This is a genomic window from Stenotrophomonas sp. STEN031 (assembly GCF_056759975.1).
Map to the genome: position 1 here is coordinate 1 of NZ_JBRREA010000004.1, position 115,343 is coordinate 115,343.

The window sequence follows — 115,343 nt, forward strand, 5'->3', positions numbered from 1 at the left end:
GGTTTAACACGGGGGGCCATCGGCGGGTCACCTATTGGCCACTCCGGGCGCGAAAATCGTGGGGGCCACCCCGGAGCCTCACCCCGTTTTTAAACCCGGTTCCAATTCCGTCCCGGACAAGGTGCGCATCGCCGCCTACCAGACGCTGCACCGCGCGGTGCTGGCTGGCCTGCCGACCCAGATTGGCCACCGCACCGACAAGGGGGACTTCCAGGCGCCGCGGCAGCGTCGCTTCCACCTGTTCCCGGGCTCGGCGCTGGCCAAGCGCCCGCCGCCGTGGGTGCTCAGTGCCACGCTGTTGGATACGGCGCGCGTATGGGGCATGACCAACGCCGCCATCGAGCCGGACTGGGTGATCGCCGAGTTGCCGCATCTGCTGGCGCGCAAGCACTTCGATCCGCATTGGTCGCGGGCCCAGGGCCAGGTGCTGGCGTCGGAACAGATCAGCCTGTTCGGGCTGGTGCTGGCACCGAAAAAGCCCGTGCATTACGGCAGGATCAATCCCGGCGAAGCGCATGACATCTTCGTGCGGCAGGCACTGGTGACCGGCGAGATCAACACCCGTGCCGGTTTTGTCGCCGACAACATGAAGCTGCTGGAGCAGGCGCGCGAAGAGGAGGCCAAGCTGCGCCGTGCCGGCATCGTTGCCGATGAGGACTGGCAGGCGCGCTGGTACCTGGACCGGGTGCCTTCGCATATCCACTCGGCCAATCTGCTCGATGGCTGGTGGAAGACACTGTCAACGGAGCAACGCCGCAGCCTGCACTGGTCATTGACCGACCTGCTGCCGGGTGAGGGGAGTGAGCAGGATCGCTACCCGAAGTATTTCCCGCTGGGCGATGCGCGCCTGGCGATGCACTACCGCTTCGAGCCGGGCAGCGAGGACGATGGCGTCACCCTTGATGTGCCCCTGCATCTGCTCAATGCATTGGACCCGGCGCGACTGTCGTGGCTGGCGCCAGGCTTTGTCGCCGACAAGGCCTCGGCCTTGATCCGCAGCCTGCCCAAGGCGATGCGCCGCAACTACGTGCCGGCACCGGATTTCGGGCGCGCATTTGCCGAAGCCTGGCCGCAACCCTCGGCTGATGACATCCGTGGCGAGCTGGCGCGGTTCCTGTCCAAGACTACCGGCGCCACGGTGGCAGCGACGGATTTCGACCTTGATTCGCTGGACCCGCACCTGCGCATGAACCTGCGCTTGTTTGAAGTGACAACTGCCACTGCGGCACGCGGCAAAGCGGCCCAGGGTGCTGGCAAGGACGGCATGAAGCTGCTGGCGATGTCGCGTGATCTGGACGCGCTGCGTGCACGTTTTGGCGAACGTGCCGGCAGCGCATTTGCCGCACGCGCGGGTGCCGCGCTGGCGGCCGAAGGTCTGCGCGAGTTTCCGGCCACAGCCATTCCCGAACAGGTTCCGGGTGAAGCCGGGGTGCCAGCCTATCCGGCGCTGGTGGACACGGGCGATGCGGCTGCGTTGCGTATCTTCGCCGACAGGAACGAAGCCGCACTGGTGCATCCGCAGGGCGTACGCCGTCTGTTGGAGATCGCCCTGGCCGACAAGCTCAAGCAGGCGCGCAAACAGTTGCCGGTGTCGCCCAAGACCGGCTTGTTGTACGCGGCCATCGAGTCGCAGGAGCGCCTGCGCGGTGATCTGGTGGATGCGGCGCTGAACGCCGTACTGGCGGAGGGGCTTGAACTGATCCGCACACCCGAGGCGTTCCAGCAACGCTGCGCCGATGCAGGCAAGCGCCTGTTCGGCGAGGCGATGGAACGGCTCAAGCTGGCCGAAAGCATCCTCGGTCTGGTCGGTGAATTGAAGCCGCAGCTGGAGTCCCCGTTGATGGGCTGGGCGCGCGGCAACCTGGACGACATGCAGGCGCAGCTGGCGGGTCTGGTACATGCCGGTTTCCTGCGCGAGACCCCCGCCGATGCGCTGGCTCAGTTCCCGCGCTATCTGAAGGCGATGATCCTGCGCGCCGAACGGGCAAAGCGTGATCCACCGCGCGACCAGGCGCGCATGCTGGAGCTCAAGCCTTTCGTCGATGCGTTGCAGGAAGCGCGCGTGCAGGGACTGGCGCAGCGTCCGCAGTGGGCGGCCCTGCGCTGGGATATCGAGGAGTTGCGGGTGTCGCTGTTCGCGCAGGAACTGGGTTTCCGTTCCGGCATCTCGGCCAAGAAGCTGGCGCAGCGGGTGGCAGCGCTGCGCAGTTGAGGGGGCTGCGTTCAGCGGGTGATGGCGGCTCCCGGGCGGTGCTGCTGGGCGCAGGCACGGCGGGCGGTGTTCATCTGCGTATGTGCACTGGCATGTTCGCGGCTGATGGCCTGGCGGAAGGTTGCCATCCGTTGCCGTAGCGCCTGGCTGCGTTGCGCATCCGTTGCCTGTGCCAGTTGCTCGTTGAGCATGCTCATCTGCTGTTGCAGCGTGCCGACACGGTCATTGGACGAGCCATAGATGGACGCGGTGGCGGTGCTGATGCAGCTGCGTTCGGCTTCCAGCGCCTCGGAGGGTGTCGCGCTGGCGGGCAGCGCCCCGGCCGGCGGGCTTGCCGTGGTGCCGCCGGATGCCGCGCCGCCTGCTGCCGCCTGCTCGCGCAGTTTCATCGGCTCGGCGCGCGCATCGCAGGGATGCTCGGAATACATGGTCTCCCCGGATTTTCCCTTGCACTTGTACACCTGCGCGGCGGCGCTGGCCGGAAGCAACAGCAAGGACAGGGTCAGGACGAGTAAGCGCATGGGGCAGCGGGCTCGGAGTATCGAAGGGGAAGACAGCGTCCCCGGCCATCCCGGCCGGGGCGGAGCGGTCGCGTTTACTTGGTGCGGCGGACCTTGGCACGGGTATTGAGCCCGTCGATCTGCAGGTACCACACGTTCATCAGGCCCGGGGTGATGCGTACCTTGGGGGCTTGCTTGCGCACACCGCTGGCGCCGGTGTCGTCGGTCTGTTCCCAGATCTGGCCATTGTCCAGGGTGTACTGGCGACCCTTGCTGAAGCCGCGGAATTCACCTTCCAGCACCGCCTCGATCGGGTCCTTGGAACCGAAGTCATAGAAGCCGCGATTCTTGACGATCACTTCCTGGCGGCCTTCTTCGCGCGCCTGCTCCACGGCAACGCTGGCGGCCTGCGCCACCTTGCCCTGCAACCAGTTGTTGAGCGTGACCAGTTCCTCGGCGCTGAGCTTGTTCAAGCCGGCGGCATTGAATTCGGCAGCGGACATCTGTTGCTGCAGGTCCCCCTCTACCACGCGCTGCGCGTGTGCTTCGGTGAACGGGAAGGACGATAAAGCGGTGACGGCAAGCAGGACAGCAAGGCGGGGCAGCTTCATGAACATTGTTCCCAGAGAGGGTGGGCGCTAGTGTAGGGGCAACCGCCCGCAATTGAATGCTGTGAACAGTTCCCCCACCCCCGGTCTGGCCGCGCTGCTGCAGCGCGCCTCCACCCGCGCCCTGTCCGAGCCGCTGCGCGAGGCCTTGCTGGCCAGCTGGCAGCAGCCGGACACGGATGTGTCACCGCGCCTGTCCTGGCCGGTACTCGCCGATACCCTGGATTCACTGGCGCTGCTATCGGCCGATGAAAGCGTGATTGTCGCGGCGCTGTTGTTCGACCTGCCGGGCTTGCGCGCGCGCGCGGCCGAATTGCCGCTGGGCGCGGGCGCGGGTGCGGCAGCTGTCAGCGGGCTGCTGGATGGCCAGGAGGCCGCCGACCAGGTGTGGGCGCTGCACGCCGGCCGCGATGCCGGCCGCAACAGCGAAGGCCTGCGCCGGTTGTTGCTGTCGATCATCCACGACCTGCGGGTGGTGCCGATCCTGCTGTCCCGGCAGCTGGCCTGCATGCGCGCCGCCGACAAGTTGCCGGCCGAAGAGCGCCGTGCGCTGGCCCAGTTGACCCGCGACATCCACGCGCCGTTGGCCAACCGGCTTGGCATCTGGCAGCTGAAATGGGAACTGGAAGACCTTGCGTTCCGCTTCCTGGACCCGGAAACCTACCGTCACATCGCCCGCGAAGTCGACGAAACCCGTATCGCGCGTGAGCGCTACGTGGAGACGGTGAAGAACAAGCTGTCGGCGGCCCTGGCCGAGCAGGGCATCCGCGGCGAAGTCAGCGGCCGACCCAAGCACATCTACAGCATCTGGCGGAAGATGCAGAAGAAGCAGCTGGCCTTCGAGCAGCTGTACGACCTGCGTGCGGTGCGGGTGATGGTGGATGATGTGGGTGCCTGCTACGCCACATTGGGTGTCGTGCATGCGTTGTGGACACCCATCCCCAGTGAATTCGACGACTACATCGCCCGGCCCAAGGCCAACGACTACCGATCACTGCATACGGCGGTGATCGGCCCGGAAGGACGCACGATCGAGGTGCAGATACGCACCCACGAGATGCATGCGCAGGCCGAGCTGGGCGTGGCCGCGCACTGGAAGTACAAGGAAGGCGGCAAGGGCGCGGAGAAGGCCTTCGACCGCAAGATCACCTGGATGCGGCAACTGCTGGAGCAGGCGCAGGATCCGGGCAGTCCGGATGACCTGGCCGGCGCGCTGGATGCCGAGCTGGTCGAAGACCGCGTCTATGCGCTCAGCCCCAAGGGCGAGGTGATGGACTTGCCGGCCGGAGCCACGCCGCTGGATTTCGCGTACCACGTGCACACCATGGTCGGTCACCGCTGCCGTGGGGCCAAGATCAATGGCCGCATCGTGCCGCTGACCTACCGCCTGCGCAGCGGTGACCGCGTCGAGATCCTCACCGGCAAGGAGGCCGATCCACGCCGCGACTGGCTGCTGCAATCCAATGGCTTCCTCGCCAGCGGCCGTTCGCGCGAGAAGGTCCGCAACTGGTTCCACAAACTCGACCGTGCCCGCAACGTGCAGGCCGGCCGCGAACTGCTGGACCGCGAGTTGAAGCGGCTGGGCCTGCAGCATTCGGACCTGATGGTGGCGGCGCGCAAATTCCACGCCGACAGCGTGGACGATCTCTACATCCAGGTAGCGCTTGGCGACACCGGCCCCAACCAGGTCAGTCGCGCGCTGCTGGAAGCGGAGAAGGCCGCATCGCAACCCGCGGCGCCCGTGCTGCCACGGCCAACCGCACGCCGTGGCAGCATCGGCAAATCCGATTTCACCGTACAGGGCGTGGGTAACCTGCTGGTGCAGCTGGCGCGCTGCTGCCAGCCGGTGGCGGGGGAGCCGATCACCGGTTACCTGACCCGTACCCGTGGCGTCACCGTGCATCGCATGGATTGCGCCTCGCTGGCACGCCTGTCCGCCGCGCATCCGGAGCGGGTGCTGCCGGTGGAATGGGGGCGGACCGGTTCCGGTTACGAGGTGGACGTGATGGTGCGCGCGGTGGACCGGCGCTGGCTGTTGAAGGACATCACCAACCTGATCGCGCAGGAAGATGCCTATGTACTGGAGATCAACAGCGACAACCTGCGCGAGAGCGGGCGGGTGCAGCTGCGCCTGCGTTTGAAGGTCAACGACTACGGCCAACTCTCCACCCTGCTGGGCAAGCTGGATGCCTTGCCCGGCGTGGATGATGCGCGAAGGCTGGGATAGGTAAGCTTGGCGCATGGAGAACTGGCGTCAGCGCGGCCAACAGGGATTGGAGACATTCGGCGACAAGCTGCGGCTGTACGGGCGCTGGTGGGTGGCACGTGGCTGGAACAGTCCGCGTGCCTGGCGGTCGATTGCCATTGGCGTGGCGGGCTTGGCACTGGTACTGGCGCTGTTCCGACAGCCGCTGGCCGATTGGCTGTGGCCGGAAACCAAGATCCAGAAGCTGCTTGATGATGGTCGTTCGGCGCTGCGCGAAGGGCGTTTGAGTGCTGCCGACGGACACGGTGCGCGCGAATTGTTCGAGGCGGCCGCCGCGCTGGACCCGGACCGCAGCGACATCCGCAATGCGCTGGCGCAGACCGCACAGGCCGCGCTGGCACAGGCGCGCCGGCAGTTGCAGGCCGGCGACCGCGAGGCCGCGGCGCAGAGCCTGGCGCTGGCGCGGGAACTGCAGGCCCCGTCAGCGGATATCGATCTGCTTGCGGCCCAGCTGCAACAGGCGGTGCGTGGGCATGACGGGATCGAACAGCTGTTGCAGCAGGCCGAGGCAGCACAGGCGCAGGGCCGGCTGGACGATGCAGCGGACGCGGCATTGCCGTTGTACCAGCGCGTGCTGGCACTGCAGCCCGACAAGATGCAGGCACTGGAAGGACGCGACGAAGTACTGTCCGATCTGTTGACCCAGGCGACGCGGGCGGCGGATCGCGGCGACCTCGCCGCTGCCGCGGACTTGCTGCAACGCGTGGAGCGTTATGACGCCGGTCACGCCAATCTGCCAGCGGTGAAGGCGGTGATGAATGCCGCATTGGAGCAGCGACGGCAGCAGGGTGAACGCGATCTGGCGCGCGGTCGCCTGCAGCGTGCCGCCAGCGCGTTCCAACAGGTGCTGGCCGCGGGCGAGGACCCGGCCGCACGCCAAGGCCTGCAGCGCATCGCCCATGCACAGGTGCAGGAAGCCGTGCGTCTGGCAGCGGATTTCCAGTTTGAAGCGGCCGATCGTGCCCTTCAGCATGCGCGCGAACTGGCACCTGACAGCGCCGAGCTGGCAGCGGCCGAGCAGGCCGTGCAACGCGCACGGCAGGCCCGGCAATCGATGGAAGTACCGGTCAGCGCCGCCGAACGCGAACGCCGCTTGAAGGCGTTGCTCAAGCAGCTGGACGAGGCCGAGGCCCGCCAGCAGTGGCTGCTGCCACCGGGCAGCAGCGCCTACGACCGCTTCAAGGCGGCGCAGGCGCTGGCGCCGCAGGACCCACGGGTCAGGCATGCGGCGGCAAGAATCCTGCCTGCCGCGCGCACCTGCCTGGACGAGAACCTGCGCGGCAACCGCCTGCGCGCGGCGCGTACCTGCCTGGATGCATGGCAGGCGCTGGCGCCGACCGATCCGGCATTGGCAGCGGCGCGCCGGCGCCTGGCACAGCGTTGGATCGCGGTGGGCAGTGAGCGTCTGGGCGGCGGTGATACCGCGTTCGCCGAACAGGCGCTGGCGCAGGCGCAGCAGATCGATCCGGCCACGCCGGAGATTGCCGGTTTCAGCGAGCGCGTGCGCAACGCCTTGCGCTGAACACGGTGCGGCCGCGCGCTGGCGGCAAGGTCTCTGCAGGTCTGCGCAGGCCTGATAGCGTCGAGTCCATTCCGCGCTGGGGCGCTCCCGGCAAGATGTGCGGCGCAGCTGCGCTCTGGCGAACGGCGTGTACTGCGCCGTGTTCGCTGTCTCGCTACACGATCTTCAGCGGGTGATCTGCCGCAACACCTGTGCGAGTTTTTTCACCGCGACCTCAAGTTCGGCTGGCGAGTGTGCGGCGAACCCCATCAGAAAGCCGGCTGTCGCGGTCGCACTGGACGCGTGCAGGGCGCTCAGCCCGAGCAGATCGATCCCGGCACGGCGCGCAGCATCGATGGCGCGCTGCTCCGGGATGTCGCGGATGAAAACGCAGGGCATCTGCATGCCGCCATCGGGTACACGCGGCTGGACGAAGTCCTTCAGGTGCCGGCGCACCAGCGTCGCCAGCACGTCGCGCCGTTCGCAATACAGCGCGCGCATGGCGCGCACATGCGCGCCGAAATGCCCGCCCTGCATGAAACGCGCCAAGGTCAGCTGCGGGATCGGTGCGCTATGCCCATCCAGCAGGGTGCGGGCGATGGTCATCGGTGCGACCAGCTCGGTCGGCAGGATCATGAAGCCGATGCGCAGGCCGGGGAACAGCGACTTGGTGAAGGTGCCGATGTAGATCGTGCGCTGGTGTGGATCCAACCCCTGCACGCAGGCCATCGGCCTGCCGGCGTAATGGAACTCGCTGTCGTAGTCGTCTTCGATGATCCATGCCTGCTGCTGGCGGGCCCATTCGATGATCTCCAGGCGCCGCGCCAATGCCAGCGTCGCTCCGCTGGGGAACTGGTGCGAAGGGGTCAGGAACGCGGCCCTGGCCGGCTGCGTGGCCTGGTGCAGCCGTTCCACCTGCATGCCGTCGGCATCCACGGGCACGGGAATGCTGTCCAGGCCGGCCGCATCAAAGGCCTTGCGCGCGCCATGGTAGGCCGGGTCTTCAATGAAGATGCCCTCGCCGGGGTCCAGCAGCACGCTCGCGCACAGGCTCAATGCCTGCTGCGAGCTGGTCACCACCAGCACCCGTTCCGGGCTGGCGTGGGCACCGCGCTCCAGGTTGACGTAGTCGGCGATCGCTTCCCGCAACGCTGCCATGCCCTGTGGCGGACTGTGCAGCAGGGCGGCGCTGCCCCATTCCTTGAGTACCTGGCGTTGCAGCCGCTCCCAGGTCGACAAGGGGAAATTGCGGGTCTCCGGTACGCCCGGGACGAATGGCCGCGGCGCGATGAAATCGCGCACCCCGCCGTTGCGGTACATGGCCGCGCCGCGTCGACTCAGTCGCAGCGATTGTGTTCCAGGCGCAGTGCGGCGGGTGGTGCCGCGTCCGCCCAGGCGACGTGCGCCGTCGGCGACGAAACTGCCACTGCCAACCCGGCGTTCGATGAAGCCTTCGGCATGCAACTGGCCGTACGCCGCCTCCACGGTGTCGCGGGAGACGCCCAACGAGCCCGCCAGGGTGCGCGAGGCCGGCAGCGGCCTGCTGGCATCCAGCGCGCCATCGAGGATCAGCTGGCGCACCGCGCGCTGGATGCGCACGTGCAGGGGCAGGCTGCGCTGCGCCGGGTCGACGACCCAGGCTTTCACTGACTCAAGCTGCGCGTGCTTGAACAATTGGTCTGGCCTCTGTCGGCAAAGTGGCTGGGTATATCAGTCCATTCTACGTCTATAAAAACGGACCCGGTAGGCCCGTCGCCGGCCACCACCAGGAGTCCGAACTTCGCCATGCCGTCCGCTGCCTGCTCCCGGGCCATCCGCCCGGCTGACCTGATCCATCCCATCGTCGCGGGTCTGGTCTCGGTGATCGTCAATTACGGCGGTACCTTCATCCTGGTCTTCCAGGCGGCCAAGGTGGCCGGGCTCAGCCCCGAGCTCACCGCGTCCTGGGTGTGGTCGCTGTCCATCGGGGTCGGCGCAAGTGGCCTGCTGTTGAGCTGGTTGAACCGCGAGCCGATCATCACCGCATGGTCCACGCCCGCAGCCGCCTTTCTGGTGACGGCGCTGGCGACCACGCCCTACAACCAGGCCATCGGCGCCTACCTGATCAGCGCCGCTGCGTTCGTGGTGCTGGGCCTGTCGGGGTGGTTCGATCGGCTGATCCGGTTGATTCCGGTCGGGGTGGCCGCGGGCCTGCTGGCCGGCATCCTGCTGCAGTTCGGTACACGGGCGTTTGCCGGGCTCGCTGTCGATCCGCTGCTGGCCACTCTGCTCATCCTCGGCTATCTGCTGCTGAAGCGTCTCAGCGCCCGCTACGCCATCGTCGGCATCCTGCTGCTGGGGCTGGCCCTGCTCTGGGGGCAGGGACGGCTGGATCTTTCGGGCGTGTCACTGCAGTTGGCCAGGCCGGTCTTCACCGTGCCCGCGTTTTCGCTCAATGCCCTGCTCAGCGTGGCGCTGCCCTTGTTCCTGATCACCCTGACCGGCCAGTACATGCCGGGCATGCTGGTGCTGCGTAACGACGGCTTCCGCACCAGCGCCAATCCCATCGTGGCGGTCACCGGCCTTGGCTCCCTGCTGATGGCCCCGTTCGGTTCGCATGCCTTCAACATCGCCGCGATCACCGCAGCCATCGCCACCGGCCGCGAAGCGCATGAAAATCCCGCGCGGCGGTGGGTGGCGGGGGTTGCGGCGGGGCTGTGCTACATCCTGGTCGGCGTGTTCGGAGTGACCTTGGCCGCAGTGTTCATGGCGCTTCCGGCGACCTTCATTGCCACCCTGGCCGGACTGGCATTGCTGGGCACGATTGCCGCCAGCCTGGCCACCGCGCTGGCCGAACCGGCCAGCCGCGAAGCGGCGCTGATCACCTTCCTGGCAGCCGCGGCCAACATCACGCTGTTGGGCATCGGTGGCGCGTTCTGGGGATTGTTCATCGGCCTGATCGCGCACGCGCTGCTGCATGGGCGCTGGTCACGCGCCCATCTGTCATCCCGGACCGGCACTGGCGAACAGGAGCAGACCAATGTCTGAACCCTCATCCAGTTCCCGCCACTCTTCACCGACTCTGACCCCGACCCAGCACGCACGTCATGGACGCTATCCGCAGGCGACGACGGTCGAGGATTTCCGTCGCAACCTGGCCGCGGTGCGCGCACGCATGGACGCAGCGTGCATGCGCGCGGGCCGGGACCCCGCGCAGGTAAGGCTGTTGCCGGTCAGCAAGACCAAGCCCGAGGCCAGCCTGCGCCTGGCCCATGCCGCGGGATGTCGCCTGTTCGGCGAAAACAAGGTGCAGGAGGCAGCGGGCAAATGGCAGGCAATGCAGGATCTGGAGGATATGCGCTGGTCGGTGATCGGCCATCTGCAGACCAACAAGGCCAAGCTCGTGGCCCGCTTCGCCAGTGAGTTCCAGGCGCTGGACAGTCTGCGGTTGGCCGAAGCACTGGAGCGCCGGCTGCAGCTGGAGGGGCGATCGCTGGATGTGTACGTACAGGTGAATACTTCGGGCGAAGCCAGCAAGTACGGCTTGGAACCGGACGCGGTGGCAGCCTGCCTCAAGGCGCTGGTTGCCTATCCCTGCTTGCGCGTGCGTGGCCTGATGACCCTGGCCCTGTTCTCGGCCGAGGCCGAGCATGTGCGTCGCTGCTTCGTACGCCTGCGTGAACTGCGCGATCGCCTGCGCCAGGATGCACCGGCGGGCATCACGCTGGACGAACTGTCGATGGGCATGTCCGGCGACTTCGAGATCGCGATCGAAGAGGGGGCCACGGTAGTCCGTGTCGGTCAGGCGATATTCGGCGCGCGGCCCTTGCCGGACAGCCATTACTGGCCCACCGGCGATGACAGCGGGGCATTGGCCCGATGAAGACCGCCCTTGCCATTCGCCATCTGCATTTTGAAGACCTGGGCAGCTTGCAGCCGCTGCTGCTGGAGCGTGGTTACACATTGCGCTATCTGGAGGCCGGCACGGACGACCTGCGCGATGCCGCGCTGGCTGACCTGCTGGTGGTGCTGGGCGGGCCGATCGGCGCTTTCGACGAGCAGCTGTATCCCTTCCTGCTTGACGAGCTCACGCTGATCGAACGGCAACTGCAGCAGCAACGGCCACTGCTGGGCATCTGCCTGGGCGCACAGCTGATCGCCCGTGCGTTGGGGGCGCGCGTAGCGGACATGGGTTTCAAGGAAATAGGTTTCGCGCCACTGACCTTGAGCGCGCAAGGCCGGGCATCCGTGCTGGCCGGCCTGCAAGGAGTGCCGTTGCTGCATTGGCATGGTGATCGCTTCGAGCTGCCGGACGGAGCGATCCCCCTGGCGGGAACCGCGCTGTGTGCGAACCAGGCATTCAGCGTCGGGCGGCACGTGCTTGCATTGCAATGCCACCTGGAAGCGCAACCGCAGCAGATCGAGCGCTGGTTGATCGGACATGCCTGTGAGCTCAGCCAGGCCGGCATCGATCCGCGGCGCTTGCGCTGCCAGGCCGCTGCCGTGGCGTCGTCGTTGCCAGCGGCGGCGCAGGCGGTGTTCGCAGCCTGGCTGGACGCGTTGCCGCCAAGCCCGGGCAAGGCCAGTGATTGCAGTCAACCACCCACGTCCAGGAGCACACATCATGTATGACACGCCCATTGATCTTGCCGACTTCGATCCCGAACTGGCCAGCGCGCTGCAGGCGGAGGCGCGCCGTCAGCACGATCATGTCGAACTGATTGCGTCGGAAAACTATGCCAGCCCCTTGGTGATGGCGGTCCAGAACTCGGTATTCACCAACAAGTACGCCGAGGGTTACCCCGGCAAGCGCTATTACAGTGGCTGCGAGTACGTGGATGTGGCCGAACGTCTGGCCATCGAGCGGGTCAAGCAGCTGTTCGACTGCGACTATGCCAATGTGCAGCCGCATGCCGGTGCGCAGGCCAATGCGGCGGTGTTCCTGGCCCTGGCCAAGCCGGGGTACACGGTGATGGGCATGAACCTGGCACAGGGCGGGCATCTGACCCATGGCAATCCCTCCAACTTTTCCGGCCGCCACTATCGGATCGTGCCTTATGGTCTCGACCCGCAGACCGGCTTGCTCGACTACGAGCAGATGGAGCGCATCGCGATGGAAAGCCGCCCGAAGCTGTTGATCGGGGGCTTCTCGGCGTATTCGCGGCACAAGGACTGGGCGCGCATGCGTGCCATCGCCGACAAGGTCGGCGCTGTGTTCTGGGTGGACATGGCGCATGTCGCCGGCCTGGTGGCCGCTGGCGAATACCCGGATCCGCTGCCGCACGCGCATGTTGTGACCAGTACCACGCACAAGACCCTGCGCGGGCCGCGTGGCGGCATCATCCTCAGCAGGGGACAGCCTGGGGATTTCAACAAGCGATTGGACTCGGCGGTGTTTCCGGGCATCCAGGGCGGGCCCTTGATGCATGTGATCGCGGCCAAGGCGATTGCGTTCAAGGAGGCATTGCAGCCCGGGTTCAAGACCTACCAGCGGCAGGTGATCCGCAATGCGCGGGCGATGGCGGCGGTGCTGCAGCAGCGTGGTTACCGCATCGTTTCCGGTGGCACGGACAACCACCTGATGCTGCTTGACCTGTCCAGCAAACCGTTCACCGGCAAAGAGGCGGACGCCGCGCTGGCCCGTGCGTGGATCACCACCAACAAGAACTCGGTGCCGAACGACCCACGCTCGCCGTTCGTGACCTCGGGTGTGCGGATCGGCACACCGGCAGTCACTACGCGCGGTTTCGGCATCGCCGAGTGCGAGCAACTGGCCGACCTGGTTGCCGATGTGTTGGATGGATTGGAGGCGGGCAGGCTTGATCGCGTGGTTGGCGAGGTGCGAGCGCAGGTGTCAGCGCTGTGTCGGCGCCATCCGGTGTATCGCTGAGAGTTGTTGCGCGGGTTGGCACCGCGCAGTCGCCTGCGACCGCGCGGCCAAGGTTCATCTGCTGCGCTTGACCAGGGAGATGATGGTTTCCCGTAGTCCGCTGTGTGCCTGCTTCTCGCTGAGGTCGCTGGCCACTGTTGCATGCGACTGCGCTTCTGAGGCAACCCCGCATTGCGCACCTCCGGGATTTCACGCCCCTGGGTCACCATGCAGTTGATGCAACTGCGTGGTGACCCAGGCGATTTCCTTCAAGCCGGGTTTTCTGGCGGCGTTGGCTGCCCTGGTGTTCCGGGTGAAGGGGCCTGGATTGGCAGGCCCCTTCAGTAAAACCCTGGTCAGCCTCACCTCACCGCAGCCACCATCGATTCGGCCAAGTTGGCTTTTGTATCGGGTCTGCACCTGGCTGCAGTGGTGGGCGGGACCCTGATGCATGAAACGGGCGATGAAGGCGGTGGGGTGCAGGTTCAGGGCGAGTCGAAGAACACCCGTTGCACCGCCTGACGTGCGGCATCCATCGAAAAATGCCTGGCGATGTTCGCCAGGCCGTTGTCGGACAGGCGTTGCCAGAGCGCTTCGTCGTCATAGAGCCGCAGCACGGCTGCGGCGAATGCCTGGCTGCCGTCGGCGACCAGCACATCCTGGCCATCGTGCAGGTGCATGCCCTCCACGCCACAGGTGGTGGCGACCACCGGTTGCCCATGGGCCATGCTCAGGTTGACCTTGCCCTTGACCCCGGCACCGAAGCGCAGCGGTGCGACTGCAACGCGCATGCCGGTCATGAACGGCACGACATCCGGTACATAGCCATGCACCTGTACGCCAGGGCTGCCGGCGGCCAGTGCATGGATGCTGTCGGGCACATCGGCGCCAATGCAGTGGAAGCGGATATCCGGGCGTTGTGCGTGGATCAATGGAAACACTTCGCCGATGAACCAGGTCATCGCGTCCAGGTTCGGCGGATGGCGGAAGCCGCCGACGAAGACAAGGTCATGCCGCTGTGCCCAGCGTTGGCCCGCGCCGGCAACTTCATGCAGGTTGGAGATGAGTTCCACCCGCACCTGGGGCGCGTCGGTGGCCAGTTGTTCTTTTTCCGCAGCACTGACCAACAAGGTCACATCGGTGGCCGCCATGACCGCCAACTCGCTGGCGCGGGTGCGTTCGGCACTGCGCAGCAGGCGCTGGTCGCGGGCCAGTTCGGCGCCGCGGCGCTCGCGCAGGTAGTGCAGGTCGACGGTATCGAACACGGTACGTGCCTGCGGAGCGAACTGTTTCAGCAATGGCAGGCAGGCGTTGGCAACGTGGTAGCGCACCAGCATGACCACCGCAAAACGTTTGCCGTTGTCGCGCAGCCAACTGCCCACGCGATCGAGGAAGGGGGCGTGCCAGACTTCCACGCCCATGGCCTGCAGGGTGCGACTGGCTGGACCGGCAGGTTCACCGCGGGTAGGCAGGAACACCACGTGCGCACCTTCTGCCAGCAGCATGCGGATCAGGTTGAACTGACGCAGCGAGGCCGAGTCGCGGTCGGGCTGCGGCAGGCACTCATCGATGATCAGGATCTGCCGCTGGTGGCGATGCAGCAATGCAGGTGACGGCACACTGCCGGGTGCCGGCTGGGTGGCCAGGGCGTCCCGCCAGACCTCGGCGAATACGGCTTGATTGCGGACCTGATAGGCCTTGACGCCAGTGCGGGTGTCGGTGCCATTGCTGGTGCCTTCGTCGTGCACGACGCGGCTGGCGGGCTGTACCAGCACGCGACGTCCGGCCGCTCGCACCTTGAAGGCAAGGTCGGTGTCCTCGTAGTAGGCCGGTGCATAGCGGCTGTCCAGGCCACCCAGCTCTTCGAACAACAGCCTGGGTATGGCCAACACTGCGCCGGAGCAATAGTCGGCATCGCGCAGCGCGCTGTAGCGGGGATCTTCAGCCGATTCGAAGCGACCGTAGCTCCAGCAGCTGCCATCGGCAAACACCACGCCACCGGATTCCTGCAGGCGACCATCCGGATACAACAGCTGGGCGCCGACCAGGCCGGCCTCGGGGACATGGCTGAAGGTGTCCAGCAGCGCATCCAGCCAGCCGGGCTGCGGGATGGTGTCGTTGTTGAGCAGCACCACGTAGTCGCCGCGGCTGAGCCGCAGACCATCGTTGCAGGCCGCGATGAAGCCGCCATTCTGCGCCCGCAGGTGGTAGCGCAACCCCTCGATCTGCTGCATCCAGGCCGTCGTGCTGTCGCTGCTGCCGTCGTCGATCACCAGGATCTCGCAGCTGGCGACAGGCGGATGCGCGGCCAGGGCGCGCAGGCAGGCCAGCGTATGCGCGCACTGGTTGTAGACCGGGATGACGATGCTGGCGGCCGGGCGCTCGCTGCGCGGCACGCGGAACGGTGCAAAAGGAGCGTTGTCAGGGACGTACAGCGGCTCGCGCTGGGTGGGCGGCTGGCGCCGGGTATGCACGCCCACCCGGTGCAAGGTCGCCCGCCAACCCCGGGTGCGCAGGCTGGCCAGGCCCCGGCGTATCAGGCCGACGATGCGGTTGACGGCGTAGCGCGCATCGGCCAGCGAAATCGACATTCCTTTGGAACTCCAGCTTAAGCGGGGAACTGACAGCCAACGCCCCCGGCGATGCGGCTGCGTTAGACTCATTACAAACCACATTCTCGCATCCCTGTGCCACGACGCCACGATTCCGACGAGTTCGACGACGATACCGACGGCAACAGCCCTGTGTGGCGGAGCCGCCTGATTACCTGGGGACTGGCCGCTGCCGCGTTGGGGCTGGGCTTCATGATTCCCTATACGTTGTACCTGAACAGTCAGGTCAGCCAGCGTTTTGGTGAGCTGCGTTGGCAGATCCCGACCCGCGTCTATGCGCGCCCGCTGGTGCTCAGCCCGGGGACGGCGATGAACGCCAATACCCTGAAGACCGAGTTGGCGGCATCCGGTTACCGGGATGATGGCGCCGGCAACAGCCCCGGCACCTACAAGGTGCAGGGCGGCAGTTTCAGTATTTCCAGTCGCGGCTATGTCGACGTCGATGGCAACGTCGCCGCGCGCAAGGTGGACGTGGTCGTGTCGGGTGGACAGGTGGCCTCCCTGCGTGATGCCGGCAGCCGCAAGGCGCTGAAGGCTGCGCGGTTGGATCCGGCGCGTATCGCCACCTTGTACGGGCAGAAGCAGGAAGAGCGCCGGCTGGTGCGCGTGCGCGAAGTGCCGGAACTGCTGGTCACCGGCCTGCAGGCGGTGGAAGACAAGGATTTCGCTCGCCATCACGGTATCGACCTGAGCGGTATCGCACGTGCGGTCTGGGTGACCATCCGCAGTGGTGGTGAGACCCGGCAGGGCGCCAGCACCCTGACCCAGCAGCTGGCCCGCAGCGGCCTGCTTGGCATCGGCAAGGAGCAGACGCTCACCCGCAAGTTCAACGAGGTGTTGTACGCGCTGATCATGGAGGCGCGCTACGACAAGGAAACCATCCTTGAGGCCTATCTCAACCAGGTCTACCTGGGCCAGCGTGGCAAGCAGGCCATCCACGGCGTCTCCTCCGGTGCCGAGTTCTGGTTCGGCCGCGACCTCAACGCGTTGAGCAGCGAGCAGATCGCGCTGCTGATCGGTCTGGTAAAGGGACCGTCGTTCTACGACCCCCGCCGCAATCCCGAGAACGCGCTGGATCGCCGCAACTTCGTGCTGGGCAAGCTGCACGAGAACAAGCTGATCGATGACGCCGAGTACCAGCGTGCCCTCAAGGCACCGCTGGGTGTGTCCAAGACCGCGGGTATTGCGGCGGCAAACCGCTTCCCGGCCTATGTCGACCTGGTCCGTCGGCAGTTGGGCAACGACTATCCGGAAAGCGTGCTGCAGGGCGCCGGCCTGAACGTTTTCACCGGCATGTCGCCCTCGGCCCAGGCCTATGCCGAGGGTGCGGTGGCACACACCATCAAGGCGCTGGAGAACAAGCGTCGCCCGGAGCTGCAAACCGGCCTGGTGGTCACCGACGTCCACAACGGTGACGTGCTGGCCGTGGTCGGCAGCCGCGATGTCTCCGAACCCGGCTTCAACCGCGCCATCGAGGCGCAACGGCCGGTGGGTTCGCTGCTCAAGCCCTTCGTCTATCTGCTGGCGCTGGCCCAGCCGGACCGCTTCTCGCTGGCCAGTTGGGTGGATGACTCGCCGGTCACGGTCAAACTCAGCCGCGGCCGCAACTGGACGCCTGGCAACGCTGACAACCGCAGCCACGGCACCGTGCGGTTGATCGATGCGCTGGCCCGCTCCTACAACCAGGCCACCGTGCGCGTCGGCATGCAGGTCGGGCCGGAACGGCTGACCCAGCTGATCAATGTGCTGGCAGGCCTCAAGGCGGAGTCCAATCCGTCGGTGATCCTTGGCTCCACCGACCAGAGCCCGTATGGCATGGCCCAGCTGTACCAGTTCCTTGCCTCCGGCGGCGAAATCCAACCGTTGCATGCCGTGCGTGGTGTGGTCGATGCGCAGGGCAAGCTGCTCAAGCGTTACGACAAGAGCCCGGCACCGGCACAGGAGGGCGACTCGATCGCAGCCAACCTGATCAGTGTCGGTCTGCAGCAGGTGGTCTCCAGTGGTACTGCTTCGGGCTTGAACGCCGCAGGCCTGTCGCGGCTGCAGGCAGCCGGCAAGACCGGTACTTCCAACGACGGCCGTGACAGCTGGTACGCCGGCTATACCGGCGATCATCTGGCGGTGATCTGGATGGGCAACGACCAGAACGAGCAGACCGGCCTGTTTGGTGCTTCCGGCGCGATGCGGGTGTGGTCGGGAATCTTCCGCAACCTGCCCAGCAAGGCCCTGCATGTGAACAACAAGGGCCTGGACTGGCAGTACGTGGAAGCGGCGGGCAGCAATGCTACCGACGAATCCTGCCCGGGCGCGCGTCGCTTCCCGTTTGTGGTTGGCTATGCCCCGCAGTACGTGCCGTGTGCACTGCCGGCCGAAGTGCCGTTGGAAGACGGCGGCGAAGGCACGCAGGAGCAGTCCGGCGGCGGTTGGCGTGGCTGGCTGGGCCTGGATCGCAAGGAACCTGAACCGGCTGCGGCCCCCGCTGCGCAGACGCCTGCGCGATAATCCAGTCCATGAACACGAAGTCCTTGATCCGCTATGCGTTGGTTGCTGCTGCAGCCTCCTTGTCACTCGCCGGCTGTATCAGTGCGCCTCCGGCCAAGCCGGCGGTTATTGACACCACCACGCCGGCACAGCGCCTGGCAGCGGTGGATGCCATTGCCGGCGTCGACGACACCGAGTTGTCGGTGCAGCCGCTGCGCGATGCACAGGTGGACGATCTGCGCCAGGCCGCCATCGCCAAGCGCAAGGCCGGGGATCTGGCTGGCGCAGCCGAAGCCTTGAACGAGGCGCTGCTGCAGGTGGCGGACGACCCGGGCATCCTGCAGGAGCGGGCTGATGTTGCCCTGTTGCAGGCCGACTGGCAGCGCGCCGAGACCCTGGCCAAGAAAGCGCTGGATCTGGGTTCGCGCACCGGTCCGCTGTGCCGCCGCCATTGGGCGACCATCGAACAATCGCGCCTGGCCCGTGCCGAAAAGGAAAACGCCGTCTCCGCGCACGCGCAGATCGAAGGCTGCACGGTGCCGGGAATCAAGCGTTTTTGATTTGTGCCGGGAATCGGGAGTCGGGAATAGGGAATCGATAAGCCTGAGCGCTGGGCGAAGGTGGACGCCGCCATTGCCGTGGCGCGATCAAGGTTCCGAGTGCGGTTCATCCCCGTTCCCCGTTCGCGATCCACCATTCCCAACGCTCAAGCCATGTCCTCCCTAGTCACCGCCAGCTGCGAAGCACTCAGTGAAGGCGGCGCGCTTGCGCGCCAGCTTGATGCCTTCGTGCCGCGGCCCGCGCAGTTGCGCCTGACCGGGGCAATCGCCGAGACCTTGCAGCAACGCGATGTGTTGCTGGCCGAGGCCGGCACCGGCACCGGCAAAACCTATGCCTATCTGGTGCCGGCCTTGCTGTCCGGTTTGAAGACCATCGTCTCCACCGGTACCCGCGCGCTGCAGGACCAGCTTTACCACCGCGATCTGCCGCGCGTGCGCGCCGCATTGGGCGTCGGTCATCGATCCGCGCTGCTGAAGGGGCGGGCGAACTATCTGTGCCGCTACCGCCTGGACCAGGCACGCGGCGAGCCGCGCTTCAGCTCGACCGAGCAGGTAGCGCAGTTCCAGCGCATCCTCACCTGGTCCGGCCGTACCCAATACGGCGACATGGCCGAGTTGGATGGATTGCCTGACGATTCGCCGCTGCTGCCGATGGTCACCTCGACCGTGGACAACTGCCTGGGCAGCGATTGCCCGTTCTGGAGCGATTGTTTCGTCGTGCAGGCGCGGCAGCGGGCGCAGGAAGCAGACCTGGTGGTGGTCAACCACCATCTGCTGCTCGCCGATCTCGCACTGAAACAGGAGGGCTTCGGCGAAATCCTGCCCGGTGCGCAGGCTTTCGTCATCGATGAGGCGCACCAGCTGCCCGAGCTCGCCGCCAACTTCTTTGGTGAAGGGTTCGGCATGCGTCCGTGGCAGGAGCTGGCACGCGATTGCCTGGCCGAATGCCGCAGCGTCGCGGGTGCGCAGGCTACCCTGCAACAACCGGTGGCGACGCTGGAGTTGGCCCTGCGCGAACTGCGCGAGGCAATGGAGAAACTGCCGCAACGCGGAACCCGCTGGCGCGCCCTGGCAGTGCCGGCGGTAGCCGAAGGCTTTGATGCGGTTGCTGCGGCGATGGCGCAGCTGCGCGATGCATTGAGCTTTGTGCGCGAGGCCTCACCCGGACTGGATGCCTGCCATGCCCGCGCGCTGGAAGGCGTGTCACGGCTGTCGCGATGGTTGGATGACGGCGACGGTGGCGCGGTCGATGCGTGGGATATCGATGAGGTCGCGGTCGCGCCGGGAGAGGAGGCGACGCCGGCGTTGCCAGCGGGAAGTGACTCGCTGTTTCCCGTCGATGATGGCAACGATGTGCTGTGGTACGAGCTGACCCCGCGTGGCTTCCGCTGCCAACGCACGCCGATGGATGTGTCTGGTCCGCTGCGCGAGCACCGTCTGCGCTCGATGGCGGCCTGGGTGTTCACCTCGGCCACGCTGACCGTGGATGGCGGCTTCGACCATCTGGCCAAACGCCTGGGGCTGGATGACCCGGATACGCTGGTGCAGCCCAGTCCCTTCGATTGGCAGCAGCAGGCCCTGTGCTATCTGCCCCAGCAGCTGCCCGATCCGGCGGCGCGTGGTTATGGCGCTGCTTTGATCGCCACCTTGCGGCCGGTGCTGGAAGCCTCGCAGGGCAGGGCATTCCTGCTGTTTGCCTCGCACCGGGCGCTGCGTGAGGCCGCCGATGCGCTGCGCGATGGGCCATGGCCGCTGTTCGTGCAGGGCGAAGCGCCGCGCGCCAGCCTGCTGCAGCGTTTCCGCGAGTCCGGCAATGGCGTGCTGCTGGGCGCGGCCAGCTTCCGCGAAGGCGTTGACGTGGTGGGGGACGCGCTGAGCGTGGTGGTCATCGACAAGCTGCCGTTTGCCGCACCGGATGATCCGGTGTTCGAAGCGCGGCTGGATGCGATCCGACGCCAGGGTGGCAATCCGTTCCGCGACGAGCAGCTGCCGCAGGCGGTGATCGCGCTCAAGCAGGGCGTGGGCAGGCTGATCCGCAGCGAGACCGACCGCGGCGTGCTGGTGCTGTGCGACCCGCGGCTGCTTTCGCGCGGCTACGGCCGCATCTTCCTGGATTCACTGCCGCCCTTCCGCCGTACCCGCGCATTGGCCGATGTGCAGGCCTTCTTTGCGCGACAATGGGCGCCGGAGGCGGATTCCGCCAGCGCGACGGCCTCGACCGACGCTGGTTCCGAAGCGCCACCGTTCTCCCTTTCCTGATGTGATGCCATGAAGCTGCTTGCCTTTGAAACCGCCACCGAAGCCTGTTCCGTCGCCCTGTATGTGGATGGGCAGGTATTGGAGCGGTTTGAAGTAGCGCCGCGCCGCCATGCCGAGCTGAGCCTGCCGTGGGCAGAGCAGTTGTTGGCTGAGGCGGGTATCAACCGCAGCCAGCTCGATGGCATCGCCTTGGGCCGCGGTCCCGGCGCGTTCACCGGCGTGCGTCTGGCCATTGCCATCGCCCAGGGCATTGCCTTGGCACTGGACCGGCCCTTGCTGCCGGTATCGACCCTACAGACCTTGGCACTGCGTGCACCGGCCGACGCGCCACGCGTATTGGCCTGCATCGATGCGCGCATGGGCGAGCTTTACGCAGCGCGTTATCTGCGTGATGCTGATGGCGAGCTGCAGTTGCAGGAGCGTGAGCTGCTGGTCGCGCCGGAGTATGTACAGCTGCCGGCCGATGACAGCATCTGGGCCGGTGTTGGTACTGGTTTCGCGGCGGGTGAGGGTGTGTTGAGCGCGCGCCTGCAGCCACGCCTCAGCAGCGTGGATGCGCAGGCCCTGCCCAGCGCTGCCGATGTGCTGAAGATCGCGGTACCGGCAATGCTGCGTGGCGAAGCGATCGCCCCGGAGCTGGTGCAGCCGGCTTACCTGCGCGACAACGTCGCGCTGACGCTGATCGAACAGCAGGCGCTGCGCGATTCCAAGCGTTGAAGCGGTCGTGGGGTGTGATGGTTGTGGGAGCGGTGTAAACCGCCAAGCTCATGGACCATCAGATGGCGATCAGCATGGTAGTTCGGGCGTTGCCAGCTTCGCTGCTTACGCCGCTCCCACAAAACCAACATACAGGACTGGTTGCTCAACGATCGTCGTGCAACTGCCCGCCGGGCAGGAACATCCAGGTGCGGGTGACCTGCAGGATGTCGATATCGTCGCTGGTTTCCGGCAATGCCGGGAACGGCTGCGCCTGCTCGATCACACGCAGGGCGGTGGCGTCGAGCAAGGGCACGCCGCTGCTGCGCAGCACGCGGCTGCTCTCCACGCTGCCATCGCGGCGCACGCCGACGGTGATGACCACCTGGCCGGCAAGCCGGCGCTGGCGTGCTTCGTCGGGGTAGTTCAGGTTGCCGACGCGTTCGGCGCGGTCGACCCAGGCGCGCAGATAGTTGGCATAGGCGTATTCGCGGGTGCTGGCCGAGACGAACTTGCGGTTGGGACGCTTGGCGTACTGCTCCGAGCGCAGATGCACCTCGGCGGCCAGGCGTGCCATTGCCGCGTCGCGCTGTTCGCGCGCGTTCATCGGCGCGTTGGCATCGGGACGATCCGGCAGCGGCTGGGTCTGGGCGGTCGCAACCGGGTCCTTGCCCTGGGTGCTGGTGATGATGCGTGCCTGCGGTGGCGGTGGTGCGGCTGCACTCTGCGCCTGCAGCGGTACCGGTGCCAGGCCGTCCTGCAACTGCGGCACGATGCCGGCCTGGGCGTCGCGCGGACGCTGCGCCTTGTCGTGGTCACCGCCGCCCTGCTGGTTGGCCTGGGCCAGGAAGTCGGCCTGTTTGGGCGTGAGCGGGGTGCTGGTCTGGCTGAAGATCACGTCCAGCGTCGGCACCAGCGGGGCGTTGTCGCTCACCGCGAAGCCCACCCCGAGGATCAACAGGCCATGCACCAGCGTGGACAGCACCAGGGTGGCGGTCAGGCGTTGCTGTTCGGTTGCCCGCGGTGCGGCGGGCAGGACATCAGGCTGGGAATACATCAGGCCGCGTCAGCTTCAAGGGCATCAAACAGCTGGCCGGCGATGTTCAGGCCGTACTGTGCATCGAGTTCGCGCACGCAGGTGGGACTGGTGACGTTGACCTCGGTCAGGTAGTCGCCGATCACGTCCAGACCGACGAAACGCATGCCGCGGCGTTTCATCTCCGGGCCGACCTGGGCGGCAATCCAGCGGTCACGTTCGCTCAGCGGACGGCCTTCGCCGCGGCCGCCGGCGGCCAGGTTGCCGCGGAATTCGTCGCCCTGCGGAATGCGCGCCAGGCAATAGTCCACCGGTACACCGTCGATCAGCAGGATGCGCTTGTCGCCGGCGCTGATGTCGGGGATGAAACGCTGTGCCAGCGCCAGGTGGCGGCCGCCGTCGGTCAGCGTCTCGAGGATGACGTTGAGGTTGGGGTCGCCGGTGCCGCTGCGGAAGATCGAACGACCGCCCATGCCATCCAGCGGCTTCAGCACGGCCTGGCCATGTTCGAGCACGAAGGCCTTCAGTTCGCGGGCATTGCGACTGACCAGGGTCGGCGGGCAGCACTGCGGGAACAGCAGCGCGGCCAGCTTCTCGTTGAAGTCGCGCAGGCCCTGCGGGTCGTTGACCACGCTGGCGCCGGCCTGTTGGGCGATGCCGAGGATATGGGTGTCATACAGGTACTCGCCGTCGAACGGCGGGTCCTTGCGCATCAGCACGATCTGGCCGGGGCCGAATACCAGGGGGGCGAATTCGCCCAGGCTGAACCAGCCTGCCTTGTCGTCGCGCACCTGCAGCGGGGCCGCCTCGGCCTGGGCCTGGCCACCGTGCAGCGACAGCCCGCCGGGGCGCACATAGTGCAGGCGGTGGCCACGACGCTGGGCTTCCAGCAGCATGGCGAAGGTGGTGTCCTTGGCGATCTTGATGTCGGCGATGGGGTCCATCACCACGATGACGTCTAAAGGCATGACTTGAATCCAGCAGATCTGGACGAGGATGTTAGCGGTTCGGGGCAGGGCCGCACAGCGCGGAAAGCGGAACGCTGAGGCTGAATGGCGTTGCGCTTTTATTGCGAACCCGGTCACATTATTTTGGCGATCGGCCAAGTCCTGCGGGCATCGCTTGACAGTTCGCGGCTGGGCTGGGATATAGATGCGCTTTCGCGGCAATATCGCGTTTGATATCGGTCGCGCGTTCGGGGAACAAAAATGGTTGAAAACATGGCTGCGGGTGGGGAACTCGCAGGGCTGAAGGTGATGGTGATCGATGATTCGAAGACCATCCGACGTACGGCTGAAACACTGCTCAAGCGTGAAGGTTGTGAGGTCGTGACCGCCACTGACGGTTTCGAGGCATTGGCCAAGATTGCCGACCAGCAACCGCAGATCATCTTCGTCGACATCATGATGCCGCGTCTGGATGGGTATCAGACCTGCGCCTTGATCAAGGGCAACCAGCTCTTCAAGTCGACACCGGTGATCATGTTGTCATCCAAGGATGGCCTGTTCGACAAAGCCCGTGGCCGCATCGTCGGCTCCGAGCAATACCTCACCAAGCCATTTACCCGCGACGAACTACTAGGTGCCATCCGCACATACGTCAACGCCTGACCAGGGGGGAAAGGCAAAAATGGCTCGAATTCTTTTGATCGAGGACTCACCGACCGACAGGGCGGTGTTTACGCAATGGTTGCTCAAGGCAGGGCACGAGGTGTTGTCGGCTGACAATGCCGAGGACGGCCTGCAGATTGCCCGTGAGCAAGGGCCGCAGCTGGTGCTGATGGACGTGGTGTTGCCGGGCATGAGCGGTTTCCAGGCGACCCGCGCGCTGTCGCGTGACGAGGCCACCCGTGCCATTCCGGTGCTGATCGTCAGCACCAAGGGCATGGAAACCGACAAGGCCTGGGGCATGCGCCAAGGCGCCAGCGATTACATCGTCAAGCCGCCGCGCGAGGATGATCTGATCGCGCGGATCAACAAACTGGTGGGTTGATGCGTTCTCCATTCGACATCCTTGAAGCCTACGAACGCCGCAGTCTGGCGCACGCGGTACAGTTGCCCGAGCGCAGCTTTTCGCAGGATGTCTGGCGTGGCGTGGGCTACCGCGTTGGCAGCCGGCATCTGGTCTCGGATTTCCGCGAAGTGGTGGAAATCGTGCCAATGCCGCCAGTGACTCCGGTTCCCGGCGCGCAGTCCTGGTTGCTGGGCGTGGGCAACCTGCGTGGCAACCTGTTCCCGGTGGTGGACCTGAAGAACTTCCTGGAAGGTGAGCGCACCGCGCCACAGGAAGGCCAGCGCGTGTTGATCATGCGCCAGAGCGGCGGCGACGTGGCACTGGTGATCGACGAGTTGTATGGCCAGCGCAGCTTCGAGGCGTCGATGCAGGTGCCTGCCGGCGATATCGCGCAGGGCCGTTACACGCATTTCGTCGAGCGAGCCTTCCATGATGAGGGCCGTGACTGGGGCGTTTTCTCGCTGTCACTGCTTTCCCGCACCCCTGAATTCCGGCAAGCGGCCGCCTGATCGGCACGCTTGCCTCTTCGTATTGAGACCGAGGTCGAACGATGAGTACTGCTCCTGAAGCCGCCAAGGCCGGCAAGCTTGGCAACGTAAGCACCAACTTCTGGTTGGGCTTGTTGGTACTCTCGATGGTCGTGTTCGGTGCCAACACCGGCGTGGCCACCTGGCAGGGCAGTCGCCTGGCCGGTGCCAGTACCGGCGCCGCCGATCTGCAGGTGCTGTCGCAGCAGCTTGCCAACCAGGGCCGTGAAGCCGTGGCCGGTAGCCGTGAGAGCTACGCCGCGTTCAAGGACACGCGCAGCAAGGTGGAAAGTACGGTCAGTGAGTTGCAGGGCCGTTACGGCAACGAGAGCGGCGTGTCCGGTCCGTTGGGTGCGCTGGTCGATACCTGGAAGCCGCTGTCCAAGAACGCCGAGCAGATCGTCGCCTCCGAGCCGGCCGTGCTGGCGCTGGCCGGTAACGCCGACAGCTTCGTCGGTGCGGTGCCGCAGCTGCAGGCGCAGTTGAACGAAGTGGTGCGTGCGATGACCGCCGGTGGTGCCCAGTCCTCGCAGGTCTACAACGGCCTGCAGCAGGTGGTGGTGGTTGGCACCATGGCCCGTCGCGTGACCGAAATCCGCGCAGGTGGTCCTGGCGCAAGCGGCGCCGGCGACGCGCTGGCACGCGACATGGTGGTGTTCACCCAGGTGCTGGAAGGCCTGCGCAACGGCAATGAGGAAATGGGCATCGCCGCCGTGCGCAACGCCAACGCCCAGGTTGCGCTGGAACAGTCCGCCAACCAGTGGGCAAAGATGAAGAAGGACGCCGACGCCATCCTGGCCAGCTCGCGCAACCTGTTCGCCGCACAGTCCTCGGCCGCCGCACTGGCGACCGGTTCGGACAAGATGCTGGAGCGCAGCCGCAAGCTGTTCGATGCGTTCTCGGCCTTCGGTTCGGCCCGCGATACCCGTATCTTCCCGAACTTCTGGTGGAGCGTGATCTTCGGCGGCCTGTCGGTGCTGTCGATCATCGGCTTCGTCTGGAGCACGGTGCGTACCCGTTCGCGTGAGCAGGACGTGCGTTACCAGACCCAGGTGGAATTCAACAGCCGCAACCAGCAGGCGATTATGCGTCTGCTGGACGAAATCAGCTCGCTCGGTGAAGGTGACCTGACGGTGAAGGCCTCGGTGACCGAGGATATGACCGGCGCCATCGCCGACGCTATCAACTACGCCGTGGACGAACTGCGCCACCTGGTGACCACCATCAACGACATCTCCTCGAAGGTGGCGGTGTCGGCACAGGAAACCCAGGCAACGGCAATGCAGCTGGCCGAAGCCGCAGGCCACCAGGCCGACGAGATCACCAGTGCCTCGGACCGTATCGGCGAAATCGCCACCTCCATTGAGCAGGTGTCGCGCAACTCCACCGAGTCGGCCGAAGTGGCACAGCGCTCGGTGGTCATCGCGACCGAAGGTGCCGGCGTGGTGCGCCAGACCATCCAGGGCATGGACCAGATCCGCGACCAGATCCAGGAAACCTCCAAGCGCATCAAGCGCCTGGGTGAGTCCTCGCAGGAAATCGGCTCGATCGTGGAACTGATCAACGACATTTCCGAGCAGACCAACATCCTGGCATTGAACGCGGCTGTGCAGGCAGCCTCGGCCGGTGAGGCCGGTCGCGGTTTCGCTGTGGTGGCCGACGAAGTGCAGCGCCTGGCAGAACGTACCTCCGGCGCAACCCGCCGAATCGAAGGTCTGGTGCAGGCGATTCAGGCCGATACCAACGAAGCCGTCACCTCGATGGAACAGACCACCGCCGAAGTGGTGTCCGGTGCGCGCCTGGCCGAGGACGCCGGTACCGCGCTGACCGAAATCGAGCGCGTGTCCAACGCACTCAATAACTTGATCAAGAGCATCTCCATCGCCGCCAACCAGCAGGCCTCGGCAGCTACCGACATCACCCAGACGATGGGCGTGATCCGGCAGATTACCGGCCAGACCTCGCAGGGTGCCGGGCAGACCGCCGACTCGCTGGGTCAGTTGAACCAGTTGGCGGCAGAGCTGCGCCGCTCGGTGGCCGACTTCAAGTTGCCGGCCTGAGCGGACTGATCGGGCGGGGATGCAAAGGAATCAGCAGATGAAGTTTCGTCACGACGCAACGCAGGGCCGCCCGGACGGCATGCAATTGATGCTGCACGGGGGAGTGCGATGAGTACCTTGCGCGATGCGATGAGCCACGCCGCACTGGGCTGGGTGAAACCCGAGCTGGACGAGACCCTGCGCCAGGTGCGCAATGAGGTCGAAGCGTTCGTGGAAGATCCCAGTGATACCAGCCGCATGCGCTTCTGCGCCGGCTACCTGCACCAGGTGCAGGGCACGCTGCGGATGGTTGAGCTGTATGCGCCGGCCATGGTCGCCGAGGAACTGGAACTGCTGGCCAATGCAGTACGTGAGGGGGCTGTTCCCGAGCGTGACGAGGCCTGCGCCACGCTGATGCGTGGCACCGTGCTGCTGCCCGATTACCTGGAACGCCTGCAGAACGGCCATCGCGACATTCCGATCGTGCTGCTGCCGCTGCTCAATGACATCCGTGCCGCGCGCGGTGCCGAGGGCATCAACGAGAGCGTGTTGTTCGCCTTCAATCCCGACGCCAGCGACGCCAGCGCCGATGAGCTGGAACACGCACGCGGCAGCCTGAGTGGTCGCAACCGCGAGCTGCTCGACACCGTGGGCAGTGCGGTCAAGGAAGAACTGATGCGCATCAAGGATGCGCTCGATCTGCATATGCGCATGGACGGCAACCCGGCCGACCTGCAGGTGCAGGTCAACGAACTGGGCGCGGTCTCCGACACCCTGGGGGTGATGGGGCTGGGCGTGGCCCGCGGCATTGTCGCCCAGCAGCGCGATGCGCTGCGTGAGGTGGTCGATGGTGCGCGCCAGATCGACGACAACCTGTTGCTGGATATCGCCGGCGCATTGCTCTACGTGGATGCATCGCTGGACGACCAGGTGGCCCATCTCGGCGCCAATGTCGCCGGTGACGACGATGCCGGTTCGGTGGAAACCCGCCGTACGGTGGAAGTGCTGGCACATGAAGCCATTGCCAACTTCACCGCGGCACGCGAATCGTTCGTCGCGTTCATCGAGACCAACTGGGATCACGCGCGCCTGGCTGAAGTGCCGCGCCTGCTCGGCGAAGTGTCGGGCGCGTTGCGCATGCTGGAGATGCCGGTACCGGCGGACTATCTGCTGGCCGTGCGCCAGTACATCGACGTCGAGCTGATCGCACGCCAGCGCATTCCCAGCGGTCGTCAGCTCGATACCCTGGCCGATGCCATGGCCAGCCTGGAATACTTCCTGGAAGCCCTGCGCGACCGTCGTCCGGGCCGCGAGGAAATCCTCGATATCACCCGTACCAGTCTGGAAACACTGCGTTACTGGCCGATTCCCCCGGTGCAGGTTGTGGCCGCCACGGCGGCGGTCGAACCGGTTGCCGCCGAAGTCATTGCTGCACCTGTTGCCGAGCTGGCAGCAACGCCGAGCACCGTTGTGGACGAGGCAGTCGCCGCCGGCCAGGACGATGTCCCGCATGCGTCTGCTGACGCAGTCGCCGACGCGGCGCCTGCTTCCGAACCGGCTCCTGTCGTTGCAGCGCCGGTGATCCCACCGCCGTTGCCGTCGTTGGATGCGGAGGTGAAGCCGCAGGCTGCCGCGGTCGATTATCCCTTGGTGTTTGGTGCGGCCATCAATGCCGTGGCAATTTCCAGCATTCCGGCACAGGCAGCGGAGGTGGCGGATTCTTCCGTGTCGGCACCGGCCGACACCAGCGCTGCGGTCTCCGCATTTGATCCGGTAGCCGCCGAGAGCTCCGGAGCTGAAGAGAGCAGCTTCACGCTGGCCCCGATGGTGCTCGAGGGGCACGACGAAGCCGCGGCGCCAGCAGATTTTGAAGCTCCCGTGTCGCTTGCTGCCTCGTTTGATCCGGTAGCCGCCGAGGACGCGACGATCGAGGGCGCGAACGACAGCTATCGTTTCGACGCCTCGTTGCTGACGCTGGATGACACCGATGCACAGGCGCCGCACGCGGTTGAACTGGGCAAGGATGATCTGGCCGATGCGGAGCGGGTCACCGTCGCCTTTGCCGATGCCGAAGTCGATGCCGATCCGTTCTTCAACCCGGAGCTGGAGACCAGCAATACCTCGATCGAGGATGCAACGCTTGCGCCGGCACAGGTAAGCAGCGATTGGGACCTGGCCGCCGCGCCGGTCGAACCGGCCACCACAGCGGTCGAGCCGGTTTCCACGCTGGATACCGAAACCGCTGCATTCATGGCGCAGCTGGATGCCGCCGCCGAGGCCTTCGACCCGTTTGCGTTGCCCGAGTCCCTGCAGCCCGAACTGGTCACGGCCGATGTGGGCGAAGTCGCGGCCAGCGCCGCGACGCCTGCAAGGACCGTGGCACCGACGCAGCAGCTCGAGGGCGGCTTCATCGATGGCGGTGACGTGATCGATCAGGACATCCGCGATGTCTTCATCGAGGAGTTCGACGAAGAGCTTGAGAATCTGGGCAACCTGCTGCCTGCCTGGCGCGCGGCGCCTGCCAACATGGAAAGGCTGCGCCCGGTGCGCCGCGTATTCCACACCTTGAAGGGCAGTGGCCGTCTTGTCGGCGCGCGCACCCTGGGTGAGTTCAGCTGGAAGATCGAGAGCATGCTCAATCGCGTGCTCGACGGCAGCCGTCCGGCCAGCCCCGCGGTTCTTGCCGCGGTAGCGCAGGCGTATGACGTATTGCCGGAATTGAATGCCGCATTGCGTGGCACCGGCAGCATCCAGTCCGATCTGCTGGGCATGCAGGAGGTGGCCGACCGCGTCGCTGCGGGTGAAGAAGCGTTCTACGTCACCGGCGCCAGCGCCGTTGCAGCTGATGTGGCGGTTGGCGAGGTGGCGGCGGAGTCCGATGCGGAAGCAGCCGTTGCGCCCGTCGGCGACGTTGAAGTTGCCGTACAGGCCGACGGTACTCCGGCTTCCGTGGACGAGGTGCTGCGCGAAATCCTCGAGGCCGAGATTGGCGCCCACCTGGATACGGTGCATGCCTGGTTGGCGGCTTCGGCCGTGCAGCCGCAGGCCGTCTCCGAGGACCTGTTGCGTGCGGTGCACACCATGAGTGGTGCATTCGCGATGACCGATGTGCCGGTGATAACCCAGATCACCAGCCCGGCGGAAACCTTCGTCAAGCGTTCGCTGGCGGCGTCGGTCACCCCGACGGCTGCTGGCGTGGATGCGTTGGCGCAGATGGCCGCTGCGGTACACACCACCATCACGGCCTTGCGTGCGCCTTCGCCGCGTATTCCTGCATTCCCGGGCGTGGCCGAGCGTCTGCAGGCCCTGGTCGATGCCTTGCCGGACGCCAAGTGGCCGCCGATGCAGGCAGACGAAGAACTGCTCGCCAATGACAGCGTAGCTGCGCAGCCGGCAGCGTCGGCGGGCAATGACATGAACGCCGAGCTGGTGGGGGGCGAAGACCTTTCCGCGTACTTTGACGCAGGCTTGCTGGAGGAGACCCCGGGTAGCCAGGTCTCGCCGGAAAGCATCGAACAGCCGGCCACGGCAGCCGAGCCCGAAATGCTGTTGCCGATGGCGACCGCCGCCGAATCCAGCGGGTCGGAGCAGATCGAGCTTGCGGATACCGTTGCCGCCGACGTGTCGTCGACGGTGCTGGAAGTCGCCAGCGATATCGAGCCGGCCGCGCCAGTTGCTGCTGATGCGCCGGTCGAACTGGCCGACAGCATCGAGCCGACCGAGGTCGTCGCGCCGGAAGTTGCGCTGGATCCGGTTGAAACGGTCGATCAGTACGATGCAGTGCGCGCCTCGACCTGGGGCGTTGCCGCGGAAGCGGTGGAAGGTGATCAGGAGCCGGTCGCGGAAGCGTCCGATCCGACGCTCGAAACCGAGCCCGAAGCGGGCGAGGTCGAAGCCGCACAGGCGACTGCCGCTGCAGCCGATGCCGCGGTTGAGGCCGATGCGCTCACTTCGACCGAAGACAACCAGGAAGACGAGGCGACGGCTGTCGAGGTTCCCACCGATCAGCACGATCACGACAGTGTGATCGCGCGTGCGCTGGCAATTGCTACCGGTACGGCTACGGTGGTTGCCGGTGTGGCCCATCTGGGTCCGAGCGAAATCGAAGCCGCAGCAGAAGTCCCAGTCGAAGCCGAGGAAGAAGCAGAAGTAGAAGCATCGAACGCGACAGCGCAGATCGAAGAAGACCAGCCGATTGCGGAGTCTACCGATCAGACCTTTGCCGCGGTTGAGGACGGCGTCGTGCAGGCATCGGCTGACTTCGTGCAATCGGGCGAGGAGGCCGCAGTTGTCGATGCGCCGGAGGCAACGACAGCTGCGTCGCTGGACGCTGTCGACGCCGCGGATGCGCCGCCGGCTGGTGAGGACATCGCGGCCGTCGAGGCACACGACGCAAGCGAAGCCGTTGCTCCGGACGAAGAACCCGCCGTAGTTGAAGAAGCCGGGCAGGGCGACGGCGTCGTTCAGCCGGAACACGTCCAGCCTGAAGCGGCCGGGGCGTTTGAAACGACCGCCGTGGATGACAGTGCAGGCCAGGCCGACGCCGGGGCCAGCATCGAACCGAAGGCGGAACTGGCTCCACTCACCGCCGCCTTGCCGGAAGAGGTCGCCGCACCGGTCGCCGCCGCTGCTGCGCATGAGCTTGATGCCGGGCCGCTGAATTTTGCCGACCTGGATCGCGAACTGGTCGATATCTTCGTCGAGGAAGGCAAGGACCTGCTCGATCATTGCGATGGCCTGATCAATGACCTGCGCGCGGCGCCGGAAGATCGTGAAGCCTTGGCGGGTCTGCAGCGTGACCTGCATACCCTCAAGGGTGGTGCACGCATGGCGGGCATCAATGCCATCGGTGACCTTGGCCACGGTATCGAATCGCTGCTGGAAGCGGTTGCGGCCAACCGTACCGAGATCACCCGCAGCGATGTGCAGCTGCTGGAGCGCGGCTTCGATCGTCTGCACCAGTTGTTGCTGCGTACCGGCGAGCATCGCGCGGTACAGATGCCGACCGACTTGATCACGGCTTTCGAAGCCCGTACCGACGGTCGCGCCGAGGCCGCACAGGCGCCGGTGGAAGCCGCTGTCAGCACGTTTGAACCGGCACCGCAGAAGCCTGCCGGCGACGATGTGCAGCCGCAACCGGTGGCGCAGAGTGCGCCGCTGTCGGCGCCGCTGCGCGAAGAGCAGGCAGGCAACGAAGACGAAGGTGCGCCGCGCGGCCAGGAGCAAGTGCGTGTTCGCGCTGACCTGCTCGACAGCCTGGTCAACCATGCCGGTGAAGTGGCGATCTACCGCTCGCGCCTGGAGCAGCAGTTGGGTGCCTTCCGTGGCGCCATGGCCGAGCTGGACCGCACCAACGCACGCCTGCGTGACCAGCTGCGTCGTCTGGATCTGGAAACCGAAGCGCAGATCGTGGCGCGTTACCGCCGCGAGCATGAGCAGGCCGACCAGACCTTCGATCCGCTGGAACTGGACCGCTTCTCCACCCTGCAGCAGCTCAGCCGTGCGCTGAACGAATCGGCAGCCGACTTGGGCGGTCTGCAGGGGGTGCTGGACGATCTGTCGCGCAACTACGACACCTTGCTGCAGCAGCAGTCGCGTGTCAGCTCGGAACTGCAGGATGGCCTGATGCGCGCGCGCATGGTGCCGTTCGACGGTCTGGTGCCGCGTCTGCGCCGTGTGGTGCGTCAGGCCGCGCAGGAAACCGACAAGCAGGTGCACCTGAAGCTGGAAGGCACCCACGGCGAACTCGATCGCAATGTGCTGGACCGCATGGTCGCGCCGCTGGAGCACATGCTGCGCAACTCGGTTGCACATGGCCTGGAGCAGCCGGCCGCACGTGCTGCCGCAGGCAAGCCGGAAGAAGGCGAAATCGCCCTGCGTCTGCGCCGCGAAGGTTCGGAAATCGTGCTGGAAGTGGGCGATGACGGTGCCGGCCTGGACCGCGAGGCGATCCGTCGCCGCGCCGAGCAGCGCGGTTTGTTGGGTGCCAACGAGCAGATCGACGATACCCAGCTGGACCAGATGATCTTCGCCTCGGGCTTCAGTACCAGCGAACAGGTCAGTCAGCTGGCCGGCCGTGGTGTGGGCATGGACGTGGTGCGCAACGAAGTCCGTCAGCTCGGCGGCTCGGTGGACATCCACTCGGTGCGTGGCCAGGGCGCGACCTTCACCTTGCGCCTGCCGCAGACGCTGGCGGTCACCCAGGCGGTGTTCGTCCGCATCGGCGAAACCACCTATGCGGTGCCGGTGGCCTCGGTCAGCGGTATCGGTCGTATCTCCCGCGAGCGTTTCGAGTCCGGGCAGGGCGGTTACCACTACAACGGCGAAGACTTCAGCCTGTACAACCTCGGCACCCTGGTGGGCCAGGTTGCAGCCAAGGCCGAAGGCCAGGCCGAGATCCCGCTGCTGCTGGTGCGCTCCGGCGACCTGCGTGCGGCGGTGGCTATCGACCAGGTACTGGGCAACCGCGAAGTCGTGGTCAAGCCGGTGGGCCTGCAGATCGCCTCGGTGCCGGGTATCTACGGCGCTACGATCACTGGCGAAGGCAACGTGGTGGTGATCCTGGACGTGGCACCGCTGGTGCGTCGTCACCTCACCCAACCGCAGCAGACGGTGGAAGTGATCGAGGCCAGCAGCCAGCGCCATGTGCCGCTGGTGATGGTGGTCGACGATTCGCTGACCATGCGCAAGGTCACCAGTCGCGTGCTGGAGCGTCACAACCTGGATGTAGTGGTCGCCCGCGACGGCGTGGAAGCGCTGGAGCAGTTGGAAGAGCGCATCCCGGACCTGATGCTGCTGGATATCGAGATGCCACGTATGGACGGCTACGAGCTGGCCACCGCGATGCGTGCCGATCCACGCTACAAGAACATTCCGATCGTGATGATCACCTCGCGCAGCGGCGACAAGCATCGCCAACGCGCCTTCGAGATCGGCGTGCAGCGCTATCTCGGCAAGCCGTACCAGGAGTTGGATTTGATGCGCAATGTCTACGACCTGCTGGGGATCGCCCGTGCACGCGACTGACGACACTGCCAAGCCGGTTGCCTTGCTGGCCCGTGCCGGCGCCGCCCGGGATCGCCTGCGCGAAGCGCTGGTCGCTGCCGGCGGCCGCATCGTGCTGGAAGAGGATCCCAACCAGCTTGAGCCGTCCGCACTTGCCGCGGCCGCGCCGCAGGTGGTGCTGGTGGCCTTGGAGCCGGCGGTGGAGGACGCGCTGGAGCGACTGGAATCGGTGCTGGAAACACCGGAACTGTCGCTGCTGTTCGAGGAAGCCGAGCTGGCCGCACGTCGCGAGGGCTGGGAGGCGCAGCGTTGGATCCGCCATCTGGCGGCCAAGCTGCAGGGGCATGGCAACGTGCTGCCGCCCGGTCTGGAGCATGAGGAGGCGGAGCCGGCGATTGCCCTCGAACCCGGCATGCCGCCGCGTCCTGCTGACGGGCATGTGGATGCACCATTGCAGTTCCATCTGGACGAGGCACAGGTGCAGGCCTACGACCTGCCCGCTGATGAGATCTACGAGGCCCCGGCCCGTGCGCTTGCGCCGCGCCCGGAGGTGCTGTCCTTCGAGGAATTGATTGCGGGCGCTGCGCAGCCGGTCGCAGCCGTGCCGCCGCCGCTGCCGGCGGAGCCGGTTGTGGTGCCAGTGGCGACGGAATCCGAAGCCGAGCCCGCCAAGGTGCCGCTGGGCGATTTCAGCAGCTGGTCGCTGCTGGAGGATGATGGCTATGAAGCGGCGCCTGCTGCGGCAAGTGCGGTCCAGGTGCCGCCGCCGGCCCTGGCCAGCCTGCTCAACAGCGAGTTGTCACTGGTTGAGATCGACGAAGGCGCTGCCGAAGGCAATGGGGCAGTGTTGTTGATCGCCGGCATCGGTGGTCCGGATGCGGTGCGCCGTGTGCTGGCCGGCCTGCCCGAAGACTTCGCGCGACCGGTGCTGGTGCAGCTGCGTCTGGACGGCGGCCGCTACGCCAACCTGGTCAAGCAGATGGCGCGGGCGACGCCGCTGCCGGTGACCTTGGCCGATCCGGGGCAGAATCTGGTTCCGGGCGATGTCTATATTCTTCCCGACGTGATCGGTGTGGAGTCGAGTACCGAGGGCCTGCGCTTCTGCGCGGAAGCCAACGACTTGCTTGAAGCCCTGCAACCCGACCGCAGTGCCGTGCTGATGCTCAGTGGTGCCGACGTGGCCTTGGTTGCCCCGGTGCTGGAATTCGCCGGCAAGGGCGGCTGGGTGGCGGGGCAGATCGGTGAGGGCTGCTATGACCCGGCCGCCGCCAGCCAGCTGGCTGTCGCGGGCATGCGCGCCGGTGATCCGGAATATCTCGCCGCCGAATTGGCAGTGCATTGCGCGGCGTGATCGCTGCGCGACCCAGGAACTGACGATGAGCTACGCAAACAACGATGAAGTCCGTGGGGTACTGATACAGGCCGGTACCGAACGCGTATTGCTGCCCAACGCAACGGTGGCGGAAATGATGTCGCGCGTGGCGGTCGAGCCGATCGCCAATGCCCCGGCATGGCTGGTCGGGCAGATCGCATGGCACGGCTGGAGCGTGCCGTTGCTGTCCTATGCCGGGCTCAGTGGGCATGGCAACGAAATGGTCGGCGGCAACAACAAGGTGGTGGTGCTCAAGGCCCTGGGTGGCAACCCGGACCTGCCGTACTTCGCCCTGTTGACCCAATCCTTCCCGCAGCTGATCGCGGTACCCCGCGATGGCCTGCTGGCTGACGCATCGGAAGAAAGCCTGCCGGTAGGCGTGCACATGCGCGTCCTGCTCGGTGAACAAAGCGCACTGCTGCCAGATCTGGACGCAGTGGAAAGCGCCGTGATCCTGGCCCTGGCAGAAGCCGTAGCCTGACCGAAAGGTAGTGCCGAGACATGCTCGGCAGCGGCCTTCCCAGCGATCTTCGGCATTTGTAGGAGCGGCGTAAGCCGCGAAGCTCGCACTCCAACAGATTGCAGGCCGGTTGGTGATCTTATCGGTGTTGGCTTCGCGGCTTACGCCGCTCCCACAAACACCGACAGCGGGTTTGTCGGCAATGCTCACGCCGGGCACGGCTCGGCGCTACAGGTCGCCCAGCCGCGCCTGCAGGGCCGCGATTGCCGCCAGGCCGGCGGTCTCCGTGCGCAGGATGCGCGGACCCAGCTGCAGGCCCTGGAAGCCTGCCTCGCTCAGTTGCTGACGGTCACGCGGTGACCAGCCACCTTCCGGCCCGATTGCGATCACCACGCCGTTGGCGGGTGCTGCCGGCAGCGAGGCCAGGCGATGCTCGCCCAGCGGGTCCAGGGTCAGTCGCAGGGTCTGCTCGGGCAATGCCGTCGTGGCTGCAGCCAGCGCCTGCGGGCTGGCAATGGACGGAATCCGCGCGCGCCCCGATTGGCCACAGGCCGAACCCACCACGTTGCGCCAATGCGCGATGCGCTTTTCGGCGCGTGCTGCGTCCAGTTTTACTTCGGTGCGCTCGGCATTGACCGGGATGATACGGCTGACCCCCAGTTCGGTGGCCTTCTGCAGGATCAGGTCCATCTTCTCGCCACGCGCAATGCCCTGCAGCAAGGTGATGGCCAGTGGCGATTCGTTGTCGACGGCCTGGGCACTGTCGATGTGCACCTGTACCTCGCGCTTGCTGATCGCGCTGAGGGTGGCGGCATAGTCATGGCCATCACCGTTGAACAGGATGCAGCTTTCGCCCTCGCGCAGGCGCATCACCCGGACCAGATGGTTGGCCACATCCTCCGGCAGGGACAGGGTCTGGCCAACGGCAAGCGGCAGTTCAATCGGGCTACGGGTAAGGCGCATGGGTGTTCTCGCAAAGGCGGTGCCGCGTGGGGAGCGGCTGGGTCTGCTAGCATTTCAACGTCATGAAAACGTATCTGCCAATGCGCATTCTATCGGTCTACCGTCGTTTTGCCCGGAGTGGCGCATGAGTCGCCGTCTGCCACTGATCCACAACGTGGTCGAAGAACACATCGGTCCGTTCCGCCAGCAGCAGCTGGACCTGGAGTTTTCCAACGGCGAGCGCCGGCATTTCCAGCGGCTAGTGAGTGGCGGGCACGGTGCGGTCGTAGTGGTGCCCATGTTCGATGACGAGACCGTATTGCTGGTGCGTGAATACGCAGCCGGCCTGCATCGTTATGAACTGGGCCTGGTCAAGGGCCGCATCGACGAGGGCGAGACGCCAATCGAGGCCGCCGACCGCGAGCTCAAGGAGGAGGCCGGTTACGGCGCGCGCAGGCTGGATGCGCTGCGCAGCCTGACTCTCGCACCTACTTATATGAGTCACCAATCCACCCTGGTGCTGGCACGCGACCTGTATCCGCAGCGCTTGCCTGGTGACGAGCCGGAAGAGTTGGAAGTGGTGCCGTGGAAGCTGGCCGAGCTCGACCAGCTGATGCTGCGCGAGGATTTTTCCGAGGGGCGCTCGCTGGCAGCCCTGTTCATTGCCCGTGAGTGGCTGCGAGGTGGCGCATGAACGCAGTAGTTGATGACGTCCTGCGCGAAGGCGTGTTGGACATCGCCCAGCGCGCAGGCGCGGCGATCATGCAGGTCTATGCCAACGGTTTCGACGTCGAACAGAAGGCCGATGACAGCCCGGTCACCACGGCCGATCTGGCCGCGCACCGGCTGATTGTTGCCGGTCTGTCGCAGCTGACCCCGGACATTCCGGTACTGTCCGAGGAATCGGCCCAGTTGCCCTGGGAGACGCGTCGGCAGTGGCAGCGCTATTGGCTGGTGGACCCGCTGGACGGCACCCGTGAATTCATCAAGCGCAATGGCGAATTCAGCGTCAACATCGCATTGATCGAAGATGGCGTGTCGGTGTTTGGTGTCGTACAGGCACCGGTGACCGAGGTCATCTGGCATGCACAGCGCGGTGGCCAGGCCTGGCGCCGCAGCGGTCAGCAGCAGGACGCGATTACTACCCGGGTGCCACCGGCATCGCCGTTGCGGGTCGCCGCCAGCCGCTCGCATGCCAGTGCGCGTACCGCGGCCTTGTTGGCACGGATGGGTGAAATCGAGCTGGTCGCGCAGGGCTCGTCACTGAAGTTCTGCCGCATCGCCGAAGGTACGCTGGATGTGTACCCGCGGCTTGGGCCAACCAGTGAATGGGATACCGCCGCCGGCCAATGCGTGCTGGAAGCAGCAGGTGGTGCCGTGTTGGCGGCCGATGACGGCGTGCCGTTTGCCTACAACCAACGCCCGCGTCTGCTCAATGGCGACTTCGTTGCCTTGGGTGATGCCTCGTTGCCGTGGCAGGCGTGGGTGGCCGGGCTTTGACGCCCAGCCACTGGCTGCCTGCAGTGAACTTCAAACGCCGGCGACTGCCGGCGTATTCGTAACAAAGGTGATGTGCGAATGTCCGAATTGACCAATATCCAGACCCTGTTGCAGATCATGGCGCGCCTGCGCGATCCCCAGGGCGGATGCCCCTGGGACCTGGAGCAGGACTTCGCCAGCATCGCGCCGTACACCGTCGAGGAGGCTTATGAGGTTGCCGATGCCATCGACCGCAATGACCTGCCGGATCTGAAGGACGAGCTCGGCGATCTGCTGCTGCAGGTAGTGTTCCATGCACAGATGGCCAGCGAGCAGGGCGCCTTCGATTTCGGCGATGTGGTGGCCTCGATCAGCAACAAGATGATCCGCCGCCACCCGCATATCTTCGGCAATGCCGAGGTCAGCGACGCCGACGAAGTGCTGGCCAACTGGGACCAGATCAAGCGCAGCGAACGCGCCGCCAAGGGCGAGGAGGATGATTCGGCATTGGCGGGCATTTCGCGTGGACTGCCGGAGTGGCTGCGTGCCACCAAGCTGCAGTCGCGTGCTGCCCGCACCGGCTTCGATTGGCCCGATGCGGTGCCGGTACTGGACAAGCTGCGTGAGGAAATCGACGAACTGCAGGCCGAGTTCGAGCTTGCTGCCGCCGGCGCCGACAACCAGGTCCGGCTGCAGGAGGAACTGGGTGACGTGTTGTTTGTCTGCGCCAATCTTGCCCGCCACGCCAAGGTCGATAGCGGCACCGCCCTGCGCCATGCCAACCACAAGTTCGAACGCCGTTTCCGTGCCATGGAGGCGCTGGCGGCCGCTCGCGGAACCGCGATGCCACAGCTGGACCTGCAACAGCAGGAGGCCTTGTGGCAGCAGGTGAAGCAGCAGGAGAAGGATTCCGCGCAATGAAGACCTTCGCGCTGTTCCTGCTCACCGCGTTGGCGGAGATCGTCGGCTGCTATCTGCCGTGGGTCTGGCTGCGGCAGCAGGGCAGCCCGTGGTTGCTGCTGCCAGCTGCCGCCAGCCTGGCCCTGTTCGCCTGGCTGCTGACCCTGCATCCGGCGGCCAGCGGGCGGGTCTATGCCGCTTACGGCGGCGTCTATGTCTGCGTGGCGCTGCTGTGGTTGTGGCTGGTGGACTCGGTCAAGCCCACCCGCTGGGACCTGCTCGGCGGTGGCCTCTGCCTGCTCGGCATGGCGGTGATCATGTTCGCCCCACGCAGCAACTGAAGCGCCTATGCTGGCGGCATCCAGTCCCGGGTGCCGGCCATGTCAGGATTCAGCAGCTTCCGTGCGTTCTACCCGTTCTACCTGAGCGAACACAGCAACCGCACCAGTCGCCGCCTGCATTTCATCGGCAGCTGCGGCGTGCTGCTGTGCGTGGCGATGCTGCTGTGGACCGGTCAGCTGCGCTGGCTGGGGGTCGCCCTGTTGTGTGGCTATGGATTCGCCTGGGTAGGGCACTTTTTCTTCGAGAAGAACCGACCGGCAACCTTCCGCCATCCGCTCTATTCATTTGCCGGTGACTGGGTGATGTTCGTCGATATCCTGCGCGGGCGGGTGCGCCTGTGAGCCCGCTCAGGCAGTTGCCCGGGCTGTGGCTATACTCGGCCCATCAATCAGCACAAGGAGTGGTCGAATGAGCGGCGGAGCAGCGGTGTTGGCGTTGGTGGTCACGGTGGCCGGCATCATCGTGCTGTTCAAGACGGTGCGGATGGTGCCGCAGGGCTATGAATGGACGGTGGAACGGTTCGGCAAGTACACGCACACGATGAGCCCGGGCCTGCATTTCCTGTTTCCGGTGGTCTATGGCGTCGGCCGCAAGGTGAACATGATGGAGCAGGTGCTGGACGTTCCCAGCCAGGATGTCATCACCAAGGACAATGCGGTGGTGCGGGTGGATGGCGTGGTGTTCTTCCAGGTGCTGGATGCGGCCAAGGCGGCCTATGAAGTGGCCAACCTGGAAGTGGCGATGATTGCCCTGGTGCAGACCAATATCCGTACCGTGATCGGCTCGATGGACCTGGACGAATCGCTGAGCCAGCGCGAGACCATCAACGCCAAGCTGCTCAACGTGGTCGACCACGCCACCAATCCGTGGGGCGTCAAGGTCACCCGCATCGAGATCAAGGACATCCAGCCACCGGCCAACCTGGTGCAGTCGATGCAGCAGCAGAAGATGGCCGAGCAGAACAAGCGTGCTGCGGTGCTTGAAGCCGAGGGTATCCGCCAATCCGAGATCCTGCGCGCCGAAGGCCAGAAGCAGTCGGCGGTGCTGGAAGCGGAAGGCCGCAAGGAGGCCGCGTTCCGCGACGCCGAGGCACGCGAGCGTCTTGCCGAAGCCGAGGCCAAGGCGACCGCGATGGTGTCCGATGCGATCGCCAACGGCAGTGTGCAGGCGATCAATTACTTCATCGCGCAGAAGTACGTGGAAGCCTTCAGTGAACTGGCCAATTCCCCCAACCAGAAGCTGGTGCTGATGCCGATGGAGGCTACCGGGGTGATCAGTTCCATTGCCGGCATTTCGGAACTGGCCAAGGAGGCATTCGCCAAGCAAGCCGACGCCAAACAGCCTGCACGCGGCAACCCGCCGCCGTTGGGGCGCTGAGCCATGCGCTGGGAGGTGGTGCTATGGGCGGCACTGGCGGTGGCCTTGTTTGCCGCCGAGGCATTGGCGCCGGGTGCCTTCATGTTGTGGATGGGGATAGCGGCGGCCGCAGTCTTCCTCACCGTCTGGGCGTTCGATGGCATGAGCCTGCTGCTGCAGGTCATCCTGTTCGTGGTGCTGAGTTTTGTCTCCATCCAGGTCTACCGCACCTGGTTCCGGCAGCGTGCGCGGCCCAGCGACCAGCCGCTGCTCAACCGCCGCGCCGAGCAGTTGATCGGGCGGGTAGTGACGCTGGAGCAGGCCATCAGTGCCGGTGTCGGCCGGGCCAAGGTCGACGATGCGTTCTGGGTGGTGGCCGGTCCGGACCTGCCCCAGGGCAGCACGGTGCGCGTGGTCGCGGTCGACGGCATGACCCTCAAGGTGCAGGCGGTCTGAATACTGCCGCGGCACTGCCGTTGTGGCGGTGCCGCAGGTTTTACACGTAACCATCTGGGATAATGGCGGTCCCCTTAGTGTGGAACGGCCATGACCCTGAAAACCCTGCTCAACGAAACCCACCGCTCACTCGGCGCCAAGATGGTCGACTTCGGCGGTTGGGACATGCCGATTCACTACGGCTCGCAGATCGACGAGCACAACCTGGTCCGCACGGCCGCCGGCATGTTCGACGTCAGCCACATGACGGTGGTCGACCTGAAGGGTGCGCGCACCCGCGAATTCCTGCGTCAACTGCTGGCCAACTCCATCGACAAGGTAAAGGTCAGCGGCAAGGCCCTGTACTCGTGCATGCTCAATGCGCAGGGGGGGGTCATCGACGACCTGATCGTCTACTTCCTGGCCGAGGACATGTTCCGCATGGTGGTCAACGCCTCCACCCGCGAGAAGGACCTGGCCTGGATCCGCCAGCATGCCGAAGCCTTCGGCGTCGAGGTGGTCGAGCGCGAAGACCTGGCCATCGTTGCCGTGCAGGGGCCGCAGGCGCGTGCCCTGGTTGCCGGCCTGGTAGCGGAGTCGGATCGTGCCGCGCTGGACAAGCTCGGCCGCTTCGCCGCACTGACCGTCAACTCCATCGAAGGCGTTGAACTGTTCGTCGCACGCACCGGTTACACCGGCGAAGACGGTTACGAAGTGCTGCTGCCGCAGAGCGCGGTCGTCGCGTTCTGGAACGCGCTGCTGGCCGCTGGCGTGAAGCCGGCCGGCCTGGGCGCGCGTGACACGCTGCGCCTGGAAGCCGGCATGAATCTTTACGGCCAGGACATGGACGAAGCCATCACTCCGTACGAGGCGGCGCTGGCCTGGACCGTGGCGCTGGATGACCTGGCCGATGGCACGCCGCGTGCCTTCACCGGTCGCGCCGTGCTTGAAGCGCAGAAGGCCGCCGGCAACGCGCGACAGATGATCGGCCTGGTGATGGACGAGAAGGGAGTGCTGCGTCACGGCCAGAAGGTGCTCACCGCCAATGGCGAAGGCGAGATCCTGTCCGGTACCTTCTCGCCGACGCTGGGCAAGGCCATCGCCTTCGCGCGCGTGCCGGCGGGTGCGCCGGGTGACGTGCGCGTGGACATCCGTGGCAAGGAAGTGCCGGTGCGCATCGTGAAGTTCCCGTTCGTGCGTGACGGCCAGGCACAGGCCGGCATCAATCTTTGACCTGTAGGACCGGGCCGGAAGCGACCTCGCTTCCGGTTCGTTAAACTAGCGCTTCATCCCGACCACCGTTTTTCCGGAGTAGTTCCATGAGCGAGATCCCTGGCGACCTCAAGTTCCTCAAGTCCCACGAATGGGCCCGTGTCGAAGGCAGCAACCGCGTTACCGTCGGTATTTCCGATCATGCCCAGGGTTTGCTGGGTGACCTGGTCTATGTCGAACTGCCGGCTGTCGGTGACAGCGTGCAGGCTGGCGTTGGCGCTGCGGTGGTCGAGTCGGTGAAGGCCGCTTCCGACGTCTACAGCCCGGTGTCCGGCACCGTTGTCGAAATCAACGAAGCGGTGACCGACAAGCCGGAAACCATCAACGAAGATGCCTACGGCGAGGGTTGGCTGTACGTCGTCGAGCTGTCCGATCCGGATCAGTTGAACGACCTGCTCGGCCCGGACGACTATGCCGAGATGTTGGAGAACGAGGACCACTGAGTCCTGCCGCTCTCCGAAAAACGGCCGCTGTCAGCGGCCGTTTTTTTTTGTGGCGATGTCAGCATCAGGTGATGATCGGTGGTGATGAGGGCCGGCACGCGCTTGCCGCGATGCGTGCTTGAAGGTGCGAACCGACACCGGTACGCGTCCTTGCCGATCGCGAAACGGTTCAAAAAGTTTGCGCAAAATCATCCACTGCGGATGCCAAACCTCGCCTTGGGCAAACTTTTTTTTGGTCGTCGGAAGCGATGGGTAGCAGGCATCGGTCGCATGCTTTGCGACGCTGTTGGAGTAGCGGCGAGATGGCGGCGCGTCTTCGTTGCTCAAACGAATAGTGCGCTTTTACCGATGTTTTTTTACTTTGTGTTTTTTCTGGAGGCCGCGGCAACGGTGTTGTGGCCATGCAATCGCGGGGCGCGCCGGGGCGGGCACGGCTGCGGAAGGCTGAAGGCTTCCGAAAAATATTTTGGAAAGATGGTTGACAGTAAAAAAAACCGTGATTAGGTTTCGCCCAGCAGACCTTTCCTGCGGAAGCGAGTGAGCCGGATCAACATTCAGACGCGAAGCACAACTTGGACGTCCGCCAGGATTCTCTTGATGGTGGAGCAGGAGTCGCTTCCTTCCGCGAAACACCCCCCTGATTTCTATCTGGCACCCGCAGCGGGAACCGTAGCGGGTGTTTCTGTATCCGTCACGATGCGCTAGACGCGTCGTCGGTCCTCCGCCGAACACCGCGGATTTGCTTCAACTGGGCATTTCAATTCCATAGATCACTGACGAGGAACAAACCATGGCTACGAAGAAAGCAGCTAAAAAGCCGGCCGCCAAGAAGGCGGTAAAGAAAGTCGCCAAGAAGGCTGCCGTGAAGAAGGTTGCCAAGAAGGCAACCGCCAAGAAGGCAGTGAAGAAGGTCGCCAAGAAGGCTGTTGCCAAGAAGACCGTGAAGAAGGCAGCCGCCAAGAAGACCGTCAAGAAGGCAGCCGCCAAGAAGACCGTGAAGAAGGCAGCTGCCAAGAAGACCGTCAAGAAGGCCGCAAAGAAGGTTGCCAAGAAGGCAACTGCCAAGAAGGCCGTGAAGAAGGTTGCCAAGAAGGCAACTGCCAAGAAGGCCGTGAAGAAGGTTGCCAAGAAGGCAGCTGCCAAGAAGACCGTCAAGAAGGTTGCCAAGAAGGCAGCTGCCAAGAAGGTCGTAAAGAAGACCGCCAAGAAGGTCGCCGCCAAGAAGCCGGCCGCCAAGAAGGTAGCTGCGAAGAAGAAGCCGGCCGCTCGCAAGAAGAAGGCCGCTCCGGTTGCGCTGCCGGCTACCCCGGCGCCGCTGATCTGATCCAGCTCCACTAGCAACACCTGAAACTCCTTCCCCGACTGCCCAGCGGGGAGGGAGTTTTTTTATGCGCGGACCGAACTGGCTAGTACCGGGCAGGCCGACCGCTCCGGTAGTGCCGAGCCATGCTCGGCAGCAGCCGGGTATTGAGCGCTGTCCCAGCCGCGCAGCCATATCCACAGTGCAGGAGTGAGGTCTGGTTTGTGGGAGTGGCGCAAGCCGCGCAGCTGACGATGTATCTGTCCGGGCAATGCCTGTGCGTCGATGGGATATCTGACTTCAGCAGTGCCGGTTTGCCGCGATCCTGCTGTCCGTGTCATCCCGAGGTTGTCGACTTCGCGGCTTACGCCGCCCCTGCACGAGGGGCGCTGTGGCTTTCGGTTTGCTGGTAAAGCCTTTGCCGAGCATGGCTCGGCACTACCGGAGCGGCGAGCTTGGTCGAGACCTCGATCGATGCCGAGGAACCGAGCCCTCCCTTTGCCGCAGGCAAGGGGAGGGTTGGGAGGGGGGCTTTTGATTTGCTGGTAAAGCTCCTGCCGAGCATGGCTCGGCACTACAGGCGGGACCGGCTTTTTGCAGGAGCGGCGTCAGCCGCGAAGCTGACGATGCATCCAATCTGCCGGGCCCTGGGTACTGCCAAAGGTGGCGCTACCGGCCAAAGAAAAAGGCGGCCATCGGCCGCCTTTCGGGTAGTGCTGGAAACCGCCATGCAGCTCAGTGCGGCGACGCCACCGCACGATCGGACGAGGCGCCCTTCTTGCCGCCGCGTGCTGGAGCCGTATCTTCGGCCATCAGGTTGTCGCTGCCGAAGTCGGTGTCCACGTCCAGCCAACGCTGCGTCGGCAGGCCGATGGCGCGATCGAGGATGGTCGGCATCATGCCGCTGGGCAGGCTGCTCTCGCCGTTCCACATGATGGCGATGCCCAGGTCGCGTTCCGGCAGCAGCGCGACCAGGCCGCGATAGCCCTGCACCGCACCGGCGTGGAAGACCACCTGGTGGCCGGAGTAATCGAACACGCGCCAACCCAGCGCATAACCGGCCGAGTCCAGTCGCTGGTGGCGCCAGCCCGAACGCATTTCGCCGGGAGTATTGACCAGCGGCGCATGCAGCGTCGCCAGCAACGGTGCCGGCAATACATCCGGACGATGACCGGTATGGGCCAGCAGCCACTGCGCCATGTCGCTGGCACTGGCGTTGACGCCAGCGGCCGGCGCGACACGGTAGTAGGTTGGCTTGGGCGTCAGTGATACCCAGCCGTTGCGGCTGCGCACGTGCGGACGTGCCCAGCGCGAACTGGCCTGGATGCCGGCCAGGCCGAGGCTGGCATCGTTCATGCCGAGCGGCTTGAGGATGCGCTTTTCAACGGCCTGCTCATAGAAGCTGCCCGAGGCCGCGAACACCACGTCGCCGACCAGGCTGAAGGCGACGTTCTGGTAGGAATAGCATTCGCCTGGCGCGCACTTGAGCGGTGCAGTAGCCAGCTTCTGGGTCAGCGTGTAGTAGTCGGCGTTGGCCTCGACATCGCGGTCATAGGCATTGCTGGTCAGGCCGACGCGTTGGCTGAGGACATCGGCCACGGTCAGTTTGTCGGTTGCCTCAGGCGTGGACAGGCGGAAGCCCGGCACGTAATCGGTGACCTTGCTGTCCCAGCGCAGGGTGCCGTCGTTGACCAGCAACCCGGCCATGGTGCCCGCGAAGGCCTTGGACAACGACGCCAGGCGGAACACGGTATGCGCGTCCACTTCCTGCGGGTTGCTGATATCGGTGACGCCGTAACCGCGCGCCGACAGCACGCGCCCGTTCTGGACGATGGCCATGGCCATGCCGGGAACCCGGTTGCCGTAGGTGAGTTGTTCGGCCAGTGATTCGATGGCGGCGACATTGAAGTCGGCCGGCAACGGTTGTACCTGGTCCGGTCGCAGTGCGACGCGGTAAGGCATCGGTTGCGTCGGCGACTGGGTGGGCGCGTTCTCCAGATTCACCGGCAGCGCCACGGCTGCTGGCGTGCTGCCGGGCAGGGTGGTGTGGGTGGGAGTCTGCGCGGTAGACGACAATGCGAAGGGCATCAACACCCCCAGCAATCCCGATGCCACCGGACGAATGTGCCGGCGCGTGCTCTTGTCTTTCATCGTGATCGGTGCCTGTAAGCTACTGCTGTCGGCGATTCTAGCGCCGCTTTTCATCAATGCACAAACGGGGAGAGAATGAATGGGCATCGCGTTGATATTGCTGATCTTTCTTGTGGTGGTTGTCGCAGTTGTGGCGATGGGCGTGGGCATCTACAACGGGCTGGTGCGGGCGCGTAACGCCTACAAGAACGCATTTGCGCAGATCGATGTCCAGCTGCAGCGGCGTTTTGACCTGATTCCCAACCTGGTGGAGACCGCCAAGGCCTATATGAGCCACGAGCGGCAGACGCTGGAAGCGGTGATCGCCGCGCGCAGCGCTGCGCAGTCAGGTTTGGCCGCAGCCAAGGCCAATCCCGGCGATGCGGCGGCCATGGCGCAGCTGGCGGCGTCGCAGGGGCAGTTGAACGGTGTCCTTGGCCGGCTGATGGCAGTGGCTGAGGCCTACCCGGAACTGAAGGCCAACCAGAACATGATGCAGCTCAGCGAAGAGCTCTCCAGTACCGAGAACAAGGTGGCATTCGCGCGCCAGGCCTACAACGACGCGGTGATGGGCTACAACAATCGCCGTGAAACCTTCCCGGCCAATATCTTCGCCGACATGTTCAATTTCTCCACCGCGGCGTTGTTGGACATCCCGCTGGAGAAGCGCGAACAGGTGCGCGAAGCGCCCAAGGTGCAGTTCTGAACCCGACGCAGGCGTAACAGGGGCGCGGGATGAATTTCTTTGAACACCAGGCCCAGGCGCGGCGCAATTCCGGGCGGCTGGTGCTGCTGTTTGCGCTGGCGGTGCTGGCCATCGTGCTGATGGTGGATATGCTGGTGTGGTTGAGCACCGGCAGCGTTCGCGGTGTGCTGTGGAGCAGTGTGCTGACGCTGGCGGTGATCGGCCTGGCCTCGTTGTACCGGATCCGCTCGCTGAGTGACGGCGGTGAGGCGGTGGCCGTGCAGATGGGCGGTACCGAGGTGCCGGCAGATACCCAAGATCCGGCGTTGCGGCGCCTGCGCAACGTGGTGGAGGAGATCGCCATCGCCTCCGGCGTACCGATGCCGCGGCTGTATGTGCTGGAGCAGGAGGCAGGCATCAACGCCTTTGCCGCCGGTTACTCGCCCGCCGATGCGACCATCGCGGTGACCCGCGGCACCTTGCAGCGGCTCAATCGTGACGAGCTGCAAGGTGTCATCGCGCACGAATTCAGCCACATCCTCAATGGTGACATGCGCTTGAACATCCGCCTGATGGGTGTGCTGTTCGGCATCCTGATGCTCAGCGTGATCGGCAAGCGTGTATTGCTGCATATGGGGGGCGGCACACGGGCGCGTTTTGGCCGCAGTACCGGGCCGGTGTTTGTGTTGCTGCTGATTGGACTGGCCGGCATCGCCATCGGCAGCATCGGCGTGTTCTTCGGGCGCCTGATCAAGGCGGCGGTATCGCGCCAGCGCGAAATCCTCGCCGACGCCTCGGCGGTACAGTTCACCCGCCAGACGCAGGGCCTGGCAGGTGCCTTGAAGAAGATCGGCGGGTTGGATGATGGCTCACATCTGGCTGATCGCGCCGGTGCGGAGGAGGTCAGCCACATGCTGTTTGGCGAAGGCTTGCGGCTGTCCAGTTGGTTTGCCACCCATCCGCCGCTGATCGAGCGCATCCAGCGGCTGGAGCCTTCCTTCCGTGCCGAGCAGTTGCAGAAGCTGCGTGGTGGCTGGTTCAGTGCGCCGCCTGATGGGCTGGCCGAAGATCGGGTGCTGGGACTGGCCGGGCGCGACGCGCCCAGCGTGGACGCGCTGCTGCCGTCACTGCCAGGTACAGCGCAGCACCTGCGAGTCGATCCAGCGTTGGTCGCGGCACAAGTCGCGACCCCGGCCGACGACGATTACCAGCAGGCGATACGGTTGGCCGGCAGTCTGCCGATGCCGCTGCGCGCCTTGGCCGCTGATCGTGACGCGGCGCAGCCCTTGCTGTTGGCGATGCTGCTGGACAACGAGGCCTCGGTGGCCGCGCGACAGCGCGAGGCGGTATGCGCACAGCTGGGGGAACCGATGGCCGACCGCGTGTCGGCCATTGCGGCGGGTCCCTTGCGTGACCTGCACGCGGCACTGCGGCTGCCATTGGCAGCGTTGGCGTTCCCGACGCTGCGCAGCTTGCCGCGCCCGCAATTGGCGGCCTTCATGCGTTGCATTGATGCGCTGACCCATGCAGACGGCCGGATCTCGTTGTTCGAATACTGCCTGTCGCGTTTGTTGCTGGTACAGGTGCAGGCAGCCCTGGATCCGTCGCGACACCTGCATTTTGGTCGCCGCAAGGCCATTGGCGTGCAGCGCGAGTTCGCGATTTTGTTGTCGGTGGTGGCGCGCGCCGGCAACCCCGGTGACGAGGCCGCCGCACGGCGCGCCTACCTGGCCGGCCTGCAGCGCATCCTGCCGCAGGATCATCTGCCATATGCGCCGCCGGCAAACGGCGTATTGGCGCTGGATGCGGTCTGGGCACCGTTGGACTCGATGGATCCGCTGGCCAAGCAGCTGCTTGTGGAAGCAGTGACTGCAACGGTAAGCCACAACCAGCGGGTCAACGTCGCCGAGGCCGAACTGCTGCGGACCATCTGCGCCACCTTGCATTGCCCACTGCCGGCAATGCTGCAGGTGGTCTGACAAGCGCGTAGCCCGGGTAAGCGCAGCGCACCCGGGGCTGTTGGCAGACAGTTGGAGCGGTTGCTGATCCTTGCTCCCGGGTGCGCTGTGCTGACCCGGGCAACATCAGTGCGGCTGCCGAACCCTGCTGCCAATCAGGTTGGCTTTTGTTCTTGTCGTTGCCTGCAGAGGCAAGGCCTGAAATCCAAACCCCGCAACTTTTCCGACTGCAGCACCAAGTGTCATTCCAGCAACAGCCCCGCCGCGCGCTCGGCGATCATGATGGTCGGCGCATTGGTGTTGCCGCTGACCAGGCTTGGCATCACCGAGGCATCGATTACCCGTAAGCCATCGATGCCGCGCACGCGCAGCTGTGGGTCGACCACGGCGGCGTCATCGCTGCCCATGCGGCAGGTGCCGACCGGGTGGTAGATGGTCTCGGCCTTGGCGCGGATGAAGGCTTCCAGACCGGCATCGTCCAGGTGCTCGTCGGCAGGGAACAGCGGTGATTTCCGCCACGGCGCGAACGCCGGCTGCTGCAGGATGTCGCGGCTCAGCCGCGCCGCCTCGACCATCATCTTCAGATCGAAGCCTTCGGCGTCGCTCAGGTAATTGGCGTGGATGCGGGCGGGTACGGCCGGGTCGGCGCTGGCCAGGGTGATGTGGCCGCGGCTGCGGGGGTGCAGGTAGCAGGCGTGCAGGGTGTAGCCATCGCCGGGCAGGCGGTTGCGGCCGTGGTTGTCCAGCATTGCCGGCACGAAGTGGAACTGGATGTCGGCGCGCTCGTCCGCAGCGAAGCGCGAGCGCACGAAGCCACCGGCCTCGGCGACATTGCTGCTGCCGGCGCCGCGGTGGCCGCGCAGGAAGTAATTCAGGCCGATCATCACTTCGCTGGCGCGGTCGTAGCTGACGCCGGGCACGCTGCGGTACAGGGTGCAGATATCCAAATGGTCCTGCAGGTTGGCGCCGACGCCGGGCTGGTCCAACTGCACACCGATGCCGTGCGCGCGCAGCGTAGCGGCCGGGCCAATGCCGGACAGCATCAGCAGTTGCGGCGAGTTGATCGCACCGGCGCTGAGCAGCACCTCGGCGGCGGCATGCAATTGCTGGCGTTGCCCGCCTACGCGCAGCTGCACGCCGGTAACGCGCCCTGCGTCGATCTGCAGCCGTTCCACCATTGCGCCGGTGAGTACCTGCAGGTTGCTGCGCGCGCGCACTGGCGACAGGTAGGCGGCCGCTGAGGAGCAACGCGCGCCGTTCTTCTGGGTGACCTGGTACAGGCCGACGCCTTCGTGGCGGGGACCGTTGAAGTCCGTGTTGTGGACATGGCCGGCTTGCAGGCCGGCGGCGATGAAGGTTTCGCTCAGCGGATTGACATGGCGCAGGTCGGCGACCTGCAGCGGGCCGTCGGCACCGTGCAGGGCGTCGGCGCCACGTGCGTTGCCCTCGCTGTGGCGGAACCAGGGCAGCACGTTGTCCCAGTGCCAACCGCTGGCACCGGCCTGCGCCCAGCGGTCGTAGTCACCGGCCACGCCGCGCACATAGCACATGGCGTTGATCGAACTGGAGCCGCCCAATACCTTGCCGCGCGGCCACCACAGGCGGCGGTTGCCCAGCGCCGGTTCCGGCTCGGTGTCGTAGCTCCAGTTGAGGCGGCGGTTGTTGGCCAGCCGGGCGATGCCGGCCGGCATGTGGATGAAGGGGTGCCAGTCGCGCGGCCCGGCTTCGATCAGCAGCACCCGTCGCTGCGGGTCGGCGCTGAGCCGGTTGGCCAGCACGCAGCCGGCCGAGCCGGCGCCGACAATGATGTAGTCGAATTCCTTCACAGCGTTCCCCCTCCCAGGTCACTCAGGATAGAACGGCACGTTGTATCCGAGTAAGCCTTGGCGCACTGGCGATGTTGCAGTGCATTAGATACCGTACGCGCTTTGTCGCCCCCGGAGTTCCAGATGCCGCTGTCTTCCTGCTGCCCGTTGCTCCGGGGTGCTGCATGACTGCTGCCAGCAACTCCGGACCCGTGTCGCGGCTGCTGCAGGCCCTGCGCGGCTCGCCGCCGCTGTGGTGGTCGTTCCTGTACTTTTTCTGCCTGCTCAGCGGCTACTACGTACTGCGCCCGGTGCGCGAGGCGATGGCGGCCTCGGCGGACATGGAGGCGCTGTTCCCGCCGGCACTGATTGCCTGGTTCGCTGGCCATGGCATGCCGCTGAAGGATTTCACCCTGCAGTTCCTGTTCTCCTGCGTGTTCGTGATCATGCTGGTGCTGCAGCCGCTGTACGGCTGGCTGGTCAGCCGCCATCCGCGGCGGGTGTTCCTGCCGCTGGTCTATGGCTTCTTCATCGTCACCCTGTTCGTGTTCTACGGGATGTTCAATGCGGGCGTGCCGGGGCGGGGGGCGGCGTTCTTCTTCTGGACGACCGTATTCAACCTGTTTGCGGTGGCGGTGTTCTGGAGCTTCATGGCCGACGTGTTCTCCAACGCGCAGGCGCGTGCCTTCTACGGCTACATCGGCGCGGCCGGCACGGTGGGTGCCTTCCTCGGGCCGATCATCACCAGCTCGCTGGTGCAGCGGGTCGGCATCGCCAACCTGATGCTGGTCTCGGCCGGCTTCCTGTCGATCTGCCTGTTCTGTATCTGGAAGTTGCGGCCGTGGGCGGTGCAGCGCGAGCGCGAACAGCAACTGGCCGACGGCGAGCAGCCGATGGGCGGCAGCGTGTTCGATGGCCTGAAGCTGATCGCGCGCGAGCCGCTGCTGCGCTGGCTGGCCTTGATGGTGCTGTTCGGCGTGGGCGTGGGCACCATGCTGTACAACGAACAGGCGGCCATCGTGCGCCGGCTGATCACCGACCCGGCGGCGAGCACGGCGTTCTATTCGCGCATCGACCTGGCGGTGAACGCACTGACCCTGATCATCCAGCTGGCCCTGACGCGCTGGTTGCTGTCGCGCTATGGCGTGGCACCGGCGCTGCTGATACCGGGCATTGCGATCATCATCGGCTTCTCGATCGCGGCGGCCTCGCCCTTGCCGGTGATGGTGGCGGTGATCCAGGTGCTGACCCGGGCCAGCGAGTTCTCGCTGGGCAAGCCGGCGCGCGAGACGATCTATACGCGGGTGGACCGGCAGTGGCGTTACAAGGCCGGTGCGGCGATCGACACGGTGGTGTACCGCGGTGGCGACCTGACCTTCGCCTGGGTGCACAAGGGCCTGTCCCTGCTCGGGTCACAGGCGGTGTTCGTCGGCGGCGCGGCGGTTGCGGTGCTGATGACGCTGTCGGCGCTGGGCGTCTTGCGCGAAGAGAAGAAGCTGCCGCAGGATCGCTGAGTGATTACCCCACGGCGGGTTGCCGCTGTGCTGCGAGGATGAGATGGCAATGAGCGTATTGGGCGCAAGTGCGATGGCGGTGACACTGCTGGTGGCAGTGTTGCATGTGTACTTTCTGGTGCTGGAGATGTTCCTGTGGACCAAGCCACAGGGTCTGAAGACCTTTCGCAATACGCCGGAGAAAGCGCAGGCCACGCGCGTGCTGGCGGCGAACCAGGGGCTGTACAACGGTTTTCTTGCGGCAGGCATCATCGCCGGGGTGGTACTGGCGCAGCCGGTGCTGGTGACGTTCGCGCTGGTCTGCGTGGTGGTGGCCGGTGCCTATGGCGCGTACAGCGTCAGCCCGCGGATCTTCTACGTCCAGGCCGTACCGGCAATCGTGGCGCTGCTGCTGCGTGCCCTGTAATGCCGAGCCATGCTCGGCAAGGGCCTTGCCGATAGATCACCGGTAGTGCCGAGCCATGCTCGGCAGAGGCGTTACCGATAGATCACCTGTAGTGCTGAGCCATGCTCGGCAAGAGCGTTCCCGACAGATCATCTGTAGAGCCCCTGCCGAGCATGGCTCGGCACTACAGTGGCATTGCCGGTAATCAGCGGCTGATGTACAGCGAGAATCCCAGCCACAACGGTACTGCGTACAGCACCGCACCGAGCACGAACAAGGCGGTCAGCAGGTGCACGCGCCAGTCATTGATACGCAGGAAAACGAATTGCTCGATGGTGCGGCCCAGCCAGAACACGGCCATGAAAGCCAACACCACATGCCCCAGCCGGGTATCGAGCAGTTCGCGGGTGAAGGCCAGTGACAGCGCGCCCATCCCAAGAAACACATAGACAAGGCGCAGGTTGAGGATCTGCATGATCGCGCGGTTGGCAGCGCTGAGCTTTGCCAGCTCGTGTTTCCAGCCGAACAAACGCCAGAACGCGAGGTGGAACAGGGAAAAACCCAGGCAGTGCAGTCCGCCAAGACGCAGCATCCATTCCGCGGTCTGCATGCGTCAACCTCCGCTGCGGCTGGGACGTGGTGATACCCACATCGCGATGATGGCCTGGAATACCTCGGTACCGGCCGCATCGGTGACACTGACCTGCACCGGCAGGTCGTAGCCGTGCTCGGCACTGATGATGGGCTGCTGCGGGGTTGCCACCGCCTTCAACACGCCCAGCGCCTTGGCCTGGTATTTCACTTCCATGCCCTTGGGGATCCAGCGCATGTCGGCAGGCAGGCTGGCATCGACCATGACCCCGCCGACCAGTTCGGCCAGGTTGCACATGGCGATCGCATGCACGGTACCGATGTGGTTGCTGATGCGGCGGCGCTGGCGGATCACGCCTTCGCAGCGGCCCGGTTCCAGCGCGGTGATCCGCGGCGAGATGCTGGCGAAATAGGGCGCCTTGAAGCACACCGCGCGGGAGAACAACCAGTTGCCGGCGGGCCAGCGGGAGAAGCGACGGTAAAGCGACAACAGAGGCGCGGTCATGGTGTAGGGCGTCCTGATATGAAAACGGCGGGCACCAGGCCCGCCGTTGTTGTTGCTGGGTAGTGGCTTACGCGGCCTGCTGCGGCTGCGGGCGCTGCTTGCCCGGCAGGTCGTAGTAGCCGGCCGAACGCAGTTCATGCGGCTCGAAGTCGTCCACGGTGATCGTGTCCATGGTGATCTCGCGCAGCTCTTCCAGCAGCTTGCGCTCGTCCTGGGTGATCACGCCCTCGGCCACGGCCTCGTCGAGCTGGGTGGCGAAGGTCAGCGCCTCGATACCCTTGGTCTTCAGCGCCTTCAGGAACTTGCGCTCGACCGGCTCGGCCATGATCGCCTTGGACAGGTAGCTGTTGATGCGGCCACCCGGGTTGTTGGCGCAGGGGGTCAGGAACACGCCCTGGGCCAGGCGGTCACGCGCTTCGCCCGGTGCCATCAGCGTTGCCGCAACACGGCGGCTCAGGCGATCGCCCGGGGCCTCGGCGCGACGGCCGAACGGGAAGATCAGTGCCCACATCAGCCAGCCGATCGGACGGATCGGGAAGTTGCGCAGCGCCGCCGACAGCGATTCCTCGATCTTGTGCACGCTGTCGTGGAAGGCCCAGGCCAGCAGCGGCTGGTCAGCCTGCGGTGCGCCCTCGTCGTGGTAACGCTTGAGCATGGCGCTGGTCATGTAGATGTGGCTGAGCACATCACCCAGACGGCCGGACAGCGATTCCTTGAACTTGAGCTTGCCGCCGAGGGTCATCATCGAGATGTCGGCCATCAGCGCCAGGTTGGCCGAATAACGGTCCAGCTTGCGGAAGTAGCGGCGGGTGTAGGCGTCGCCCGGGGCGGCACCGAAGCGCGCACCGGTCAGACCGAACCACAGCGAGCGCACGGCGTTGGAGATGCCGAAGCGGACATGGCCGAACAGTGCCTGGTCGAATTCACGCAGGCCGGTCTTGCGGTCTTCGTCCTGCGCGGCCTTCATTTCCTTCAGCACCCACGGGTGGCAGAGGATGGCGCCCTGACCGAAGATCAGCAGCGAGCGGGTCATGATGTTGGCACCTTCCACCGTGATGGCGATCGGTGCGGCCTGCCAGCTGCGGCCGGCGAAGTTGCGCGGCCCGAGGATGATGCCCTTGCCGCCGATCACGTCCATCACGTCGGAAATGACTTCGCGGCTCATGTTGGTGCAGTGGTACTTGGCAATCGCCGACGGCACCGACGGCACGTCGCCACGGTCAACCGCAGCGGCGGTGGCCTGCGACAGTGCGCTGATCTTGTAAGCCTTGCCGCCAATGCGGGCCAGTGCTTCTTCCACACCCTCGAAGCGGCCGACCGACAGGCCGAACTGCTTGCGGATGCGTGCATAGGCACCGGTCACCACCGCACCGGCCTTGGCACCGCCCGAGGCGGTGGAGGGCAGGGTGATGGAACGGCCAACGGCCAGGCACTCGTTGAGCATGTTCCAGCCCAGGCCACGCTTCTCGGCACCGCCGATCAGCTGGGTCAGCGGAATGAACACATCCTTGCCGCGGATCGGACCGTTCTGGAAGGTGGAGTTCAGCGGGAAGTGGCGGCGGCCGATTTCCACGCCGTCGGTGTCACGCGGCAGCAGCGCCAGGGTGATGCCGATGTCCTTGGTGTCGCCGAGCAGGCCGTCCGGGTCGTACATGCGGAAGGCCATGCCGATCAGGGTCGCGACCGGCGCCAGGGTGATGTAGCGCTTGTCGAAGGTCAGCTTCAGGCCCAGCACTTCCTCGCCCTTCCACATGCCCTTGCAGACGATGCCGAAGTCGGGGATGGAGGTGGCGTCCGAGCCGGCGAACGGACCGGTCAGGCCGAAGCAGGGCACTTCCTGGCCGATGGCCAGGCGCGGCAGGTAGTAGTCCTTCTGCTCCTGGGTGCCGTAATGGTTGAGCAGCTCACCCGGGCCCAGCGAGTTGGGCACGCCGACGGTGGAACTGACCACGCTCGATACCGAGGCCAGCTTCTGGATGACCTTGTGGTGGGCCAGCGCGCTGAAGCCCAGGCCGCCGTATTCCTTCGGGATGATCATGCCGAAGAACTTGTTCTTCTTGATGTAGTCCCACAGTTCCGGCGGCAGGTCGGCGTGGACGTGGGTGATCTCGAAGTCGTTGACCATCTTGCACAGTTCTTCCACCGGGCCATCCATGAAGGCCTGTTCCTCGGCGGTGAGCTGCGGCTTGGGGTAGTTGAGCAGGATGTTCCAGTCCGGGTCGCCGGTGAACAGCTCGCCTTCAAAGCCGACCGAGCCGGTTTCCAGGGCGATGCGCTCGGTCTTGGACAGCGGCGGCAGCACCTTGCGGAACACACCCATGAACGGCGCGGTGATCAGCGGCTTGCGCAGGAACGGCAGCAGCACCGGCACGCAGATCAGCGCAACGATGGCGGCGGCGACGATGATCGCGGTCTGGTTGACTCCGGCAAACCAGCAGATGGCCAGGGCCACCACGCTGATGACCGTCCATACGACGAGTCGCATGCGGTGGTAGGCAACAAAGGCACCTGCAAGCAGCAGGGCCAGGAAAGGTACGACGATGCTCATGGACGTGCTCCGGTAACGTGCTCGGTTCGGGCGGACGCTGCGGAAGGCAGTGCGTCCAGATAGTTCAACACAGCGGCGGTAAACGCATTGTTGTCATCGCCGGCCACCATGTGGGTGGCGTGCGGCAGATGGACATGCTGTGCGTGTGGCACCAGCGCCATGAATTCTTCAACGGTCTGCGGCGAGACCAGGTCACTGCGGCCACCGCTGACCAGCAGCAGCGGGCACTGCACTTGTCTTGCAGCTTCGGCAATCACGCCCTGGTGCTGCTCGCTGTCGCGCGCCAGCTCATCGACCAGGCGCGGATCCCAATGCCAGTTCCAGCGGCCATCCTTGCCTGGGCGCAGCAGCGCACGCAGCGAATCTTCGCTCTTGCGTGGGCGGTGCGGCATATAGGCGGAGATGGTGTCGGCTGCGGCCTGCAGCGAGACGAAACCGTCGGGGTGCGCGCTCATGAAGGCAAGAATGCGCTCCACACCGCGGGTCTCCCAGCGCGGGGTGATGTCCACTAGCACCATCGCCGCGAACAGGCCCGGCCAGCGCGCTTCGGCCATCAGCCCGAACAAGCCGCCCATCGACGCGGCAACCAGCACCGGCGGACGCGGCAGCTCGCCGGCGATCACGATCAGGTCATCGGTGAACTGATCGCCGTGATAGGGCAGATCGCTGGCATTCCAGTCCGAATCGCCATGGCCGCGTGCGTCATAGCTGAGCGTGGCGTGGCCGGCAGCGTTGAGGGTTTCCGCGGTAGCCGTCCAAGCGCCGCGGGTCTGGCCGAAGCCGTGCGCGAACAGAATGCCGGGCTGCTTGCCGCTGTGTCGGGATGCACCCAGGCCAGCGCCATGTGCGCCTTCGAGGCGTATGTCTTCAGCGGATACGGATGAGGGAGTGGACATAACCATACCTGATGGTATGGAAAGGCCCGAAGTGCTGTCAATACCCGGGAGTATGGAAACGCGTCAGGGCGATGTCGGGGTACCGGAGCCGATCCATCAATCGCCGGATTGTCCGTGCTTTTGTCATCCACATACTGCAACCAGTCCCCGCCGTATGGTTAAATCTGCCCATGAACGATTCTTCAGTTTCCAGCACCGAGTCCCGCAGCACGCGGCAAAACCGTCTGAGCGCGGATGACTGGGCGCAAGCGGCCTTGGACCTGATCGCCGAGCAGGGTGTGGGTGCGGTGGCGGTCGAACCGCTGGCGCGCAGGCTGGGTGTGACCAAGGGCAGCTTCTATTGGCATTTCCCCTCGCGCGACGCGCTGTTGCAAGCGGCCTTGGAGCGCTGGGAAGTCGTGGAGCAGCAGCAGGTGTTCGGCAGCCTGGAGGAGGTACCGGACCCGCGCACCCGTCTGCGTGCGCTGTTCCAACTGGTCGCACATGAAGTCACGCCGCATGTGATCTACAGCGAGTTGCTCAAGGCGCTGGACAATCCAATGGTGCGGCCGGTGATCGACCGCGTTTCGCAGCGGCGCATGGAGTACCTGATCGCCTCGTTCCGCCAGGCCGGGCTCAGTTCCACCGACGCGCGCCACCGTGCGCGGCTGGCCTATGCGGCGTATGTCGGTTTCCTGCAGTTGTCGTTGCAACTGCAGCAGCCCAAGCAGGCGCGTGAGGATTTCGAGGCCTATGTCGAGCACGTGATCGAGACCTTGATCCCGAACGGTTGAATCGACTGACCGCGCATGAGCAAGAAGGGCCGCAGCAATGCGGCCTTTCTTTTGCTTTGAGCTTGCTCCTGCAGGCGATGATGGCCGCAAATGGCGCACCCGTTGCGCAGCCCGGATCGGCGCGGTGCCGAGATCCCCGGTGAGCGCCTGCTCGCGAGATCGGCGTCGAGCGAGTGGATGTCCGAGATTGGTCCAGGGCATTGCCGGACCATCGCAACCTGCAAAAGAAAACGGCCCGGGAATCCCGGGCCGTTCTGTTTCAACCGATCAGACTACGATCAGAAGCGCTGACGGTACTCCATGTAGTAGTAGCGCCCCGGGGTGTCGTACTGGTAGTCGAAGCTGTTGGCGAACGCCTGCGTCGCCACCGGCGGTTCCTTCGCGAACACGTTGTTCACGCCCACCGACACGGTTGCATTCCACGGCACGTTGTAGCGTGCCTGCAGGTCGTGATAGGTGGTCGCGGCCAGCTTGTTCTGCGGGTCCTTGCCGGTAGCGGTGACCCGGTTCGGGTCGCTGCACAGCGATGCGACCGTCGGGTACTTGCAGTTTTCGACCAGGCTGGAGAAGTAGCGGGTGGTCCAGGTCAGGCCGAAATCGCCGTAGGTCCAGTTCGCGGTCAGGTTGGAGCGGATGCGCCAGACCGGGGTGTCCTTGACGTAGGTGCCTACGGTCGAAGCATCCCAATCAGCGTCAGGCGTGGCCTTGGTGCGGTAGGACGACATGTAGGTGCTGTCCCACACGAACGAGAAGGCGCCGATGCTGGTATCCGGCAGCGAGTAACGCATGGTCAGGTCGTAACCTTCCACTTCGGTCTCGCCCAGGTTGGCCAGGCCCATCTTCAGGTAGGTGATCTGGCCCAGTGCGTTGCGGGTCAGGCCGTCATTGACGATGTCGCACCAGCTCTGGTTGCCTTCCACATAGCACTGGTCAAGCATGTAGGTGACCTGCGGACGGCTGATCACGTTCTTGATGTTGATCTGCCACCAGTCCAGCGACACGTCGAAGCCCTTCAGGAAGCTCGGGCTGAACACGAAGCCCAAGGTCTTGGAGGTCGAGGTTTCCGGGGTCAGCTCCTGGTTGGAAACCCAGTCGAACGGCCACGGGGTCTGGTCACCATACTTTTCACGCTGCTTGTAGGCGGCGGAAATGCCGGCTGCGGCGCAGCGCTGGGCCACGGCGGCGTTGCCGATGAACGGGCTGTCGCTGGAGCAGGGGTCGCCGTAGCCTTCGTACGATGCGGAACCGCCACCGAACATGTTGGAGATCGACGGTGCACGGAAGCCTTCGGCCCAGTTACCACGAACCAGCAGGTCGGCGTACGGCTTCCACTTGAAGCCGAACTTGCTGTTGATGGTGTTGCCGAAGTTGCTGTAGTCGGAATAACGCGACGCCACGCTGAACTCCAGCACTTCGGCGCCCGGCAGATCCTTCAGCAGCGGGATGGCCAGTTCCAGGTACAGGTCGTCCAGGCTGTAATCACCGCTGGTCGGCTGACGGGCGTTGCCCGAGCTCATGCCGGCCGAGACGAAGGCGTCCGGCAGGTCGTAGCCGGATTCCTTGCGGTGCTCGTAACCCGCTGCGAAGCCCATCATGCCGCCCGGCAGTTCGACGATGTCGCCGGCCAGGTTGGCGGTGAAGCTCTTGCTCTTGTTCTGGAACTTGTCCTTGGCGGTGAACAGGATGTAGTCCAGCATTTCCTTCGGCATGTTGCCGGCACTGGACAGCGGATTGAACGGCACGCAGCCATCAATCACGGCACCCGGTGCGCCGCACTTGACCACGCCATCGGTGTCCATGAAGGACGCGCCGGTGGCACGGTACAGATTGCCCATGTTGACGTCACCGACCTGGGTGTCGATCTGGTCGTTCGAGTTGTAGCTCAGACCGGCATCCCAGTTGAAGTAACGGTCGGCAAACTGGAACGAACCTTCCAGGCCGCCATACCAATGCAGGGTCTTGACGTCCTGCTCATAGAAGCGTTCCTGTTCGACCAGGCGACGGTTCCAGTTCAGTTCGCGCGCGTCGGCCGCGCCCTTGGTCGGGTTGTAGTAGCTGTCTGCAGACAAGCCCTGGTCGCCGCCCATGTAGCTGCCGGCGCTCAGCGGGAAGCCGGCCAGCTGCTGGGCCGAGTTACGCTGGTTGTACAGCGCGTCGGTGCGCAGTGCGATCGAGTCGGTCAGGTCGTAGCGGCCCTGGATGTAGATCGACTTGCGCTCCTGCGGGGTGCGCAGGTAGTTGTCGGCGGCGTAGTTGTACTTGTCGTCATTGCCGTAGGCGTGATAGTTGCCCGGCAGAACGCGACCATCAGCATCCTTGTTGACAACCCAGCGGTTGATGCCGGCACGGGCGGCGGTGGCCTTGTCCTTGCTGCCGGCGATCGAATCCCAGTAGTCGACGTCGTCGGTGGGGGTGCCATCGACGGTCAGGTCCCAGATGCCGCCGTCAGCGGTCTGGCCGCTGTACTGGCTCGAACCCAGGCCATACACCGGATCGCGCGAGATCTTGCGTGCGCCGGCCATGACGGCCTTTTCCTTGACGTAGCTGGCGCCGAACACCAGGTTGCCGCGGTCGCTGCTGGTACCCAGGGTCAGGTCATAGCCTTCGCGCTCGCCGTCGCCCTGGCTGAACTGGCCGCGATACACATGGGCTTCACCGCCGTTGAAATCTTCACGGGTGATGATGTTGACCACGCCGGCGATGGCGTCCGAACCGTAGATCGAGGAGGCGCCGTCCTTCAGGACTTCGATGCGCTCGACCATGGCCGACGGGATGGTGTTCAGGTCGACGCTGCCGTCCAGGGCCGAGACCCAACGGCGGCCATTGACCAGCACCAGGGTGCGCGAGGAGCCGAGGTTGCGCAGGTCGACGCCGGAGGAGCCGTCGCCGCCGTTGTTGAACTGGGTGTTGATGGCAGCGCCGTTGGTGGCGATCTGCTGCAGCACGTCAGCGACGCTGGTACGACCGGTCTGCTGGATCGCTTCGCGGGTCAGGGTCAGAACCGGCTGCGAGGTTTCCGCATCAACCGAGCGGATGCGCGAGCCAGTGACCTGGATGCGATCCAGGTTGGTTGCGCCCTTGTCTGCATCCTGGGCGTATACGACACCGGTGGTGCCGGCGCTTGCGACAAGCGCAAGGACAACTGCATCACGCAGTTTGTTGGACTTGCAAATCATTGGTTCTCTCTCTCTGCCAAGTGGACTTGGTATAGCTGCGAAGGCCGCTGGCGGATCCGAAAGGCGGATCCAAAACCATGGGCTTGAGACCGATAGTACTTGCGACTGCAAATAAATTAAAGATTGGTTAATGAAGTTGTGGAAATGACTCCAATTCAGCAAAGGCGAGCCCGTTGTTTCCGGCGCATGCTGCAACGCAAAACGCCCCGGCAGGCGGGGCGTTCTCTGGATCTGACGTAAGAGTAAGGAGTTACAGGTCCTGCTCGTAACGGACGTACGGGATTGCTCCGTCGTCATTGCTTTCGTTACGGGGAGAGAAGGGGTTTTTGCCGCGTGTGATCACGTTTTCCGCGCCGACCGTGAGCTGGCCACTCCACGGGGTGCGCCAGGTGATGCCCAGGCCGAGGCCTTCCCACTTGCCGCTCTGGCCGGGCGCATCGACGACGCGGCCGATGACGTTGGCGCTGAAGGCACCATAGCCGCCGCCGACGGTCAGGCTCTTGCTGTCCCACTGGTCCACCACCGCAGGAGCGGCGTCGGTCAGCGGCACCAGGCGTGCCTTGGCATAGGTGCCGCCGATGGAGACGAATCCTTCGCGGCCGATGTTCTTCTGTCCGAATACGGTCAGATCATTCTGTTCGATGCGTGCCGCGCCGCTCTTGTTGCCGCCGGACAACCAGGCCGGCAAGGTATCGCGGCCGCTGCCGGCGCTTACGCCGACGCGTCCACCGGGCCGATTGAACGCGGTGGTGGCCGAGATGTGGCGGCCATTGTTGTCGTCGTCATCGCCGAGGCTGGCCAGCATGCAGTGGCTGGCCAGGCCGCCGATGCTGCTGCCGCGGCTGCTGTTGCAGAGCAGGCCGAGCGAATCGCCCGAGGACAGGCCAAACGCGGCATCCAGCGAGCTTTGACCAAAATTCCAGCGTGCGCCGGCGTTCTGGGTGCCCGTGGGTTCCAGGTAAAGCAGGGCCTCGACCTTGCCGCTGCCACGGTTCCACACCGGCAGTACGGTGCTGTCCATGGCGCGCGGCTTGCTTTGCGCATGCACGCCCGTGACCGCGCCAAGGGCGATCAGCAGGGCAAGCGGTAGGCGCAGTAAGGCGTTCATGGACTCAGTCAGACCCCGTTGGCGCCAGGAAGTTCCCGGCGCGTGAGCTCTCGATCCTATGCGGTTTATGGTTTCTTAACAAGTCTTCGCCCTCCCCAGAACGCAACTCGTTGGACCTTTATTGCAGCCGCTCAGGTGCTGGCTGATTGGCCGGTGTAGAACTGAACAATACGCCAAATTCTGCCAATGGGAAGTGATATTCCTGACCGCAGAACTCGCAGCGGACTTCGACCTGGCCGGTGGGCTCGGCGGCGGCGCGGGCTTCCTCCTCGCCGAGCGACTGCAGCATGGCGCTGACCCGCTCGCGCGAGCAGGAGCAGCCAAAGCGCAGGGCCTTGTCGCCGACCAGCTGCGGGTTCTCCTCATGGAACAGGCGGTGCAGCAGTTCGCTGGCCGGCAGTGCCAGCAGTTCGTCCTGGCCGAGGGTGTCAAACAGGGCGCCTGCGCGGATCCAGCCGTCCTCATCGCCTTCGTCGCCGGGCAGTTTCTGCAGCAGCAGACCGGCGGCATGTTCGCCATTGCTGGCCAGCAGCAGACGCGTCGGCAACTGCTCGGAATGGCGGAAATAGTCCTCGAAGGCTTCGTCCAGGCTGTCGCCGGTCAGGGCGACCAGGCTCTGGTAGCGCTGCGGCTCGCGTGGATCCAGGCCGGGATTCTCGATGGTGATGGCCAGCAGTGCGTCCTCGCCCAAGGCAGCGAGGGTGGACGGGGCGTCTTCGCCATCGTTCAGCTGGACGATGCCGCGCAGGGTGCCGGCCGAGGTGCACTCGGTGAACAAGGCACGCAGGGCGGTGCTGCTGCGCAGCTGAATGGACAAACGCCCATCGACCTTGGTGTGGCCGGTAAACAGTGCCGATGCCACGCTGGCTTCGCCCAGCAGTCGCGACGCGGCGGCCGGATAGTCGCCGTGGGACAGGATTTCACGCCAGCTCTGGCCCAGCCGGACATGGACGCCGCGCACACCGGCAGCGGGCAGGAGAAAGCGGACAAGCAGATCGGAGGTATCGGTCATGGGGCTGCATCTACGCGAGGTGGGGCCGGTGCCGGATAATGCGCCGGACAAATGGTTTTGCAAGGTGGATATCAATGGGGGCGGAGCAGGCCGAGCTCAAGGTGGAGCAGGGGGCGGGGAGCGGGCGTCGCCGGCGCTGGTTGCGGTGGTTGCTATGGGCACCGGTGCTGTTTGCCGTGTTCAGTGTCTTGCAGGTGCTGGTGCTGCGCTTCGTCGACCCGCCGTTCTCCACGGTGATGGTGTTCCGGCAATTGGAAGCGCTGGCGCAGGGCGACTGGAAGTTCCGTATCCGTTACCAGTGGTGCGATCTCGACGAGATGGCGCGCAGCGTGCCGATCTCGCTGGTGGCGGCGGAGGACCAGCGCTTTCCCGAGCACAATGGTTTCGACTTGAAGGCCATCGAGAAGGCGCGCAAGCACAACGAGCGCGGTGGGCGTCTGCGTGGTGCCAGCACGATCAGCCAGCAGACCGCCAAGAATGTGTTCCTGTGGCAGGGCCGCAGCTGGCTGCGCAAGGGGCTGGAGGTCTGGTACACGGTGCTGATCGAGGCCTTGTGGCCGAAGCAGCGGATCATCGAGATGTACGCCAATGTGGCCGAGTTTGGTGATGGCATTTATGGCGTGCAGGCGGCATCGCGCAGCTACTGGGGCAAGGATGCGGCACGCCTCAGCCCGGCCGAGAGCGCGCGCTTGGCCGCGGTGCTGCCGTCACCGCGACGCTACAGCGCGGCCAAGCCGGGGCCTTATGTGCAGCGGCGTGCGGCGTGGATACAGCGGCAGGCGCGCCAGCTGGGTGGTGCGGACTACGTTGATGATGGCAATTGAATGCGCGGCTCTGGGTAGACTTGCGCAATGAGCCAGCCCGAACGCCTGACCCTGCTGATCACCGCTTTCAACGAGCAGGATGCATTGCCGATGCTGCATCCGCGCTTGTGCGCGCAGCTGCAGGCGCTGGAAGGGTGTGTGGATGGCCGCATCCTCTACGTTGATGACGGCAGCAGCGATGCGACATGGGCGGTGATGCAGCAGTTGGCGGCACAGGAGCCGCGGGTGTCGGCGCTGCGGCTGTCGCGCAATTTCGGCAAGGAAATCGCGCTGACGGCGGGGCTGGACTTCGTTGAAGAAGGGGCGGTGATCCTGCTGGATGCCGATGGCCAGGATCCGCCGGAACTGATTCCTCGTTTCGTCGCGTTGTGGCAGCAAGGCTATGACGATGTCTATGGAACACGCGTGGAGCGCGGGGGCGATGGTTGGTTGAAGCGCTTCACCGCCGCGGGTTTCTACCGGGTGATGGGGCGCTTGTCGAAGACGCCGATCCCAGCCGATACCGGCGATTTCCGGCTGTTGTCGCCACGTGCGTTGGCTGGGCTGCGACAGCTGCGAGAACGCCACCGCTTCATGAAGGGCCTGTTTGGCTGGGTCGGCTATAAACGCGTCGCGCTGCCTTATCGACGCGAGCCGCGGCTGGCGGGAAGCAGCAAGTTTGGCTTCTGGAAATTGTGGAACTTCGCGTTGGAGGGCATTACCAGCTTCTCCACCGCGCCCTTGCGGGTGGCAACCTACCTGGGCTTGTTCACTGCCGCCTGCGCGTTCGGCTTCGCGCTGTTTGTTGTCGGCAAGGCGGCGTTGTACGGCGACCGGGTTGCTGGCTGGCCGACGATGATGGCGGCAATCCTGTTCCTGGGCGGGGTGCAGCTGATCGCGCTGGGCTTGATCGGTGAATACCTCGGGCGTCTCTACATGGAGGCCAAACAGCGCCCGTTGTACCTGGTTGACACCTGGCAGCCGGGGAACGTGGCAGTATCTGCGTCATTCGCCAGCGCAGGAGAACGCCATGCAGACCGTTCGACAGTTGCTCGGGGCCAAGTCCCCTGAAATCCACGCGGTGCCACCCGATGTGGCGGTGGTGCAGGCGATCCGCCTGATGGCGGAGAAGGGCATCGGCGCGGTGCTGGTGATGGAAGGGCGCAAGCTGGTCGGCATCCTTTCCGAACGTGACTATGCGCGCAAGATCGTGTTGATGGACCGTTCCTCAGCCACCACGCCGGTGCGCGAGATCATGACCGGCGAACTGGTGACGGTGGCACCCACGGTGTCGGTGGAGCAATGCCTTGCGTTGGTGACCGACCGCCGCATCCGCCACCTGCCGGTGCTGGATGGCGACGAGGTGGTGGGCGTGATCTCGATCGGTGATCTGGTCAAATCGGTGATCGAACAGCAGCGCCAGGAACTGGGCCAGCTGCAGCAGTACATCACTGGCACCTGAGTCGGGTGGCGCTACCTGGCGTAGTGCCCGCCACACTGCACGTCCTTGCCCGGACCGGTTTCGATGGTGGCCAATAGTGCGGCCGGCGGTGCGATGCTGGCCAGGGTCAGGGCGATGGCGCCACGGATGCCCAGTGCCTTGAAGTCGGGGCGGAACGAGGGATCCTTGAAACTGCCGCCCACCCGCAGCGGTGAACGCAGCGCCAGGATGCTGACATCCTTGGGGCGTGGACGCAGCAGCAGGTCCAGTTGCTCCTGCTTGAGGCTGATCGTGCCTTCGCCGATGAGCAGCGTATCGGTGGTATCGAAAGCCAGCGCGCGTGAGCGCATGAGGCCATCGTGCACGCCGAAGTCAGCAAAGGCGCAACGTAGTGGAATCTGCTTGTCGCCGGTGAACAGGAACTTCAATGACTCGGCCACGTCGAGCCCGGCCAGTTCCATCAGCAGGTTGCCGATATGGCCACGGCCCATGCCCAGTGCGACATCGCCGTTGCTGCTGCCCAGCATCGCGGCGATGGAGTTGCCGTTGCCGCTGAGGCGGATGTTGCCACTGATGCCGCCGGAAGCCTGCTCGGCCAGCTTGGCATCGGGGAACAGCTGGCCCAGCTGCACCCCGCGCAGGCTGGCGTTGAATGTTGTGTTGATCTGCGCACGGCGTGCGTCCATGCGGACGGTGCTGCGGATGTCACCGCCGGCGACGCCGAAGTTGAGCGGCTCCAGCCGCAGCAGGCCGTTGTCCAGCAACAGGTGCGCATCCATGTCGTCCAGCGGCAGTTTGGGTGCATTGATGCGCTGTGCCTTCCAGCGTACGTCCGCATCCATCGCCCGCAGCTTGCCCAGATTGTAGGGAGTGTCCGGCAGGACGGTGGACTTGGCGGCGAGTTGCGCGGCTTGTGCTTTCTGCGCGGCATTGGCGGACTCGTCGCCGCCGGTCTTCGGCGGGGCGCCGATGAAACCGGCCAGATCGTCGAAATCCAGGCGTTTGGACAGCAGGTTGGCGGTCAGTCGCGGGCGTTCGCCGGCCACGTCGATCTCGACATCGCCAGCCAGGTCGCTGTCGCCGACGCGACCGCTGAATTTCTCGTAACGCCAGCGCTCATGATCACGCTTGAGCCGACCGTCCAGCTGATACGGCGGCGACGAGGGAATGGCGATGCCGATCAGCGGATACAGGTCGTCCAGATCCTGCCCGCTCAGCTGGAACTGCAGGTCGAATACCTGAAGTTGGAAAGGATTGGTCAGGCTGCCACGCGCGATCGCGTGGGTGGCGCCGGCGCGCGCATCCAGATGGATGCGGAACGGGTGATCGCTGTTGCTCAGCTCCAATGGCGATTCGGTGCCGCCGGAGAGGGTGAAGGCGGCACCGCGCCAGCGCCCTTTGCCCTGCACCCGTACCGGTGGCGCAGCGTCGGCCTGCCGGGTCTCGCCGCTGCGCACCGCCAGGTCGATGTTGCTGCGTCCCAGTGTGTCGATGAACCGCAGCCGGCCTTCGTTGATACGCAGGCTGTGCAGTTGCACGACCTGTCCGCCGCCGCCATCGAGGAAGTTCCAGTTGCCGGGTTCACCCTTGCGCGGAGCCGTCTCCAGCAGCACGTCGGGGTGGCTGAGGCGGATCTCCGGCAGCTGTACGCTGCCGCGCAGCAGCGGCCACAGGCGAATGTCGATCTCCACGCGGTCGGCGCTGGCCATCTGCGCCTGCCTGGCCCAACGGGCATTGGCAAAGGTGATGCGATCGCCGCGAATGGTGGTGGTGCGGCCCAGGTCTACATCCAGGTTGCCGATCTGCAGTACACGGCCGGTGCGTGCCTGCACCGCGCGCTCAACCGGCCCCTTGAACCAGTTCCAGTCCCACAATAGGAGTAGCACGATGGCTGCCACGAGCATGGCGGCGGCTGCCAAAAGCCAGCGCTGGCCGCGTTTGCCGGGGCGTTTGATTCGCCAGCGCGCCGCGGACGGCGTAGCCGGGGGCGGGGAAGTATTCACGGCCCCATCCTGGACGGGGCCGTGTTCACATCACGCGAAGCACGCATTCGCGTGATGTGCAGGACGTGTCGTTAGACCCTTGATGGATGTCGCTGGCCTTACAGGATCTGCGCGGTCACAGAGACGAAATGGCAGACGCTGCCGGCAATCACGAACAGGTGCCAGATCGCGTGCGAGTAGGGCAGCTGTTCACGGTGATAGAACACGGTGCCGAGGGTGTAGAAGACGCCGCCGGCGAACAGCCAGCTCAATGTCCAGCCATCGATCGAGGCCCACATCGGCTTGATCGCGACGATCACCAGCCAGCCCATCGCGATATAGATCGCGGTGGAGAGTTTCTTGAAGCGACCGGTGTAGAACAGCTTGAATACGACGCCGAACAGGGCGAGCGCCCAGATCGCGCCAAACAACCCCCAGCCCCAGGGGCCACGCAGGCCGATCAGGGTGAAGGGCGTATAGGTGCCAGCGATCAGGATGTAGATCGCGCAATGATCGAAGATCTTCAGTCGACCCTTGGCAATCGGGTGCTGGATGGCGTGGTACAGGGTGGAGGCGGTGTACAACAGCAGCAGGGCGACGCCGAAGACAATGGCGCTGGCCAGTTGCCAGCCATCGCCGTAGATCGCGGCAAGGGTGATGAGGACGGCGCCGCCAGCCAGTGCGCTGACCGCGCCCAGACCATGGGTGAGGGCGCTTGCGACTTCTTCGCGGATCGATGCAACGGTTGCAGTCATGGGAATGAGGGCGCGGGCTGGGGGGAGGCCCGGTGCCCGCTATCATCACCCCGAACGGCGGCGTATGCACGCCGCCATCAGAACCTAGGCCACCGAAACCGTGTGCGCTGCTTCACGGGTTGCAGAGAAACGTACGTCCGGCGCACGTTCCTGGGCCAACTGCAGGTTGACCCGGGTGGGGGCCAGGTAGACCAAGTGGCCGGCGGCATCGATGCTCAGATTGCTGGCGTTCTTCTCGCGGAACTCTTCCAGCTTCTTCGCGTTGCTGCAGCTGATCCAGCGTGCCGTATTGACCGACACCGGCTCGAACACCGCTTCCACGCCGTACTCGTCCTTCAGCCGGTAGGCGGCCACGTCGAACTGCAGCACGCCGACCGCGCCCAGGATCAGGTCGTTGCTCATCAACGGGCGGAAGAACTGGGTGGCGCCTTCCTCGGACAGCTGGGCCAGGCCCTTCTGCAACTGCTTGAGCTTGAGCGGGTCGCGTAGGCGGGCGCGGCGGAACAGTTCCGGGGCGAAGTTGGGGATGCCGGTGAAGGTCACCGCCTCGCCTTCGGTGAAGGTGTCACCGATGGAGATGGTGCCGTGGTTGTGGATGCCGATCACGTCGCCCGGCCACGCTTCGGCGGCGATCTCGCGGTCGCTGGCCATGAAGGTCAGCGCGTTGGCCAGCTTCATTTCCTTGCCGGTGCGTACGTGGAAGGTCTTCATGCCGGCGGTGAACTTGCCCGAGCACACCCGCATGAAGGCCACGCGGTCGCGGTGCTGCGGATCCATGTTGGCCTGGATCTTGAACACGAAGCCGGTCAGCTTGTCTTCCTGCGGGGCGATGTCGCGGCCGGTGGTGGCACGCGGCTGCGGTGCCGGCGCGTGCTTGACGAAGAAGTCCAGCAGCGGCTGCACGCCGAAGTTGTTGACGCCCGAGCCGAAGAACACCGGGGTCTGCTTGCCGGCCAGGTAGGCCTGCACGTCGAACGGATGGCTGGCGCCCTGCACCAGTTCCAGCTCGTCACGCAGGTCGGCCAGCATTTTCTCGCCGATCTTCTCGACCAGGCCGGGGGCATCCAGTGATGGGAAGATGGTCGAGTCCTGGCGGGTGAAGTTGCGGCCCTGTTCGTACAGGTGCACTTCGCCGGTCAGCAGGTGCACCACGCCCTTCAGGCGCTGGCCCATGCCGATCGGCCAGGTGACCGGGGCGCACTGGATGCCGAGCACGGTTTCCACTTCATCCAGCAGCTCGATCGGGTCCTTGCCCTCGCGGTCGAGCTTGTTGATGAAGGTCATGATCGGGGTGTCGCGCAGGCGGCAGACTTCCATCAGCTTGATGGTGCGCTCTTCCACGCCCTTGGCCACGTCGATCACCATCAGCGCCGAGTCCACCGCGGTAAGCACGCGGTAGGTGTCCTCGCCGAAGTCGGCGTGGCCGGGGGTGTCGAGCAGGTTGACGATCTTGTCTTCGTACGGGAACTGCATCACCGACGAGGTGACCGAGATGCCGCGCTCCTTTTCCAGCGCCATCCAGTCCGAGGTGGCGTGGCGTGCGGCCTTGCGGCCCTTGACCGAGCCGGCCATCTGGATCGCGCCCCCGAACAGCAACAGCTTTTCGGTCAGCGTGGTCTTGCCGGCGTCAGGGTGGGAGATGATGGCGAAGGTGCGGCGGCGCGCGGCTTCGGTGGCGACTTCGGACATGGCAGGGGCGCCCGCCCGGGCGCATCAGAAACGAATGAACCGGCGATTATACCTGCCGCCAGCCCAGCAAGGATGACCAGAATCCCCGGTACTGCCAACCCATGCTCGGCAGGAATCCCCGGTAGTGCCGAGCCATGCTCGGTAGGGGTCTTCCCAAAAATCCCGGCCCTGTAGTGCCGAGCCATGCTCGGCAGAGGCCTTCCCAGGCATCCCACCTGTTAATGCCGAGCCATGCTCGGCAAGGGGGCCTCACCGGTAAAGCCCCTGCCGAGCATGGCTCGGCACTACAGGCGAAGCAGGCTGTTCAGGGCGCCTGCCGGGGAAACCTCAGCTCGCCGCGCGCGCTGCCCATGCGGAACGGAATCGAGCGCAGCGCCAGCCCGGTATTTGCCTGCACCACGAAATGCAGGTGCGGACCGCTGCTGTGACCGGTGTTGCCGGACAGGGCGATCGCTTGCCCCGCGGCCACGTTCTGTCCGCGGCGGACGCTGGCGCTGCCGGCCTGCAGGTGGGCGTACAAGGCCATGCTGCCGTCGCTGTGCAGGATGCGCAGCAGGCTGCCCTGCTCATGGCTGTCGACCACCTGCATCACCCGGCCGGCACGTGCGGCCAGCACCGGGCTGCCCTCGGGCAAGGGGAAATCCACCGCGTACAGGTTTTGCGCATCGGTGTGGCTGTAATGCCCGGCGAAGGCCTGGCTGACCCGAACGCTCGTGCTCCGCAGCGGTAGCAGGTAGAGGTGATCCTCCGGCTGGGTTGCCGGGTCGCCAGGAAACGCGTCCAGGGCCAGCCGCAGTGGATTGCCATCATCTGCCAGCCATAACAGGCTGCGCTTCTCGCCTGCGGCCAGCACGGTGGCGGCCGGTACCCGGCTATCGCCCTGCAGGCGGACCTGTACCGGGCCGGCGGTCAGGTTGCTGACCACGGCGCTGCGTCCGCCTGCGCGTGCCTGCAGCTGCAGGCTGGCGAAGGCGTCCGAGCGGGATGCCGCAACCACGTGCGTCGACGCAGCAGGCAGCCCCCAGGCGTCGCGCCAGCGGCTGCCTGGGCTGGCTTCGGTGTCGCTGGCACATAGCAGTGCCAACGACAGCAGTATGGGAATGGTGCGGGGCACAGTGAGACGTCCTTGGCGCGGTACCTGATTGTGCCTGTTTGGTTGCCCCGGAAACTTATTCATCTCTTTATGCGAATAAAGCGATTGACATGCCCGCGGGGCGCTGGCAATGTAGCGTCACCATCGAGACCGGCAGAGGGACAGGCCCTTTGAAGCCGGGGCAACCAGCGGACGCGCAAGCGGCTGCGTTTGGTGCCAAATCCTGCGGTGACCTCCGTGTCCGCCGAAAGATGGTTCGTTCCGTACCGCGTGTACGGCGAACACGAGCTCCGCGAAAGCTCGATGGCCGCTCCTTACCGGATACCGCCATGAGTTTCGCCACCGCTACCGCAGCTCCGCTTTTCCCCGTCGCGTCACTCGACCGTATCGATGACGGCATCTCCGCCGTGCGCGGCGAGATCGAGTTGCAGTTGCGCATGCGTCATGCAGGGCAGCGTGCGCTGCGCCTGCGCTATGAACTGGTTGGTGCAACCGGTGCGCCGGTGGTGCTGGTAGCTGGCGGTATTTCCGCGCACCGTCACCTCGCTGCGAACAGCGCCTACGCCGAGAAGGGCTGGGCCGAAGGCCTGGTTGGCGTTGGTCGCGCGTTGGACCCGGCAAAACGTCGCCTGCTTGGCTTCGACTTCGTCGGTGCCGACGGCGAACTGGATGCGCCCATCGATACCACCGACCAGGCCGATGCGATTGCCGCTTTGCTGGACGCACTGCATATCGAGCAGCTGCATGGTTTCGTCGGTTACTCCTATGGCGCGCTGGTCGGCCTGCAATTGGCGATCCGCCATCCAGCCCGCCTGCGCAAGCTGGTCGCGGTCAGCGGTGCCCATCGTCCGCATCCCTATGCTTCCGCCTGGCGCGCGCTGCAGCGCCGTGCGGTCGCGCTGGGACAATTGCAGTGTGCCGAGAGTCACGGCCTTGCGCTGGCGCGTCAGTTCGCCATGCTCAGCTACCGCACGCCGGAAGAGTTTGGTGAGCGCTTCGATGCGCCGCCGGAAGTCGTCAATGGTCGTGTGCGTGTTGCCGCCGAAGATTACCTTGACGCCGCCGGCGCGCAGTACGTCGCCCGCACCCGCGTCAATGCCTACCTGCGTCTGTCCGAATCCATCGATCTGCACCGGGTTGATCCGGCTGCCGTCAGCGTGCCGACCCTGGTGGTCGCGGTTGAAGGTGACCGCCTGGTGCCGCTGTCGGACCTGGTCGCCCTGGTCGAAGGCCTGGGCCAGCGCGGCAGCCTGCGCGTGCTGCGCTCGCCCTACGGTCACGACGCCTTCCTCAAAGAAACCGATCGCATTGACGCGATCCTCGCCACTGCCCTACGCCTGCCCGGAGAAACCGCATGAGCCTGTCCCACACTTCCGATATCTCCTGTAGCCGTGCCACCGCGGCAGTGCGCGCGGGCATTGACCGCGATACCGCCTACGGTGCGGTGACGCCGCCGATCGTGCTGTCATCCAACTTCAGCTTCGACGGCTTTGGCAACAAGCGCCAGTACGACTACACCCGCAGCGGCAATCCCACCCGTGACCTGCTTGGCGAGGCACTGGCTGAGCTGGAGGGGGGCGCAGGCGGGGTGATCACCGCGACCGGCATGGGCGCGATCAATCTGGTGTTGAATGCCTTGCTGGAGCCCGGCGACAGCCTGGTAGTGCCGCATGATGCCTACGGTGGCAGCTGGCGTCTGTTCAACGCGTTGGCCAGCAAGGGCCACTTCGAGCTGATCACCGCGGACCTGACCGACCCGCGCTCGCTGGCCGATGCGCTGGCGAAGTCGCCCAAGCTGGTGCTGATCGAAACCCCGTCCAACCCGCTGCTGCGCATCACCGATCTGCGCTTCGTCATCGATGCTGCGCACAAGGCCGGCGCCAAGGTCGTCGTCGACAACACCTTCCTGTCGCCTGCACTGCAGACGCCGATCGCTTTCGGCGCCGACGTGGTGCTGCATTCCACCACCAAGTACGTCAACGGCCACAGCGACGTGGTCGGCGGTGCGGTGATCGCGCGCGATGCCGAGGTGCACCAGAAGCTGGTGTGGTGGGCGAACGCGCTGGGCCTGACCGGTTCGCCGTTCGATGCCTTCCTGACCCTGCGCGGCCTGCGCACGCTGGATGCGCGTCTGCGCGTGCACCAGGAAAATACCCGGGCCGTGGTGGAGCTGCTCGCTGCCAGCGAGGCAGTGTCCAATGTGTATTACCCGGGGCTGGCGTCGCATCCGGGCCATGCGGTGGCGGCACGGCAGCAGAAGGGCTTCGGCGCGATGCTGTCGTTTGAGCTGGCCGCCTGCGAAGGCGAGGACCCGTACGCGGCGGTGCGCGCCTTCCTCGATGGCCTGCATTACTTCACCCTGGCCGAGTCGCTGGGCGGTGTGGAAAGCCTGGTCGCACACCCGGCCACCATGACCCACGCTGCGATGAGCGCCGATGCGCGTGCCGCGGCCGGCATCAGCGAGTGCCTGCTGCGCCTGTCGGTGGGCATCGAGTCCAGCGAGGATCTGGTCGCCGACCTGCAGGCTGGCCTCGCGCGTGCTGCCAAGGTCATCGCCGACGCGCAGCAGGCCGCTGGCAACTGTAAAAAAACGGTGGATGCATGAGCGCGGTACTGCGTCCGCTGGAACAGTCGCAGGCGCGGCTGGTATTGCTGGGGACGGGCACGGTGGGTTCGGCCTTTGTCGCGCGCTATCAGGCGCTGCAGCAACGCCAGCTGAGCCTGCCATCGCTGCATGTGGTGGCCAATTCGCGCATCGCCCTGGTCTGTGACGATGCGCCAGACGCGGCATTGTCGCGCGCGCGCGACGCGCAGCGGCAAGGGGATGAACCTGTGCACCGCGAGGAAGTGGGGCGCCTGCGGGTTGGAGACATCGTGGTCGATGCCACCGCCAGCGAGGCCGTCGCTGCCGATCATGCGCCATGGTTGGCGCAGGGCATCCATGTAGTGACCGCGAACAAACTGGGCAATGGCACGGCCTTGGCACGTGCGCAGCAGATTGGTGCGGCAGCCGCGGCGGGCACTGCGCGCTACGGTGATGCAGCGACCGTGGGTGCAGGCTTGCCGCTGTTGCGCAGCATCCGCGCCTTGGTTGCAGGTGGTGACCATGTGCATGCCATCGAAGGCGTGCTGTCGGGCTCATTGGCCTGGCTGTTCGATCGTTACGACGGTAGCCAGCCGTTCTCTGACTGCGTGCGTGAAGCCGCAGTCGCCGGTTACACCGAGCCGGACCCGCGCATCGACCTGTCCGGCGAAGACGTGCGGCGCAAGTTGCTGATACTTGCACGTGCGGCGGGTGTGCCGCTGGAGGCGGATCAGATCAAGGTCGACTCGCTGGTGCCGGCGGAATTGGCTGCATTGCCTGCAGCGGACGTGGAAGATGCGCTGTCGTTGTTGGATGCGCCTTTGGCCGAACGGCTGCAGCAGGCGCGTGCGCAGGGCTTGAAGCTGTGCTTCGTCGGGCGTCTGGATGCGCAGGGTGCCAGCGTCGGGCTGCGTGCGTTACCGCCAGGGCATGCCCTGGCCGGTGGCAGTGGCACCGACAATCGCGTGGCGATCCACAGTGACCGCTACAACACCCAGCCGCTGTTGATCCAGGGACCGGGGGCGGGCGCCGAAGTGACCGCCGCGGCCTTGCTTGACGACGTGTTGAGCATCGTCAATCGCTGAGCATGGCTGCAGCACCATGGCGGTGCTGCAGCGCGGACGCATCGCAGGCTGAGGCCGGCACCTTCGGCTTGCGCGCGTGCAGATGGCGGATGGACGAGGACGCCAGGTATTCGTCGCCAGCAGCAGGACTTTCAGGGATTATGATGCCCGGACGCCGGCATCATGGAGCCGGCGTTGCCGTTCCGGGCCGGCCGAGCGCTGCCGGTTCCTTCCTCTGAAAGGTGTGTTGTGTCCAAGGGTGTTCTGGTTTCGCTGGCCGCGTCCCTGTTGTTCGGTCTGATGTATTACGCCAGTCCGCAACTGGCACCGCTGCAGGGCGGGGATATTTTTGGCTGGCGGGTGCTGTTCGCGGTGCCGCTGGTAGCGCTGATGTTGCATGTGACCGGCGAGAGGACGCTGATCGCTGACACCCTGCGACGTGTGCGGGTGGAGCGCCGGCTGCGGTGGGCGTTGCCGCTGTGTGCAGGCATGGTCGGCGTGCAGCTGTGGCTGTTCCTGTGGGCACCGTTGCATGGGCGCGCGCTGCAGGTATCGATGGGCTACTTCCTGCTGCCGCTGGTGATGGTGCTGCTGGGGCGGGTGGTCTACGGTGAGCGCCTGTCGGGCCTGCAGAAGCTGGCCGTGGCCAGCGCCGCGCTCGGTGTCGGCTGGGCACTGCTGCGCAATCAGGGATTGTCGTGGGAAATGCTGTTGGTGGCGCTGGGCTACCCGGCGTACTTCCTGCTGCGCCGACACCTGCGTATTGGTCACCTGGGGGGATTCTGGGTGGAACTGGTGCTGTTGCTGCCGGTGGCGTGGTGGGCGGCGATTGGCGATGGGCAACAGTTGCTGGTGGCATTGGCGCAGAAGCCGGCTTTGTACGTATTGATCCCGTTGCTGGGAGCGATCAGCGCGGTGGCACTGATGTGTTACATGCTGGCCTCGAAAATGCTGTCGTTCAGCCTGTTTGGACTGCTTACCTATGTGGAGCCGGTATTACTGATGCTGGCGGCATTGCTGCTCGGTGAGAGCGTCGGCCACGGGCAGTGGCCGACCTATGTGGCGATCTGGCTGGCGGTGGTGCTGCTGGCCCTGGAAGGCGTGTTGAAACTGGGCAGGCGCGGCGCCTGAGTTTCAGCTGCGCTTGGCCCGGTCGGCTAGCTGTTGCAGTACGGCTTCACGGCTCATGCGTGCGCCGTTGCTGTCGACGGCGGTGAACTCAACGCCGTTCTCCCAGAGCTGGGGGGCAAACAACACCGCCATGTCTTCGGAGGCGGTTTGTGACTGCAGGTTCAGCAACCGCTGATTGAAGCCGGCCGCGCGCAGCCATGCGTTGTAGCTGGAGGTGTGTTCGGTGGCGAACTGCACCTGGTAATGGCATTCCTCGCGCTCCGGCGAGGGCCGGGCATCGCATTGCGGGTTCCATTGATGCAGGCCGATCACCGCATCGGCTTCCAGCTGCCGTTGGCCGGCAGCGGCCCACAGGGCCACGCACATGCTGGCGCAATGCGAGCGAACCCGTACGGTGAGGTTGTTGCGGTTGATCAGGCGCGCCGCTTCCAGGCCGGGGTTGGCGTAACCACCGCCGCTGGTGATGTCGATGCGGCGCACGCTCGGGTGGGCAGCCAGCAGCGCCTGCATGTCGTTGGCGAAATTCCGGCCTACGCTGCCCTCGATACGTAGCACGCTGCCGCCTTCCTGCACCGACATGTGCGCATCATCCACCGTGGCCATGGTCGTGGATTTTTCGCCTTCTATCACCAGTGCCTCGGCACCTGCGGCGGGCGATGTGGTGGCGGTTGCGGTTGCCTGCGCGGCGTCAACGGCGGTATCGACGCCTGCGGGTGCCGACTTGCGGGTGCCGATGTAATAGGACAGTACCAGCAGCGCCACTGCGGCGAGCAGCAGTTTGAGCAGGGTTGCCATGCCATTGCCGGGGGCCGAGGTCCGTGCGGCCGAGCGCGGGCGGCGCACCGGCGGCTGTTCGCCTGAGTTCTGTTCGCCGTGCATCCGCTCCCCCTGAAGCAGCGTTGTGATGGGCGATTCTGGTGGAAGCGTCGGCGGCATTGCAAGACAGGCAATACGTTGACGGGGCGCGCCTGCTGTGGGCAGGTCGGCGCCTGCTTGTGGCTAGTGCGGGCGACGACGTCGCCGCCACAACGTGTTGGCGAGCAGGATCAGCAGCAGGAGGATGCTCACGGGCAGGACGAACAGCAGGTTGAGCAGTGCCATCCACCACGCCAGATCGATCTGCCAGCTCTTCCATGCCTTGCCATTGGCGGCCCTGACCGCCACCGCCATGTCCATGCCGGCGACGCTGGCGGGCACGACGTCCAGTTGACCGACCAACCGGTAGCGCCCCGGTGCGATGGGGGGCAGGGGCTGGCTGCAGCTGACGGTGTCCGCCGACCAACTGTCGATGCGGTGGAAGAGGTCGCTGCCTGCGGCGACCTGCTGCCCGTTGTTTGCCAGTAGTCGCCAGTGCAGGGTGATCACGCCGATGTCCGGCGTTCCCTGCTTCCACAGCGTGGTGCGGTGCGCGAATTGCGCGTCGCTCAAGCTGCCGCGATGGAGATCCAGATTCAGCGCCCAGTGCTCCTGCGGGCGGATGTCCAAGGGCAGATTGAAACGGCCATCGGCGGCGACGGCGCCTTGCCCGGGCACCGCCGTCCAGTAACTGCTCCACAGCCAGCTGGCAGCCAGCCACAGCATCAGGAACAGCAGCAGGCGCCAGCCCCGGCGGGGCCAGCGTCTGCCTTTGTGCGGCTCAGCACTCGATGACGTTGACGGCAAGGCCGCCCCGGCTGGTTTCCTTGTACTTGTCCTGCATGTCGCGGCCGGTGTCGCGCATGGTCTTGATCACCTTGTCCAGCGAGACCTTGTGCTTGCCGTCGCCACGCATGGCCATGCGGCTGGCGTTGATCGCCTTGACCGCGCCCATCGCGTTGCGCTCGATGCAGGGAATCTGCACCAGCCCACCGATCGGGTCGCAGGTCAGCCCGAGGTTGTGCTCCATGCCGATTTCGGCAGCGTTCTCGATCTGCCCGGGGTTGCCGCCCAGGGCGGCCATCAAACCGCCGGCAGCCATCGAGCAGGCCACGCCCACTTCGCCTTGGCAGCCGACTTCGGCGCCACTGATCGAGGCGTTTTCCTTGTACAGGATGCCGATGGCGGCAGCGGTCAGCAGGAAGTTGAACACGCCCTGCTCGTTGCTGCCCGGGCAGAAGCGGTCGTAGTAGTGCAGCACCGAGGGAATGATGCCGGCCGCGCCATTGGTGGGCGCGGTGACCACACGGCCACCGGCGGCGTTTTCCTCGTTGACCGCCAGTGCGTACAGGTTGACCCAGTCCAGCGTGGTCAGCGGGTCGCGCATGGCGGCTTCAGGCCGCGAGGACAACTCGCGGTACAGGGTGGGCGCGCGGCGGCTGACGTGCAGGCCGCCGGGCAGGGTGCCTTCGGAGCGGATGCCACGGGTGACGCAGGACTGCATGGCGTCCCAGATCTCGCGCAGGCCGGCGCGGATCTCTTCCTCGCTGCGCCAGCACTTCTCGTTCTCGAACATCATCTGGGCGATGCTCAGGCCGCTGCGCGCGGCCTGCGCCAGCAGCTCGTCGCCGCTCTTGAACGGATAGGGGATGGGTGTCTGGTCGGGCACGATGCGGTCGTCGGCGGCATCGTCCTCGTTGACCACGAAGCCACCACCGACCGAGTAATAGTCGCGGGTGGCGATGATCTGGTCATCGGCATCGTAGGCGGTGAAGCGCATGCCGTTGGTGTGATACGGCAGCTTCTGGCGTTTGTTCAGGGCCAGATCGCGCTTTTCATCAAAGGCGATCTCGCGCTGGCCCATCAGCTTGATGCGCTTGCTGCTGCGGATGCGCTCCAGCGTGGCCGGGATGATGTCCGGGTCGATCTCGTTGGGCCGGTGACCTTCCAGACCCAGCAGCACTGCCTTGTCGGTGCCGTGGCCACGCCCGGTGAGGGCCAGTGAGCCGAAGACTTCGGCGCGGATGCGCACGGTGTTGTCCAGTTGGCCCGGATCCAGCAGCCAGCGGTGGACGAAGCGTTCGGCCGCGCGCATCGGGCCCACGGTGTGTGACGAACTCGGGCCGATGCCGATCTTGAACAGGTCGAACGTACTGACGGACATGCTGATTCTGTTTACTGCATTGAGATGGCGGCTATTCTACGGGTTCCTTGCTGCAGGCCATGGCTGCAGCGCAGCATTGCCGGAGCCGATGGACGATGGGATTGACTCTGTACCAGCGTGACGATTGCCACCTCTGCGACCTGGCGTTGGCAGTGTTGGCGCAGGCGCGGGCACCGGATTTCGACAGTGTGTTCATCGATGAGGACGATGCACTGGAAGCCAGCTATGGCACGCGCGTGCCGGTGCTGCGGGATGCCGCGGGCAGGGAACTGGACTGGCCGTTCGATGTACCGGGCCTGCAACACTGGCTGTTGGCCTGACCGGGGCTAGAGCTCCAGGCCGTTGTTGCGGCCATGGTTGCTATCCCGGTCGTAGGCGATTTCGCGTTGCCGCTGCAGCTCGACCAGCGACGCGCCCAGCTGATTGGCCTGCTGGACCAGGGCTTCACAGCTGCGCTGGGGTGGCAGCGCTGCCAGTTGCCGGCGTATTTCGGCCGCTGCATCCAGCGCAAACCGGTAGTGGCCTTGCTCGTGTTCGCGCAGGAGCGTGCTGTAGTTGTGCCAGCGTTCGCGTAGTTTGGCGTCGGCCGTATGCTCGCCGGTCCATTTGGGCAGGGTGATGCTGCCGTTGACCTGGGTGTCTACACGTTGCAGCACGCAGTCGTTGCTGCGTGAAGTGGTCTGGTAGTTCCAGCGCACGTTCCAGCGCGTGTAACCATGGAAGCGGCTGCCGTCATCGGCCTGTGGGCCATTGTCCTGCATGGCCTGCAGCAGCTGTGCCGGGGTATCACCGCTGATCGGGTAGTAGCTGATGTCCAACTGCTCGGAAGCGGACGCGTGGCTGGCTACAAACAGTAGTGCGGCGATGATGGAACGTGGCGTGCGCAGAGCAGGCATCCGGTTGGGCAGGGCCCGGCGCGGGGGCGGCCGGCCCGCGGGGGGGGAGCCCGGGGGGGGCGCCCGGGGTTTTTTTGGGGTGTGGGTTGGCGGGGAGGGGGGGGGGCCACAAACCCGCTGGGCGGCTTTGATGTCAGGGGGCGCGCGCACCGCGGGCTTCGGGTGGGGCCGGCCCCGCCGCGGGGCCGACGCCCACGCTGCGGGTCAACAGGGCGGTGCCCCCTGGCTTATTTCGCGTTGAGCTTGACGATGGTGCTGATCGCGGTTTCGTCGGGGATGGTCTTGGTGTCGGCCCAGTCGCCGCCGCCCACGCCGAAGTCCAGGCGCTTGACCGTTGCCTTGCCGGTCAATACCGGCTGTGCACCTTCCGCCCAGGTGAAGGTCAGCGTCACCGGCTTGCTGATGCCGCGCAGTTCGAGCGTACCGTCGGCGGCGAACTGGTTGTTGCCCAGCGCGCGGAAGCCATTGGCGGTGTAACGGGCCTGGGCGAATCTGGCGACGTTGAAGAAGTCCGCGCCCTGCAGGGTGGAATCACGGTCGGTATTGCCGCTCTTGGCACCGGCCAGCGGAATGGTCACGTCCAGCTTGCCTGCTGCCGGATTGGCCGGATCGAAGCTGACCTGGGTCTGGAAGCCGGGGAAGCTGCCGGTGAACACTTCACCATCATATTTGCTGGCAAACACCAGGATGGAGCCGGCACCCGGTGCCTGCTGGTAATCGGCGGCCATGGCCGGGGCAACCGCCAGCATGCCGGCCAGGGCAGCAGCGACTGCGGCGGGAGAAGTGAGCTTGATGTTCATGCGGAATCCTTTTGCGGAAGGTTGAGCCAGCCTTGCGGCAGCATGCGTGCCAGCGTGGCATCGCGTAGATGAATGTGGTGATAGAACGCAGCCGCTGCATGTGCCAGCACCAACAGGATCAGCGCCCAGAAGCCCCACTCGTGGATGGCGTGGGAGAACTGGCTGGCCTGTTCGCTCGGGGCCACCAGCTTCGGCATTTCGACCAGCCCGAACAGCTTGAATGGCCGCAGGCCACTGGCCGAGTCGTACAGCCAGCCGGACAGCGGAATGGCGAACATCAGCACGTACAGCAACCAATGCGTGGCCGAGGCAATGCGTTCCTGCCAGCTCGGGGTGCCCGGTACCGGCTCGGGGGCGCCTGCGTACAGGCGCCACAGCAGGCGCACCACCACCAGCACCAGCACGGTGATGCCGATGGACTTGTGCATCGTGTAGATCCAGAAGTACTTGGGCGTCTTCGGGAACTCGCCCATGGTCAGGCCGACGATGCCCAGGGCCAGGATCAGCAGGGCGATCAGCCAGTGCAGGCTTTTGCTGAGGCTGCCCCAGCGTTGTGCGGTGTTTTTCAGGCTCATGGGTGGTTTTCCGTTTCTGCTGCTGATTTCAGGGCCGCGTCGGCGGCGTCTTCGAGGCTGTTGTCTGGCGTGGGGACAGGGTCGGCTGCCGCCGGCGGCGCTTCAGCGCCAGCATCGCGCACCGCTTCGGCCTCGATGCGCAGCTCGACCTTGTCGCCGATCAGCGAAGGCCACGCGTCGATGCCAAAGTCGGCGCGGCTGAGCGTCGTACTTGCCGAGAATCCAGCAGTACGCCGGAACGGTGGCAGCGGGTGCCGTTTGAGGGCGTTGAGGGTGACGTCAAGCGCCACCTCGCGGCTCACTCCGCGCAGGGTCAGCTGGCCGACGACACGGGCATGGTTGGCATCGATCGGCTCGATCCGGCTGGACACAAAGCGTGCCTGCGGGAAGCGCGCGCCATCGAGCAGGTTGCGCGCCAGGGTTGCCTGGTTCCATTTGTCATCGCCCAGGTCCAGGCGGGTGACCGGAACCATCACCTCCAGTCGTGCGGTGGCCCAGTCCTGCGGGTCGAAGTCGAGCACGCCTTCGCTGCCGGACACCGTTCCCAGCGCATGCGAGAAGCCGGCGTGCTCGATGGAGAACAACACCCGGGTATGCACCGGATCGAACCGGTAGCGTTCATTGGCGGCACTTGCGGCAAAGGACAGCAGTGCGCAGGTCAGCAATAGCAGGCGTGGCAGCAAGGTCCGGCTCCGGGTCGGGATAGGGGATTCTAGGCGGATGCAGGTGAGGGTTTGTGCGCATATTGCGCAACGGTTTGTTACGTAGCCGGTTCGGGTTACTTTGCCCGGGGCCGGGGGCGGCGCTAAAGTCGCGGCGGTTGGGTGGTGATACATGCCGGTCCGCGATGGGGAGTGTCGGGCGTTGATGAAATGGATTCTTCGAGGTACGCGGCTGGGCGTGTTGGCGTTGCTGTTGTTGTGGCCGTGCCTGGCGGCCGCCCTGGATCTGGCTGAAACCCCCCGCATGCGGCGTCTGGGGGTGGCCGAGGGTCTGCCGTCACGCACCGTGCTTGCGCTGGCCCAGGACCGCCATGGTTATGTGTGGGCGGCCACCGACGATGGTCTGGCGCGCTATGACGGTACCCATTTGCGGGTCTGGCGGCATGATCCGCAGGTGTCCGGTTCGCTGCCGGGCAACACCCTGGAAACGATGCTTATCGATTCCCGCGACCGGGTATGGGTGGGTGCCAATGGCGCTGGGCTGGCAATGCTGGACGCCAACCGGCAGCGTTTTACCCGTTTCGCCGAACTGGAGGCGATCTGTAAACACCAGGTATGGGCACTGGCCACCCAGGGCACCGACCTTTGGGTAGGCACCAGCGGGAGCGGCATCTGCCTGTTGCATGCCGATGGCCGGATCAGCCGTTACCAGCACCGGCCCGACGACCCGCGCAGTCTGCCCGATGACACGATTTATGCCTTGTTGCCGGGCAAGGACGGCAGTATCTGGATCGGAACCACGTCCGGGCTGGTGCGCTGGCGGCCGGGGGCCGGCTTCGCCAGCGTGCGCTCGCCGCTGCTGCAGGGCAAGGATGTGATCCGGCTGAGCGGTGACCGCGATGGCGGCATCTGGGTGGGCACCGATGAAGGCCTGTACCGGGTCATGGATGATGGCGCGGTATCACCGGCGCCCTGGCCGCAGGCCGCACAGACGCGTGCGGCGGTGGTGCTGCACGATCGCGATGGGCGCTACTGGATGGGCAGCTCCAATGGACTGTATCGCGGGGACGCGCAACGCCTGCAGTTGTTGGAAGGCGACGGTGGCAGCGGCTTCCTGACCGGCAGCAGTGGCGTACTGGATCTGCTGCAGGATCATGAGGGCGGCATCTGGACGGCATTGCTGACCCAGGGCATGGCCTACCTGCGCCCGGACTGGTCGCGTTTTTCCAGCCACTATCAGCTCGACGGCAAGTCGCTGGAGAGCCTGTACCTGATCAACTCGGCGGCTGATGGCAATGGATTCCTGGTGGTGGGCGGGCACGGCCTGTACCAGTTGGATGCGGCCGGCAAGTTGTCGCAGTTGGCCGGCGAGGCGCAGTTGGGGCCGGGCAGTATCTGGTCGGTGCAGCGTGGCAGTGACGGTGTGATCTGGCTGGGGCGTGCAGGTGGCATCACGCTATACCGGCCATCGGACGGGCAGGTCCGCCGTATCAACCTGGGGGTGGGCGACGATCCGACCCAGCGCGCTGACCTGATGCGACTGGCCGCCGACGGCAGCATGTGGTTGTCCATCATCAACTATGGCCTGCAGCACCGTGCGGCCGATGGCCGGTTGCTGGCGGCCTATCCGCAGGGCACCGCCTCCGGCTTGCCGGAGAAGCTGGTTGAACAACTGCGACTGGGCACTGATGGCAGCCTGTGGCTGGTCGGTGGCGCCGGCGTGCAGCGCTTTGATGGCAAGCGCTTCGTCAGTGTTGCCGGGGTGTCGGAAGGCATGGTCTACGACCTGGTGTTCCTTGCTGATGGCAGCGCGTGGCTGGCGCGCGATGGTGCGCTGGAGCGCTATCGCCATGACGCCAGTGGCTTCTCCCTGCAGCAACGGCTGGGCACCGATGACGGGGTGCCGGCGGCAGCGATCGGCGGCCTGGTGGCGGGCTGCAGTGGTCAGTTGTGGGCGACGACCACGCGCGGGTTGTTATGGTGGCAGCCGGGCGCAGCGCGGGTGCGGGTGTTGGAAGAAGGCGATGGCCTGACTGACACCGAGTTCACCGCCAGGCCGCCCGCGCACGCAGGCTGCGGCCGGGCATTGGCGGTATCCGCCACGGGGCTGCTCAGTTTCAACCCCGACGCCAAGGTTGCCGCGCCGGTAGGCTCGCAGTTGGTGATCGAGTCGATAGGTGTGCGTCGCGACGATGCCGCGCGCGAGCAGCGGCTGAAAGGCCCCTTGATCCATCTCGGCCCACGCGACCGCGATCTGCGGGTGACCGGACGCCTGCTGTCCTATGTGGATCCGGCGCGGCACCGTTTCCGGGTCCAGATCGAAGGCTATGACCAGAACTGGGTGGATCTGGGCAGTGACGGCGAACGGCTGGTATCGCGGCTGCCCGCCGGCACCTATCGCATGCAGGTGCAGGGTGCGGCGGCCGATGGTCCGTGGACCCCCGCGCAGACACTGCAGATCGACGTCGCACCGCCTTGGTGGCGCAGCAGCTGGGCGCTGGCGGCCTGGGCACTGCTGCTCGGATTGTTGGCGGCGGCGGCGGTGTTCGGCTACCGGCGCCGCGAGCGGCGGCGCAATGAATGGCAGTTGGCGCTGCACAAGCAGGAACTGGCCGAACAGGCCTCGGAGGCGAAAACCCGCTTCCTGGCAACCTTGGGCCATGAGGTGCGCACGCCGCTGACTGGCGTGCTGGGCATGACTGAGCTGTTGCTGGGCACCGAGCTGGATGCGCGCCAACAGCGTTTCGCCAACGCCATCCAACAGGCCGGCACGCACCTGCTCGGGCTGGTCAATGATGCCCTGGACCTGGCGCGCATCGAGGCAGGCAAGCTGGAGCTTGATAATCGTCCCTTCGAGCTCGGCCGCCTGCTGCAGGAAGTAAGCGCGTTGATGGCACCGATGGCCGAGCGCCGTGGACTGGTGTTTGAACCCGCGGCAGCGTTTCCAACGCCGGTCATGGTAGTGGGCGATGCGATGCGCCTGCGGCAGATCCTGATGAACCTGCTGGGCAATGCGATCAAGTTCACCGAACGCGGCAAGGTGTCGGTGGCGGCAGAGCTGCTGCCCGGGCAGAGCGGCATCTGCCTGAGCGTGCGGGATACCGGGCCGGGCATCAGTGCCGAACAGCAAAGCCGCCTGTTCCAGCGTTTCGAACAGGCCGATGGCAACCGCACCGCATCGCGTTACGGCGGCAGTGGATTGGGGCTGGCGATCTGCCAGGAACTGGCCATGGCGATGGGGGGCCGCATGCGGGTCGAAAGCCGCCTGGGGGAAGGCGCGCGCTTCGTCCTCGAAGTGCCTTTGCGCTGGGAGTATTCGGCGGCTGGCAGCGCCGCTGCGGCGGTGGCCGAGTCCGGCACTGCGCTGCAGCCGCTGCAGGTCTTGCTGGTTGAAGATGATCCGACCGTGGCGCAGGTAATCACCGGCCTGCTGACCGCACGCGGCCATCAGGTGATACACGCGGCACATGGTTTGGCGGCGCTGGCCGAGGTGGGCGGGCAGACATTCGATGTCGGCCTGCTGGACCTGGATCTGCCAGCCCTGGATGGCATAGCGTTGGCTGGCCAGTTGCGCGGCTCCGGGCATCGTTTCCCGTTGATCGCGGTGACCGCACGTGCCGACGCGCAGGCCGAACAGTTGGCGCGTGCGGCCGGGATGGTGGGCTTCCTGCGCAAGCCGGTGACCGGGCAGATGCTGGTCGATGCGATTGCCGAAGCCCTGGCAGCGACGGGACAGGCACAATAGGTGCCATCACAAACGCGCTGGGCGGCGCGGCAGGAGGCAGGGTTTGATGAAATGGTTTGCAGGGATGTTGCTGGGCGGGTTGCTGCTGATCACGGCATCCGCGGCTGCCGAAGTGCCTGCAACGCCGCAGCCGCGGCAGCTGACCGTGGCCGATGGCCTGCCATCGAGCAACATCAACGCCTTCGCCGAGGACCTTACCGGTTACCTGTGGCTGGCCAGCCGTGACGGCCTGGCCCGTTACGACGGCCGCAACTACCGCATCTGGCGTGCCGAGAACGGCTTGCGCGACAACGTGGTGTGGAGCCTGCACACGGACAAGTCCAATCGTCTGTGGATTGGCACGCAGAACGCCGGACTGGTGATGTTGTCGCCGGACCGCCTCAAGTTCACCTTTTTCGACCAGCAGACCTATCCGCAGATTGGCAGCAATACGATCTGGGCCATCGCCTCCACGGCCGATGGCAATGTCTGGTTCGGTACCGCCACCGGTGGCCTGCACCGACTGGATCCGGAAGGCAACATCCGACGCTCCATGCCGATCGCAGGGGACGAACACAGCCTGCCGGCGGCGTCGGTGACCTACATGACGGTCACGCCCGATGGCAGTCTTTGGGTCGGCACCAAGGGCGGCCTGGCGCGTTGGAACGGCGCAGGCTTCGACCGGGTCAGCAGTGCGTTGTTGCCATCGCCGCGCATCAACGGCTTGAAGGTGGACAAGCAGGGCCGGCTGTGGGTGGCCACCAACGAGGGCGTTGTGCTGCGTCATGCCGACGGTCGTTTTGAAGCAGCCAGTTGGGCAGGTGCTGCACCAGGCGACGTATTCAACATGCTGCAGTATTCCGCCGACGGCAGCTATTGGCTGGATACCCGCTCGGGGCTGGGCCGCATCCGTAGCAGCGTGGTGCGCAATGTGCCGCTGTACAGCTCGCAGGAACGCGGAATCGTAAAGCCCAACTGGTCCAGTGCCTACGAGGATCGCGAAGGCGGCCTGTGGTTCGCCAGCACCAATGCTGGCCTATGGCATCTGCCGCCGAGCTGGCGACAGTTCTCGGTGCTGTCGCGGCATCTGGATGATCCCGCCTCGCTGCGCAATCCCTATGCGCTGGCGCTGGCGCCATCCGCCTCCGGTGGCATCTGGGTGGTCGGTACGCGCGGTGCCCTGGATCGACTGGATCCGGGCACCGGCGATGTCCAGCATCACCTGCAGGCGGTTGATGGCACCAACTGGCCGCAATCGGTGGTGGAGGACGCGCGTGGCAAGGTCTGGATTGGCAGCCTCGATGCGCTGGTGCGCTATGACCCGCGCGACGGTGCCGTGCAGCGCTGGCACAGCGGTGACGGCAAGGATGCGGCGATGGTCGGCGATGCCGATATCGTGCGCAGCTGTGATGGCGGACGGATCTGGATCTACTCCGAAGACGGGGGCATGCAGCAGCGGGATGCCGATGGGCGTGTGCTGCTGCAGCTGCAGCCGGGGCAGGCCGGCGTGCCGGAAGTGCTGGTGGAAGACATGCAGTGTGGCCCGGGCGATCACCTGTGGTTGGCGGCCGGCACCGGCCTCCACGCCTGGCAGTCACAGAGCGGGCGCTTCACGCCGGTGCCGGGCGGACCAGCGGGACGGGTGTCCACCTTCAATGTCACCGATACCGGCGTGGTCTGGATCGCTGGCCTGGGGCGCATGGACCGCTATCTGTGGGATGGGCAGCGGATGACGCTGCTGGATCGGGTGGGCGCCGAGCAGGGCTTCCCGATGCTGGCGGCGACCGGCCTGCTGGTCGATGCCGAAGGCGTGGCGTGGGCGATCAGTGCGCGCGGCCTGATCCGCATTGATCCGGCCAATCGTTCGGTGCGCCTGTATGGCGTGCATGATGGCCTGCCAGGGCAGGAGTTCCGTCGCCGTTCGCTGGTACAGGCGCGCAGCGGCCAGCTTGCCGGTGGCACGCCCGATGGCGTGGTGTTGTTCGATCCCGATCAGGTCAAGCCTTCGACCCGTCGGCCGCCGTTGATCATCGAACGGGTCAGCGTGCGCCGTGGTGACAAGGAGCGTGACATCACGCTCGAGTCGCCGCTGCAGATCCTCGATGGCGACCGTGATCTGCGCATTGCGGCGCGATTGCTCTCCTTCGCCGACTCGGCCACCAATACCTATCGCTTCCGTCTGGCCGGCTACGACCCGGACTGGGTGGATGTCGGGGCCAGTGGCGATCGGGTGTTCTCACGGCTGCCGCCGGGACGCTATCAGCTGGAAATCCAGGCGGCAACGTCGGACAACGTCTGGTCACCGGTGCAGACGTTGGCGTTCCGGGTGCAGCCACCCTGGGTGCGCAGTCCGGCCGGCGTGATGACGTTCCTCGTGCTTGGCGTGGCACTGACCCTGGGGGGCGCCTGGCTGTACCAGCGGCGTCTGCGCAGGCGCAATGAATGGCAGTTGGCACGCCACAAGCAGGAGCTGGCCGAACAGGCCTCGCTGGCCAAGACGCGCTTCCTGGCGACGCTTGGGCATGAGGTGCGGACGCCGATGACCGGTGTGTTGGGCATGAGCGAGCTGTTGTTGGCCACGCCACTGGATGAGCGCCAGCGCGGCTATACACAGTCGATCCGCCGCGCCGGCGAACACCTGTTGCGGCTGGTCAACGATGCATTGGATCTGGCCCGCATCGAGGCTGGTCGGCTGGAACTGCAGAATCAACCGCTGGAGCTGCGGCAGCTGCTTGAAGACGTGCGTGGGCTGATGGAGCCGCTGGCACAACGACGCGGGCTGGCCTTTGATTTTGACAATGACGCATCGCCGCGGACGCGATTGACCGGCGATGTGATGCGACTCAGGCAGATCCTGCTCAATCTGCTCGGCAATGCGATCAAGTTCACCAGCCGTGGTTCGGTGAGCCTGCGCGTACGCCTGCAGGAAGGGGGCAAGGGCGTGCGTTTCGAGGTCAGCGACACCGGCCCCGGGATCAGTGCCGAGCAACAGCAGCGCCTGTTCCGCCGTTTCGAACAGGCGGACGGCGCACGTACCGCAGCACGCTACGGCGGCAGCGGCCTGGGCCTGGCCATCTGCAATGAGTTGAGCATGGCAATGGGCGGCAGCATCGATGTGGAGAGCAGCCTGGGCGAGGGCACGCGTTTCATCGTCGACCTGCCGCTGGCCTGGGAAGTGCCGCCGACCTCGATGGATGATGACGCTGGCAACAACACCTGGATGAACCTGCCGCCGCAGCGCGTGCTGCTGGTGGAGGATGACCCGACCATTGCCGCGGTTATCCGTGGTTTGCTGGAAGTGCACGGACATGGTGCGGTGCATGCGGCACATGGTCTGGCGGCGCTGGCCGAGTTGTCCAGCCAGGAGTTCGATGTGGCGTTGCTGGATCTGGACCTGCCCGGCATCGACGGTTTTGGGCTGGCCCGGCAGTTGAAGACGATGGGCTACGAAATGCCATTGATCGCCGTGACCGCGCGTTCCGATGGCGAGGCCGAACCACTGGCGCGCGAAGCAGGCTTCGCCGACTTCCTGCGCAAGCCGGTGACCGCGCAGATGCTGCTGGAGGCCATTGCCGGGGTACTTGACGCGCAGCGTCGGCAACAGGCGCAGGCCGCACAGGATTGAGGCGGGCGACTATTCGGCGACCTCTTCAACCGCGCGCGGATGCGGGCGGTTGTCGGGCAACTGCCAGAACACCAGGGTCGAACTGAGGGTGATGGCACCCACGCACAGGAAGGTGGCATGCAGCGCCGCGGTTGCGCCGTGGCCGCTCAAATGTTCGCCAAAGGCCGCCAGCAGGCTGCCCGCGGTCGCGGCGCCAAAGCCGGTAGCCAGCATCATCACCATCGACAACAGGCTGTTGCCGCTGCTGGCCTGATGCGTGTCCAGGTCGCGCAGGGTAACGGTGTTCATTACGGTGAACTGCATTGAATTCACCGCGCCGAAGATCGCCAGCTGGGTAAGCCGCAACCACAAGGGCTGCTCGGCGGTGATCAGGGCGAAACTGGCCATCGCCAGGCCCACGCAGACGGTGTTGATCATCAGGATGCGGCGGTAGCCAAAACGTTCCACCAGCGTCACCGCAGCGCGCTTGGCGGCCATGCCGGACAACGCCACCGGAATCATCATCATGCCGGCGGTCATCGGGCTCAGGCCCATGCCCACCTGCAGCAGCAGCGGAATCAACAAGGGCATCGCCCCGCTGCCGATGCGCGAGAACAGGTTGCCGAGGATGCCGATGCGGAAGCTGATCACCTTGAACAGGCTGAGCGGAAACAGCGCACTGGCCGCGCTGGCGGCATGCAGCCAATAGCCCGCCAATGCGGCGATGCCAACCACGGCCAGCAACAGCACCACGGCGTGCGCCGAGTTGACCGCCGAGACGCCGTCCAATGCCAGCGACAGGGCGATCATGCCGAACGCAAGCATCAGGTAGCCGGCCAGATCGAAGCGCTGTTTCCGCTGGCCATAGTGGTCGGGCATGATTTTCAGCGCGGCGACGAAGCCGATCACGCCGATTGGCAGGTTGATCAGGAAGATCCAATGCCAGGAAGCGACCTCCACCAGCCAGCCGCCGAGGGTCGGGCCCAGCAGGGGGCCGATCAGCGCGGGGATGGCGATGAAGCTCATCGCCGAGAGGAATTGTTCGCGTGGCACCGAGCGCATCACCGCCAGGCGGCCCACCGGCAGCAGCATCGCGCCGCCTATGCCCTGCAGCACGCGCGACGCCACCAGCCACTGCAGCGTCGGTGACAGTGCACAGGCCAGTGAGCCCAGGGTGAACAGCACGATTGCGCCGAGGAAGGTGCGGCGCGTGCCGAAGCGGTCGGCGATCCAGCCCGATGCGGGGATGAAAGTGGCCACTGCCAGTGCATAGCTGAACACCACCGACTGCATCTGCAACGGGCTTTCGCCCAGGCTGCGTGCCATCGCCGGCAAGGCCGTGTTGACGATGGTCGAGTCCAGCATCTGCATGAAAATGGCCAGCGACACCAGCCATAGCAGGGGTTTCTGGGCAGAGCTGGCGGGCAGGGGGAGCGGGGGAGCGGGGGACATCAGGACGGCTCGCGCACAGGCAGGCCTTCATCGTCCTCCGATGCGTGTGCAGATGCCGCGTAGATCAATCGCCGCCGCCAATGGTGTACAGGGTTGATCCGGAATCGTCAGGGTTCCGGCTCAGCATGATGGTGGAGTTGAGTTCGCCGATGGTGATGCTCCAGCTGTCCTCGTCAATGCGCTCCATCTTGCAGTTGGTTGGGATGCCAGGGTTGTTGCGCGCCCGCGGTGCGCAGTTGCGCTCGCTGATCGGGCCTATTTTCTCTACTGCCTTCTGCAGCGGAACTGCAAGTACCAGTGTGCGGTTGCCGTACATTTCGGCCAGCGTTTCGCGGGTCTCGATGACCGGCAAGCCGTACAGTGTCACCAATCCGGGCTTGATCCTGGCGCTGGCATCGTACGAGGTGTCCTGCATGGCATCGGTGCCGACGGATTCGGTGCTGCAGCGGTCGAGCGAAAGGCGGGTGATGTACGGCCGCCAGCGTGGTGCGATTTCTTCCGCTCGCGCAATGCGGATCTGTTTGCAGCTGGTCGGGAAGTCCATCGGTCCGGTGCTGAAAATGGTCAGCTGTGCGACTTCAGGAAACGCGGCCAGCGTCGGGAAGTCATCCTCGCCCAACTGCAGTGGCGGTGGTGCAGCACTTGCTGCGAGTGGCGCAGCGATTGCCAATGCCAACAGCAGAGACTTGCAAGGTTTGGACATGGGACGTGGGCCTGATGAGGGGCGCCCAGCGTCCGGGCCCGGAAGATTGAAGTCAAGCTTCCGGGCCTTCGGACCTCAGCGGCGGCTGAGGCGATGCACCGCATCCACCAGCACGGCGACGTGCTCGGGGTTCATGTCCGGCGACATGCCGTGGCCGAGGTTGAATACATGGCCTTCGCGCGAGCCGCCATTGCCGGCGGCATAGCTGTCCAGCACCTTGCCGACTTCGCGGCTGATCGCATCGGGCGAGCCGTACAGCGTGGTCGGGTCCAGGTTGCCCTGCAGCGCGACCTTGCCGCCGGCTGCGCGTGCAGCGTCTTCCAGCGAGATGGTCCAGTCCACGCCCACGCCTTCAGCGCCGCTGGCGGCCAGCTCGGCGACGTACTGGCCGGTGCCCTTGCCGAACAGGATCAGCGGGGTGCGCTCGGCGCCGTCGCCGCGCTTGAGCTCGCTGGCGATGCGGTTGAGGTAACGCAGCGAGAACTCGCGGTACATCGCCGGGCCGAGCACGCCGCCCCAGGTGTCGAACACCTGCAGGGCCTGCGCACCGGCCGCGCGCTGTGCCGACAGGTAGGCGATGACCGCATCGGTCACCACCTCCAGCAGCTGGTGCAGGGCCTTGGGCTCGTTCAGCGCCATTGCCTTGATGCGGGCGAAATCCTTGCTGCCGCCGCCTTCGATCATGTAGCAGGCCAAGGTCCATGGGCTGCCGGAGAAACCGATCAGCGGCACCTTGCCGTCCAGCTCGCGGCGGATCAGGCGCACCGCGTCCATCACGTAGCGCAGTTCGGTCTCCATGTCCGGCACCGCCAGCTTGGCGACCGCGGCGGCATCACGCACCGGATGCTTGAACTTGGGGCCTTCGCCATCGACGAAGTACAGGCCCAGGCCCATGGCGTCCGGCACGGTGAGGATGTCCGAGAACAGGATGGCGGCATCCAGGTCGAAGCGCTCCAGCGGCTGCAGGGTTACTTCGCAGGCGACTTCCGGGTTCTTGGCCATGCCCAGGAAGCTGCCGGCGCGGGCACGGGTGGTCCGGTACTCCGGCAGGTAGCGGCCGGCCTGGCGCATCAGCCAGACGGGGGTGTAGTCCACGGGCTCGCGGCGTAGGGCGCGCAGGAAGCGGTCATTGCGAAGTGGGCTGGTCACATGGAACTCCTGGGTAAGAACCGCAGGCGCGCTGCGGCGCACCTGCGAGGAATGCGGAAATCAGGGCGCGGGCTGGCCGGCGGTGAACATCACCTGGAAGCCTTTCTTGATCTGGCCGTCGCGGGCCTTCTCGAAGGCATGCACGGCCTCGTCGTGCTGCAGGAACAGTTCGCGGCGCAGCTGGATGCGGCCACCGGTCTGGCCGCTTTCACGCAGCAACTCCCAGCCGCCGAGCAGATCCGGCACCAGGGACAGTTGAACGTAGCGGGGGGCTTCATTGCCGCTGGGCGGCTGTTGCAGTAGGACGCGCATGGCGGCGATTGTAGCCGTTGTGCGGGTTTTGGGCTGGTTTTGGGGGCCGCGTCCTCCTTCTCCCGGCGGGAGAAGGTGCCGGAAGGGCGGATGAGGGTGCGGGCGAAGCCCCATGCTCTTTTGACGCCATCAGGCTTCGCCCGGACCCTCACCCCAACCCCCGCTACGCGCCCCCGACCCTTGCGCCAGCGCAAGGGCGTTCAATGGGCAGCGAACCAGTGGTTCGCAAGCTGCCCCTTTCACCCCGCAGGGAGAGGGGCTTCAGAGCGCGGTGGTCGACTTGCCGCTCAGCCCTGCCGCAGCACCGCCAACACCGCCGCTTCATCCACATCCGGCACCACCTCGGCCTTGCCGATGCCGCGCCAGAGCACCAGCCGCAGGCGGCCGGCGATGTTCTTCTTGTCCAGCCGCATATGTCCCAGCAAGGCCTCGGCATCCAGGCCGGCGGGGATGCGGGTTGGCAGGCCGTAGGCCTGCAGCAGTTCACGCAGGACCTCGGTATCGGCCGCATCGGCCATGCCCAGCGCGGCCGACAACTGCGCTGCCAGCACCATGCCGACCGCCACCGCCTCGCCATGGTTGAGGTTGTCGTTGCCCGGCGCGCCATAGCCCTGTGCGGTTTCGATGGCATGGCCGAAGGTGTGGCCGAGGTTGAGCAGGGCACGCTCGCCTTTTTCCAGCGGATCGCGGGCGACGATCTCGGCCTTGTGCTCACAGCTGCGGGCGATGGCCTGGGCCAGCGCGCTGTCGTCACCGGCCAGCAGCGCCTCGCGTTCGGCCTGCAGCCACTGGAAGAACAGCGGGTCGCGGATGGCGCCGTACTTGATGACTTCGGCCAGGCCGGCGCGCAGCTCGCGCAGCGGCAGGCTGCGCAGGGCGGCGGTATCGGCCACCACCGCGCGCGGCGGATGGAAGGCGCCGACCAGGTTCTTGCCCTGCGGGATGTCCACCGCGGTCTTGCCGCCTACCGAGGAATCGACCATCGACAGCAGGGTGGTCGGCAGCTGCACGCAGTCGACCCCGCGCATCCAGCAGGCGGCGGCAAAGCCGGCCAGGTCGCCGACCACGCCGCCACCCAGGGCCAGCACGCAGGCGTCGCGGGTGGCGCCCAGGGTCGCCAATGCATTGATTGCGCCGCTGAAGTTTTCCAGCGTCTTGGAGGCTTCCCCGGCGGGGATGATGAACTGGCCGATCTTCAGGTCGGGGCGGGCTGCCAGCAGCGCGGTCTGCACCTGGGCCAGGTATAGCGGTGCGACGGTGTCGTCGCTGACCAGCAGTACATGGCGGCCACGGATGGCGCCGGCCAGTGTCTGCGCCTGGGACAGCAGGTCCGGGCCGATATGGATCTGGTAGGGGTGGTCGCCGCCGACGGCGACGGTGCGGGTGGGGGCGGTCATGCGGGTGGGTTCCAGGATCTGCCATTGCGCGACAAGCCGGGTTACGGTGTGCGCGGTGGCATCGGCGGGGGTATAGAGGTCGGTATCGATGATCAGGTCGGCTACTTCGCGGTAAAGCGGATCGCGGATGCCAGCCATGGTGTGCAGCACCTGTTCGCGGTCCTCGCGCTGCAGCAGGGGGCGGGTCTTGTCGCGGTGCAGCCGCGCCAGTTGCGAGGCCACGCTGACCCGCAGGTAGACCACGAAGCCGTGCTGGCGGATGTGCCGGCGATTGTCCGGATCCAGCACGCAACCGCCGCCGGTGGAAATCAATTGGCCGCTGCCGGCCAACAGGCGGGTCAGTACCCGCTTTTCATGGGCACGGAAGCCGGCTTCGCCGACGTTCTCGAATATGGCCGGGATGCTGGAGCCCACGTCGTCGACGATGGCCTGGTCGGCATCCACGAATACCAACCCAAAGCGCTCGGCGAGGCGGCGGCCGATGCTGGTTTTGCCGGCGCCCATGGGGCCGACCAGGATGAGATTGGGGGCGGGATTCATTACCGGAAGATGCTAGCACCTCGTGTCAGTGCCTTAACACGGTAGCAGCCAAGCTCGGAAGTTCCACGAATGGTTCGTGGTGCAACCAAGGAGTTGGACATGTCAGTGGCGAAAATCATTGAAGTCAGCGCGGCCTCCAAAACCAGCGTCGAGGATGCGGTACGTAGCGGCATCAAGAAGGTGGCCGAGACGGTCAAGGGCATCCAGGGTGCGTGGGTCAACGAGACCAAGGTTGTCACCGATGGCGATGGCAACATCATCGAATGGCGGGTCAACCTGCGGATCACCTTCCTGGTGCAGTGATCGCGCCGCGCGTTGTTGCGCGAGCGCCGGCAACGGTTCGGCGGCGCTATCGCCGTCGAGCTGTTCCTGCGGGGTGATCCGGCCTTGCCAGCCGCAATGCTTCAATCCGCGGTGTCGGCCAATGGTTGCCGTTGCGCGTCCAGCGCGATGACCCGGTCGGCGATGCCCGGCAGGGTACGCAGTGCCTGCCGGCTGATGCGTTCGTAGAACTGCACGAAACGCTCCAGCTGCGCACGGGTCATGCTGCTGCGGCCGGGTGAGGCCTGCTGCAGGGCTTGTTCCTGCTGCCAGCGCCAGTGCGGCACCACCGCGAAGCTGGGTGGTTGCAGCATCCACAGCCGGTCAAAGCGCCGCCACAAGGCCGGGTAGTGTTCGGCCAGCGCCTGGTTGCACCAGCGTCGCCAGGTGCCGTCGGCATCGGCGTCGCGCTCCAATGCGTTCAATGGCATCTGCAGGGCAGCATCGGTTTCAGCCGGGGTGCCCAGGAACCAGCCTTCGAATACCAGCAGGTCGAGGGGTTGTTCGATTCTTTTCCACTGCGCTTCCGGCACGCGTTCGTCGGCGAGCTTGTCGAAACGCGGCAACAGGAAGCCTTGGCCTGCCTTGGCCGCATCCAACGTGGCCAGCGCCAGTGCCAGGTCATGTGTTCCCGGTGGCCCGCGTGTGGCAAGCAAGGGGTGCACGCGATCGGCCAGCCGTTGCCGTTGCGCACGGGTCAGGTAGGTGTCGTCGATGGACACGGCGGCGGCGCACAGGCCGCGCGTGCGTGCCAGATCCACGATCTGTGCTGCCAGCGTTGACTTGCCGCTGCCCTGTACGCCGCTGATCGCCAGTACCGGCGTAGCGTCGGCACTGGCCAATGCATCATCCAGCGCCTGTGCAACCAGTGCCGGCGCGAAGCGGCGTTGGGAAAAACTGTGCGGAACGGGGGACATGCCGCCACAATAGCCCAAACACGTGCCCTACGAAGCAGGACCATGACCAATCTTTACGCAGAAGCGCTTTCGACTTTCGCCGCATTGTTTGAAGAGGCCAAGGCTGGCAGAGAGATCGATGCCACCGCGATGACCGTCGCGACCGTGGACATCGATGGCCGGCCATCGGCACGCACCGTGCTGCTCAAGGCTTTCGACGAGCGTGGCTTCGTGTTCTACACGCATCTGGATAGCCGCAAGGGCCGCGAGCTGCATGACAACCACGCGGCGGCACTGCTGTTCCTGTGGCGCAGCCTCCGCGAGGCCGGCATCCAGGTACGCATTGAAGGTGATGCGCAGCTGGTAACCGCGGCCGAATCCGATGCTTACTTCGCCAGCCGCCCGCGCATGAGCCAGATTGGTGCCTGGGCGTCGGTGCAATCGCAGCCGCTGGCTTCGCGCGAGGAGTTCGAGCAGCGTCTGGCCGGTTTCGAACAGCGCTTTGAAGGCCGTGAGGTACCACGCCCGGAGGGTTGGGGTGGGGTGCGTATCGTGCCGCGGCGCATCGAGTTCTGGTACGGCGCCGATTTCCGCCTGCACGAACGCTGGTGCTACGAAGCCGACGCCGCAGGCGAGTGGGGCAAGCGGATGCTGTATCCATGAATACAGCCGGCCCCGTGATCCGTCGCGCGCTGGCCAGTGACTGGCCGGCATGGGCGCAGCTGCGACGCGCGCTGTGGCCGGACTGCGGGACCGAGCTGGCCGAGCTGCAACAGTTGCTGCAAGAAGGTGGCACCGTGCTGCTTGCCTTCGACCAGGACCGGTCGGTGGGTCTGGCCGAAGCCAATCTGCGCCATGACTATGTCAATGGCACGGCCAGCTCACCGGTGGGATTTCTGGAAGGCTGGTACGTGGTCGAGGCGTTGCGTGGCAAGGGCATCGGGCGTGCGCTGGTAGCCGAGGTTGCCCGCTGGGCAGTTGCGCAGGGATGCAATGAGCTGGCATCGGACACGGCCCTGGACAATGCGGTGGCGCAAGCCGCACATCTGGGCAGCGGCTTCACCGAGACCGAGCGGGTGATCTATTACCGCATGCCGTTGGACGGCCCGGCGGCATGAAGCTGCAGCCGGTCTACCGCATTACCGTATTCGTGCCGCCGGCGGATCTGGCGCGGTTGAAGCAGGGCATTCTTGCCGTTGATGATCTTGCCGCAGGCGGTTACGCCGAGGGTATGTGGGAGAGCGCTGCCGATGAGCAGTATCGGGTACTGCCCGGCACCCGCAGCGTGCAGGGGCAGGGCGGTGAACGGGTGCAGCAGCCGACGGTGCGGCTGGAGTTCTGCATAGCACGTGATGCACAGCGCCTGCAGCGCTTGCTGCACGCGATTGCCGCGCATCACCCATGGAATAGCCCGGCGGTTTTCGTCGATACAACGGAGTTTGCCGTCGCATGATCGGCCCGCGTCGCATTGTCTGCCTTACCGAAGAACCTACCGAGACGCTGTATGCCCTGGGCTCGCAGGACCGCATCGTCGGCATCAGCGGTTTCACCGTGCGGCCGCCGCAGGCGCGCCGCGACAAGCCCAAGGTCAGCGCCTTCACCAGCGCCAAGGTCGGCGAGATCCTCAAGCTCAAGCCGGACCTGGCGATTGGCTTTTCCGACATCCAGGCCGATATCGCCGCCGAGCTGATCCGTAACGGAGTGGAGGTGTGGATTGCCAACCACCGCAGCGTGGCCGGCATCCTCGATTACATCCGCCGCCTGGGCGGGCTGGTGGGTGTGGCGGCCCGTGCCAACGCCTATGCCGACCAATTGCAGCGCGGATTGGATGCAATAGCCGCGCATGCGGCAAGGCTGCCGCAGCGCCCGCGCGTCTATGTCGAGGAATGGGATGAGCCCATCATCACCGGCATCCAGTGGGGTGCGGAGCTGGTGGAGATTGCCGGCGGCATCGATGTATTCCCGGAGTTGTCACGCGAGCCGCTGGCCAAGGCGCGCATCCTTGCCGATGGCGATCCGGTGATTGCGCGCAATCCAGACATCATCATCGGTTCCTGGTGCGGCAAGAAGTTCCGCCCGGAGCGGGTGGCCGCACGTCCGGGCTGGGAGGCGATCAATGCGGTGCGGGATGGCGAACTGCATGAGATCAAGTCGCCACTGATCCTGCAGCCCGGGCCAGCGGCGCTGACCGATGGCGTGCAGGCCATCGCGCAGATCATCAATCAATGGTCAAAGCGGGCAGGGGCCGTGTAGGAGCGGCGTAAGCCGCGAAGCTGGCAATGCGGGAAAGGCCGCAAAAGCTTACCCCTCCCCAACCCTCCCCTTTGCTGCGCAAAAGGGAGGGAGCAGAAGTGCATCGCCGTTTGGATGTGGGAGCGGCGTGAGCCGCGAAGCTGGCAATGCGGGAAAGGCCGCAGGAGCTTACCCCTCCCCGAACCCTCCCCTTTGCTGCGCAAAAGGGGGGGAGCAGAAGCGCATCGCCATTCGGATGTGGGAGCGGCGTATGCCGCGAAGCTGGCAATGCGGGAAAGGCCGTAAAAGCTTACCCCTCCCCAGCCCTCCCCCCTTTGCTGCGCAAAAGGGAGGGAGCAGAAGCGCATCGCCGTTCGGATGTGGGAGCGGCGTAAGCCGCGAAGCTGGCAATGCGGGAAAGGCCGCAAGAGCTTACCCCTCCCGAACCCTCCCCTTTGCTGCGCAAAAGGGAGGGGTGCACGCTCACCCCCTCGGTGCCAAGCCGGTATAGCGCGCACGCGGTCGTATCAAGGTGCCCAACGCCTGTTGTTCCAACGCATGCGCCAGCCAGCCGGTAAGCCGGGCAGTGGCGAACATCACCAGCGCATGTGCGCCCGGCAATTCGTAGACATAGCAGATGGCACCCAGCATGCCGTCGATGTTCGGCCGCTGCCCGCTGACTTCCTCGGTGGCCGCCAGCACCGCTTCCACATGGCGCATGCGTGGCGAATCGCCACAGCGTTCGCGTAGCTGCCGCAATACCTCCGCACCGCGCGGATCACCCTCGGGATACAGCAGATGATTGAAGCCCGGCAGCTCATCACCGCGGCGCCAGCGCTCGGCAATGAAGGTCGCTGGCGCGCCACTGGCTTCGGCATCCACCAGCAGGGCATGCGCGCGCGCGGTGGCGCCGCCATGGCGTGGCCCGGACAGCGCCGCCAGGCCCGCGCTCACCGTGGCATGCAGGTGCGCGCCGGTGGAGGCAACCACGCGCGCGGCAAACGCGGACACATTCAGTTCGTGATCGGCACACAGCACCAGCGCCGCACGCACCAGTTCGGCGAATGCCGCATCGCCCGGCACCCAGGCATCGGCAAGCAGCCGGTGCACGGGCCGCGTGTCCGCCGCGGTGCCGACCAGCAGGGCGGCGTTCTGCCGCAGCAACAAGGCGGCGACTTCGCGCCGGACCGGCGCAGCAGCATTGAGTGACTGGCGTTGCTCCAGGGCCAGCAGCGGGATGCAGGCCATGGTGCGTTCCACCGGCGGCAGGCTGGCGTCCAGTGCCAGGCCGGCAATGCGCTCGGGCCAGGCGGGCAGGGCGGTGCTGGTGAAGGGATTCTGCTCTTCGCACTCCCACAGCAGGCGGGCGATGTCCTCCAGCGTGGCGCCGGCCTGCGCCGCGGCTACGGCCGAACGGCCACGGTAATAAGGCGCATCCGGGCGGATCAGCGAGATGCGGGTTTCCAGCACCGGCAGGCCGCGATCCAGGCTCTGCGCCGCGCCGCGCTCGGCACCACGGCCGGCCCGTTTGCGCTGCGCCAGCCGTTCCACCTCCGCCCGCAGGTACACCCGGCTGCGGGCGGAGGGCCCGGGCCGCGAGCTCAGCTGGCCGCGGCTGACATAGGCATACAACGTGGCGGCGCTGATGCCGAGCAGGGCGCAGGCTTCGTTGGCGGGGATCAGTTCGGGGTCGAGGGCGTCGGACATGGCGTATTCAATAGGTTGATTTATTGAATCAAGATTGATCAATGCATCTGATGGTGCCAGATTAACCGTCACAGCGGAATGGCATGCTCGCCACCGCCCAGCCACAAGCCAGGAGCCAACCCATGAGTCTTTCTTCCGCCGGCGCCGCCTTCCGCGCCGCACTGGCCGCCGAATCCCCGCTGCAGGTGGTGGGTGCGATCAATGCCAACCACGCCCTGCTGGCCAAGCGCGCCGGTTACCGCGCCATTTACCTGTCCGGCGGCGGTGTTGCTGCCGGTTCGCTGGGGCTGCCGGACCTGGGCATCAACACGATGGAAGATGTGTTGATCGACGTGCGCCGCATCAGCGATGTCTGCGATCTGCCGTTGATGGTCGATATCGACACCGGTTTCGGCCCGAGCGCGTTCAACATCGCGCGCACGGTGAAGTCGCTGATCAAGGCCGGCGCCGCTGCCTGCCATATCGAAGACCAGGTTGGCGCCAAGCGCTGTGGTCACCGCCCGGGCAAGGAAATCGTCTCGCAGGGTGAAATGGTTGACCGCGTGAAGGCCGCCGCCGATGCCAAGACCGATCCGGACTTCTTCCTGATCGCCCGCACCGATGCCATCCAGATGGAAGGCGTGGACGCGGCCATCGAGCGCGCCCTGGCCTGCGTGGAAGCCGGTGCCGACGGCATCTTTGCCGAGGCGGCCTACGACCTGGAAACCTACAAGCGCTTCGCCGACGCGGTGAAGGTGCCGCTGCTGGCCAACATCACCGAATTCGGCGCGACGCCGCTGTTCAGCCGCGATGAGCTGGCCGCGGCCGGCGTGGCGATGCAGCTGTTCCCGCTGTCCGCGTTCCGTGCCGCCAACAAGGCCGCCGAGAACGTGTACGAAGCCATCCGCCGTGACGGCCACCAGCGCAATGTGGTGGACACCATGCAGACCCGCGAGGAACTGTATGACCGCATTGGCTACCACGCTTTCGAGGCGCAGCTGGACAAGGTATTCGCTGGCAAGGGTGCATGATGGGGCCTTTCCCGGCCACCTGAACCGCCATGGCAAGCACTTCGTCCCGAACCGCACGTGTCGATCGCCGAGAAACGGCGCGGCAGTTCCTGCAAAAGGAACTGGAGCAGTTGCCGCCGGAGGAGCGGTTGGTGGTGGAGCGCTTCATTTCGCGGCGCAAGGTCGCGCGCAACGTGGGGCAGGAATTCCACGCTGCCCGCAGCTTCGGTGAGCGGGTGGCCGACCGGGTGGCACAGGTAGGAGGAAGCTGGAGTTTCATCCTGTGCTTCTTCTTCCTGCTGCTGGTCTGGATGGTGGCCAACAGTTTCATGTTGGCCAAGGCCTTCGATCCCTATCCCTACATCCTGCTGAACCTGGTGCTGTCCTGCCTGGCGGCGGTGCAGGCGCCGATCATCATGATGAGCCAGAACCGGCAGGCGGCGGTGGACCGCATGCATGCCGAGAACGATTACCAGGTCAACATCAAGTCCGAACTTGAAGTACTGCAGATCCACGAAAAGCTCGACCTGCTGCGTTCGCAGGATTGGGCTTTGCTGGTTGAACAACAGAACCGCCAGATCGAGATGCTGCAACGGCTGCTGGAGCAGACCACGCGCGGCACCGATCGTAATCCTGATTGAAATCGTGAACCCGTTTTCCCGGAGGTAAACACCATGTCAGAGCAAACTGCCGCACCGGCGTTCAAGCCGAAGAAGTCCGTCGCCCTGTCCGGCACCGCTGCCGGCAACACCGCCCTGTGCACCGTTGGCCGCAGCGGCAACGACCTGCATTACCGTGGCTACGACATCCTGGACCTGGCCAACACCAGCGAGTTCGAGGAAATCGCCCACCTGCTGGTGCACGGCAAGCTGCCGAACAAGGCCGAGCTGCGCGCCTACAAGGCCAAGCTCAAGGCGTTGCGTGGCATCCCGGCAGCGGTGAAGGCTGCGCTGGAAGAGCTGCCGCCGTCGGCGCACCCGATGGATGTGATGCGCACCGGTGTTTCCGTGCTGGGCTGCGTGTCACCGGAAAAGGACGACCACAACCACCCGGGCGCGCGCGACATCGCCGACAAGCTGATGGCTTCGCTGGGTTCGATGCTGCTGTACTGGTACCACTGGAGCCACAACGGCAAGGTCATCGACGTGGAGACCGACGATGATTCGATCGGCGGCCATTTCCTGCACCTGCTGCACGGCGAACAGCCGCGCGAGTCCTGGGTCAAGGCCATGCACACCAGCCTGATCCTGTACGCAGAACACGAATTCAACGCCTCGACCTTCGCCTGCCGCGTCATCGCCGGCACCGGCAGTGACATGTACAGCGCCATCACTGGTGGTATCGGTGCGCTGCGCGGTCCCAAGCACGGTGGCGCCAATGAAGTCGCCTTCGAAGTGCAGAAGCGTTATGAAACGCCGGACGAAGCCGAGGCCGACATCAAGGCCCGCGTCGAGCGCAAGGAAGTGGTGATTGGTTTCGGTCACCCGGTCTACACCGTGTCCGATCCGCGCAACAAGGTGATCAAGGAGGTCTCGCGCGAGCTGTCGGCCGAGCAGGGGAACATGAAGATGTACGACATCGCCGAGCGTCTGGAGTCGGTGATGTGGGACATCAAGAAGATGTTCCCGAACCTGGATTGGTTCAGCGCTGTCAGCTACCACATGATGGGCGTGCCGACCGCGATGTTCACGCCCCTGTTCGTCATTGCGCGTACTGCGGGTTGGAGCGCGCACATCATCGAGCAGCGCATCGACGGCAAGATCATCCGCCCGAGCGCGAATTACACCGGTCCGGAAGACCAGACCTTCGTGCCGCTGGACAAGCGTGCGTAAAGCTCGCGGATAACCTCCCGCAAGCGAGACAAAGCCCCTCTCCCGCCTGCGGGAGAGGGGTTGGGGTGAGGGGAAGCTTCTAGCACGTGGAGTAGCTTTTCGCTTTTGGAAGAAGCCAAAGCCAAAGCCAAAGCTCCCCCCCATCCGCCCTTCGGGCACCTTCCCCCGCAGGCGGGAGAAGGGAAGCCACAGGTTCCATGTGTTGCTGTGTGGCTCATGCAATCGCAAGCAGCTGCGAGCAAAACCCAAAGCACACCAGTAAGCCCAGACCCTCACAGGCCAGCCATGAATACCGATTACCGCAAACACCTCGCCGGCAGCACGCTCGATTACTTCGACGCCCGCGCCGCAGTCGATGCCATCCAGCCCGGCGCCTACGCCGCGCTGCCCTATACCGCGCGCGTGCTGGCCGAAAACCTGGTGCGCCGCTGCAACCCGGCCACGCTCACCGATTCGCTCAAGCAGCTGATCGAGCGCAAGCGTGACCTCGATTTCCCCTGGTTCCCGGCACGCGTGGTCTGCCACGACATCCTCGGCCAGACCGCGCTGGTCGACCTGGCCGGCCTGCGTGACGCCATCGCCGACAAGGGCGGTGACCCGGCCAAGGTCAACCCGGTGGTGCCGGTGCAGCTGATCGTCGATCACTCGTTGGCGGTGGAATGTGGCGGCTACGATCCGGACGCGTTCGCCAAGAACCGCGCCATCGAAGACCGCCGTAACGAAGACCGCTTCCACTTCATCGACTGGACCAAGCTGGCCTTCGAGAACGTCGATGTGATTCCGCCGGGCAACGGCATCATGCACCAGATCAATCTGGAGAAGATGTCGCCGGTGATCTACCAGCAGGGCGGGGTGGCCTTCCCGGATACCTGCGTCGGCACCGACAGCCACACCCCGCACGTGGATGCCTTGGGCGTCATCGCCATTGGTGTTGGCGGTCTGGAAGCCGAGAACGTGATGCTGGGCCGCGCCTCATGGATGCGCCTGCCCGACATCATCGGCGTCAAGCTGACCGGCAAGCCGCAGCCGAACATCACCGCCACCGACGTGGTGCTGGCACTGACCGAGTTCCTGCGCAAGGAGCGTGTGGTCGGGGCCTGGCTGGAGTTCTTCGGTGAAGGCGCGGCTGCGCTGACCATCGGTGACCGCGCCACCATCTCCAATATGTGCCCGGAATACGGTGCGACCGCGGCGATGTTCTACATCGACCAGCAGACCATCGACTATCTGCGCCTGACCGGCCGCGACGAGGCCCAGGTGGCGCTGGTCGAGAACTACGCCAGGACCACCGGGCTGTGGGCCGACGCGCTGGAAACCGCGCAGTACGAGCGCGTGCTTGAGTTCGACCTGTCCAGCGTCGTGCGCAACATGGCCGGCCCCAGCAACCCGCACAAGCGCCTGTCGGTGTCGGATCTGGCCGAGCGCGGCATCGCCGACGAAGCCAAGCTGCAAAGCGGCCGGGGCGAGGAGGCCGAAGGCCTGATGCCCGACGGCGCGGTGATCATCGCTGCGATCACCAGTTGCACCAATACCTCCAACCCGCGCAACGTGATTGCCGCGGCGCTGCTTGCGCGCAACGCCAATGCGCGTGGCCTGACCCGCAAGCCGTGGGTGAAGTCGTCGCTGGCACCCGGCTCCAAGGCCGTGCAGCTGTACCTGGAAGAAGCTGGCTTGCTGCCGGATCTGGAGAAGTTGGGCTTCGGCATCGTCGCTTTCGCCTGCACCACGTGCAATGGCATGAGTGGCGCGCTGGATCCGAAGATCCAGCAGGAAATCATCGACCGCGACCTGTATTCGACCGCCGTGCTGTCGGGTAACCGCAACTTCGACGGCCGCATCCACCCGTATGCCAAGCAGGCCTTCCTGGCCTCGCCGCCGCTGGTGATCGCCTATGCCATCGCCGGTACCGTGCGTTTCGACATCGAGAAGGACGTGCTGGGCGTGGATGCCGATGGCAACGAGGTGCGCCTGAAGGACATCTGGCCGAGCGACGCCGAGATCGATGCGGTGGTGAAGGCCGCGGTGAAGCCGGAGCAGTTCCGCAAGGTCTACAACCCGATGTTCAACGTGCGCGTGGAGCATGGTGAGAAGGTCAGCCCGCTGTACGACTGGCGCCCGCAGAGCACCTATATCCGCCGTCCGCCGTACTGGGAGGGTGCATTGGCCGGTGAGCGCACGCTGCGTGGCATGCGCCCGCTGGCGGTGTTGCCGGACAACATCACCACCGACCACCTGTCACCGTCCAATGCCATCCTGCTGTCCAGCGCGGCCGGCGAATACCTGGCCAAGATGGGTTTGCCGGAAGAGGACTTCAACTCCTACGCCACCCATCGCGGCGATCACCTCACCGCACAGCGCGCCACCTTCGCCAACCCGAAGCTGTTCAACGAGATGGTGCGTAACGAAGACGGCAGCGTGAAGCAGGGTTCGCTGGCGCGGGTGGAGCCAGAAGGCAAGGTGATGCGCATGTGGGAAGCAATCGAAACCTACATGGAGCGCAAGCAGCCGCTGATCATCATCGCCGGTGCCGATTACGGCCAGGGCAGCTCGCGTGACTGGGCGGCCAAGGGCGTGCGCCTGGCGGGCGTGGAGGCGATTGCCGCCGAGGGTTTCGAGCGCATCCACCGTACCAACCTGATCGGCATGGGCGTGCTGCCGCTGGAGTTCAAGCCGGGTACCAACCGCAACACGCTGGGCATCGACGGCACCGAGACCTACGACGTGATCGGCCTGCGCACCCCGGGCACGGACCTGACCCTGGTCATTACCCGTCGCAACGGTGAGGTGCTGAAGGTACCGATGACCTGCCGTCTGGATTCGGACGAGGAAGTGGCGATCTACGAGGCCGGCGGCGTGTTGCAGCGCTTTGCGCAGGATTTCCTGGAGGGCACACAGGTAGCGTGAGCAAGACTTGGGGCTTTGCTGCCTCGTGGTTTGGCGTCGCCGCCGCAGGTTGTATACCTGTCGCGGTGGCTGCACGGCCGAGCATGCCGTGGTGTGGTGGGAATCGCGACGGATGGGCTGTGTCAGTCGTCGTTTGACAGATGCTCGGAGCTTGCACTTGAATCAGGACGCCCCTTCTTCCATGCCCAGACGCTCATGAAACCTGCGATTCCACGTTGCCTGTTGCTGTCCCTGCTCGTGCTGTTGGGTACCAGCGCCTGTGCAACAGGTGGGCATGGCAAGCGCAACCAGCAGGACCTCATCCGGGGCGCATTCCAGTCGCCCGACAAGATCTATCTGCTCGGTGATGCGCGCGACTACGAGATCAAGCCTGAGGGCTTTGCCGCCTATCAGGCATTGGCGCAAAGCCCGCTGAAGGATGCGGTGCTGTGTGGTGGGATGGAGGCCAATCTGTGGTTTGGGCTGGATTCGGGGAAGCCCCAGCTTTTTGGACGTTACATGCTGTTGCTTGATGCCACGCGGATCACACCGGCCCAAGCCGAGACGTTCCGGCTGACGTCGCTGCAGGTGGATACCCGCGCGCCCATGCGCGACCAGCCCTGGGCCTATCGCGTCGCCGCTGATCCGCGCTGCGGATTGCCGACGGGGCAACTGCAGCTGTACAGCGCAACTTTCGAAGGCGAGGGACGCGTGGTGCAACTGCAGGACCGCGAAGCCTTACTTGCCGCATCGGCGCTGCCGCAGCCACTACGGCTGAACCTGCGCTTGGAAGGGCGGGCGCTGGAGCAGTCCGGTCCGCTCGACTCGGTGGGCGCGGTGGTGACCGCGCCGATCTATCTGCTTGGCATCCTTTTCAGGACAAAAAGCCTGTAACTGTGGCCCGGTTGGGCCTGCAGGACAGTTGACCAAATTGATCGTTGTTGAAGATTGGAGATGACATGACCAGCACGCTGCCCCCCCAGATCAAGATCCCGGCCACCTATATGCGCGGCGGCACCTCCAAAGGCGTGTTCTTCCGCCTGGAAGACCTGCCGGCCCGCGCGCAGCAACCCGGCGTGGCCCGTGACCGCCTGCTGCAGCGGGTGATCGGTTCGCCCGATCACTATGCCAAGCACACCGACGGCATGGGCGGCGCTACCTCCAGTACCAGCAAGTGCGTGATCATCGCGCCCAGCAGCAAGCCCGATCACGACGTGGACTACCTGTACGGTCAGGTGTCGATCGATACCGACTTCGTCGATTGGTCCGGCAACTGCGGCAACCTGTCGACCGGCGCGGGTGCATTCGCGCTGCATGCAGGCTACATCGATCCGGCACGCGTCCCCGAGAACGGCATCTGCGCGGTGCGCATCTGGCAAGCCAACATCAACAAGACCATCATCGCCCACGTGCCCATCACCAACGGTCAGGTGCAGGAAACCGGTGACTTCGAACTGGACGGTGTTACTTTCCCGGCCGCGGAGATCGTGCTGGAGTTCATCGACCCGGCCGATGAGGGCGAAGGCGAGGGTGGTGGCGCGATGTTCCCCACCGGCAACCTGGTCGATGAGCTTGATGTGCCCGGCGTGGGCAAGCTGCAGGCGACGATGATCACTGCTGGCATTCCCACGGTGTTCGTCAACGCGCAGGACATCGGCTACACCGGTGCCGAGCTGCAACCCGCAATCAACGATGACAAGGCGGCGCTGGCAAAGCTCGAGGCTATCCGCGTTGCCGGCGCGCTGCGCATGGGCCTGATCAAGACACCTGAAGAGGCGCTCAAGCGCCAGCACACGCCCAAGGTCGCCTTCGTCGCGCCGCCGCAGGACTATCTGTCCAGCGGCAACAAGCAGATCCACGCCGGCGACATCGACCTCAATGCCCGCGCCATGTCGATGGGCAAGCTGCACCACGCGATGATGGGCACGGCCTCGGTCGCCATCGCCACGGCAGCGGCAGTGCCGGGCACCCTGGTCAACCTCGCCGCCGGTGGTGGTCAGCGCGATGCGGTGCGCTTTGGTCATCCGTCCGGGACGCTGCGCGTCGGTGCTGCGGTCGAATGGGTGGACGGCCAATGGACCGTCACCAAGGCGGTGATGAGCCGCAGTGCACGCATCCTGATGGAAGGCTGGGTACGCGTGCCCGGTGATGCGTTCTGAGGCCTTGCGCCGTCCAAGCCAGGATGAGCGCCTGAAGAAGCGTCGGGGCCGCTGAAATCAGCGGCCCTTTTGCTGTTGATGGCCCGCGTGGAGCGGGCGTTGTGCGGGAACAGGAATTCCAGACAAATCGCCTGCAGAAAGCGCACCGCTACACGGGCCTTTACATGCGGGCTGGTTATACTCGGGCGATCTGCGGGAGGACGCCATGGGTAACAGGATGTTGACGCGTATTCGCTGGGCTGCAGTCGCCTTGATGGCGCTGGCCCTGGTTGCAGGATGCAAGCGCAATGAGAGCGGGCAGTTGCCCGGGGCCAGCGGGGAGGCGATCAAGACCACCCAGGAGGAGGTCAAGGGCTTCGCCATGCTGCGCGCCTACCCGGACCAGAAGAGCGGCGATGGCCTGGCGCTGGCGGTGGAGTTCTCGCAGCCGCTGGTCGGCACCCAGGATTTCGACAAGCTGCTGCGCTTCGAGGAGAAGGTCGGCAACGAGGACAGCAGCTGGTCGCTGTCCGACGACGGCAAGACCCTGCGCTATCCGTATGTGGAGGCGGCCAAGGAATACACCCTGATCATCTCCGCCGACCTGCTGGCTGCTGACGGCAACCGCCTGGGCACTGAGGTCAAGCAGAAGGTCTTCACCGGCGAGCTGGACCCGGCGGTGGGCTTTGCCTCGCAGGGCAGCGTGCTGCCGGCCAAGGACAGCCGCGGCCTGCCGGTGGTGTCGGTGAACGTGCCGGAGGTGGACGTCGAGTTCCTGCGCGTGCGCGAGAAGGACCTGCCTACGTTCTTCGGCCAGTACCAGCGTGGTGGCCGCCGTGGCAGCTGGGAGCTGGACAGCGAGTACGGCGACAACACCCCGCTGAACCAGCTGGCCGAGCCGGTCTACGTCAACCGCTTCGTGCTGGGCGGCAAGCAGAACGAACGCGTGCTGACCTACCTGCCGATCCAGGACGTGAAGGAACTGCAGCAGCCGGGCCTGTACTTCGCGGTGATGAAGCGCACCGGCAGCTTCGACAACGAGTTTGATACCGCCTTCTTCACCGTCAGCGACATCGGCCTGCACACCCGTGCCTACAAGGACAAGCTGTTCGTGCATACCGCTTCGCTGGCCGATGGCGCGCCGGCCAAGAAGGTCGAGCTGAAGGTCATCGACGGCAAGGGCGAGGTCATCCTCAAGGGCCAGACCGATGCCAATGGCAACGCCCTGCTGAACTACACGCTGGATGCGGCGCACGTGCTGGTGGCCAGCAGTGGCAGCGACACCACCATGCTGCCGTTCAACCAGCCGGCGCTGGATCTGAGCGAGTTCGCCGTGGCTGGCCGCCAGAATGCAAACTTCGATGTCTTCGCCTGGTCCGGACGTGACCTTTACCGCCCGGGTGAAACGGTGCGCATCTCCGCGCTGCTGCGTGACAACGACGGCAAGACCCTGGCCGGGCCGGCCACTGGCGGCCAGCCGGTGTTCCTGCGGCTCAAGCAGCCCGACGGCAAGACCTTCCGTGAGACCCGCCTGCAGCCGGGCGAGCAGGGCTATTTCGCGTTCGAGCAGACCATCCCGGTGGAGGCACCTACCGGCCGCTGGACGGTGGAGTTCCGTACTGACCCGGGCAGCAAGGAAGCGGTGCAGGGCATGACCCTGCGCATCGAGGAATTCCTGCCCGAGCGCATGAAGCTGGACCTGGACAGCGCGCAGAAAACGCTCAAGCCGGGCGAGGCCCTGCAGCTGCAGGCCGATGCGGCCTATCTGTATGGCGCGCCGGCCGACGGCAACCGCTTCACCGCACGCTTGGCGGTGGCGGTGGAGCAGCATCCGGTGGAGGCCATGCCGGGCTGGTTCTTCGGCGACCCGACCGTGCAGTTGCCGCGCGAAGCCAATGACGTGATCGATACCACCCTGCCCAAGGACGGCAAGCTGCGCCAGGACGTCGCCTTGCCAGCCGAGGCAGGCAAGGCCACCACCGTGGCCGCGCTGTTGTCCGGCAGTGTCTATGAAACCGGTGGCCGCACCGTTACCCGCACCCTGAAGCGGGTGATGTGGCCGGCGCCGGTACTGGTGGCCGTGCGTCCCCTGTTCAACGACGCCGATGGTGCCGATGCCAATGCCAACGCGCGCTTCGAGCTGATGCGGGTGGACGCCGAGGGCAAGCCGCAGCCGGCCAAGGGGCTGAAGGTCACCCTGGTGCGCGAACTGCGCGACTACCACTGGACCTATACCGACAACCGCTGGGATTACGACTTCACCCGCCGTTTCGAGAACAAGGAAACCCGCACCATCGATGCCGGGACCACCGCGGCGCGTTTCGATTTCCCGGTGGAGTGGGGCGAGTACCGCGTGGACGTGTTCGACCCGGCCACCGGCCTGACCATGCGCTATCCGTTCCGCGCCGGCTGGAGCTGGAACGACGACAACCGTGGCCTGGATGCGCGCCCGGACAAGGTCAAGCTGTCGCTGGACAAGGCGGGCTACCGTGCCGGCGATACCGTCAAGGTCACGCTGACCCCGCCACATGCCGGCCGTGGCCTGCTGATGGTGGAAAGCGACCACATGCTGTACGTGCAGGACATCGACGCCAAGCCGGGCAGCACCTTTGAAATCCCGGTCACCAAGGACTGGGAGCGGCACGATGTCTACATCACCGCACTGGTGTTCCGCGGCGGCACCGCGCCCAGCAAGATCACCCCGGCGCGTGCCGTGGGCGTGGCGCATGTGCCGATGGACCGCCGCGACCGCCGCGTTGCGGTCGGTTTGATCGCGCCCAAGCAGATGCGTCCGGAGCAGCCGATGACGGTGACCGTCAGCGCGCCGGAACTGGCCGGCAAGCCGGCGCACGTCACGGTGTCGGCGGTGGATGTGGGCATCCTCAACATCACCCGCTTTCCGGTCCCGGATGCACCGGCGCATTTCTTCGCACAGCGCCGTCTGGGCGTGGATGCCTATGACATCTACGGCCGGGTGATCGAGAGCTTCGAGGGCAACAGCGGCAAGCTGAAGTTCGGTGGCGACATGGCCTTGGCAGCCTTGCCGCAGGCCAAGCGGCCGACCGCGCGGGTGCAGACCGTGGACCTGTTCTCCGGGCCGGTGGCGTTGGACGCCAAGGGCAATGCGCGGGTACGCCTGCAGGTACCGGATTTCAACGGCACCCTGCGCGTCTCGGCGCTGGTCTACTCGGCCGACCGTTACGGCAACCGTGACGTGGAAACGCTGGTGCGCGCGCCGATCCTGGCCGAAGCCAGCATGCCGCGGGTGATGGCGCCGGGGGACCGCAGCACGGTAACCCTGGACGTGCAGAACTTCACCGGCAAGCCCGGCGAATTCGCCGTGCGGGTGGACGGTGAAGGTCCGCTGGGCATCGCCGAGGCAAGCCGCAAGGTGCAGCTTGGCGTGGATGCCAAGAGCACCCTGAGCTTCCCGCTTAGCGCGCAGGAAGGCTATAGCGTGGCCAAGGTGCGGGTGCGGGTGGATGGCAATGGTTTCAAGGTGGACCGGCGCTATGAGCTGCCAGTGCGCGCGGCCTGGCCGTCGGTGCTGCGCTCGCAGACCCGCACCCTGGACCCGCTGGCACCGGTCAACCTGGACAGCAGTTTCGCCAACGGCCTGATGGACGGTTCGGTCAATGCCCGCATGCTGGTCAGCGCGCTGCCGCCCATCCCGTTCGCGTCGGCCTTGCAGGGGGCATTGAACTACCCCTATGGCTGTGCCGAGCAGACCACCAGCAAGGGCTATGCGGCGCTGATGCTGGATGAGGCCACCTCGGCCATGCTGGGTGCCGATGGCCTGGATGCCAAGACCCGCCGCGAGCGCATGGAAGGCGCGTTCGGGCGGCTGGCCTCGATGCAGGTGGCCAACGGCAACTTCTCGATGTGGGGTGATGACGATTACATCAACCCGGCATTGACGCCGTATGTCGCCGAGTTCCTGCTCGACGCCAAGGATGCCGGTTTCGCGGTGCCGGAGAACGTGCTGCAGAAGACCTTGAACCGCATCAGCGAAGACCTGCTCAGTGGCGGTAACCAGTTCTACGGCAGTGATCGCCGCGACGGTTTGAAGTTCGCCAACCAGGCCTATTCCGGCTACGTGCTGGCACGGGTCAACCGCGCCCCGCTGGGTACGCTGCGCACGCTGTGGGACAACGAGCGCAGCAAGGCAGTTACCGGTCTGTCGCTGGTGCACCTGGGCGCGGCGCTGGCGATCCAGGGCGACAGCAAGCGCGGCCAGGCGGCGATTGCCGCGGGCTTTGCCAAGTCCAGCGCGGACCGTCCGGATTACTTTGGCGACTATGGTACCCGCCTGCGCGATGAGGCCTTGATGATCGCGCTGCTGCACGAGCGTGGCCTGTCCAAGCCGGAGTACGACGCGCGTGTGATCGATCTGGGCCGTACCCTGGATGTGCGTCGCGGCAACGGCCTGATGTGGCTGAGCACGCAGGAACAGGTGGCGCTGGCGCGTCTGGGCAAGGCTCTGATGGCCAACCAGAAGAAGCTGGTGTCCGGTGAGCTTGCGGTCGGCGACAAGGTCGAGGCCATCGATGCCCGCAAGGCCTTCGGTCGCGTGTTCGACATGGCGCAGCTGGCACAGGGCGTGCGGTTCTCGCCGCAGGGCGAGGCGCCGATGTTCGCCAGCCTTGATGTTGCCGGCATTCCGCGCCAGCCGCCGGCGCCGGACAACAGCGTGATCGGCATCGAGCGCGCGTGGTTCGGCACCGATGGCAAGCCGTGGACGCCGCGGCCGTTGAAGGAAGGCGAGGCCTTGATCGTGCGGCTCAGCGTCACCGCCAATTCGAACATGCCCGACGCCTTGATCACCGACCTGCTGCCCGCCGGTCTGGAGATCGAGAACTTCAATCTGGGCGATGCCAAGCAGTGGGCTGACGTGGTGGTGGGTGAGGTGCAGATCAGCGATCGTTCGCGCGCCGCCGACGTCAAGCACGAGGAGTTCCGCGATGACCGTTACGTGGCGGCGCTGAAGCTGTCGCGTGGCAGCACCGCGCATGTGTTCTACCTGGTGCGCGCGGTCACCCCGGGCACCTACATGGTGCCGCCGCCGCTGGCCGAGGACATGTACCGGCCCGACATGCGCGGCGTGGGCCGGGCCAACCCCAGCACGATCACGGTGGTGCAGCCGTAGTCGGCTCCTGCTCCCTCCCTTTGCCGAAGGCAAGGGGAGGGCTGGGGAGGGGTAGGCTCTTCCCCGACCAAGCCATTCCGCCGCAGCGGCCCAGTCAACAATCGCGGCGCCCTGCTCCCTCCCTTTGCCGAAGGCAAGGGGAGGGTTGGGGAGGGGTAAGCTCTCCCACGGCCAAGCCAATCCGCCCCAGCCCCCCAGCTCACGTTTGAAGAATCGTCCCCAGTGAAAGCGCGCTTCCCCAGGCTGAAACCTCTTGGCTCCCGCCTGCGCGCCGTGTTCACCCTCCGCAACCTGCGCTGGGCGCTTGCCGCACTGCTGACCTTGCTGCTGGTGCTGGACCTGGCATTCCCCTTGCCGCTGCCGAAATCACGCGACACCAGTACCTTGGTGGTGGCCGCTGACGGCACGCCGCTGCGCGCCTTCGCCGACGCCGAAGGGGTATGGCGCTATCCGGCCGATGCAAAGACCGTTTCGCCGCTCTACCTCCAAGCGCTGCTGACCTACGAGGACCGCTGGTTCTGGCGCCATCCCGGCATCAACCCCTGGGCGCTGCTGCGGGCCGGCAAGCAGATGCTGCTGGAACGGCGCATCGTGTCCGGTGGTTCCACCCTGACCATGCAGGTCGCGCGCATCCTCGATCCGCATACGCGCACCCCTTGGGGCAAGCTCAAGCAGTTGCTGCGGGCGCTGCAGCTGGAAGTGCACCTGAGCAAGGCGCAGATCCTCGATCTTTACCTGGAACGCGCGCCCTACGGCGGCACCATCGAAGGCGTGGAAGCGGCCAGCTGGGCCTACCTGGGCAAGTCCGCCACTCACCTGTCACAGGCCGAGGCCGCCTTGCTGGCGGTGCTGCCCCAGTCTCCCAGCCGGTTGCGCCCGGATCGGCACCCCGAGGCCGCGCAGCGCGCCCGCGACAAGGTGTTGGCGCGCATGGCCGAGCTGGGCGTGTGGTCGGCCGAGGAGGTCGCCGATGCGCGGGTTGAGTCGGTGGTCGCGCGTTCGCTGCAGCAGCCCCTGCATGCCGCCTTGCTGGCGCAGCGCCTGCGCAGTGCCCAGCCACGCGTGGCCCAGATCGAGACGACCATCGACAGCGGCCTGCAACGCACGCTGGAAGAGCGCGTGGCCGCGTATTTCTCGCAGTTGCCCGAGCGCACCTCGGCGGCCTTGCTGGTGATGGACAACCGCACCCTGGAGGCGCGCGCCTATGTTGGCTCGGTCAGCTTCGGCGACAAGGCGCGGCTGGGGCATGTGGACATGGTGCAGGCCTGGCGTTCGCCCGGTTCCACGCTCAAGCCCTTCCTGTATGGCATGGCCCTGGATGATGGCCTGATCCATTCGGAAAGCCTGATCGTCGACGCGCCGCAGAGCTTCGGTGGTTATCGGCCGGGGAACTTTGATGCGGCGTTCAACGGGCCGGTAGGCGCGGCCACGGCATTGCGTTTGTCCTTGAACGTGCCGTCGGTGGATCTGCTGGACCGGGTTGGGCCGGCGCGCTTTGCCGCGCGGCTGGGCAATGCCGGCATCAATCTGCGTTTTCCACGGGGCACCCAGCCCAGCCTGGCCTTGATCCTGGGCGGTACCGGCGCACGCCTGGAGGACCTGGTCGGCGCGTTTTCGGCCTTGAACCGCGACGGCATCGCCGGCCGCGTGCGTTATACGCCCGAGGACGCGCGCATCGAACGCCGCTTGGTCTCGCCGGGCGCGGCATGGATCGTGCGCGACATACTCGAATCCAATCCGCGCCCCGGTTATGGCGTGGGCACCTTCGATACCGGCAACCGCCCGCGCGTTGCCTGGAAGACCGGCACCAGCTACGGCTATCGCGATGCCTGGGCGATAGGCAGCACCCGCACCTATACCGTCGGGGTCTGGGTTGGACGCCCGGACGGCACGCCCTTGCCCGGCCAATACGGTGCGGTGACCGCCTTGCCCTTGATGTTCGAGGTAATCGACAGCCTGCCGCGACAGGCCGGTGACAATGCGGTGCGCGCGCGGCCGGACAGTGTCAGCGAGGTCGAGATCTGCTGGCCGCTGGGCATTGCCGCCGCGCAGACCCCGCCGGCCATGTGCCAACGCCGTTTCCCCGCCTGGGTGCTGGAGGGGGTCGTGCCGCCCAGCTTCCCCGAACGTGAGGCGCGGCTGTGGCAATCCGGGCGCCTGCGTTTCCAGGTGGATGCAATAACCGGCCAGCGCGTGTCGCCCGGCTGTGAGGGGCATGTGCGGGTTGAAGATCGCGAGATCGCTAGGTGGCCGGCATTGGCCTCCCCGTGGCTG

At 65.5% G+C, this 115,343-nt stretch carries 90 protein-coding genes, 2 pseudogenes and 1 riboswitch (1 of these 93 running past the window's edge); of the genes and pseudogenes, 56 read left to right on the forward strand and 36 right to left on the reverse strand.

From position 1 onward, the window contains the following. Positions 1-16: 16 nt before the first annotated feature. Positions 17-2,212 (forward strand): annotated as a pseudogene (locus ACVOLQ_RS02505) (DUF3418 domain-containing protein); the annotation flags it as partial. 11 nt (positions 2,213-2,223) lie between these two features. On the opposite strand, the gene ACVOLQ_RS02510 reads toward ACVOLQ_RS02505, so the two are convergent. Next, positions 2,224-2,733 (reverse strand): DUF4124 domain-containing protein, encoded by a 510-nt coding sequence (locus ACVOLQ_RS02510; protein ID WP_481526955.1) that lies wholly within the window; start codon positions 2,731-2,733, stop codon positions 2,224-2,226. 74 nt (positions 2,734-2,807) lie between these two features. Beyond that, a complete protein-coding gene (locus ACVOLQ_RS02515; RefSeq protein ID WP_481526956.1) occupies positions 2,808-3,329 on the reverse strand; it encodes a hypothetical protein in 522 nt (173 codons plus the stop codon). Between the two features lie 55 nt (positions 3,330-3,384). Between ACVOLQ_RS02515 and ACVOLQ_RS02520 the strand changes: the two genes are divergently transcribed. Together ACVOLQ_RS02520 and ACVOLQ_RS02525 are read left to right on the forward strand one after the other, a co-directional pair. Beyond that, a complete protein-coding gene (locus ACVOLQ_RS02520; protein ID WP_481526957.1) occupies positions 3,385-5,547 on the forward strand; it encodes a RelA/SpoT family protein in 2,163 nt (720 codons plus the stop codon). Between the two features lie 13 nt (positions 5,548-5,560). Beyond that, the gene (locus ACVOLQ_RS02525) at positions 5,561-7,108 is read left to right on the forward strand and encodes a tetratricopeptide repeat protein (RefSeq protein ID WP_481526958.1); all 1,548 of its coding nucleotides are present in this window, start codon (positions 5,561-5,563) and stop codon (positions 7,106-7,108) included. 165 nt (positions 7,109-7,273) lie between these two features. Here ACVOLQ_RS02525 and pdxR read toward each other — a convergent pair whose 3' ends face one another. Next, positions 7,274-8,734 carry a MocR-like pyridoxine biosynthesis transcription factor PdxR gene (gene pdxR / locus ACVOLQ_RS02530; protein WP_481526959.1) on the reverse strand — a complete coding sequence of 487 codons (1,461 nt, stop codon included), beginning with the start codon at positions 8,732-8,734 and terminating at the stop codon, positions 7,274-7,276. Between the two features lie 138 nt (positions 8,735-8,872). Between pdxR and ACVOLQ_RS02535 the strand changes: the two genes are divergently transcribed. The 4 genes from ACVOLQ_RS02535 to glyA are packed head-to-tail and all read left to right on the forward strand — an operon-like array spanning position 8,873 to position 12,956. Then, entirely contained in the window at positions 8,873-10,114 is a 1,242-nt protein-coding gene (locus ACVOLQ_RS02535; protein WP_481526960.1) for a benzoate/H(+) symporter BenE family transporter, read from the forward strand. Beyond that, a complete protein-coding gene (locus ACVOLQ_RS02540) occupies positions 10,107-10,949 on the forward strand; it encodes a YggS family pyridoxal phosphate-dependent enzyme (RefSeq protein ID WP_481526961.1) in 843 nt (280 codons plus the stop codon). The genes ACVOLQ_RS02535 and ACVOLQ_RS02540 overlap by 8 nt, the downstream gene beginning before the upstream one ends. Then, on the forward strand, positions 10,946-11,698 hold the full coding sequence (locus tag ACVOLQ_RS02545; RefSeq protein WP_481526962.1) for a glutamine amidotransferase: 753 nt from the start codon (positions 10,946-10,948) through the stop codon (positions 11,696-11,698). The genes ACVOLQ_RS02540 and ACVOLQ_RS02545 overlap by 4 nt, the downstream gene beginning before the upstream one ends. Then, positions 11,691-12,956: a serine hydroxymethyltransferase gene (glyA, locus tag ACVOLQ_RS02550; protein WP_481526963.1), complete on the forward strand. Its 1,266-nt coding sequence runs from the start codon at positions 11,691-11,693 to the stop codon at positions 12,954-12,956. The genes ACVOLQ_RS02545 and glyA overlap by 8 nt, the downstream gene beginning before the upstream one ends. Positions 12,957-13,420: 464 nt before the next feature. On the opposite strand, the gene ACVOLQ_RS02555 is transcribed toward glyA, so the two are convergent. After that, positions 13,421-15,526, reverse strand: a complete 2,106-nt coding sequence (locus ACVOLQ_RS02555) for a glycosyltransferase (protein ID WP_481526964.1) — start codon at positions 15,524-15,526, stop codon at positions 13,421-13,423. 96 nt (positions 15,527-15,622) lie between these two features. Between ACVOLQ_RS02555 and mrcB the strand changes: the two genes are divergently transcribed. From mrcB to tsaB, 4 genes are all read left to right on the forward strand, one after another. Continuing rightward, on the forward strand, positions 15,623-18,049 hold the full coding sequence (mrcB, locus tag ACVOLQ_RS02560) for a penicillin-binding protein 1B (protein WP_481526965.1): 2,427 nt from the start codon (positions 15,623-15,625) through the stop codon (positions 18,047-18,049). Between the two features lie 8 nt (positions 18,050-18,057). Then, positions 18,058-18,588 (forward strand): tetratricopeptide repeat protein, encoded by a 531-nt coding sequence (locus ACVOLQ_RS02565; protein ID WP_481526966.1) that lies wholly within the window; start codon positions 18,058-18,060, stop codon positions 18,586-18,588. Positions 18,589-18,741: 153 nt separating this feature from the next. Next, on the forward strand, positions 18,742-20,847 hold the full coding sequence (yoaA, locus tag ACVOLQ_RS02570) for a DNA repair helicase YoaA (protein ID WP_481526967.1): 2,106 nt from the start codon (positions 18,742-18,744) through the stop codon (positions 20,845-20,847). Positions 20,848-20,856: 9 nt separating this feature from the next. Continuing rightward, positions 20,857-21,564, forward strand: a complete 708-nt coding sequence (gene tsaB, locus ACVOLQ_RS02575) for a tRNA (adenosine(37)-N6)-threonylcarbamoyltransferase complex dimerization subunit type 1 TsaB (RefSeq protein WP_481526968.1) — start codon at positions 20,857-20,859, stop codon at positions 21,562-21,564. A 145-nt stretch (positions 21,565-21,709) separates the two neighbouring features. Here tsaB and ACVOLQ_RS02580 read toward each other — a convergent pair whose 3' ends face one another. Together ACVOLQ_RS02580 and gshB are read right to left on the reverse strand one after the other, a co-directional pair. Next, positions 21,710-22,600 carry an energy transducer TonB gene (locus ACVOLQ_RS02580; RefSeq protein ID WP_481526969.1) on the reverse strand — a complete coding sequence of 297 codons (891 nt, stop codon included), beginning with the start codon at positions 22,598-22,600 and terminating at the stop codon, positions 21,710-21,712. Next, on the reverse strand, positions 22,600-23,547 hold the full coding sequence (gene gshB / locus ACVOLQ_RS02585; protein ID WP_313172884.1) for a glutathione synthase: 948 nt from the start codon (positions 23,545-23,547) through the stop codon (positions 22,600-22,602). The genes ACVOLQ_RS02580 and gshB overlap by 1 nt, the downstream gene beginning before the upstream one ends. A 240-nt stretch (positions 23,548-23,787) precedes the next feature. On the opposite strand from gshB, the gene pilG reads away from it, so the two are divergent. From pilG to ACVOLQ_RS02620, 7 genes are all read left to right on the forward strand, one after another. Next, positions 23,788-24,189, forward strand: a complete 402-nt coding sequence (gene pilG / locus ACVOLQ_RS02590; protein WP_057628851.1) for a twitching motility response regulator PilG — start codon at positions 23,788-23,790, stop codon at positions 24,187-24,189. Positions 24,190-24,208: 19 nt separating this feature from the next. Then, positions 24,209-24,571, forward strand: coding sequence for a response regulator (locus ACVOLQ_RS02595; protein WP_303747144.1), 363 nt, complete (start codon positions 24,209-24,211; stop codon positions 24,569-24,571). After that, a complete protein-coding gene (locus ACVOLQ_RS02600; RefSeq protein ID WP_313172885.1) occupies positions 24,571-25,101 on the forward strand; it encodes a chemotaxis protein CheW in 531 nt (176 codons plus the stop codon). The genes ACVOLQ_RS02595 and ACVOLQ_RS02600 overlap by 1 nt, the downstream gene beginning before the upstream one ends. Before the next feature lie 41 nt (positions 25,102-25,142). Further along, positions 25,143-27,179, forward strand: coding sequence for a methyl-accepting chemotaxis protein (locus ACVOLQ_RS02605; RefSeq protein WP_313172886.1), 2,037 nt, complete (start codon positions 25,143-25,145; stop codon positions 27,177-27,179). Positions 27,180-27,287: 108 nt separating this feature from the next. Then, complete coding sequence (locus ACVOLQ_RS02610) at positions 27,288-34,184, forward strand: hybrid sensor histidine kinase/response regulator (protein ID WP_481526970.1); 6,897 nt, start codon at positions 27,288-27,290, stop codon at positions 34,182-34,184. Next, entirely contained in the window at positions 34,171-35,514 is a 1,344-nt protein-coding gene (locus tag ACVOLQ_RS02615) for a chemotaxis protein CheB (RefSeq protein ID WP_313172888.1), read from the forward strand. Before ACVOLQ_RS02610 ends, ACVOLQ_RS02615 begins: the two co-directional genes overlap by 14 nt. A 25-nt stretch (positions 35,515-35,539) precedes the next feature. Next, positions 35,540-36,016, forward strand: a complete 477-nt coding sequence (locus tag ACVOLQ_RS02620) for a chemotaxis protein CheW (RefSeq protein WP_313172889.1) — start codon at positions 35,540-35,542, stop codon at positions 36,014-36,016. A 207-nt stretch (positions 36,017-36,223) separates the two neighbouring features. Here ACVOLQ_RS02620 and ACVOLQ_RS02625 read toward each other — a convergent pair whose 3' ends face one another. Then, on the reverse strand, positions 36,224-36,958 hold the full coding sequence (locus tag ACVOLQ_RS02625) for a 16S rRNA (uracil(1498)-N(3))-methyltransferase (protein ID WP_313493052.1): 735 nt from the start codon (positions 36,956-36,958) through the stop codon (positions 36,224-36,226). A 124-nt stretch (positions 36,959-37,082) separates the two neighbouring features. Here ACVOLQ_RS02625 and nudE point away from each other — a divergent pair, with 124 nt between their 5' ends. The 9 genes from nudE (at position 37,083) to gcvH (ending at position 43,164) form a co-directional block, all read left to right on the forward strand. After that, the gene (nudE, locus tag ACVOLQ_RS02630) at positions 37,083-37,631 is read left to right on the forward strand and encodes an ADP compounds hydrolase NudE (RefSeq protein ID WP_481526971.1); all 549 of its coding nucleotides are present in this window, start codon (positions 37,083-37,085) and stop codon (positions 37,629-37,631) included. Further along, positions 37,628-38,437, forward strand: a complete 810-nt coding sequence (cysQ, locus tag ACVOLQ_RS02635) for a 3'(2'),5'-bisphosphate nucleotidase CysQ (RefSeq protein ID WP_481526972.1) — start codon at positions 37,628-37,630, stop codon at positions 38,435-38,437. Before nudE ends, cysQ begins: the two co-directional genes overlap by 4 nt. A 78-nt stretch (positions 38,438-38,515) precedes the next feature. Beyond that, a complete protein-coding gene (mazG, locus tag ACVOLQ_RS02640) occupies positions 38,516-39,337 on the forward strand; it encodes a nucleoside triphosphate pyrophosphohydrolase (RefSeq protein ID WP_481526973.1) in 822 nt (273 codons plus the stop codon). Further along, on the forward strand, positions 39,334-39,657 hold the full coding sequence (locus ACVOLQ_RS02645) for a YnfA family protein (protein WP_313172894.1): 324 nt from the start codon (positions 39,334-39,336) through the stop codon (positions 39,655-39,657). Before mazG ends, ACVOLQ_RS02645 begins: the two co-directional genes overlap by 4 nt. A gap of 39 nt (positions 39,658-39,696) precedes the next feature. Continuing rightward, positions 39,697-39,999, forward strand: coding sequence for an Mpo1-like protein (locus ACVOLQ_RS02650; RefSeq protein WP_481526974.1), 303 nt, complete (start codon positions 39,697-39,699; stop codon positions 39,997-39,999). A gap of 67 nt (positions 40,000-40,066) precedes the next feature. Beyond that, on the forward strand, positions 40,067-41,035 hold the full coding sequence (locus ACVOLQ_RS02655) for an SPFH domain-containing protein (protein WP_481526975.1): 969 nt from the start codon (positions 40,067-40,069) through the stop codon (positions 41,033-41,035). Between the two features lie 3 nt (positions 41,036-41,038). Further along, positions 41,039-41,470, forward strand: a complete 432-nt coding sequence (locus ACVOLQ_RS02660; protein WP_313172897.1) for an NfeD family protein — start codon at positions 41,039-41,041, stop codon at positions 41,468-41,470. Positions 41,471-41,560: 90 nt separating this feature from the next. Further along, entirely contained in the window at positions 41,561-42,682 is a 1,122-nt protein-coding gene (gcvT, locus tag ACVOLQ_RS02665) for a glycine cleavage system aminomethyltransferase GcvT (protein WP_481526976.1), read from the forward strand. 86 nt (positions 42,683-42,768) lie between these two features. Next, positions 42,769-43,164: a glycine cleavage system protein GcvH gene (gcvH, locus tag ACVOLQ_RS02670; RefSeq protein ID WP_313172899.1), complete on the forward strand. Its 396-nt coding sequence runs from the start codon at positions 42,769-42,771 to the stop codon at positions 43,162-43,164. Positions 43,165-43,194: 30 nt separating this feature from the next. On the opposite strand, the gene ACVOLQ_RS02675 is transcribed toward gcvH, so the two are convergent. Beyond that, on the reverse strand, positions 43,195-43,491 hold the full coding sequence (locus ACVOLQ_RS02675) for a hypothetical protein (RefSeq protein ID WP_481526977.1): 297 nt from the start codon (positions 43,489-43,491) through the stop codon (positions 43,195-43,197). 463 nt (positions 43,492-43,954) lie between these two features. Here ACVOLQ_RS02675 and ACVOLQ_RS02680 point away from each other — a divergent pair, with 463 nt between their 5' ends. After that, positions 43,955-44,488, forward strand: a complete 534-nt coding sequence (locus ACVOLQ_RS02680) for a hypothetical protein (protein WP_313172901.1) — start codon at positions 43,955-43,957, stop codon at positions 44,486-44,488. Between the two features lie 711 nt (positions 44,489-45,199). Here the strand turns inward: ACVOLQ_RS02680 and ACVOLQ_RS02685 are convergent. Next, on the reverse strand, positions 45,200-46,615 hold the full coding sequence (locus tag ACVOLQ_RS02685) for a serine hydrolase domain-containing protein (protein WP_313172902.1): 1,416 nt from the start codon (positions 46,613-46,615) through the stop codon (positions 45,200-45,202). Positions 46,616-46,694: 79 nt separating this feature from the next. Between ACVOLQ_RS02685 and ACVOLQ_RS02690 the strand changes: the two genes are divergently transcribed. After that, complete coding sequence (locus ACVOLQ_RS02690; RefSeq protein WP_481526978.1) at positions 46,695-47,300, forward strand: LemA family protein; 606 nt, start codon at positions 46,695-46,697, stop codon at positions 47,298-47,300. Between the two features lie 29 nt (positions 47,301-47,329). Then, positions 47,330-49,258, forward strand: coding sequence for a M48 family metallopeptidase (locus ACVOLQ_RS02695; protein WP_481526979.1), 1,929 nt, complete (start codon positions 47,330-47,332; stop codon positions 49,256-49,258). 221 nt (positions 49,259-49,479) lie between these two features. On the opposite strand, the gene ACVOLQ_RS02700 is transcribed toward ACVOLQ_RS02695, so the two are convergent. After that, positions 49,480-51,063 carry a GMC family oxidoreductase gene (locus ACVOLQ_RS02700; protein WP_481526980.1) on the reverse strand — a complete coding sequence of 528 codons (1,584 nt, stop codon included), beginning with the start codon at positions 51,061-51,063 and terminating at the stop codon, positions 49,480-49,482. A 164-nt stretch (positions 51,064-51,227) separates the two neighbouring features. On the opposite strand from ACVOLQ_RS02700, the gene ACVOLQ_RS02705 reads away from it, so the two are divergent. Continuing rightward, positions 51,228-52,556: an NTP/NDP exchange transporter gene (locus tag ACVOLQ_RS02705; protein ID WP_481526981.1), complete on the forward strand. Its 1,329-nt coding sequence runs from the start codon at positions 51,228-51,230 to the stop codon at positions 52,554-52,556. Between the two features lie 49 nt (positions 52,557-52,605). After that, positions 52,606-52,962 carry a DUF1304 domain-containing protein gene (locus ACVOLQ_RS02710; protein ID WP_481526982.1) on the forward strand — a complete coding sequence of 119 codons (357 nt, stop codon included), beginning with the start codon at positions 52,606-52,608 and terminating at the stop codon, positions 52,960-52,962. Positions 52,963-53,146: 184 nt separating this feature from the next. Here the strand turns inward: ACVOLQ_RS02710 and ACVOLQ_RS02715 are convergent, their stop codons facing one another. The 4 genes from ACVOLQ_RS02715 to ACVOLQ_RS02730 all read right to left on the reverse strand — a co-directional run bounded on the left by ACVOLQ_RS02715 (position 53,147) and on the right by ACVOLQ_RS02730 (position 57,487). Continuing rightward, positions 53,147-53,551, reverse strand: coding sequence for a hypothetical protein (locus ACVOLQ_RS02715; protein ID WP_313172906.1), 405 nt, complete (start codon positions 53,549-53,551; stop codon positions 53,147-53,149). A 3-nt stretch (positions 53,552-53,554) separates the two neighbouring features. Then, on the reverse strand, positions 53,555-54,037 hold the full coding sequence (locus tag ACVOLQ_RS02720; protein WP_313172907.1) for a hotdog fold domain-containing protein: 483 nt from the start codon (positions 54,035-54,037) through the stop codon (positions 53,555-53,557). Between the two features lie 67 nt (positions 54,038-54,104). Then, on the reverse strand, positions 54,105-56,585 hold the full coding sequence (locus ACVOLQ_RS02725) for an acyl-CoA dehydrogenase (RefSeq protein ID WP_481526983.1): 2,481 nt from the start codon (positions 56,583-56,585) through the stop codon (positions 54,105-54,107). Beyond that, positions 56,582-57,487 (reverse strand): alpha/beta fold hydrolase, encoded by a 906-nt coding sequence (locus ACVOLQ_RS02730; RefSeq protein ID WP_481526984.1) that lies wholly within the window; start codon positions 57,485-57,487, stop codon positions 56,582-56,584. The genes ACVOLQ_RS02725 and ACVOLQ_RS02730 overlap by 4 nt, the downstream gene beginning before the upstream one ends. 164 nt (positions 57,488-57,651) lie before the next feature. On the opposite strand from ACVOLQ_RS02730, the gene ACVOLQ_RS02735 reads away from it, so the two are divergent. Then, positions 57,652-58,254 (forward strand): TetR/AcrR family transcriptional regulator, encoded by a 603-nt coding sequence (locus ACVOLQ_RS02735; protein ID WP_313172910.1) that lies wholly within the window; start codon positions 57,652-57,654, stop codon positions 58,252-58,254. Positions 58,255-58,532: 278 nt separating this feature from the next. Here the strand turns inward: ACVOLQ_RS02735 and ACVOLQ_RS02740 are convergent, their stop codons facing one another. From ACVOLQ_RS02740 to hslO, 3 genes are all read right to left on the reverse strand, one after another. Beyond that, positions 58,533-61,430: a TonB-dependent receptor gene (locus ACVOLQ_RS02740; protein WP_313172911.1), complete on the reverse strand. Its 2,898-nt coding sequence runs from the start codon at positions 61,428-61,430 to the stop codon at positions 58,533-58,535. 250 nt (positions 61,431-61,680) lie between these two features. Continuing rightward, positions 61,681-62,538: an XOO1806 family protein gene (locus ACVOLQ_RS02745; protein ID WP_313493043.1), complete on the reverse strand. Its 858-nt coding sequence runs from the start codon at positions 62,536-62,538 to the stop codon at positions 61,681-61,683. 118 nt (positions 62,539-62,656) lie between these two features. After that, positions 62,657-63,550, reverse strand: a complete 894-nt coding sequence (hslO, locus tag ACVOLQ_RS02750; RefSeq protein WP_481526985.1) for an Hsp33 family molecular chaperone HslO — start codon at positions 63,548-63,550, stop codon at positions 62,657-62,659. 74 nt (positions 63,551-63,624) lie between these two features. Between hslO and mtgA the strand changes: the two genes are divergently transcribed. The 3 genes from mtgA to ACVOLQ_RS02765 are packed head-to-tail and all read left to right on the forward strand — an operon-like array spanning position 63,625 to position 65,815. Beyond that, a complete protein-coding gene (mtgA, locus tag ACVOLQ_RS02755; protein ID WP_313172914.1) occupies positions 63,625-64,374 on the forward strand; it encodes a monofunctional biosynthetic peptidoglycan transglycosylase in 750 nt (249 codons plus the stop codon). A 27-nt stretch (positions 64,375-64,401) separates the two neighbouring features. Beyond that, positions 64,402-65,424, forward strand: coding sequence for a glycosyltransferase family 2 protein (locus ACVOLQ_RS02760; protein WP_481526986.1), 1,023 nt, complete (start codon positions 64,402-64,404; stop codon positions 65,422-65,424). Next, positions 65,384-65,815, forward strand: coding sequence for a CBS domain-containing protein (locus ACVOLQ_RS02765; RefSeq protein WP_313172916.1), 432 nt, complete (start codon positions 65,384-65,386; stop codon positions 65,813-65,815). The genes ACVOLQ_RS02760 and ACVOLQ_RS02765 overlap by 41 nt, the downstream gene beginning before the upstream one ends. Before the next feature lie 11 nt (positions 65,816-65,826). Here the strand turns inward: ACVOLQ_RS02765 and ACVOLQ_RS02770 are convergent, their stop codons facing one another. The 4 genes from ACVOLQ_RS02770 to ACVOLQ_RS02785 all read right to left on the reverse strand — a co-directional run bounded on the left by ACVOLQ_RS02770 (position 65,827) and on the right by ACVOLQ_RS02785 (position 71,334). Further along, a complete protein-coding gene (locus ACVOLQ_RS02770; protein WP_481527046.1) occupies positions 65,827-67,698 on the reverse strand; it encodes an AsmA family protein in 1,872 nt (623 codons plus the stop codon). A 197-nt stretch (positions 67,699-67,895) separates the two neighbouring features. Further along, complete coding sequence (trhA, locus tag ACVOLQ_RS02775; protein WP_481526987.1) at positions 67,896-68,531, reverse strand: PAQR family membrane homeostasis protein TrhA; 636 nt, start codon at positions 68,529-68,531, stop codon at positions 67,896-67,898. Between the two features lie 84 nt (positions 68,532-68,615). Further along, entirely contained in the window at positions 68,616-70,220 is a 1,605-nt protein-coding gene (locus ACVOLQ_RS02780; RefSeq protein ID WP_481526988.1) for a peptide chain release factor 3, read from the reverse strand. A gap of 304 nt (positions 70,221-70,524) precedes the next feature. Next, on the reverse strand, positions 70,525-71,334 hold the full coding sequence (locus ACVOLQ_RS02785; protein WP_481526989.1) for a M23 family metallopeptidase: 810 nt from the start codon (positions 71,332-71,334) through the stop codon (positions 70,525-70,527). Positions 71,335-71,451: 117 nt separating this feature from the next. Further along, positions 71,452-71,571, forward strand: a riboswitch (SAM riboswitch). Between the two features lie 71 nt (positions 71,572-71,642). On the opposite strand from ACVOLQ_RS02785, the gene metX reads away from it, so the two are divergent. From metX to rarD, 4 genes are all read left to right on the forward strand, one after another. After that, entirely contained in the window at positions 71,643-72,671 is a 1,029-nt protein-coding gene (gene metX, locus ACVOLQ_RS02790; RefSeq protein WP_481526990.1) for a homoserine O-succinyltransferase MetX, read from the forward strand. Continuing rightward, positions 72,668-73,918, forward strand: coding sequence for an O-succinylhomoserine (thiol)-lyase (locus tag ACVOLQ_RS02795; protein ID WP_481526991.1), 1,251 nt, complete (start codon positions 72,668-72,670; stop codon positions 73,916-73,918). The genes metX and ACVOLQ_RS02795 overlap by 4 nt, the downstream gene beginning before the upstream one ends. Beyond that, the gene (locus tag ACVOLQ_RS02800) at positions 73,915-74,982 is read left to right on the forward strand and encodes a homoserine dehydrogenase family protein (RefSeq protein WP_481526992.1); all 1,068 of its coding nucleotides are present in this window, start codon (positions 73,915-73,917) and stop codon (positions 74,980-74,982) included. The genes ACVOLQ_RS02795 and ACVOLQ_RS02800 overlap by 4 nt, the downstream gene beginning before the upstream one ends. Positions 74,983-75,210: 228 nt before the next feature. After that, complete coding sequence (gene rarD, locus ACVOLQ_RS02805) at positions 75,211-76,092, forward strand: EamA family transporter RarD (protein ID WP_481526993.1); 882 nt, start codon at positions 75,211-75,213, stop codon at positions 76,090-76,092. A 3-nt stretch (positions 76,093-76,095) separates the two neighbouring features. Here the strand turns inward: rarD and ACVOLQ_RS02810 are convergent, their stop codons facing one another. From ACVOLQ_RS02810 to ACVOLQ_RS02820, 3 genes are all read right to left on the reverse strand, one after another. After that, complete coding sequence (locus ACVOLQ_RS02810; protein WP_481526994.1) at positions 76,096-76,971, reverse strand: hypothetical protein; 876 nt, start codon at positions 76,969-76,971, stop codon at positions 76,096-76,098. 120 nt (positions 76,972-77,091) lie between these two features. Further along, positions 77,092-77,673: a hypothetical protein gene (locus ACVOLQ_RS02815; protein WP_481526995.1), complete on the reverse strand. Its 582-nt coding sequence runs from the start codon at positions 77,671-77,673 to the stop codon at positions 77,092-77,094. 55 nt (positions 77,674-77,728) lie between these two features. Next, positions 77,729-79,111: an L-serine ammonia-lyase gene (locus ACVOLQ_RS02820; RefSeq protein ID WP_481526996.1), complete on the reverse strand. Its 1,383-nt coding sequence runs from the start codon at positions 79,109-79,111 to the stop codon at positions 77,729-77,731. 95 nt (positions 79,112-79,206) lie between these two features. Between ACVOLQ_RS02820 and ACVOLQ_RS02825 the strand changes: the two genes are divergently transcribed. Then, a complete protein-coding gene (locus ACVOLQ_RS02825) occupies positions 79,207-79,431 on the forward strand; it encodes a glutaredoxin family protein (RefSeq protein ID WP_313493032.1) in 225 nt (74 codons plus the stop codon). Between the two features lie 6 nt (positions 79,432-79,437). On the opposite strand, the gene ACVOLQ_RS02830 is transcribed toward ACVOLQ_RS02825, so the two are convergent. The 4 genes from ACVOLQ_RS02830 to ACVOLQ_RS02845 all read right to left on the reverse strand — a co-directional run bounded on the left by ACVOLQ_RS02830 (position 79,438) and on the right by ACVOLQ_RS02845 (position 82,065). After that, complete coding sequence (locus tag ACVOLQ_RS02830; RefSeq protein ID WP_481526997.1) at positions 79,438-80,007, reverse strand: DUF922 domain-containing Zn-dependent protease; 570 nt, start codon at positions 80,005-80,007, stop codon at positions 79,438-79,440. 227 nt (positions 80,008-80,234) lie between these two features. After that, the gene (locus ACVOLQ_RS02835; protein WP_481526998.1) at positions 80,235-80,807 is read right to left on the reverse strand and encodes a YceI family protein; all 573 of its coding nucleotides are present in this window, start codon (positions 80,805-80,807) and stop codon (positions 80,235-80,237) included. Next, positions 80,804-81,382, reverse strand: a complete 579-nt coding sequence (locus ACVOLQ_RS02840) for a cytochrome b (protein ID WP_313493030.1) — start codon at positions 81,380-81,382, stop codon at positions 80,804-80,806. The genes ACVOLQ_RS02835 and ACVOLQ_RS02840 overlap by 4 nt, the downstream gene beginning before the upstream one ends. Continuing rightward, entirely contained in the window at positions 81,379-82,065 is a 687-nt protein-coding gene (locus ACVOLQ_RS02845) for a YceI family protein (protein WP_313172932.1), read from the reverse strand. The genes ACVOLQ_RS02840 and ACVOLQ_RS02845 overlap by 4 nt, the downstream gene beginning before the upstream one ends. A 184-nt stretch (positions 82,066-82,249) precedes the next feature. Here ACVOLQ_RS02845 and ACVOLQ_RS02850 point away from each other — a divergent pair, with 184 nt between their 5' ends. Next, positions 82,250-85,789 carry a hybrid sensor histidine kinase/response regulator gene (locus ACVOLQ_RS02850; protein ID WP_481526999.1) on the forward strand — a complete coding sequence of 1,180 codons (3,540 nt, stop codon included), beginning with the start codon at positions 82,250-82,252 and terminating at the stop codon, positions 85,787-85,789. Positions 85,790-85,835: 46 nt separating this feature from the next. Continuing rightward, entirely contained in the window at positions 85,836-89,393 is a 3,558-nt protein-coding gene (locus tag ACVOLQ_RS02855; RefSeq protein WP_481527000.1) for a hybrid sensor histidine kinase/response regulator, read from the forward strand. Positions 89,394-89,402: 9 nt separating this feature from the next. Here ACVOLQ_RS02855 and mdtD read toward each other — a convergent pair whose 3' ends face one another. The 6 genes and pseudogenes from mdtD to ACVOLQ_RS02885 form a co-directional block, all read right to left on the reverse strand. Further along, the gene (gene mdtD / locus ACVOLQ_RS02860) at positions 89,403-90,824 is read right to left on the reverse strand and encodes a multidrug transporter subunit MdtD (protein WP_481527001.1); all 1,422 of its coding nucleotides are present in this window, start codon (positions 90,822-90,824) and stop codon (positions 89,403-89,405) included. Positions 90,825-90,888: 64 nt separating this feature from the next. Then, positions 90,889-91,527, reverse strand: a complete 639-nt coding sequence (locus ACVOLQ_RS02865) for a hypothetical protein (protein ID WP_313172936.1) — start codon at positions 91,525-91,527, stop codon at positions 90,889-90,891. Positions 91,528-91,602: 75 nt separating this feature from the next. Beyond that, complete coding sequence (gene hemE / locus ACVOLQ_RS02870; protein WP_481527002.1) at positions 91,603-92,676, reverse strand: uroporphyrinogen decarboxylase; 1,074 nt, start codon at positions 92,674-92,676, stop codon at positions 91,603-91,605. A 60-nt stretch (positions 92,677-92,736) separates the two neighbouring features. After that, entirely contained in the window at positions 92,737-92,988 is a 252-nt protein-coding gene (locus tag ACVOLQ_RS02875) for a WGR domain-containing protein (protein WP_293716036.1), read from the reverse strand. A 287-nt stretch (positions 92,989-93,275) separates the two neighbouring features. Then, entirely contained in the window at positions 93,276-94,385 is a 1,110-nt protein-coding gene (gene aroB, locus ACVOLQ_RS02880; RefSeq protein WP_481527047.1) for a 3-dehydroquinate synthase, read from the reverse strand. A gap of 18 nt (positions 94,386-94,403) precedes the next feature. Continuing rightward, positions 94,404-94,925 (reverse strand): annotated as a pseudogene (locus ACVOLQ_RS02885) (shikimate kinase); the annotation flags it as partial. A gap of 99 nt (positions 94,926-95,024) precedes the next feature. Here ACVOLQ_RS02885 and ACVOLQ_RS02890 point away from each other — a divergent pair. Beyond that, positions 95,025-95,228, forward strand: coding sequence for a dodecin family protein (locus ACVOLQ_RS02890; RefSeq protein WP_313172938.1), 204 nt, complete (start codon positions 95,025-95,027; stop codon positions 95,226-95,228). A 101-nt stretch (positions 95,229-95,329) separates the two neighbouring features. On the opposite strand, the gene ACVOLQ_RS02895 is transcribed toward ACVOLQ_RS02890, so the two are convergent. Beyond that, the gene (locus ACVOLQ_RS02895; protein WP_313172939.1) at positions 95,330-96,163 is read right to left on the reverse strand and encodes a kinase; all 834 of its coding nucleotides are present in this window, start codon (positions 96,161-96,163) and stop codon (positions 95,330-95,332) included. A 42-nt stretch (positions 96,164-96,205) separates the two neighbouring features. Here ACVOLQ_RS02895 and pdxH point away from each other — a divergent pair, with 42 nt between their 5' ends. From pdxH to ACVOLQ_RS02915, 4 genes are read left to right on the forward strand one after another with little or no spacing between them, the layout of a single operon-like run. After that, positions 96,206-96,805, forward strand: a complete 600-nt coding sequence (gene pdxH / locus ACVOLQ_RS02900; protein ID WP_313172940.1) for a pyridoxamine 5'-phosphate oxidase — start codon at positions 96,206-96,208, stop codon at positions 96,803-96,805. Beyond that, positions 96,802-97,260 carry an aminoglycoside 6'-N-acetyltransferase gene (gene aac(6'), locus ACVOLQ_RS02905; protein ID WP_481527003.1) on the forward strand — a complete coding sequence of 153 codons (459 nt, stop codon included), beginning with the start codon at positions 96,802-96,804 and terminating at the stop codon, positions 97,258-97,260. Before pdxH ends, aac(6') begins: the two co-directional genes overlap by 4 nt. Further along, a complete protein-coding gene (locus ACVOLQ_RS02910) occupies positions 97,257-97,595 on the forward strand; it encodes a YqfO family protein (RefSeq protein ID WP_481527004.1) in 339 nt (112 codons plus the stop codon). Before aac(6') ends, ACVOLQ_RS02910 begins: the two co-directional genes overlap by 4 nt. Further along, positions 97,595-98,395, forward strand: a complete 801-nt coding sequence (locus ACVOLQ_RS02915; protein WP_481527048.1) for a cobalamin-binding protein — start codon at positions 97,595-97,597, stop codon at positions 98,393-98,395. The genes ACVOLQ_RS02910 and ACVOLQ_RS02915 overlap by 1 nt, the downstream gene beginning before the upstream one ends. Before the next feature lie 462 nt (positions 98,396-98,857). Here ACVOLQ_RS02915 and ACVOLQ_RS02920 read toward each other — a convergent pair whose 3' ends face one another. Then, a complete protein-coding gene (locus ACVOLQ_RS02920; RefSeq protein WP_313172943.1) occupies positions 98,858-100,081 on the reverse strand; it encodes a citrate/2-methylcitrate synthase in 1,224 nt (407 codons plus the stop codon). Between the two features lie 122 nt (positions 100,082-100,203). On the opposite strand from ACVOLQ_RS02920, the gene prpB reads away from it, so the two are divergent. The 8 genes from prpB to pbpC all read left to right on the forward strand — a co-directional run. Continuing rightward, positions 100,204-101,091, forward strand: a complete 888-nt coding sequence (gene prpB, locus ACVOLQ_RS02925; protein ID WP_481527005.1) for a methylisocitrate lyase — start codon at positions 100,204-100,206, stop codon at positions 101,089-101,091. A 29-nt stretch (positions 101,092-101,120) separates the two neighbouring features. Then, the gene (locus ACVOLQ_RS02930) at positions 101,121-101,711 is read left to right on the forward strand and encodes a DUF1003 domain-containing protein (RefSeq protein WP_313172945.1); all 591 of its coding nucleotides are present in this window, start codon (positions 101,121-101,123) and stop codon (positions 101,709-101,711) included. A 33-nt stretch (positions 101,712-101,744) separates the two neighbouring features. Continuing rightward, the gene (prpC, locus tag ACVOLQ_RS02935) at positions 101,745-102,902 is read left to right on the forward strand and encodes a bifunctional 2-methylcitrate synthase/citrate synthase (RefSeq protein WP_481527006.1); all 1,158 of its coding nucleotides are present in this window, start codon (positions 101,745-101,747) and stop codon (positions 102,900-102,902) included. 285 nt (positions 102,903-103,187) lie between these two features. Next, complete coding sequence (gene acnD, locus ACVOLQ_RS02940; RefSeq protein ID WP_481527007.1) at positions 103,188-105,806, forward strand: Fe/S-dependent 2-methylisocitrate dehydratase AcnD; 2,619 nt, start codon at positions 103,188-103,190, stop codon at positions 105,804-105,806. Between the two features lie 93 nt (positions 105,807-105,899). Beyond that, complete coding sequence (locus ACVOLQ_RS02945; protein WP_481527008.1) at positions 105,900-106,679, forward strand: hypothetical protein; 780 nt, start codon at positions 105,900-105,902, stop codon at positions 106,677-106,679. A gap of 65 nt (positions 106,680-106,744) precedes the next feature. Further along, positions 106,745-107,944, forward strand: a complete 1,200-nt coding sequence (gene prpF, locus ACVOLQ_RS02950; RefSeq protein WP_481527009.1) for a 2-methylaconitate cis-trans isomerase PrpF — start codon at positions 106,745-106,747, stop codon at positions 107,942-107,944. Positions 107,945-108,161: 217 nt separating this feature from the next. Further along, positions 108,162-113,069 (forward strand): alpha-2-macroglobulin family protein, encoded by a 4,908-nt coding sequence (locus ACVOLQ_RS02955; RefSeq protein ID WP_481527010.1) that lies wholly within the window; start codon positions 108,162-108,164, stop codon positions 113,067-113,069. Positions 113,070-113,333: 264 nt separating this feature from the next. Then, positions 113,334-115,343 carry the 5' portion of a penicillin-binding protein 1C gene (gene pbpC / locus ACVOLQ_RS02960; RefSeq protein WP_481527049.1) on the forward strand. It continues 333 nt past the right edge of the window, so the window shows 2,010 of its 2,343 coding nt (coding positions 1-2,010); it begins with the start codon at positions 113,334-113,336; its stop codon lies beyond the right edge, outside the window.

Coding starts and splice junctions, on each gene's coding strand:
- ACVOLQ_RS02510 (WP_481526955.1), bottom strand. CDS start 2,733: ATGCGCTTACTCGTCCTGACCCTGTCCTTGCTGTTGCTTCCGGCCAGC.
- ACVOLQ_RS02515 (WP_481526956.1), bottom strand. CDS start 3,329: ATGTTCATGAAGCTGCCCCGCCTTGCTGTCCTGCTTGCCGTCACCGCT.
- ACVOLQ_RS02525 (WP_481526958.1), top strand. CDS start 5,561: ATGGAGAACTGGCGTCAGCGCGGCCAACAGGGATTGGAGACATTCGGC.
- ACVOLQ_RS02535 (WP_481526960.1), top strand. CDS start 8,873: ATGCCGTCCGCTGCCTGCTCCCGGGCCATCCGCCCGGCTGACCTGATC.
- ACVOLQ_RS02540 (WP_481526961.1), top strand. CDS start 10,107: ATGTCTGAACCCTCATCCAGTTCCCGCCACTCTTCACCGACTCTGACC.
- ACVOLQ_RS02545 (WP_481526962.1), top strand. CDS start 10,946: ATGAAGACCGCCCTTGCCATTCGCCATCTGCATTTTGAAGACCTGGGC.
- glyA (WP_481526963.1), top strand. CDS start 11,691: ATGTATGACACGCCCATTGATCTTGCCGACTTCGATCCCGAACTGGCC.
- ACVOLQ_RS02555 (WP_481526964.1), bottom strand. CDS start 15,526: ATGTCGATTTCGCTGGCCGATGCGCGCTACGCCGTCAACCGCATCGTC.
- ACVOLQ_RS02565 (WP_481526966.1), top strand. CDS start 18,058: ATGAACACGAAGTCCTTGATCCGCTATGCGTTGGTTGCTGCTGCAGCC.
- yoaA (WP_481526967.1), top strand. CDS start 18,742: ATGTCCTCCCTAGTCACCGCCAGCTGCGAAGCACTCAGTGAAGGCGGC.
- tsaB (WP_481526968.1), top strand. CDS start 20,857: ATGAAGCTGCTTGCCTTTGAAACCGCCACCGAAGCCTGTTCCGTCGCC.
- ACVOLQ_RS02580 (WP_481526969.1), bottom strand. CDS start 22,600: ATGTATTCCCAGCCTGATGTCCTGCCCGCCGCACCGCGGGCAACCGAA.
- gshB (WP_313172884.1), bottom strand. CDS start 23,547: ATGCCTTTAGACGTCATCGTGGTGATGGACCCCATCGCCGACATCAAG.
- pilG (WP_057628851.1), top strand. CDS start 23,788: ATGGTTGAAAACATGGCTGCGGGTGGGGAACTCGCAGGGCTGAAGGTG.
- ACVOLQ_RS02595 (WP_303747144.1), top strand. CDS start 24,209: ATGGCTCGAATTCTTTTGATCGAGGACTCACCGACCGACAGGGCGGTG.
- ACVOLQ_RS02600 (WP_313172885.1), top strand. CDS start 24,571: ATGCGTTCTCCATTCGACATCCTTGAAGCCTACGAACGCCGCAGTCTG.
- ACVOLQ_RS02605 (WP_313172886.1), top strand. CDS start 25,143: ATGAGTACTGCTCCTGAAGCCGCCAAGGCCGGCAAGCTTGGCAACGTA.
- ACVOLQ_RS02610 (WP_481526970.1), top strand. CDS start 27,288: ATGAGTACCTTGCGCGATGCGATGAGCCACGCCGCACTGGGCTGGGTG.
- ACVOLQ_RS02620 (WP_313172889.1), top strand. CDS start 35,540: ATGAGCTACGCAAACAACGATGAAGTCCGTGGGGTACTGATACAGGCC.
- ACVOLQ_RS02625 (WP_313493052.1), bottom strand. CDS start 36,958: ATGCGCCTTACCCGTAGCCCGATTGAACTGCCGCTTGCCGTTGGCCAG.
- nudE (WP_481526971.1), top strand. CDS start 37,083: ATGAGTCGCCGTCTGCCACTGATCCACAACGTGGTCGAAGAACACATC.
- cysQ (WP_481526972.1), top strand. CDS start 37,628: ATGAACGCAGTAGTTGATGACGTCCTGCGCGAAGGCGTGTTGGACATC.
- mazG (WP_481526973.1), top strand. CDS start 38,516: ATGTCCGAATTGACCAATATCCAGACCCTGTTGCAGATCATGGCGCGC.
- ACVOLQ_RS02645 (WP_313172894.1), top strand. CDS start 39,334: ATGAAGACCTTCGCGCTGTTCCTGCTCACCGCGTTGGCGGAGATCGTC.
- ACVOLQ_RS02650 (WP_481526974.1), top strand. CDS start 39,697: ATGTCAGGATTCAGCAGCTTCCGTGCGTTCTACCCGTTCTACCTGAGC.
- ACVOLQ_RS02655 (WP_481526975.1), top strand. CDS start 40,067: ATGAGCGGCGGAGCAGCGGTGTTGGCGTTGGTGGTCACGGTGGCCGGC.
- ACVOLQ_RS02660 (WP_313172897.1), top strand. CDS start 41,039: ATGCGCTGGGAGGTGGTGCTATGGGCGGCACTGGCGGTGGCCTTGTTT.
- gcvT (WP_481526976.1), top strand. CDS start 41,561: ATGACCCTGAAAACCCTGCTCAACGAAACCCACCGCTCACTCGGCGCC.
- gcvH (WP_313172899.1), top strand. CDS start 42,769: ATGAGCGAGATCCCTGGCGACCTCAAGTTCCTCAAGTCCCACGAATGG.
- ACVOLQ_RS02680 (WP_313172901.1), top strand. CDS start 43,955: ATGGCTACGAAGAAAGCAGCTAAAAAGCCGGCCGCCAAGAAGGCGGTA.
- ACVOLQ_RS02685 (WP_313172902.1), bottom strand. CDS start 46,615: ATGAAAGACAAGAGCACGCGCCGGCACATTCGTCCGGTGGCATCGGGA.
- ACVOLQ_RS02690 (WP_481526978.1), top strand. CDS start 46,695: ATGGGCATCGCGTTGATATTGCTGATCTTTCTTGTGGTGGTTGTCGCA.
- ACVOLQ_RS02695 (WP_481526979.1), top strand. CDS start 47,330: ATGAATTTCTTTGAACACCAGGCCCAGGCGCGGCGCAATTCCGGGCGG.
- ACVOLQ_RS02705 (WP_481526981.1), top strand. CDS start 51,228: ATGACTGCTGCCAGCAACTCCGGACCCGTGTCGCGGCTGCTGCAGGCC.
- ACVOLQ_RS02710 (WP_481526982.1), top strand. CDS start 52,606: ATGAGCGTATTGGGCGCAAGTGCGATGGCGGTGACACTGCTGGTGGCA.
- ACVOLQ_RS02715 (WP_313172906.1), bottom strand. CDS start 53,551: ATGCAGACCGCGGAATGGATGCTGCGTCTTGGCGGACTGCACTGCCTG.
- ACVOLQ_RS02720 (WP_313172907.1), bottom strand. CDS start 54,037: ATGACCGCGCCTCTGTTGTCGCTTTACCGTCGCTTCTCCCGCTGGCCC.
- ACVOLQ_RS02725 (WP_481526983.1), bottom strand. CDS start 56,585: ATGAGCATCGTCGTACCTTTCCTGGCCCTGCTGCTTGCAGGTGCCTTT.
- ACVOLQ_RS02730 (WP_481526984.1), bottom strand. CDS start 57,487: ATGGTTATGTCCACTCCCTCATCCGTATCCGCTGAAGACATACGCCTC.
- ACVOLQ_RS02735 (WP_313172910.1), top strand. CDS start 57,652: ATGAACGATTCTTCAGTTTCCAGCACCGAGTCCCGCAGCACGCGGCAA.
- ACVOLQ_RS02740 (WP_313172911.1), bottom strand. CDS start 61,430: ATGATTTGCAAGTCCAACAAACTGCGTGATGCAGTTGTCCTTGCGCTT.
- ACVOLQ_RS02745 (WP_313493043.1), bottom strand. CDS start 62,538: ATGAACGCCTTACTGCGCCTACCGCTTGCCCTGCTGATCGCCCTTGGC.
- hslO (WP_481526985.1), bottom strand. CDS start 63,550: ATGACCGATACCTCCGATCTGCTTGTCCGCTTTCTCCTGCCCGCTGCC.
- mtgA (WP_313172914.1), top strand. CDS start 63,625: ATGGGGGCGGAGCAGGCCGAGCTCAAGGTGGAGCAGGGGGCGGGGAGC.
- ACVOLQ_RS02760 (WP_481526986.1), top strand. CDS start 64,402: ATGAGCCAGCCCGAACGCCTGACCCTGCTGATCACCGCTTTCAACGAG.
- ACVOLQ_RS02765 (WP_313172916.1), top strand. CDS start 65,384: ATGCAGACCGTTCGACAGTTGCTCGGGGCCAAGTCCCCTGAAATCCAC.
- ACVOLQ_RS02770 (WP_481527046.1), bottom strand. CDS start 67,698: ATGCTCGTGGCAGCCATCGTGCTACTCCTATTGTGGGACTGGAACTGG.
- trhA (WP_481526987.1), bottom strand. CDS start 68,531: ATGACTGCAACCGTTGCATCGATCCGCGAAGAAGTCGCAAGCGCCCTC.
- ACVOLQ_RS02780 (WP_481526988.1), bottom strand. CDS start 70,220: ATGTCCGAAGTCGCCACCGAAGCCGCGCGCCGCCGCACCTTCGCCATC.
- metX (WP_481526990.1), top strand. CDS start 71,643: ATGAGTTTCGCCACCGCTACCGCAGCTCCGCTTTTCCCCGTCGCGTCA.
- ACVOLQ_RS02795 (WP_481526991.1), top strand. CDS start 72,668: ATGAGCCTGTCCCACACTTCCGATATCTCCTGTAGCCGTGCCACCGCG.
- ACVOLQ_RS02800 (WP_481526992.1), top strand. CDS start 73,915: ATGAGCGCGGTACTGCGTCCGCTGGAACAGTCGCAGGCGCGGCTGGTA.
- ACVOLQ_RS02810 (WP_481526994.1), bottom strand. CDS start 76,971: ATGCACGGCGAACAGAACTCAGGCGAACAGCCGCCGGTGCGCCGCCCG.
- ACVOLQ_RS02815 (WP_481526995.1), bottom strand. CDS start 77,673: ATGCTGTGGCTGGCTGCCAGCTGGCTGTGGAGCAGTTACTGGACGGCG.
- ACVOLQ_RS02820 (WP_481526996.1), bottom strand. CDS start 79,111: ATGTCCGTCAGTACGTTCGACCTGTTCAAGATCGGCATCGGCCCGAGT.
- ACVOLQ_RS02825 (WP_313493032.1), top strand. CDS start 79,207: ATGGGATTGACTCTGTACCAGCGTGACGATTGCCACCTCTGCGACCTG.
- ACVOLQ_RS02830 (WP_481526997.1), bottom strand. CDS start 80,007: ATGCCTGCTCTGCGCACGCCACGTTCCATCATCGCCGCACTACTGTTT.
- ACVOLQ_RS02835 (WP_481526998.1), bottom strand. CDS start 80,807: ATGAACATCAAGCTCACTTCTCCCGCCGCAGTCGCTGCTGCCCTGGCC.
- ACVOLQ_RS02840 (WP_313493030.1), bottom strand. CDS start 81,382: ATGAGCCTGAAAAACACCGCACAACGCTGGGGCAGCCTCAGCAAAAGC.
- ACVOLQ_RS02850 (WP_481526999.1), top strand. CDS start 82,250: ATGAAATGGATTCTTCGAGGTACGCGGCTGGGCGTGTTGGCGTTGCTG.
- ACVOLQ_RS02855 (WP_481527000.1), top strand. CDS start 85,836: ATGAAATGGTTTGCAGGGATGTTGCTGGGCGGGTTGCTGCTGATCACG.
- mdtD (WP_481527001.1), bottom strand. CDS start 90,824: ATGTCCCCCGCTCCCCCGCTCCCCCTGCCCGCCAGCTCTGCCCAGAAA.
- ACVOLQ_RS02865 (WP_313172936.1), bottom strand. CDS start 91,527: ATGTCCAAACCTTGCAAGTCTCTGCTGTTGGCATTGGCAATCGCTGCG.
- ACVOLQ_RS02875 (WP_293716036.1), bottom strand. CDS start 92,988: ATGCGCGTCCTACTGCAACAGCCGCCCAGCGGCAATGAAGCCCCCCGC.
- aroB (WP_481527047.1), bottom strand. CDS start 94,385: ATGACCGCCCCCACCCGCACCGTCGCCGTCGGCGGCGACCACCCCTAC.
- ACVOLQ_RS02890 (WP_313172938.1), top strand. CDS start 95,025: ATGTCAGTGGCGAAAATCATTGAAGTCAGCGCGGCCTCCAAAACCAGC.
- ACVOLQ_RS02895 (WP_313172939.1), bottom strand. CDS start 96,163: ATGTCCCCCGTTCCGCACAGTTTTTCCCAACGCCGCTTCGCGCCGGCA.
- pdxH (WP_313172940.1), top strand. CDS start 96,206: ATGACCAATCTTTACGCAGAAGCGCTTTCGACTTTCGCCGCATTGTTT.
- ACVOLQ_RS02910 (WP_481527004.1), top strand. CDS start 97,257: ATGAAGCTGCAGCCGGTCTACCGCATTACCGTATTCGTGCCGCCGGCG.
- ACVOLQ_RS02920 (WP_313172943.1), bottom strand. CDS start 100,081: ATGTCCGACGCCCTCGACCCCGAACTGATCCCCGCCAACGAAGCCTGC.
- prpB (WP_481527005.1), top strand. CDS start 100,204: ATGAGTCTTTCTTCCGCCGGCGCCGCCTTCCGCGCCGCACTGGCCGCC.
- ACVOLQ_RS02930 (WP_313172945.1), top strand. CDS start 101,121: ATGGCAAGCACTTCGTCCCGAACCGCACGTGTCGATCGCCGAGAAACG.
- prpC (WP_481527006.1), top strand. CDS start 101,745: ATGTCAGAGCAAACTGCCGCACCGGCGTTCAAGCCGAAGAAGTCCGTC.
- acnD (WP_481527007.1), top strand. CDS start 103,188: ATGAATACCGATTACCGCAAACACCTCGCCGGCAGCACGCTCGATTAC.
- prpF (WP_481527009.1), top strand. CDS start 106,745: ATGACCAGCACGCTGCCCCCCCAGATCAAGATCCCGGCCACCTATATG.
- ACVOLQ_RS02955 (WP_481527010.1), top strand. CDS start 108,162: ATGTTGACGCGTATTCGCTGGGCTGCAGTCGCCTTGATGGCGCTGGCC.